Source organism: Amycolatopsis sp. NPDC004079, assembly GCF_040610415.1.
In the GTDB taxonomy this organism is placed as follows: Bacteria; Actinomycetota; Actinomycetes; order Mycobacteriales; family Pseudonocardiaceae; genus Amycolatopsis; species Amycolatopsis halotolerans.
Genome location: NZ_JBEXMH010000009.1, coordinates 112,289 through 220,422, shown reverse-complemented (window position 1 = coordinate 220,422; position 108,134 = coordinate 112,289). Strand labels below are relative to the sequence as shown.

Genomic DNA, 108,134 nt, shown 5'->3' with positions numbered 1-108,134 from the left:
CTGGGGGCGCGGGGGCCTGGCCGCCGTGGGGCCGGGCGCGCTACCCCACCGTCCGTTTCGGGCACCTTGAGGGAATCAGATTCCCTCAAGGAGCCCTTCACGGACGTTGACCAGGAGCGCGAAGCCGTCTGGTCCCGGCCGATGCTTCGCACCGCTCTGGCGGGCATCGCGACAGCGCTCCCGGCGCACACCTCGCTACGGAGAAAACCCCAATGTGGCATTGGGTGCGTGGGATGCACCCAATGTGGCGTTCGGTGCGTTGAGCGCACCCAATGCCACATTGGGGTGCGCAAGACCGAGCAACCCGAACCCGCAGGGCGCCACAGCCTCGTGAGCGTTTACGCCGGTTAGAACCGCGATGAACACTCACGAGCTACGCGTACTCCGGCAGCGCGATCGCCTCCGAGCGAGGCTTCCCGAACCTTCCCGCCACCTTGCCCAGCCGTCGCGCCAGCGGGGTGCTCGCCATCCGCAGCGCGGCGTGGATCGCGGTCCGATGCGCCTGCGCCCGCGGCATCGTCACCTGCGGTGCGCCGGGGAAAAGCCGCTGCGCCTCGGTGACCAACGGCCGCATCCGGCGCTCGTACTCGCCGAACGCGGCGCGTGGGTCTTCGTTCGCCGTGAGTTCTCCGGCCAGGATGTACGCGCCGGTGAGAGCGAGCGTCGTGCCCATGCCGCTGACCGGCGAAGCGCAATAGGCCGCGTCGCCGAGCAGCACGACCCGGCCCTGGTGCCACGTCGGCAGTTTCGCCTGGCCGACGTCCTCCAGGTACAGCGAGCCGTTGTCCATTTCGGCCAGAACGCGCGGCCCCTCCCAGCCGACGTCGGCGTACGTCTTGCGCAGCACGGACACCGTGTCTTCGGGCGTGAGCCGGTCCAGGCCGCGGACGTCGGACAGGAAGAACAGCCCGGCGCGCATCGTGCCGACGTTGTCCGGGCGCAGGAACAACATCCGCCCGCGACCGCAGAACATCGAGCGCCACCAAGCGTTATCGGTGGAAATACGGGGGAGCGCGAGGTGCGCGGTGTAGAGCCCCAGTTCGTGCGGGCGCACGTCCGGCATCAGCATCGCGCGGGTGCGGGAACGCAGGCCTTCGGCAATGACCACGGCGTCGAAGCGCTGGGTTCGGCCGCTTTGGAAATCGACGTCCACGCTGGTGCCGTCGTCGTGCAGGGCCTGGATCTGGTCGCCGAATCGATACGTCGTCTCGCCGGATGACTGCTCGTACAGCAGTCTCGACAGCTGGCCACGCAGGATTTCGATCTCCGCGGTCCCGCCTCCGGAGTCGCCTTCTCCGGCGCGGAACTCGGCGACGACGCGTCCGTTTTCGTCCACGAACTGCGTGCCGACCTCGCCGGTGTGCGCGGCGCGGACGGCTTCTTCCAGCCCCATCTTGCGCAGCACCTGGCGGCCGACGCCCCGGATGTCGACGTTCTGGCCCTCCTCGCGCAGCTGGTCGAACCGTTCGACGACGGTGACGTCCCAGCCGGACTGGGCGAGCCGGGAAGCGAGCGCGGGGCCGGCGATGCTGGCTCCGGAGATGAGAAGACTGCGACGGGTCATGATTCCCCTCCTTGCCGTTGCTCAAGTACCTAGTTAATCTATCTACTAGTTTCTCTACTGACAAGGAGGGTCGCGTGGACGAGAACCAGGCAGCGCTCGAAAACGTGAACGCGACGACCTTCGCGGTGCGGGACGTCATCGAAGCCAGCCGCGACCTGATGGCGCGGATGGCGAAGAGCGTCGGGATGAACGCGAACGACCTCACCGCGATCGCGCTCCTCAACCACTACGGACCGATGGGTCCAGTGGAATTGGGTCGCCGCCTCGGGATCAGCGGCCCGTCGGCGACGACGCTGGTGGACCGGATGGAAGAGGCCGGTTACCTCGCGCGCGTTCGCAGCGACACGGATCGGCGGCGGGTGGCGGTCACGGTCACCGATGCCGCGCGGGAGATCGCGGCGGCGGTGTGGTGGCCGGCGATCGAGAAGCTGGACGCGGTGTCGCGGACGCTCAGCGAGTCGGAAAACGCTGTGGTGCGGGACTTTCTCGCCCGGATTACTGAGGCGATGAACGAGGGGCGGGAGTACTAGGTCGTCCAGGTCCGGGTCTCGCGGTGGCGGCCGCGGAGGTGGAGTTCGCCGTGCAGCCGCCAGTGTTCCCGTTCGCCGCCGAGCGCGGCCTTCACTGTCGTTTCGCTGGCGAGCACCCGCGACGGCACGGCTTTCGCGTGTTCGGTGAGCCGCGCGGCTTCGTTCACCGCGTCGCCGATCACGGTGTACTCCAGGCGGCTCGACGCGCCAAGCTGCCCGGCGAACACCTGCCCGGTCGCGACGCCGATGCCCAGGTCAAGCTCGCCTTCCGACACCACCGCGTCGCGGATCGCGCGGGCCGCGGCGAGCGCCATCGTCGGGCCGTCTGACAGCCGGGTCGGCGCGCCGAAAACGCACAGCGCGGCGTCGCCCTGGAACTTGTTGACCAGCCCGCCGCGAGCGTCCACCGCGGACACCACGCTCGCGAAAAACCGGTTCAGCTTCTCGACCAATTCCTGCGGCGGAGTGCGCGACGCGAGTGCTGTCGAGTCGACGACGTCCACGAACAGCGCGGTGACCTCGCGGACGTCGCCGGAGAGCGAAGCGCCGTATTCGAGCGCGTGCCGGGCGACGTCGGTGCCGACGTGGCGGCCGAAAAGGTCGCGCATCCGGTCCTGTTCGCGCAGACCGGCGGCGAGGTCGTTGACCGACGTCTGAAGCATCCCGATCTCGCTGGAATCGTCCACGTCGACGCGCACGTCCGTGCGTCCGCGCGCGATCCCGTCCAGCGCGATCCGCAGCCGGTGCAGCGGCGCGGCGACGGCGCGGGACAGGAGCGCGGTGCCGATCGCGCCGGTCGTCAGGCCGGTCACGGACAGCACGATCAGGCTCGCCGTCGGGTTGCCGTGGCGGCCGAGATCGGGCGGCGTGGTCACCAGCAGCACGCCGATCAGCGGTACGCCGCTGGCCAGCACCCAGGTGACGACCAGCCGCGTCAGCACGGTGACCGGCAGCGTTCCGCGCGGCGGCAGGACGTCGAGCGCCATCGTCATCACCGGCCGCGCGACCCATTCCGCGGCCAGATAGGTGAGCCCGACCGTGGTCAGCCCGCCGAGACCGATGGTGAGCGCGATGCCCGCCGCGTCGCCGATCGAGCCGAGGACCCCGGCGAGGATGCCGAGCGCGAGCGCGCCGATCAGCCAGAGCGTGCCGCTCACCACGGCCATGTCGAAGGGCAGCCGCAGTGCCCGTTTGGCCTCGTCCGCGGTCGGCGGGCGGCCGATCGTGAACCACACCACGGTGCGGCGTTGCAGGTAGGCGGTCCAGAGCGTGCCGACGACCAGTGCCAGCGCGACCACTCCCGCCGCGGTGACGCCGAGCACCCAGCCGCGGTCGTCGACGTCCTCCGGCAACCCCTGCAGGAGCAGCAGCAACGCGACGACTCCGGCGCCGGCGACACTCGATCCGACGCCGAGCGCGGCGAAGCCCAGACTGGTGCGCAGAACCAGCCGGAACCTCCCCGCGATCATCGTGCGCACCAGCAGATCGTATGGGGTGGCGGGTCCGGGAGCGAAAAAAGCCGTCGCCGTCGCGGTGCGGCGATGGTTAGCGTGGTCGCATGCAACCGCTCGACCCCGCCGAGATCCGCGCCTCGTTCGTCAACTGTTCCCGCGGGGAAGCCAAGTCCGTCACGCTCCCGGCGGACATTCCGTGGGAGAAGCGCGACTTCCTTGGCTGGCGCGACGTGAAGGCGCCCGGCCGGGCGTACCTCGTCGTGTCGCACGGCGACGAGGTGATCGGCCTGTCGCTGCGCGCCGCGCCGCCGCCGAAATCGCGGCTGCGCAGCAACATGTGCGCGTTCTGCTCCACGACGCATCCGCTGGCCGACATCACGCTGTTCACCGCCCGGCTGGCCGGAAAACCCGGTCGCGACGGCAATACGGTGGGCACGTATTTGTGCTCTGACCTGGCGTGCAGCGCGTATCTCCGTGGCGAGCTCCGGCCTGCGGTGCCGCAGCCGAAGGAGACGCTCTCGGAGGAGGAACGCGTCGAGCGGATGAGCGAGAAAGTCGGCCGGTTCGTGGCGCGGGTGCTGGAAACCCGGTAACCGCCGTGCGAGTGCTGGTGACCGGGATGTCCGGAGTGGGCAAAAGCAGCCTGCTCGCCGAACTTTCCCGGCGCGGCTATCGCACCGTCGACACGGATTATGGCGGCTACACCGGCGAAGACGGGCTCTGGCGCGAAGACCGGATCGCCGCGTTGTTGTCGACGCCGGGGCCGCTGTTCGTGTCCGGCACGGTCTCGAACCAAGTGCGGTTCTATCCGCGGTTCACAGATGTCGTGTTGCTCAGCGCGCCGCGCGAGGTGCTGATCGAGCGGTTGACGACGCGAAGCGGCTATCCGTATGGGAAACATCCGGACGAACTGGCCGAGACGTTGGGGTATCTGGACGAGGTGGAGCCATTGCTGCGTTCGTCGGCGACGTTCGAGGTGGTGACGACTGTGTCGGTGGCCGAGGTCGCCGATGCGGTGTTGCGCCAGGTCGGTTAGTTCAGAAATCCCACTCCGCGATGCGGCCCATCTTGCGGATCATCGGGAACAGCGCCGACGCGCGCAACGCCAGTCGGGACGCCGTCGGGATCTTCGCCAGCGCGTCGTCGGTCGCCCAGTCTGTCGCGTCCAAACAGGACACCAGGCGGAGGCCGTAGCGCTCCAGCTCGTGCGGATCGTCGATGCCCCAATGCAAAGTCGCGCCCGCGCGGCGGACCACCGGGTTGATCGCCTGCGCCTTGATGCCGAGCGAGCTGAAGAAATCGACCACGATCCGGCCGGAGCGGAACTTGCCGACGAGCCTGCGGACCAGTTCGGTGCCGGACTCCGCGGTGAGGTACATGGTGAGCCCCTCGGCCACGATCAGCGCCTCGCGGTCGCCGGGAACCTGGTCGAGCCAGCCGAAATCGGTGACTGAGGAGCCGATCATCGTGTACCCCGGCCGTTCCGGGTAAATCCGGCCGCGGACGTCGACGACCTCGGGATAGTCCACGTCGAACCACTCGACCGACGGCGGCGGGTCGAGCCGGTACACGCGAGTGTCCATCCCGCAGCCGAGGTGCACGACGACCGCGTCGGGGTGTTCGGCGAGCCATTTGCCCGCCATCTCGTCGATCGCGCGTGCCCGGATCGCGACGGAGACGGCGGCGTTCTCGTTGACGCCGAGCTTGCGGAAGTCGTAGTCGATCTTCTTGACCGCTTCGTCGGCCGCGGTGTCGCCGAGAATCGGGTCTTTCCGGCGAGCGTCGAGCGCACGGGCGTACAGCGTGCCGAGGTTGGTCGCTTTCTCCTCGGTGAAGTGCACTTTCTCCACGGTCGGCCCCCTTGGTGTCACAGTCTTCATAAACTTGTGAAGACTGTAGCGCTCATTGACGGGCGCGGCATCATCCTTACGCATGGCGAAGCGTCTGCAGATAGCGATCGATTGTGCGGAACCGGAACGGCTGGCGGGCTTCTGGGCTGAGGCGCTGGGGTATGCGGTCGAAACGCCGCCAGCCGGGGCGTCGACCTGGGCCGAGTTCTCGCGCTCGGTCGAGGGCGGCGCGGAGGCGTGGTGCGCGATCGCCGACCCGGCTGGGCTCGGCCCGCGATTGCTGTTTCACCGGGTGCCGGAGCCGAAACGCGGCAAGAACCGGCTGCACCTGGACGTGCGTGGCACCTCGGCGGAGCGGGCCGTGGTCGAGGCCGAGACAGCCAGGTTGGTCGAGCGCGGTGCCGTGCACTTGCGCACGATCGAAGACGAGAGCGGCTGCTTCGCCGTGCTTCAAGATCCGGAAGGCAATGAGTTCTGCGTGTGCTGATTCAGGAAGACGCGTAGTCGTGGGCGTAGGTTTTCGCGTCCAGCAAGTGCTTCAGCGTGATCTCGCGGGCGGCCGCGGCGTCTGAACGGCTGATGGCGTCGAGGATCGCGCGATGCTCGGCCACGGCCTTTCGGATCTGCCCAGGCAGCCGAAGCGCGGCCCGGCGTTCCTCGCCGACCAGGGCGAGCACCGAACGGAGCAGGTCAGCCACGTCGTCGCTGCCCGCGTTGCCGGCGATCACCCGGTGGAACTCGGCGTCGGTCGCGATGACGCGCAACATGTCGCCGTTCGCCGCGGCCTCCTCCATCTCCGCGACGTTGTCCGCGAGCCGCTGCACGACGCGCGGCGTGTGCTGCCGCGCGAGCCGCTCGGCCAGCGTCGGCTCGACTGTCGCGCGCAGGTCGAACAGCTTCTCCACGAGCTGCTCGTGCTCGGAAAACCAGCTGCTCAACGGGCTTTCTTCAGTGCCCTGCTCGCGGACGTAGGTGCCGGACCCCGCGCGGATCTGGACGTAACCGATCGAATCCAGGACGCGCAACGCCTGCCGCAACGACCCGCGGCTGATGCCGAGCTGCTCGCAGAGCGCGCGTTCCGCGGGCAGGCGCGAGCCCGGCGGAAGCTCGCCCGAGTCGATCATCGCGCGCAGATGGTCGACCGTGGCGCTCCAGACCTGGTCGGTTTCGTGTGCCACGCCGCCCATCCTGGCAGGTGGCGCCCCGAGCCGCGCGAAATTGTCGGTGGCGGGTGTCACCATCGTTGAGAGGGTGGGGAGGGATCATGGCCGCGAAGTTCAAAGACCTGGCGCTGGACGCTCTTGATCATCAGGCATTGGCGGACTGGTGGTGTTCGGCGATTGGCTACGTCCGCCGAAGCCCGCCCGGTGAACGCTCGCCGGAGTGGCCGGTCGCGATCGTCGACCCTGCTGGCGAGGGGCCGCTGATCTGGCTGAACCCGGTGCCGGAACGCAAGACGGTGAAGAACCGGATGCACCTGGACGCGTGGGGAGATCCGGCCGAGTTGAGCGCGGCCGGGGCACGGATGGTGGCGGAGCGGGGAGGGGAGCGGGAGTGGCAGGTGATGGCTGATCCGGAGGGGAATGAGTTTTGCGTTTTTGAGCGGTGAGGCTGGGATGGGTGAGCGGGGTGCGAGGAGAGGGTGAGGTGAGTGCGGCAGGCGCGGAGCTAGGAGGCAGATGAGGACTGGCGGCTGAAGCGGCGGCGGAGCGCGGGTTGTTGCCTGGGTTCGTCCTGGGCTGGTGGCGACGTCGGCTGGTGGCCAGGTTGGGCGCGGCTGGTGGCGAGGCGTGCTGGTTGCCGGGCGAAGGACGGGCGACCGGCGACGTCGGTTGGCGGCCAAGCAAAGCATGGGTCTGTGGCCGCGTTGGGCGCGGCCGGTGGTGAGGCGCGCCGGTGGCCGGGCGAAGTGGGGCAACCGGCGGCGCGGGTTCGCGGCCAGGCAAAGCATGGGGCCTGTGGCCAGGTTGGTGGCGAGGTGCGCTGGTTGCCGGGCGAGGGGCGGGCGACCGGCGACGTCGGTTGGCGGACGAGCAAGGCGCGGGCTGATGGCCGCGTTGAGTGCGACCGGTGGCGAGGCGCGCTGGTTGCCGGGCGAAGCGCGGGCAAGCGGCGGCGCGGGTCGCGGCCAAGCGAGGTGCGAGCTTGTGGCGGCGCGGGTTATGGCCGAGGCCTACATGGCTGGCGGCCAAGCAAGGCCCGAGCTCGCGGCCACGCGGACTCCGCACTCGCGGCCGAGCCGGCTCATGCGCGATCCCGCCGTGTGCGCGACCCCGCCGTGCGAGAAGGGCGCAATCAGCGAGCCGAATCGCGCCCCCCGTTCACTCCCCAGCACGCCCCCGGCGGTTCCTTCGAGTGTCTGACCGGACACATCGCGTCGCAGACCACCGAGGCTCCTGCTTAGGGTCAGCGGGTGATCGCTTTATGACCTGGTGGCATGCCGTCGTCATCTTCATTGCCGGGATGTGGGCCGGGACCATCAACACCGTCGTCGGGTCCGGGACGCTGGTGACCTTTCCGGTGCTCGTCGCGCTGGGGTATCCGCCGGTGACCGCGACGACCTCGAACGCGGTCGGGCTCGCGCCGGGCACGGTCAGCGGTGCCTACGGTTACCGGCACGAGCTCGTCGGGTACTGGCCGCAGGTGGTGCGGTTCGCGGTCGCCTCGTTTTTCGGGGCTATCGGCGGCACCATCCTTCTCCTGACGCTGCCCAAGGACGCCTTCGAGAAGATCGTGCCGGTGCTCGTCGGGCTCGCCGTCGTGCTCGTGATCGTTCAGCCGAAGGTCTCGAAGTGGGTGCAGAAGCGCCGCGAGGCCAACGGGCGCGAGCATCACGCTGGGCCGTTGTTGTTCGGGCTGCTCTTCGTCATCGGCATCTACGGCGGCTACTTCACCGCCGCGCAGGGCGTGATGATGATGGCCGTCATGGGCATGCTGCTGTCCGAACCGTTGCAGCGGCTCAACGGCGTCAAGAACGTGCTGTCCGCCGTGGTGAACATCGTCGCGGGCACGATTTACGCGTTCGTCGCCCCGGTGAGCTGGCCGGTGATCGGGCTGCTCGCGCTCGGGTCCACGATCGGCGGGCAGCTCGGGGCCAAGATCGGCCGCAAGCTGCCGCCCACCGTGTTGCGCGGCGTGATCGTCGTGATCGGGCTCGCCGCGGTCGTGCAGCTGATCCTCAAATAGCCTGGAATTCCTTGGCCGCGGCCAGGAACAGGTCGTTCTCCTCCGGCGTCCCGATCGTCACCCGCGCGCCCTCGCCGGGGAACGGGCGCACGATCAGCTTCCGGTCCAGCATGTGCTCCGCGAAAGCCGCGGTGGCATCGCCGAGCGGGAACCACACGAAGTTCGCCTGCGTCGGCGGGATCTCGTAGCCCATCCCCACCAACGAGTCCCGCACGCGGGTGCGCTCGGAGATGATTTCCCGGCACCGGGCGAGCAGTTCGTCCTCCGCGTCGAGCGACGCGATCGCGGCCACCTGCGCGATGCTGTTCACCGAGAACGCCACGTACACCTGCTGCAGCGCCTGCGCGATCGGCTCCGGAGCCACCGCGTACCCGACGCGCAGCCCGGCGAGCCCGTAAGCCTTCGAGAACGTGCGCAGCACCGCCACATTGCTGTGTGTCCGCGTGAATTCGACGCCGTCCGGCACCTCGGGGTCGGTGACGAATTCCTTGTACGCCTCGTCCAGCACCACGAGCACGTGCGGCGGCACGGCCTCGAGGAACCGCGCGATCTCGTCCCGGTGCAGCACGGTGCCGGTCGGGTTGTTGGGGTTGCAGACGAACACGAGCTTGGTGCGGTCGGTGATCCGCGCCAGCATCGCGTCGAGGTCCAGCCCGTGCTCCGGCGTCAGCGGAACCTTCACGCCCGTCGCGAGCGCCACCTGGACCACGATCGGGTAGGCCTCGAACGACCGCCAGCCGAACAGCACCTCGTCGCCGGGGCCGCACAGCGCCTGGATCATCTGCTGGCACAACGAAACCGAGCCACAACCGATCGCGAGCCGCTCGGCGGGAACGTCCAGCCGCCGCGAAAGCCGCTCGCGCAAAGCCTGAGATCCGTTGTCCGGGTACCGGTTCACCCCGGTTACCGCAGCCGTGATCGCCGCCTGGACGCTCGGCAGCGGACCGCCGGGCACCTCATTGCTCGCGAGCTTGATGGCCCCTTCGATCGTCCGGCCAGGGACGTACTTCGGCAACGAATCGAGGTCAGGGCGGGGGGCGAGGGACGGCATCGTCGGAACTCCTCGGTTTTCACGGGACGACGGGGTCACCGTATCTCGCCCCGGCGGATCGGGAAAGGTTCCCAATGTTCACCCAGAGGTGATTGCATGAGGCGATGACGTCGACGACCACCGTGGATCACCAGCGTACCGACGGCAGCACACTGCGCCTCACCTTCGCCGAACCCGACGGCGCGCTCCGCGGCGGCCTGGTGGTCCTGCACGAGGGCAACGGGGTCACCGACGGCGTCCTCCTGCTGGTCAAAAGCCTCGCCGGCGAAGGCTGGCTCACCGTCACGCCGCACATCGAGTCCGGCGAACAGCTCACTCAGCGCGATCTCCTCGACGCCACCGACCGCACGCTCGAATGGCTCACCGATCGCGGCGTCGAAGCCGACCTGCGCGGCGTCGTCGGCTTCGATCTCGGCGGCACGGCGGCGCTGGTAGTCGCCTCGCACCGCAAATTCGGCGCGGCGGTGAGCGTCGGCGGCCAGGCTGTGGCGGAATTGCCGAAGCTGCTGGAAATCGCCGGCCGCGTGACCAGCCCGTGGCTCGGCATGTACGGCGACTCAGGCGACGAAGCGGGCGAGGCTCAGGTGGAGCAGCTGCGCGAGGCCGCGGCGTCGGCGAAAGTCGCGACGAACGTCGTGCGCTATCCGGGCGCGAACCACCGCTTCGACGCCGATCCCAGCGCGGCCGAAGAGGCCTGGCAGCGCACCCTCGACTGGTTCGACGCGCACCTCCGCTGATCTCCGGCAGCACCCTTGACGGGTCGCTGCGTGATCGAATAACGTTCCGATCCGGAACGGAACGTTTTAGCGAGAGGAACTACCCGTGAAAGCGGTGCTCGTCGAACCCCAGCAGCGACTCGTCCTGGCCGAAACACCCGACCCGGCTCCTGGCCCAGGGCAAGCCGTGGTCGAGGTCGAGGCGATCGGCGTGGGCTATGTCGACCTCATGTACCTGCGGGACGGCGCCACTTCGGTGCCCGGCGTCGAGGTCGCCGGGCGGATCACAAACGGCCGGCGAGTGCTGGCGCTGATCCTTTCCGGCGGCTACGCCGAGCAGGTCGTGGCCGATACCGATCAGCTTTACCCCGTGCCTGAGGGCCTCGACCCATTCGACGCGGTCGCATTGGGCGTGAACGCAATGGTCGCGGAACGAGCAGTGCATCGGACCGCTGTGGCCCGAGGCGAACGGGTGCTCGTCCGCGGCGCGAGCGGCGGGATCGGCGTGCTCGCGACCCAGATCGCCCACGCTCGCGGCGCCGAGGTCACCGCGGTGACTTCCTCGGCGGAGTACGGCGAACGGTTGCGGACCCTCGGCGCCGCGAAAATCGTCGACCGGACCCGCGAGCGTCCCGAGGAGACTTACGACGTCATAATCGACACCGTGGCCGGCCCGCAGGTCCGCGAGCACCTGGAACTGTTGCGTCCCAACGGCCGCTATGTCCTTTGTGGAGGGACTGCGGGCATTCCGGAGCCGGAAGCCTTCGCGCCGTTGATGAGCAACTTCCACACGTCGCCGACGCTGTTCGCGTTCAGCCTCACCTCGGTGTCGCCGGAAGAACGCCGGAAGTCGTGGGACCGCGTCCTCGCCCTCGTCGCCGACGGTCAGCTTTCCGCGGTGCGCGACCGAACGTTCCCGCTCGGCGAGGCCGCGGCCGCCCTCCAGTACGTGGAGCACGGGAAATCGTTCGGTAAGGTCGTGCTGCTCAACGAATAGCGGGAGAATCCATGGCGCGCCAACGGGACGAGCGGATCGACCACGCCGTGCTGGTCGCGGTGTGCGAACTGGTCCGGGAATCCGGCTATTCGGCGCTGACCATGGAGGCCATCGCCCAGCGCGCGGGCACCACCAAACCCGCCATCCGCCGCCGGTGGAAAAGCCAGAAGCACGTGGTGGTCGCGGCGCTGGCCGAGGCGCGCACCGGGGTCGCGGAGATCGACACCGGCTGCACCTGCTGCGATCTCGTCGGCCACCTCGACGCCCTCCGGATCGGATTGGCCGACCCGGTTTTCGGCCGGGTCCTCCCGGCGCTGACCGTCGATCTGGCGGACGACCCGGAACTGCGGGAAGACTTCCTGACCACGTTCTGGGCCCCGCGCCGAGAGGCCTGCGTCGTGTCCCTGCGCAAGGCGCGGGAGCGCGGGGACCTGCGGCCCGGTCAGGACGTCGACCTGCTGCTGGACCTGTTCGCCGCCCCCGTCGTGTTCCGCGCGCTGTTCGGGCACCGGGAATTGACGCGCGAGTTCGTCCTCGACGTCGTCCGCGCGCTGCTGGCCGGGGTGGGCGCGGTCGAAAAAGGACTTTGCGAGCATCCCGGGGTTAGCATCGGCGAGTGACCGAGAACGCCGCAGTTCCCGAGGTGCTTTGGCGACCCGACCCCAACCGGGTCGCTGACACGAAGATCGAGGCCTTCCGCCGATGGCTGCGCGAGCAGCGCGGCGTCGACCTGGCCGATTACGACGACCTGTGGCACTACTCGGTCGAGCGAGTTCCGGAGTTCTGGACCGCGGTGGCGGAGTTCTTCGGCGTGCGCTGGCACGAGCGGCCGCGGGAAATCCTGTCCGGCACGATGCCGGACGCGAAATGGTTCGACGGCGGCACGCTCAACTACGCCGAACACTCGCTCAGCCCTGGCGTCGGCGGCGCGACGAAGGCCGACGACGAACTCGCGGTGATCTTCCACCGCGAGGACGGCCTCGCCGAGCAATTCACCTACGGCGACCTCCGCGCGCACGTCGCCGCCGCACGGGCCGCGTTGCGTGCTTTCGGTGTCGGCAAAGGAGATCGCGTCGTCGCGCTCGCGCCGAACTGCCCGCAGACGCTGATCGCTTTCCTCGCCACCGCCAGCCTCGGCGCGATCTGGTCGTCCTGTTCCCCGGACTTCGGGATCCGCGCGATCGCCGACCGGTTCACCCAGATCGAGCCGAAGGTGCTCATCGCGGTGAACGGATACGCCTACAACGGCCGGAAATTCGACATCCGCGACACTGTTCAGCAGCTGCGCGAACAGATTCCGTCGCTGGAAGCCACCGTTTTGGTGAAATACTTAGGAGACGGGACGCTCGACGGTGTCATCGACTGGAACGCGATGCTCGCCGAACACGCGGGCGGCGAACTGGCGTACGAGCCGGTGGAGTTCGCGCATCCGTTGTGGATCCTGTACTCCTCGGGCACGACCGGGCTGCCGAAGGGCATCGTGCAGGGCCACGGCGGCATCGTCGTCGAGCACTTCAAAGCGCTCGGCCTGCAAAGCGGGCTCGAGCCGGGTGACCGGTTCTTCTGGTTCACCACCACCGGCTGGATGATGTGGAACTTCGTCGCCTCCGCGCTTCTCGTCGGAGCGACGATCGTGCTGTACGACGGCAGTCCCGGCCATCCGGACCTGAACGCGTTGTGGCATTTGGCCGAACAGCATCGTGTCACCTACTTCGGCACCTCCGCGCCGTTCATCCAGAGCTGTCTCAAAGCGGGCCTCGCCCCGTCGGAGCGCTACGACCTCAGCGCGCTGCGCGTGGTCGGCTCGACCGGTTCGCCGCTGTCCTCGGAGGGATTCCGCTGGATCGCCGACGCGATCGGCCGGGACGTGCAGATCTGCTCGGTCTCCGGCGGCACCGACCTGTGCGCGGCGATCGTCGCGGCCGCGCCGGACGTGCCGGTGTGGCTCGGCGAACTGTCCTGCCGCGCGCTCGGCGTGGCCGCGGTGGCGTTCAACGACGACGGCGAGCCGGTGGTCGAGCAGGTCGGCGAGCTGGTGATCACCGAGCCGATGCCGTCGATGCCGGTCTCGTTCTGGAACGACCCCGACGGTTCCCGGCTGCGCGAGGCGTACTTCGAGACTTATCCAGGTATCTGGAGGCATGGCGACTGGGTCCGGATCACCCGCCGCGGTTCGGCGGTGGTCTACGGCCGCAGCGATTCGACGCTCAACCGCGGCGGCGTCCGGATGGGCACCGCCGAGTTCTACCGGGTCGCGGAAGGATTCGCCAAGGTCGCCGACTCGCTGGTCATCGACACGTCGGCGGCGGGCAACGACGACGGGCAACTGCTGTGTTTCGTAGTACTCACCGCCGGCGCCACGCTCGAAGAAGTGGAGCCTGACCTGCGGAAAGAGCTTCGCAACGCACTGTCGCCACGACACGTACCCGATCGGTTCATGGTCGTTTCCGAGATTCCCCGTACGTTGAACGGTAAGAAGTGCGAAGTACCAGTGAAGCGGATCCTCTCCGGAGTCGCGCCGGAGAGGGCGGTGAGCAGGGACGCGCTGGCCAACCCGGCCGCGCTGGCCCCCTTTGTGGAGCTCGCCGCGCACTGAACGCGCCAACGGGGGGAAGCATGGCAGGGCCGTGCGTGTTGCACGCGTGGTGACGGGGACACGCGCGCAGCACACTTGGCAGGCGGCCGGCGTCACGTCGGTCGTCGCGATCACATGGATAACCAGGCTCGCTGGCCTGCTGACGGTCGTGTCCACGGTCGTGCCGGTGGGCCGCGACGTGCGCGGGCACGTGGCCAAATGGCTGGAGCTGCCGAGCGAAGCGACCACTGCCGCGGCCGCTGTGGCGCTGGTCACCGGTGTGTTGCTGATCATGCTCGCCGCCGGGCTCCGCCGCCGCAAACGCCGCGCCTGGCAACTGGCGGTCGGCTTCGCGGCGCTGTTGGCGTTGTCACACCTCGGACTTCGGCATGTGTTCGGCGCCGGCGTGGTGTCCATGGTGCTGCTCGCCGGACTTCTCGGCACACGGCGGTACTTCATCGCCCGGCCGGACCCGACCGTCGGCCGCTGGCGCGCTTTGCGGGTGCTCCTGCAACTGGTGCTGGCCGGTTTCGTGCTCAACTTCGCGCTGCTGTCGGTCGCGCCCGCCCGGATGCTCGATCCGTTGAGCTTCGCCGACCGGCTGTCCCAGTCCGCGCTCGCGCTCACCGGCGTCAGCGGGCCCGCGGTGTTCCACGAGATGTGGTTCGAGGATCTGTCCGCGTCGATCGGGCTGGTCTTCAGCATCACCGGCGTGCTGGTGTCGGCGTACTTCCTGCTGCGCTCGGCCGAACCCGCGCCGGAACTGTCCGACGACGAACTGGCGCGGCTGCACGAGTTGCTGAAGCAGCACGGGGAACGGGACTCGCTGGGCTACTTCGCGCTGCGCCGCGACAAGTTCGCGGTCTTCTCCAAGACCGGCAAGGCGGCCGTCACGTTCCGCGTGATCGCCGGGGTCGCGCTGACGTCCGCCGACCCGCTCGGCGACCACGAGGCCTGGCCCGGCGCGATCGAGGAGTACCTGGACATCTGCCAGCGCAACGCCTGGGTGCCCGCCGCGATGGGCGCGTCCGAGCTGGGCGCGACGGTGTGGGCCCGGTTTGGCCTGGAGGTACTGGAAATCGGCGACGAGGCCGTCGTCGACACGAAGACGTTCACGCTCGAAGGCCGCGTGATGCGCGGCGTGCGACAGGCCGCGTCGCGGACGAAGCGGGCTGGTTACAAGGTCTTGGTGCGCCGGGCGGAGGACTTGCGCCCCGGCGAGCTGTCCGAGCTGGTGCACCTGGCCGCGACCTGGCGCGGCACCGAGACCGAACGCGGATTCTCGATGGCGCTGGGCCGCATGGGCGACCCCGGTTCGGTGATCGTCACCGCGGAACAGGGCGGCCGCGTGCGAGGCGTGCTGCAGTTCGTGCCGTGGGGCGAGCGGGGCTTGTCTCTGGACGTGATGCGCCGGGACCGCACCGTCGACAACGGCGTGAACGAGCTGATGATCTCGGAGCTGCTGCTGTACTCCCGCGAGCACGGCATTGACCAGGTGTCACTGAACTTCGCCGCCTTCCGAGCTCTGATGGAACAGGGCCAGCGCATCGGCGCGGGCCCGGTCGCGCGCCTCTCGGCGAAGGTCCTGCACTTCTTCTCGCGCTGGATCCAGATCGAGAGCCTCTACCGGTTCAACGCCAAGTTCCAGCCCCGGTGGGTCCCGCGCTACCTTGTGTACCCGGGCGTCGGGTCCCTGCCGCGCGTCGGCATCGCGACCTTCGAGGCCGAGGGCCTCGGCGGCCGTTCGCCCTGGTTACGGAGGGTGCTGCACCGTTGAGGGGGGTGCCTTCCGGAGGAGGCGGAGGGGTGTGTAACCTATCTGAGCAGTGGTCGTTGGGACCCAGGAGGCTTCGCCTAGTCTGGTCTATGGCGCCGCACTGCTAATGCGGTTGGGGGTAACCCCCCCTCCCGGGTTCAAATCCCGGAGCCTCCGCTGGTGCCTGTTTCGGCAGGTGCTAGGTTAACAACTGAACACGCGCCCGTAGCTCAGCTGGATAGAGCATCTGACTACGGATCAGAAGGTCAGGGGTTCGAATCCCTTCGGGCGCACTGTCTGGTCGAGACAGTAAAGCAAGAAACCCCCTGGTGACAGGGGGTTTCTTGCTGTCCGGGGGTTGCCCCGAATCTTCGGTGTGGTCAGCCGTTTGCCGCTTTATTGCCAGTTTCGCCGAGAGGCAGCGAGCCGAGCGCATTCGCGCCGGCGCACGATTTCTGCCCCCTGCCCATGTAGGCGTCCTGCGTCATCGACGGGTGCGCGTGTCCGAGGATGTCGGCGATCTGGCGAGCGGTGAGACCTGCTTCGTCGAGCAGCGTGGCGACGGTCTTGCGGAGCGTCTTGAACGTGACCCACTCGTACCCGGCGCGCCGGTGGAACGGCAGCCAGTGCCGGTTGGTCAAGTTCTGGAAATTCAGGTACCCGCCGCGGCTGTTGCAGTGGATCGGCCCGGTCGGGTTGACCACCCCGAGACGGGCTTTCCGATCGACCAGCATCGCGACGTACCAGTCGGCGAGCGGGATGCCGCGTTCGGCGTTGTCGGTCTTCCCGTCGTTCTTGATCGTGCCCTTGGATGAGGCCGCCACTGACCTGAAGCTCCTTCGCTTCCTCGTCGAAGTCCGGCCAGTCGGCCCAGCAGTTCGTCCCGCCGTTGGCCGGCGGCAATGAAACCGCGGACAAGGTCGGGTAGATTCGCCGCGACCGCCTCTTCGTCGGCGTCCAGTTTGGACAGGAAGTCGAACAGTTCCGCGGCAGTCAGCGCCCGCGGCCCCTCCGGGGCCGCGGGGCACGGTGCTCGATCCGCGGGCAAGATCGACGGGGTGTGCGGGCTGGTGCCCGGTCCCCGCCTATCGCCCGCGGAAAAACCAGCCCAGCGACCACCCGCCGGAGGGGTCGCGAGAGCCGCGCTGAAAAGAGATGTCCTCGCCGGACGGGCAGGTCTCTGAGATGGTCGATGAGGCGTGAATGTTGCGTCCGTGAGTGACCTGCCGCCATCTCGTCGACCTCCCAGGGGCTATCACGCCATGTCAAGGGGGCAGTACCAGCCTCCGCCCAGCTGATCTTCGAGATGCCCCCTTGACATGGCGTGATCGGGCGACGTCAGGTCGACGAGATGGCGGAGAGGCCACCCACTTGTAGGTAGAAGCGTGATGTTCAGAACTTGACTCGACACGCCGACCCGTTGCTTGCTTCAGGGTGATTCCTGCGAGAAGTTGGTAACGTTACGGCGTGTCAAGTCCAGCAGGACCCGTTCAGCGGCTACCATCCGTCTCCGACTTGTACGGATTTAACGTGACGGATGGTAGCCGCTGAACGGGTCCTGCCCGGCATTTTAGGGTTGTTTCCGCAGGTCAGGGCTATCTTGGTTAAAGATTCCCCTCATTTTGCCTCGGTTGGTTGAGATGTGATCTACGCCATCTGGATGAGTTGCATCTCTGCGTGCTTGAAAGTGATGCACTTAGTGATGCATAGTTGTGTGCATGACGACAACGCGACGGGTGTCCGTGACACTTGACCTGCCTGATCAGCAGGCAGTTGACCTGTTCGCCGATCCGGCACGACCCGAACACGCCACGCTTGAGGCATGGGCAGAAGCTCGTGGCCTTGTGATGCGCGACGACTCAGACTCGGCAGTCGTTCGTACCCTGCTGCGCGCCGGCGCTGAGGCTCTCCGCGAGAAGGCCCTTGAAGAGGGTTACGAGCGATTGGCCGCGTCCAGGGAAGACACCGCCAAAGAGCGGCGGGGGCGCCGTGACCGCGTGCTTGCGAGGAAAGGCGAGTGACCACTCTGCCTGTGCGTGGGCAGATTTACCGAGTCGATATCGGCGAGCATGGTCCTAAGCCCTATGTGGTCGTGAGCAACAATCAGAGGAACAGAAGGCTTGACACTGTGCTGGCAGTGCGAGTGACCACGACAGACAAGTCGAAAATTCCAACCGCCGTTCCTCTCTCGGGGCTGGACCCGCTTGTAGGCTATGCGCTCGCCGACGACATCACCGAGATTTGGAAGGATGAGCTTGAGCAGGGCACGTACCTAGGTGCCCTGTCTCCCAAGACGGTTCTCAAGCTCAATGACGCACTGGCTCAAGCCCTAGGGATCCCGTGATCACGTGCCAGTTAATTGCCAGTAATCAACGACTGTTGAGGCTTAACGATGGCCGCTGAAGGCGCACGAGATGCTGAATTCCGCGCAGGGTACGGCCACTTTTAGCTATCGACCGCAGGCAACGCCAACGATCGACACCAGACCAGAAGGTCAGGGGTTCGAATCCCTTCGGGCGCACTGTCTGGTCGAGACAGTAAACAACGGTCCGGGAGCTTTTGGCTCCCGGACCGTTGTGCATTTACGCCTTCTTCAGCCGATCCAGCACCGCGCGGGTCTGGGATTGCGCGATCGACGACAGATCATCCATCTTCAGCGGGGCCTCGCCGGGGGCGCGGTGGACGGCAACCTGGACCTCCACCGAGACATTGCTGTCCTGCACCCCGACGACGTAACTCGCACCCGGCCCCGGCTCCGTGACCGCACCGGCGCGCCAGTAATTGCGCGTGCCGAGCCCGGCGGTCGTGCCGGCGGTCCAGCCCTTCGACGGGCCGGTGTTCCACTTGTCGTAGGCCGGGGGCTCGCCCGCCGACGTGAACTCGACCTGGACGCCGATTCCGGCCTCGTTGGTGGCGACGCCGTCGGTCGCGGAGGTGCTGGTGTAGCGGAGACTGCACGTCAGGCCGCCGCCGTAGCCGCCGCTTGGCTGGTTTTCCCGGTGGGTCGGCGGGATCGGGGTCGAGGACCATTTCGCCAGCGGTTTCGGGTCCAGGAGGTCGCAGGCGTTGGAGATCGCGCTCATCGAGTACTTGCCCGGCGGCGCGGTGGGCGACGGCGTGGCGGACGGGGCCGGGGTCACCGGGGCCGGTTGGGCTTTAACAGGGGAGGAGCTGCTGCTGAGGGAGAGGCCGATCGCGATTCCGACGCCGAGTATCACGACCAGTCCGATCGCACCGGCTACGATCAATCCCGTTTTGGGGCCGGGTTTCGGCGGCTGCGGGTAGCCGTATCCGGGTTGCTGCATGGAGAACCTAGTTCCCTTTCAGTCCGCTCAACGCCTTGCGGGCCTGTGCTTCGGCGATCGGCTGGACTTCGGTGCGGTGCACCTGGGCGACGTCGCGGCTGCGGCTGAAGTTGAGCCGGACGCGGACCGAGACGTTGCCGTCCAGTACACAAAGGACGTAGCGCGTGTTCGCGACCAGATCGCCGTAGACCTCGGAGTGCCAGAAGCCCTGGCTCCCGATTCCGGTGATCGGGCCGGATGCCTTTCCCTCGCCGGTCTTGGCGGCGTTGCCGCGTTTCCAGTTGTCATAGAAGGACGGCGCGGTTCCGTTGGTGAAGTTGACGTCGAGGATGACCTCGGCGGTGTCCAAGGAGTTGCCGCTGGAGTAGCGCAGCTGGCAGCTCAGACTGCCTGCGTCGAGCTTGCTCGGGCGGAGTTCCTTGTGCTCTGGCGGGCCTGTCGGGGTGGGCGACCACTTCCGCAGCGGAGCGGGATCGACGAGATCGCAGGCATTGCCGACGTGGTCCATCGAGTAACCGGGTGCGGCGGCCGGTTCCGGCGGACGCTCCGAGGACTGTCCGGCGACCACGCCGACGGCGATCCCGATTCCCAGCACGACCACCAGCGCGGCGACCCCGCCGACGATCCAGCCGGTTCGCCGGGGTTTTGCAGGCGGAATTGCAGGGAAGGGATTCGTCGGCGGCTCAGCGCGCCCGTTGTCGGTCATCCCCCACAGCCCTCCGCCCGGCGAGCCGGACGCCCCGATCCTGGCTCCGCCCGACTATATCTTTCCGCTCCCGCCGAGGCGAGACGCTGATCACGCTGGTCCCGGGCCTGATGCAACGATGCTGCGGCGAGCGGGGACATGGGGTTGTGACGACAGTTGCGGAGCAGAGCTGGGGGTGGCGGATGCCGGCCGAGAGACCGGATTCCCTCGGCGGCGACCAGGAGTTGTGGGCGCTCGCCGCGGGCGGGGACGTCGCGGCGTTCGGAGAGTTGTTCGACCGGCACGTCGCCGGGGTGTGGAACTACGCCTACCGGCTGACCGGTTCCTGGGCCACCGCCGAGGACCTGGCCTCGCTGACCTTTCTCACCGCGTGGCGACGCGTCGGCGAGGTGACGCTGGTGAACGACAGTGCTCGGCCGTGGCTGTACACCGTGACCGCGAATCTGGCCCGCCGGGAACAGCGTCGGCTTGGGCGATTCGCGGCTGTGCTGACGCGGCTGCCGCGCAATCCGGTGGTCCGCGACCACGCCGAGGACGTGGCTGGGCAGGTCGACGCGGACCGGCGGTTGAAGGCGGTGCTGGACGCGGTCGCGAAACTGCCGAGAGCGGAACGGCGGGCGGTGGAGCTGTGTCTGCTGGGCGGTTTGTCGAACGGAGAGGCGGCCGCGGTGCTCGGGATCGCCGAACCGAGTGTGCGCGCGCGGATTTCACGGGCGCGCACCCGGTTGCGGGAGCTGCTGAGGGACACCGGCGTACTGGCTGGAGGGGACTTCTGATGGCCGACGAGCTCAACCTGCCGCCCGACCGGCCGATGCCCGATCTCCTGAAGGACGCCATGTGGAACCGGCTCGCTCCGGGGCTGCGTGCCCGGCGGCGCCGGAGGCTGGGGCTGCCGCTGGCGGTCGCCTCGGGCGTCGGCGCGCTGGCCTTGGGCGCGACGCTGGTGTTCTCGCCGGTGTACGACGCCAGTCCGGAATCGACACGGGTTCCGGCTGGTGCCAAGCCGGATGCCGGGGATGCGCAACTGTTCAGGGCCTGCCTCGACAGTGCTCCCTCTTTCGGCGTCGAGTTGCCTGATCGGGGCAGTTGGCGCTCGACGCTGAACGTCGATCAGGACGCGCAGCGGGGTTACCTCGTCATCCGCAACGCCTCGCTCGCGGCGGTCTGCGTTTTCCATCGCAGCCAGGGCCCCGGCCTTGCCGACCGGATCTCAGGCCTGATGATCACCGACGACAGGGACTGGACACACGGACGGGAGGGCTACGCCTACCTCAACGCCACTCGGCCGATCTGCGGTTTCACCAGCGTGACCAACCCCTACCAGCCGAGTGTCGTGTTCGGGGTCGCCACCCCCGACGTGGCCAAGGTGGAGTTGTACGGGCCGGACGACGCGATGACCCCCGCGGTGGTGAAAGACGGCACTTTCGTCGTGAAATTCGTCGAGGGCGGTTCTCCGCGTGACGATTACAGCCGGAAATTCCGAGTGACCATGCGCGACGGAAGCGTCCACGACTTTCCGGGGAGATAGCACCGGACCGATTGTCGCGCGAAGACCGCTACTGGGGGAAACGTAGTAATGGCACTGGGTTTGACGACGCCTCAAACAGGGCGGCAACGGCTGATTCCGGCCGGGAGACGGGTGGATTGGCTGCTGCTCGGAGTGGCGGCCGCGTCAGCGTTGTTCTTTCTTTTGGTGCACAGCCATCTCATCGACGACACCTATATCACCTTGAGCTATGCGCGCAATCTCGCGTTCCACGGGAATTGGGGATTGCTGGCCGACAGCACCTCGAATACGGCGACCTCGCCGTTGAACGTGCTTTCCCTGGCGACGTTGACGTTCGTGCTGCGGGACGCGGTTCTAGCCGCGGGCGTGTTGTACGTGGCCGGTCAGGTGCTGCTGGTGCAGGCGCTGCGGAGGGTGGGCGCGGTCGCCGGATTGCCTCGCTGGTTCCCGGGTCTCGCGATCGTCGCGTTGACGGTGAATCCGCTGCTGGTGTCGTCGATCGGCATGGAGGTCGAACTCGGTGCGGCCGGGCTTTGCTGGCTGCTGGTCTTTTCGGTCGAGCGGCGGCCGTTCGCGTTCGGGTTGGTGGCAGGCGCGCTGACCCTGGTCCGGGTCGATCTGGTGGTCTTCGCGGGGGTGATTTTCCTGATCCGGCGGCGGTTCTGGGTCGACGGCCTGCGCAGTGCGCGAGGCGCGGCGCTGGTCGCGGTGCCCTGGTTCGTGTTCAGCTGGGTCGTACTGGGCGCGGCCGTTCCGGACACTCTCGTCATCAAGACCCTGCAGGGCGCGCGACAGGCCTGGGGGAAGTGGGAATTCGGCAACGGCGTCGGACTGTACTGGCAATACCTGCCAGGGCAGACGGTGCTCGCGTTCTTGTGCGTGGGTTTGGCGGCGTTGGCCGGGTTGCGCTGGCTGGTACTTGCGTTGCGCGGCAACGCGGCCAGTCGCGGGCTGCTCCCGTTCGCGGCGCTCGCGGTGGCCGGAGCGGGGCACAGCCTGGCGTACGTTCAGCTGAAAGTGCCGCCGTACCACTGGTATTACGGCCCCGGCATTGTCGCGGCGACGTTGTTCGTCTGTGCGGTCGTGGCCGGTTCCGCCCACCGGGTCGAGCGGGTGGCGGGGGTGGCCGTCGTCGTGGCGTTGGTCGGTGCCAGTGTGGTCGGCTATGCCGGGGACGGGCTGCCGCGCGACTTCGCCCCGTTCACCTCGAACTACACGACGAGCGCGCAGTACGCCGAGATCGGCCGGGAGGTGGGCAGGCTGGCTGCCGGGAGAACGGTCGCCAGCGCCGACGAGATCGGAGTGCTGGCCTACGCCTGCGACTGCGCGATCATCGACGTCTTCTCCGACCGCGGCCGCATGCCCGAGGCGATCGACGACCTGGAGGCACGGGCCGGACGTCTGTCGCGCGGACTGCTGCGGGTGAACTTCGCGTTCTTCGACTACACCGTGCGGCCGCGCAAACTTGACCTCGCGTTGCGGCGGGTTTGGGGGCCGCCGCCGTCGGATTACCTTGCCCACTGGACGATTTCCGCGCCGCTCTACGGGCGTGCTGAGCTTTACCTGGTCAATGCGCAGTAAGCTCTGGCCATGGCTCCCTTGCGTGGCGAACGGCTCGACGGGGCCGCGGTGGAAGCCGCCGCGGTGCGAGGCGAGGTTTTCGACATCGACTGGCCGGAACCGCACCGGAAATGGATCGCGTCGGTCGAGGACACTTCGGCGGGCGGGGTTTATTGGCTGGGGCACCGGACGGACGCGGGCGACCGGGGAGTGCTCGTCGGGAAGCCGCCGGGCGCTCTCGACGGTCCGTTAGGACAGTTGATGAACATGGTCGAGCCGGTAGGCACGATGCCGGACCGCGGTCGCGTCGGCGCGGCGGTGCGGCAGTACCTCAGCGAGCAAGCCAATCGGACAGCGGACTGGCCGCGAGTGCGGTGGACTGTGCGGGACACCGCGGTTGACGCGGCGGTCCTGCACTTCGCCGGGGCGTGGCTCGCCATGAGCGATCAAGCGCGGATCGTCGCGATCGGGACCGGGTTTTCCCCAGCGGGGCTGCGGTTCAACGGAATCAGCGGCGAAGAGTACGGAGTGGACTTCGCCAAGCCGCTGACGGTCGAGCAGTTGCATCGGTTACCGGCCTGGCAGCTGCCGCAGCCCGAGACCGCGCACGAGGACCTGCGGAAGTTCCTGGGCTAACGCTCAGCTTCGAGGGCTGAGAACGGTAGCAGAGAGTCCGACGCTGTTCGTTTTCCACGAAACAGGCCAGCCGAGGGTTTCGCGCATTAAGATGCCGAGTCGTGAACGAACCGAGCGCGTCCTTTCGCGAGGCGGAGTACGACCGTCTGCTCAACCGCTTGCGAGAGCGCTTGGCGGAGTTGGTTCAGGAGGCGTTGGCCGGAGAGTTCTCGGCGAAACAATTCGCCGAAACCGCCGAGAGCGATCTCGAACGGATCAGCGGCGAAGTCGAACACCGGATGGCCGGGAACGCGGACGAGGCGCTAGGGGCGACCAACCCGCAGATCGAAGAGCTGTGGGCGGCCGAGAAAACCCTTGCCGCGCACGATAATCCGGCGAGCAGGCCGGCTGGAGCGCGCACGGCGCACGCGATGTTCGGTCTGGGGTTGTGGTTCGGCATCGGCTACCCGTTGCTCTGGTGGCAGCTCCAGCAGGCTTTCAGCGGTCTGGCGTGGTTCTTCACAGTGGTGGTCTTGCTGGTCGCCGGGCCGTTCGCGGTGTGGGGGGCGCAACGGCTGACCGAGCGAAGCGGGAAGAAGCTCATCGGCCGGGCTGTCGTCAACGCGGAGATCTGGCCGTTCGTGTCGTTCTTCCCGACCGTCTATCTGTTGTTGCTGTGGCGCTTGCTGTCCTCAAGCCGGGAGGCGATGGGCGGTTTCTGGTCGGGTGCGCTGTGGATCGCCGCGGGGGTGGTCGCCGTGGGTGCGTTCTTGGTGGCACTCTCGGTGGCGACCGTGGTGCTGGAGACGGAGGAGCCGGGGCAACGGTTGCCGTCGACAGTGGTCGTTCGCGGACTGATGGCGGTTGTCCTCGCTCTCGCCGCGGCCTACTTCGTGCTTGTGGCAGCGACGGGCTGGCCGCCTTTCGCTAAGTACGTCGTGGCCGACGCGGTCACCTTGCTGGTCATGATCGGCTTCGCACCGTTGACGCGCAGCTCCTGGCTGATCCCGCCATGGCTGTCTCGTGACGAGAGGCGCAAAAACAGCCCCAGCTGGAAACAGGCGAAGGCGAAGTTGCGGAACGAGGTCACCGTCGCGGAAGAACGCTGGGGAGACGCGGCGCGCACAGAGGTGGAGCAGCGCGTCAAAACGCACCTCACCAACGTCCTCAACCCGGATTTCACCACCACCCTTCCCGCCTACGACCGGCACGCGCTGGGGCAGATGCGCGCGGGCGATCGGGTCAGGACCTCGGTGGCGGCCGCGGACCGGCTGCGCGAGCTGCTGGCCGGGATCGAAGGCGGCGTGATCGGAATGGCCGGGTCGCGCGGGGCGGGCAAGTCGACGCTCCTCGAGGCTTACCGCGCGGGCAAATTCCTGGAGGGCGGCTATCGGCACATCGCGGTGATGGAGAGCGTGCCCGTCCGGTACGAGGCGCGGGAGTTCATGCTGCACCTGTACAGCCAGACGTGCGCCGAGGTGATCAAGTTCTGCCGGCAGCGCGGGCCGGACGAGGACGCCGCGAGCCCTCGCCGCCGGGGGTGGGACCGGCGAAGCTGGCCGGTGCTCGCGGCGGTGCTGGCCTGGCTGCTGGTGGGTGCGGTGGGGACGATCGTCTCGGCGGCGTTCCAGGCTGATCTGCGTGCTCAGCCGACCACCCTGTGGTGGCCGCTGGCCTGCCTGTTCGGCGCGGCCGCCACGCTCAGCCTCGCGGCGAGGAGACGTCCGGCGGCCCGGTTGCGGGAATCATCGCCGCCGCCGGTCGCGAAGGGAGACCTGCGCGCGCTCCGGAAGCGGGCCGAATGGGCTCGCGACGGGATCAGGTTCCAGCAGAAGCACACCTCGGGCTGGTCGGGCAAGACCGGCGTGCCGATGGCCGAGGCGGGGATTTCCGGGTCCCGGGAGGCGACCCGGAATCCGTTGACCTATCCCGAGGTGGTGCACGAGTTCCTGCGGTTCGTCGAGGCGACTATCGAGTGCCTCAGCGCGCTCCCGAAGATCGCGCCGGCACCGGTGGTGATCATCATCGACGAACTGGACAAGATCGCCGATCCGGACCTGGCCCACGAGTTCATCAACGAGATGAAAGCCTTGACGGCTGTGGACGTGTCCGGGCTGTTGTGCCTGATCTCAGTGTCGGAGGACGCACTGGCCGCGTTCGAACTCCGCGGCCTGTCGGTCCGCGACGCCTTCGACAGCGCCTTCGACACCATTGTCCGGTTGGAGTACCTCGCTCTCACGGACGCGCGGGAGGTGCTGTCCAGCCGGGTGGTCGGCCTGCCTGATCCGTTCATCAGCCTGTGCCACTGCCTGGCCGGAGGACTTCCCCGCGAACTGATCCGCGTCGCCCGGCGCATGTTCGCCGGCGGCGCCGAACTCGCGGCCATCGCGCGGCGGCTGGTCGCCGAGGACTTGGCCGCCAAACGTTTCGCGCTGCTGACCGTCGTCGGCAAGGCGGAGTACGACGAAGTCCTGGCCAGCGCCCTCGTCCGGCACCTCGACGCGCAGACGGCGGCTGAGCCCGGCGCACTGATCGCCGCGGTCGCCGCGCCGCCGATCTCGGCGGGAGTTGACGTGGCGCCGGCCTTGCTGCGGCTGCAGACCGAAAGCCTGGGATACCTGTATTACCTCGGGACAGTGCTCGAGGTTTTCGGCCCGGCATTCGCGCCCGGCGATCTGGAACGCGGTCGCGCGGTCGGCGACGGGTCGTTCGACACGCTGGCCTCGGCGCGGCAGCTCTTCCCGGTCAACGCCCGGCTGGCCTGGCTGACGATCAGCGCGTTCCGGCGGAAGTGGGCGCTGCGCGTTGTGGAGCCGCCCAGCGCGTGAACCGTGCCGCGGAATTCCTGGCCGGAGCCGGGACACCTCCCGTTCACCTGCCCTGCTTAAGGTCGGCCCCATGTTGCGGGACGTGCGGGAGTACATCGATCGGCTCGAGATCGACGGGCATTCGGTCGGCGAGGATCACGATGACGATCCCGTGTTGATCGACGCGTTCGGCAAGGCGGTCGACACCTGGCGGGAGAACTATCCGTACGCCGAGCGCATGCCGCGCGAGGAGTACGACGAGACGAAATACCTGCTGCAGGTCGAACTGCTCAAGCTGCAGAACTCGATCAGCGAGACCGGCAGCCGCCACGTCATTCTCTTCGAGGGGCGCGACGCCGCGGGCAAGGGCGGCACCATCAAGCGGTTCATGGAGCACCTCAATCCGCGGCACGCCCGGACGGTCGCGCTCGCCAAGCCCAGCGACCGGGAAGCGCATCAGTGGTATTTCCAGCGCTACGTCCAGCATTTGCCGACCGCGGGCGAGATGGTGTTGTTCGACCGGTCCTGGTACAACCGGGCCGGGGTCGAGCAGGTGATGGAGTTTTGCTCGCCGGATCAGTACGAGCAGTTCATGCATCAGGTGCCGCTGTTCGAGGAAATGCTGGTGGAGAGCGGGATCACGGTCACGAAGTTCTGGTTTTCCGTGACGCAGGCCGAACAGCGCACGCGGTTCATCATCCGGCAGGTCGATCCGGTGCGGCAGTGGAAGCTCTCCCCGATGGACCTGCAGTCGCTCGACAAGTGGGACGACTACACCGCGGCCAAGGAAGCGATGTTCGTCCGCACGGACAACGATCTCGCGCCGTGGATCACGATCAAGAGCAACGACAAGAAACGCGCGCGGATCAACGCGATGCGCTATTTCCTGTCGCGCTTCGAGTATGAGGGCAAGGACGCGAAGGTAGTCGGGGAACCGGATCCGCTGATCGTGAAGCGCGGGCGGGACGCGGTCGGCGACTGAACCCGGTCAGTCCAGCACGTCCGGTTCCTGTTCGACGATCAGGTCCTCCAGCAAGCGGAAGTTGTTGCGCGCCATGTTCGCGCTGCCGAACTGGCGGGCGGCGAGGCTGGCTTCCTCGGCGGTCATGACGCGAGGCGTACCCGCGGCTTCGGCGAGAAGTTGCATCTGGCAGGCGCGTTCCATCGTGATGAACCACCACGCCGCCTCGCCGACGCTGCGTCCGACGGTCAGCAATCCGTGGTGGCGAAGGATCGCGGCGCGTTTCGACCCGAGCCGCGCGGCGATGCGCACGCCTTCGTCGCGCTCCAGGACCAGACCTTTGTACTCGTCGAAAAGCACGTGGTTTTCGTAGAAGGCACAGGATTCCTGGACAATCGGGTCCAGCAAACGATTCAACGCCGACCAGGCGCGGCCGTGAATCGTGTGTGCGTGCGCGACGGCGACGACGTCCTCGCGTGCCTCGTGGATGGTCGAGTGGATCGCGAACGCGGCCTTGTTCGTGCGCCGCGTTCCTTCGACCACTTTTCCGTTCTCGTCAAGGAGAAGCAGGTCGCTGACTTTGATCCGGGAGAAGTGCACCGCGTACGGGTTGACCCAAAACCGGTTCGGGAACTCGGGGTCGCGCGCGGTGAGGTGCCCGGCGATGCCCTCGTCGAACCTGTACCGGGCGAACAGACGGAAGGCGACGGCGAGCTGGCGTTTGCGCTGCGCTCGTTCGGCGGCGACGGAATCCAGCTGCTCGGGCAGGGTGTCGAGGTCGAGTTCGGCTACCGGGGCGTCGGTCATCAGCATCTCCCACTGTTGCCTGTCTGGCAATCAGGGTGCCTCTGAGACACAATGAGTGTCAAGCGATGACGACGAGCACTTCCGCGTCGGGCGCGCCGCGCAGGGTGTGTTCGGTGGTGCCGGGGAACTGGGCCGAGTCACCAGCCGTGAGCAGGTGGGTTTCGCCGGAGAGGGTCAGTTCGAGCTGGCCGCTGACCACATGCAGCCACTCTTCGCCGCGGTGCTGAGTGGGGCGCGGCGGGACGGATTTGTCGCGCAGGGTCACCAGTGTCGCCTCAACGCCAGACGACGGCGGGGACAGGTGGGTCATGGAGGCGCCGCTGGTGCCGTACGTGATGGCGTCCGCGCGCCGGACGATCGGCGACCGGCGTTCCTCGGAAGCAGCGAGATCGGCGACGCTGACGTCCAGCACCCGCGCGAGCACCACGAGCGTGCCGAGGCTGGGCACGCGCTGCCCGCTCTCGACACGCGACAGGTAGCCAGGGGTGATGTCCGCGGCGGCGGCGACCTTCTCCAGCGTGAGCCCGCGTTCCAGGCGAAGCTCACGCAAACGTCGCGTGATCCGCTGCTCGGCTTCTTCCGCCTCCTGGCCCATCCCCACACTGTAGGCGGCTCAGCCGGCGAGGAACTCCAGCCGGTTGCCGACCGGGTCGAAGGTGTGGAACCGTCGCCTGCCGGGGATTTCCGCCGGATCGGCCCAGGTCACGGACCGTCCGGAGGCTTCGATCGCGGCGGAGACGGTGTCCACGTCGACGACGAAAGCCGGGTGCGCCTTGAGCGCCGGACGAAAATCCGCCTCGACACCGACGTGCAGTTCGCCGTCCGGGCCGCCGACGCCCGGAACCCGGAACCAGCAACCGCCCCGTGCGGCCAGCAGCGGCGGTTTCGGCAGTTCCGGCCAGCCGAGCACACCGGTGTAGAACGCGCGCTCGTCGTCCTCCGCGCCCGCTGGGCAGGCGACCTGCACGTGATGGATCATGCCTCGAAACTACGCCAGCTCAGCGGGTTTCGGTTCCGGGAAAGCGTAGAACCGCACGGCCAGGTCACGCGCTTCGTCGGTCGGGCCGGGCTTGCGGGCGGCGTAGCGGTGCACCAGTTCCAGGTACTCCGCCTCGAACTCCTTCAAGTCCTTGTAGCTCAGGCGCATCCCGGCGCGGCTTCCGGCGGTCCAGTCGTCGAAGGTGTCGCGGTGCTCGACCGCCCAGGCCATCAAGCGCACTTCGTGGTCGTACTTCGCGTCCAGGTAGGCGGCCAGCCTCGGCCGGTCCTCCTCGGGGTAGTCCTCCAGCTTCGCCTCGTTCGTGCTTTGCGGCACGGGGTGCCAGCGGCCGTCGCGGGTGCGCCGCGTGTACCCGGCGTGGGTCAGGGTGAGCAGCGCGGCCGGGACGTCGATCGAGGGGAGTTGCGCGCGCAGTTCGGCCGAAGTGGCGGGCAGGAGCCGAAGCACCCGCTGGTAGTTCGGGTTCGTGCGCACCGTGATGTCGTTCATGGTCAGCGGCCGCGGTCTCGCGTTGCCGGCGAGCAGAGCACGCGCACGCAGCATCAGGAACACCGCGATCGGCACTTCCGCGAGCAGCGCGGTGCCGAGGCTGGCCCACTGGTCGGAGCCGCCCCAGTCGAGGACGACGTCGAACCAGGCGTCGCAGCACAGCAGCGCGGCGGTCGCGGCCAGCATCGGCACGGCGGCGCGGCTTCGGCGCATCCCGAGCAGCACGGACGCGGCGAAACACAGCAGCAGGACGATGTCGAAGCCGACCCAGGCGACTCGCCACTGACTCGTGTCGAAGTGCTCGGGCAGGGTCAGTCCGAGGTAGACGGTCCACGGCACCAGGAACACCGCTATACCGGCGAGGATGGCGAGAAGCACGCGTCTGAACACCCGATCGACGCTAGCCGCGCACGTGCTGGGGGACATCCGGGAAGATCCCGGAGATCGACCCCGGGAAAACTGTGTCTACTGTGGACGGTCGGCGGCGAGCGCCTGCCAGTGGTCGGCCTCGGCGGTCGCGCCGCGGGCGCGCAGCATCCGGGTGAGGCTCAGCATTCCCTGCACGTCGCCGGTCTCCGCGGCGACCCGGAAGCAGCGTTCGGCCTGTGCCAGGTCGCTGCGGGATTCGGCGAGATGTCCCAGGTTGGTGAGCGCGGGGATACTGCCGTGCTCGGCGGCCTTGCGGTACCAGGCCGCGGCCTCGCCGTCGTCGCGGCGGTTGCGGGCGAGGACGCCGAGGTTGGTCATCGCCGCCGCGTCGCCCGCCTCGGCGGCTTCGAGGTACCAGTCCTCTGCCTCTTCGAGGTCGCCCCGGCGATGCAGCAGCAGCCCCAGCCGCACCTTCGCCTCGATGTGGCCGCCTTTCGCACCGCGACGGAACCACCGTTCGGCGTCGCCTTCCCGGTTGGCCCGTTCCGCTTCCCGGCCCAGCAGGCAGGTCGCGGAGAGTTCGCCCGCGTCCGCCGCGGCCCGCCACCAGCGCGCCATCTCGTCGGGCGCGCCGAGTTCTCGCAGGACCAAGCCGAGGTCCAGCATCGCCGTCGAGTCGCCGTCTTCCGCGGCGTTGCGGCACCAGCCCTCGGCATCGGAGTACCGGCCGTCTTCGACGAGCAGATGGCCGAGCAGCCCGGCCGCTTCCGTCGCACCGGCTTGGAAGGCGGCGGCATACCAGTGCTCGGCGTCGTTGAGGTGACCTTGGTTTTCGCAGGTCCGCGCGCAGCCGAGCATCCCGTGCGGCTCACCGGCCTGGGCGGCTTCGTGGTACCAGCGGGCGGCCTCGTCCTCGGCGCCGCGTTCGGCCAGCAGATGCGCCAGCGCGGTCATGGCGATGCGGTCGCCGCCCGCGGCGGCTCGGCGGTACCACTCCTCAGCCTCCGCTGAATCGCCGCGTTCGCGCAGGTCAGCGGCCACGCGCGTCATCGCGACGACGTTGCCGCCCTCCGCCGCCTTCCGGCGCAGGTAGTCATCGACGCGTGTGTTCCACTTCCGCAGCCGCCCGGGCATCTCGGACCCGCTCCTTTCCGGCCCCCTGCCAAGACAGTCGTTTCGCCCGTCGCGGACGTGACACCTTCGGGAGCGTTATCCACCCCCGCTGATCAGGTCTTTTTCGTTGGCGGCCAACAACTGGTCCGACGTGGTCCTTGCCACGCCTCGGGCACTGCCGAGAGTGTCTGCGCGATTACCGGCCCGGCGACAGGCATACTCCGGCTCCCCGAACTCCCCGCCCGAGAGGACCCCGCGCACCATGGCCCGGCCGTTCCCCACCAAGCGCACCGTGCTGCTCGCGGTCGTGCTGCTCATCGCTGTCGTCGGGTTTTGGTACGGCCAGCGCGAAGTCGGCGACACCAAGTCCGAGGCCGCACCGGCGTCCGCGGCGGACGCGACGAAGCAGCTGTCCGAGCTGAAAATCGGCGCCCGCGGCAATATGACCGGCTATTCGCGGGACAAGTTCAAGCACTGGGACAGCCAGGGCGACAGCTGCGACACGCGCGAGGTCGTCCTCAAGCGCGCGGGCAAGGACGTCAAGGCGGGCAGCGACTGCAAGCCGACGGCGGGCACCTGGGTCAGCGTGTACGACGGCCAGACCTGGACCAAGGCGACTCAGCTCGACATCGACCACATGGTCCCGCTCGGCCAGGCCTGGGTGAGCGGTGCGCGCGACTGGACGCAGGAGAAGCGCGAGCAGTTCGCGAACGACCTCACGCGGCCGCAGCTGTTCGCGGTGACGGCGAGCGTGAACCGGCAGAAGAGCGACAAGGCTCCGGACGAGTGGAAGCCGCCGCTGGTGTCGTTCTGGTGCACCTACGCGACCGACTGGGTCACCGTGAAGCACTTCTACGGGCTGACGATCACGGACATGGAGAAGAACGCGCTGCAGGACATGCTCAAGCGCTGCCCTGCGTGACAAGCTGGGCGACATGGCGACTTTCGCACTGATCCACGGGGGCGGCGGCAGCGGCTGGGACTGGCACCTGGTCGCCGAGCGGCTCAAGGCGTCCGGGCACGAAGTCGTGGCCCCGGATCTGCCGATCGAGAACCCGCAGGCCACGCTCACCGACTTCGCCGACACCGTGGTGGCGGCGATCGGCGATGCGCGGGACGTCGTCGTGGTCGGTCATTCCTATGGCGGGTTCACCGCGCCGCTCGTGGCGGAACGGGTCGGCGCGCGGCTTCTCGTGTTCGTCGCCGGGATGGTGCCCGCGCCGGGCGAGGCTCCCGGCGAGTGGTGGGGAAACGTCGGCTTCGAGTCGGCCGAGGGGCTGAGCGTCACGGAGCAGTTCATGGCGGACCTCCCGGCCGACCTGGCGGCGGAGAACGAGCGCCGCGGCCGGGATCAGAACAGCGCCGAGTACAGCGCGGCGTGGCCGGGCGAGCGCTTGCCGGACGTGCCGACAAAAGTGCTGCTCTTCCGTGACGACCGGTTCTTCTCCGCCGACCTGCTGCGCCGCGTCGCGCGCGAGCGGCTGGGGATCGACGCGGACGAGATGGCCGGTTCGCATCTCGCGCTGCTGAGCCGTCCGGACGAACTGGCTGACCGCCTAATGGCCTATTACGCGACAGTGGCTGGCTAACCAGGCGTTGTCCCAGTTGCGACATGTCACAACCGCGACACCGAGAGGTAGTGACGTGAACCCCGGCTCGCCCCGAATCTTGTGCGATGACGTGGAGATCACGAGCCATCACTCTCGGCTGCACGGGCGCACTGGTCGCGACACTCGGCCAGGCAGTGCCCGCGGCGGCCGAGCCTGCGAGCGGTTCACCGGCATCCGGTCCCGGTGAGCGGCACACGGTCACCTTGCTCACCGGTGACGTCGTGCAAGTCGAAAGCGTCCAAGGCGGACGGCAGATCGCGACCGTCCGGCCGGGCAAGGGGCGGGAGAACATCCGCTTCACGCAGTCCGAAGTGGACGGCAAACTGCAGGTCATCCCGGCCGACGCGGTGTCGCTCGTGGCGGACAAACGCCTCGACAAAGCGCTGTTCAACGTCACCGACCTGATCGCGCAGGGCTACGCCGACGAGTCGAGCCCGACAGTGCCGATGATCGCGCACTACGCCAAGGGCGTCTCGATCGCGGCCGCGCCGGCGTTCGCCGCCACCGCGCAGGGCGCCGAACTGCCCAGTGTGAACGGCCGCGCGCTGCGGGAAGACAAGAAGCGCGCCGGCGAGTTCTGGCAGTCCTTCACCGGTCCGCGCGCGGCTTCCGGTGCGGTGGAACGGATTACCCTGGATCGCAAGGTGCACGCGTCGCTCGACCGCAGTGTCCCGCAGATCGGGGCGCCGGAGGCGTGGGCGGCCGGGTTCGACGGATCCGGCGTCGCGGTGGCCGTGCTCGACACCGGCTACGACCCCAATCACCCGGACCTCGCGGGCAAGGTCGCGAAGTCGGAAAACTTCTCGACCAGCCCGGACGTCATCGACCGGTTCGGCCACGGCACGCACGTCGCGGCGACCATCGCGGGCAGCGGCGCGGCCGCGGGCGGCACGCGCAAGGGCGCGGCTCCGGGCGCGAAGCTGTACGTCGGCAAGGTGCTCGGCGACGACGGCACGGCCTCGTCTTCCGAAGTCCTGCAAGGGATGGAGTGGGCCGCGAACTCCGGCGCCAAGGTGATCAACATGAGCCTCGGCGGCGACGCGACCGACGGCACGGACGATCTCAGCGTCGGCCTCAACGAACTTACTGCTCGCACCGGTGCGCTGTTCGTGGTCGCCGCGGGCAACGACGGCCAGAACGGCGCGTCGACCATCGGCGCGCCGGGCACCGCGGATTCCGCGCTGACCGTCGGTGCGGTGGACCGCAAGGACGAACTGGCCCCGTTCTCCAGCATGGGACCGCGGCAGGGCGACCAGGCCGTGAAGCCGGACATCACTGCGCCCGGCGTGGGAATCGTCGCGGCGCGCGCGGCTGGCACCTCGCTCGGTGAAGTGGTGGACCAGTACTACACCGCGGCGTCCGGCACGTCGATGGCGACGCCGCATGTTGCCGGTGCGGCGGCGATTCTGGCGCAGCGGTATCCACAATGGACCGCGCAGCAGCTCAAGGATGGTTTGGCCAGTACGTCGAAACCGTCTGCGGGGCTTAACGCCTTCCAGCAGGGTGGCGGCCGAGTGGACGTCGCTGCCGCGGCCGTGCGTCCCGGCGTCTTCGCGACCGGCACGCTGAACCTCGGCCCGGTCACCAGCGGCAGTGGTCCGGTGCGCAAGGAAATCACTTACACCAACACGACTTCCGCTCCGGTCACCATCACCCCGAAGCTCGACCTGCGCCGTGGCGACGGTGCCACGCCGGGTGCCGCGGTGAAGCTCGAAAAGTCCACTGTGGACGTACCGGGCAACGGGACCGCGACGGTCGCGATCACCGTCGACTCGGCCGCGCTGGTGCCGGGCAACTACACCGGCAGCGTTCTCGTCGGCGCGGTGCACACGACGGTCGGCCTGGTGAAGGAACCGCCGAAGCACAAGGTGAGCGTCACCGGCATCGGCCGCGACGGCAAGGCGTATCCGATGGATCTCCAGATCTTCGGCGACGACATGCGCTACGACATCGTGCGGGACGTCGTCAGCGATCACCCGTTCGTCACCGAACTGCCGGAGGGCACCTACTACGCCCGCGCGATGTTCCACACCGGACGGGCTCCGGACGAGGAACTCGCGATCGTGCTCAAACCCGAGTTCTCCCTGACCGGGGACCTGAACCTGGTGATGGACGCGCGGAGCGCGGTCCCGGTGGAGATCAAGACGCCGCGGCCGTCGACGCTGGAAAACATCATCAGCAGCTACGCGCACCGCGAATTCGGCTCGCGCAAGATCTCGAACTACGTCATGGAATTCCCCGGCGTCCGGCACATCTACGTGACGCCGACGGACAAGGTGAAGAACGGGACGTTCGAATTCGGCACCCGGTGGCAGCTCACCGCGCCGATGCTGACCGCGACCACGTTGCCGTGGCTGGGAATCAAGACCGAACTGTTCTACTACGCGTCGTCCCCGGCGATTTCCGGGTTCAAGTGGCTGGGCGTCGTCCCGGTCGCTGCCGACAAACCGGAACAATACGCCAAGGCGCGCGGGAAAATCGCGTTGGTGACCCCCGCGAAGGACGGCACCAACCCGGATACCGCCGCAAAACAGGCCGCTGCCGCTGGCGCCGCGATGGTGATGGTCGTCAGCCTGCCCGACGAGCACACGTACGGGCATTGGCAGCCGCGCGGCAATCGCCTGCCGATTCCCGCCGTGCTGATCACGAACGACCAAGGCATGAAGCTGGCTGACCACGCCCAATACGGTTTCACCAGCATGTTCCTGCAGGGCACGCCGGTGAGCCCGTACCTGTACGACATCATGCAGGTGACGCACGACCAGATTCCGCGGAAGATCGTCTATCAGGTCAGCGACCGCAACAGCGCGACGGTCACCGCGAATTACCGGGCGACCGGCAAGGACGAGTGGCTTTCCGAACAGCGTTTCGGTTGGCGGCCTTGGGAAAAGACCGCGATCAACCAGTACCAGCGGTACGCGCACACCGGAACGGCCCGCGAGGAAATCGTTTCGACCGACGAGACGATCTGGCAGCACCGGGTGAACAACAAGCTCAGCTGGGACACTTTCCAGCCGCTCGCGGTCGGCATGCTCGAACAGCCGCACACGTTCAAGGCCGGGCAGCGGGCGACGGAAAACTGGTACGCGCCAGTGGTCCGCCCGGCGATCCCGCGCGGCGCGGGACTGGAAACGTCGCGCACCGGCGACACGTTCGCCTTCCGCATCCCGGAGTTCGCCGACCCGGAAACGTCGCATTACGCGTTTTCCGAATCGGGTATCGGCGATGACGAACCGGACCAGGTGAGCGCGAAGCTTTACCAGGACGGAAATCTCGTCAAGGAAGGCCCGGCGGCGTGGGGCAAGTTCCCGGCCTCGGCGGACCCGGCGAAGTACCGGCTCGACCTGTCGCTGACCAAGTCCACTCCGGACTGGGCGTACGGCACGCACACCGAAACGTCGTGGACCTTCGGGTCGAAGCGGCCCGCCGAAGGCAAAACGGACCTGCTTCCGTTGCTGCAGGTGGATTACGGCGTGCAGACCGACCTGACGCAGAAGGCGCGCGCCGGACGTTCGCTTCCGGTCGAGTTCACCGTCCGCAACCAGGACGGCATGGCAGCGCCGAAGAATCCGGGGCTGACCGTCGAAGTGTCCTATGACGACGGTCGCACGTGGACGAACGTCAAGCGGGTGGACGGCATCGGCGACGGCCGTTTCCGCGCCGTGGTCGACCATCCGCGGCTGGACCGGACCAACGGCTTCGTCTCCCTGCGCGTGCACGGGTCCGACGCCGACGGGAACGCGGTGCAGCAGACAGTGATCCGGGCTTACGGGCTCTCCTGAGAAAGAGGCAGCCGGATAACCCTCGCGGTTATCCGGCTGCCGCAGGCTCGTCGAGCCAGCCCTGCCTGCTGACCTCCCACGCCAGCTGCATCCGGGTCTGCACGTTCATCCGGGTCATCAGGTCGTGGATCCGGCGCTGCACGGTCCGCTGGCTCACCGCGAGCCGGGTCGCGATCGCCTTGTCGGTGACCCCCGCGACCAGCAGCGACAACAGATGCAGCTCGTCCCGATCCGGTCCGGAGCCGCCGGGTGTTCGTTCGGCGTCCTGCGGAGTCCCGTCCGCGCGCAGCGGCCACGCGCGTTCCCAATAGCTCTCGAACAACGCGATCAGCGCGGCCAGCAGGCTGCTGTCGCGGATCAGCGCGGCGGTCGGTTCGCCGGAGCCGTCGAGGTTCTGCACCAGCGGGCACAACGCGATGGTGCCGTCGGCGATCGCCAGCCGCACCGGCACCACGGTCGACGACCGCGCCTCCTCGCCGTGCCGGATCCCGTGCGCGACGTTCTCGATCATGCCGGGCTCTTCCAGCATCGCCCGCTCGTAGACGACCCGGTACCGCACGCCGCGGGCGAGCGCGTCGTACTCGTCGGCGTTCTCGCCGGACGCCATCGCGATGTGCCCGGCCCGGCAGAACCACAGCAGTTCGTGCCGGGCGCCGACCTGGATGTTCGTCAGCTGCTGCCGGATCGCCGCGCTGCCGGTGATCACCTCGACCAGCTGCGTCGCGTCCCGCCGCCGCGCGCCCCCGCGGTACTCCTCGGCCATCCGGCTCACCGCGGTGCGCGCCCACTCCAGCGATTCCTGCCCGCGCATCAGCAACGGCCCGAAGGCGACGTCCGGCGGCGACGGCGCGTACTTCGGCTCGTCCCCGGCGACCAGGCTGACCAGTCCCTTGGCGTGCAGCGAACGCAGGATCGCCGACACCTGCGCCGGGCTGAGCCCGAGTTGCTCGGCCACCTGACGCGGTCCGGCGTCGAACATCCCGACGAGGAGCCGGTAGACCCGCTCCTCGTCCCCAGTCACCCCGATTGCGTCCAGCATCCGGCGAGCGTAAGGCACCGGCAACGGGAGCGAACGAGACAAAACCGGACAGCGCCGCCCTGCTGGCGTGCGAATGCTTGATGTTCGTGAGGGGAACCCTGAGGGAATCAGAGTCCCTCAGGGTTCCCCTCACGGACTTTCGCGGCGCGGGGCGAGCCGGGGACCAGTCCCGGCGGACCGGACTACAACCGGGCTGGCAACTCCCGATCAGGAGGCTCGACGATGACCGACGATCCCCGCCCCACGCCGTCCCCCGGCCCGGCTCACCAGGCATTCCCCGGGGAACCGCGGACGGCCCTCGCCCGGCGTCCGGCGCGGTGGATCGGACTCGCGAGCGCGGCGGCCTTCGTCGCCGGGATCGTGTTCTTCCTGCTGCCGGTGACTGCCCTTTATTACCTCGACGGCAACGGAAACCCCACCGACGTCCGGACGATCTACGGAACGCGCAGCGACCAGATGCTGGGACTGCCGGCGAATATGTTCGGCCAAGGCGATCCGCCGACCGACACCACGAGCGTCCGGATCGGCTGCGGCACGGCGCTCAGCGCTCCGGAGGGCTGGCTGATCGCCGAAGCGCACGGCGAGGACGGCTGCGCGGTGGCCGAACGGCCGCGGATGATCGCGGGCTGGCTCGGCGTCGGACTGGGCGCACTCGGCGCGGCCGGGCTCGCGGTGGGCGGGCGTCGTCAGCCGATGCCGAACGCCGCCCACACGCACTTCCCGCCTTCGGCCGGGTCGTAGCCCCAGCGCCGGGACAGCGCGCGCACCAGCTGCAGTCCCCGGCTGCGCGCCGCGGATGGGGCGGCCGGTTCTTTCAGCTGCGGAATGGCGGCGGAAGTGTCGAAGACCCGCACCATCAGTTCGCCGTGCTCGAGCCGGAGCTCCAGCCGGTCCGGCCGGTCGCCGTGCTCGAAGGCGTTGGTGACGAGCTCGGAGGTCGCCAGCAGCACGTCGTCGCACACCTGGGCGGGAACGTCGAGCTGGGCGAGCGCGGCGCGAACCTGGGCTCGCGCGATGGCGGGCGCGGTGACGTCGTCCGGGAGCTCCAGGCGCACGGTAGCGGCGGCCGCCCCGGTGCTCCTGGTGGGCATCCTCGACGTCGTCATGGCTTTCGCACCTCCCGACCGCTGTGCTCGCATGTGGTGTTTACCCAACTCGGCCGAAGGCGAATCAGGTGCCCTCGGTGATGTCAGTCTCGGCCAGTCCGGTACGCAGCTTTTTCAGCGTCGCCGCCAGCAATCGGGACACCTGCATCTGGGAAACCCCGACGCGGCGCGCGATGTCCGACTGGCTCATCCCGGACCCGAATCGCAACGCCACGATCTTGCGCTCGCGCTCCGGAAGACTGTCCAGCATCGGCCGCAGCGCCTCGCGCAGTTCGGCCTGGCCGAGGTTCGCGTCCGGCGCGCCGAAACGCGTGTGCGCGGAGTTCTCCAGCAGGTTGTCCAGCGAGGCCCCGTAACGCCCCTGTCCGGCTCGCAGGCCCTCGTAGACGTCCTCGATCGGCACGCCGAGATGGCGTGCGATCTCACTGGGCTTCGGCGCGCGGGACAGCCGCACGGTCAGCTCCTCGCGCGCGGCCGAGATCGTCGCGTTGAGTTCCTTGAGCCGTCTCGGCACCCGGACCGACCAGCTGTTGTCGCGGAAGTGGTGGCGCAGTTCGCCGGAGATCGTCGGCACCGCGAAGGCCAGGAAATCGGTGCCCTGCTCGGGGTCGTAGCGGTCCACCGCGTGGATGAGGCCGACGGTCGCGATCTGCACGAGGTCGTCCATCGCCTCGTCGCGGTTGCGGAATTTCCGGGCGAGGTTGCGCGCCAGTTCGAGGTGCTCGCGCACCAGCCGGTCCCGGATCTCCTCGCGGCGGGGCGAACGGTCGGGCAGCTGCGTCAGCTCGTGGAACAGTGCTGCCACGTCGGTGGACTTGTCGCCGCCGGCGGGGGTCGTCACGAGCTGGCCGCCTCACTCTCCCGGACCAGTTGCACCCGGGAGAGGTACCGGCCGTTGGCCGGGGTCACGGTGCGCCGCGCGGAGGTCGCGAGCGCGGTCAGCAGCTGCCAGGACAGACCCGTCTCGTCGCCGTGGTCGGCGCGGTCGGAGACCACCGACACAGTGACCTCGATCCGGCCTTCCAGCCAGGAGAACACGCAGGTCAGCTTGCCGTCGGCGGCCGAGGGCAGCAGCATCGAACAGGCCTCGTCCACAGCCATCCGCAGGTCCTCGACCGCGTCCAGGTCGAAGTCCTGCCGCATGGCGATGTCGGCGACGATGGTGCGCAGAGTGGGCACCACGTGCGGGATAGCCGCCGTCCGCACCTCGATGAGCTGTGCGTCCTCGCGCTCGAGCGGGGCGTTCTCCTCCACGTGCTGTCCTCTCTCCGGCGTGCCACGCCAGTCTTTCGTGCCCGATCTGCCACATGCCCGGGGGGTGAGCAAACCAAACCCGGGTTTGACCGCCGCGACCGGCGGGCATGTAGCCGTCGAGTGCATCCCGGGAAAGGTGGGGACGACATGGCTGACGTGAGCCGACTGCCGAACGTGGTGGCCGAGGAGTGGGAGTGGCAGCTTCAAGGCTCGTGCCGAGGCGCGGACAGCAGCCTGTTCTTCCATACCGACAATGAGCGCGGCTCCGCGCGCGAGCGCCGCGAGTCCCGCGCGAAGGCGATCTGCCACACCTGCCCGGTGCTGGCGCAGTGCCGCAAGCACGCGATGACCGTCGAAGAGCCGTACGGAATCTGGGGCGGGCTCGGCGAGATCGAGCGCCGCGAGCTGTTCATGCGCGAACGGCGAGCGAAGCGCAAGACGGTGTCCGCCTGAGCGCTCCGACCCCACGACCCGCGCGCCCACCTGCGGTGCGCGGGGTGTTGTGCGTCCGCCGGTCGCCCGCGCGCCAAGGTGTAGCCATGTGCCGACGCGGACTCAGTCACCCACTGGGTTAGGGTTGAGTCTCCAGATGCTTGGGACCGTGACACGGTTGCCGCTTGAGTACTACAGGCGCGTACCGGCGCAGGAGCAGCGCCTGACGAGGAGAAACTGCATGCCCGCAGCCGACCAGAACGCCACTCCGCCCGGATTCGGCATCACGCTGGACACCGCGGCCGCCGAGCCGAGGGTGGTGGTCACGGGTGAACTCGATCTGCTCACCAGCCCGCAGCTGCAGGAAGCTCTTGCCGGGTTGATCGCGGACAAGAATTCCCGTCGCGTGGTTGCCGACCTCACCGGGGTGACCTTCTTCGACTCTTCGGCGCTGAACGTCGTCCTGCACGCCCAGCGGCAGGCCGGGGAACAGCACGTCGAACTCGAGGTCGTGCCGAGCCCGGCGGTCAGCCGGGTGATCGAGCTCACCGGCGTGGCCGAACACCTGAGCGTGTCGGAGGAACCTCCGGCCTGATCTCCCGATACGGTCGCGCGGATTGAAAGTGGTCCGCGACCTGGGGGATAACCATCATGATGGGGCGCACGCACGCCCTGACCGGCTGGTGCGCGGGGCTCGCCCTGGCACCCGCGGTCGGCGTCGGCACGGTGCACCAGGCGGTGGTCTTCGCGGCCACCACGGCCGGGTTCGCGCTGCTGCCGGACCTTGACCATCCCAGCGCCAGCGCGACCCGCCTCTTCGGCTGGCTGACCGGCGCGCTGTCCTGGCTGCTGCGCCGAGTGTCTGCAGCTGTATACGCCCTGACCAAGGGCCCGCGAGACGAAAAGGTGACCGGCACGCACCGGCACCTCTCGCACACCCTGCTGTTCGCTGTCGCCCTCGGCGCGGCCACCTCCGCTGGCTGTTCGGCCGGCGGAGCTTGGGCCGTGCTGGGCGTGCTGTTGTTCGGACTCCTGCTCGCCGTCGCCGCTCTCGGCGACTGGCTGCTGCTGCCCTACGGCGGCGCGGTGGCCTGGTGGTACTTCACCGCGCCAGACGACCGGGTGGCCCAGCTGGCGGACATCTCCGGCTGGCTCGGGGCAGCCGTCGCGGCGGGCTGTTTCGTCCATTGCCTCGGCGATTCGCTGACCGAGTCGGGCTGCCCGTTCCTGTTCCCGCTGCCGATCGCGGGGGAGACCTGGTACGAACTCCGCCCGCCGAAGCCGCTCCGGCTGCACACCGGGAAGAAGGTGGAGACGCGGCTGGTGTTCCCGGTGTTCGCGCTGGTGGGGGTGCTGCTGGTGCCGGGGGTGTGGGATTGGACGGTGGCTACGGTGGAGCATTTGTTCACCCCAGGGGCTTCCCAGACCGCGACTCAGTGAGGCTCACGGGACTGCCCGCCGATACCGCTCCCCAAGAACCCGCAGCGCTTCAACGAGTTCGGGCGGTTCCGTCGCCGTGAAGTCGACCCCGAGCAGACCGAGGTGAACGGCAAGGAGCTCGACGTTGTCCGAGCCCGTCTCCAGCAGACAGCTGTTGTCGCCGATCGGAGTGATCGTGCCGATCGCGGGATTGATCCGCTCGGCCAGCTTTTCGGCCGACGTCCGCACCACGACCCGGGCCCGGTAACGCCACGTCGCTGAGGACACGCCCCGGCGTACTTGGTCGACTGCCTCTTCGGGGAGGTCTCGGGGCGTGAACCGGGGGCCGCCCGGGGTGCGCAGGCTGATCCGGTCCACCCGGAAGGTCCGCCAGTCGGCCCGCTCGATGTCGAACGCGACGAGGTACCACCGTCGTCCCCAGTTGACCAATTGGTACGGCTCCACGTCGCGCTGGCTCGCGGAGCCGTCGTGGGACTGGTAGTCGAAGCGCACGCGGTCGTGGTCGCGGCAGGCGGAGGTGAGGGTGCTGAGGACGTCCGCGTCCACCCGGGGGCCGAGGTCGTCCCAGGGCACCGCGACGGCGTAGCGCTGGATGGCTTCGACGCGCCGCCGGAGCCGGGCGGGCAGGACCTTCTCCAGTTTGGCCAGCGCGCGCAGCGAAGTCTCCTCGACTCCGGTGATCGTGCCTCCGGCAGCGGTGCGCAGCCCGATCGCCACCGCGACCGCTTCCTCGTCGTCGAGCAGCAACGGCGGGAGCGCGGCCCCGGCTCCGAGCCGGTAGCCGCCGACCGAGCCGCGGCTGCCGTGCACCGGATAGCCGAGGGTGCGCAGGCGTTCCACGTCGTTGCGGATGGTGCGGGCGCTGACCGCCAGCCGTTCGGCCAGTTCGGCTCCGGTCCAGTCGCGGGGCGTCTGGAGCAGCGAGAGCAAGCGCAGCAGCCGCGCCGAGGTTTCCAGCATTTTTTCAGTATCCCGCGCGAATAGGAACGTAGCTTGCCTAAACGGCTCCTACGGTGGGTCAAGTCAGAAACGAACCGCACGGAGGAACAACTCATGTATCTCGTCATCGGAGCCACGGCCCACTTCGGACGTCAGGCAGTGGAGGAGCTGGTCGCCGCGGGTGCGCCGGTGCGGGCGCTGACCCGGGCGCCGGAGCGGGCCGGGCTCCCGGACGGCGTCGACGTCGTCCGCGGAGATCTGACCAAGCCCGAGACGCTGCCGCCGGCGCTGGCCGGTGTCGAGGCCGCTTTCCTGGTCCTCCAGTACGGGATGGACGTCGCTCCGCTGCTCGCGGCCGCGGTCCAGGCCGGGGTGCGGCGGCTGGTGCTGCTGTCCTCGGGAGCGGTGGTTCCCGGCACCGACCAGCAGCCCGACGTGATCGCCCAGTACCACCGCGACGTGGAGCGGGCCGTCGAGGAGACCGGCATCGAGTGGACGTTCCTGCGGTTGCTGTTCCCCGCCATCAACTCGCTGACGTTCGCGATGCAGCTTCAGGGCGGAGACGTCATCCGCGCGCCCTACGCGGAAGCGGCGTTCAGCGCGGTGCACGAGCGAGACGTCGCGGAGGTCGCCGCACGGATCCTGACCGGCGGCGGGCACGCCGGGCAGGCCTACGACCTGACCGGCCCGGAGTCGCTGACCCAGGCGGACCAGGTCCGGGTTCTCGGCGAGACACTGGGCCGCCCGCTCACTCTCGAAGACCTCGACCCGGAGCCCGTCCGCGAACAGATGAGCCAGTTCATGGACCCCGAATTCCTGACGGCCCTGTTCGACCTCATGGCGCAGACGGTCGGCAAACCCGCACCGGTCAACGACCTCGTCGAGCGGATCACCGGGCACCCGGCCCGCGGCTACGCCCAGTGGACCGCGGATCACCGAGCCGACTTCAGCAGCTGATCGACCGGAAGGACCGCACCGTGACACTCGGGCGCCGAGCGCTGGGCCGAGCCCTGCTGGCCCGCCAGTGGCTGCTGGAACGAGCCGACGCGACCGTCGAGGAGGCGGTCGCGCGGCTGGTCGGCCTGCAGGCGCAGGCACCGTATGCGCCCTACTTCGGGCTCTGGAGCCGGGTTCGGGCGTTCGGCACCGCCGACTTGGCGGACGCGCTGACCGAACGCCGCCTGGTGCGGGTCGCCCTGATGCGCAGCACCGTGCACCTGGTCACCGTGGCGGACTATCGCGCCTTGCGTCCGTGGTCGCAAGACGCGCTCGACCGCGAACTCGACACCGCGTTCAAGGCGCCGCTGGCCGGACTGGACCGTGCGGCCGTGGCGGAGTCGGGCCGGGCGCTGCTCCGCGCCCGGCCGCTCACCCCCAAGGAACTTCGGGCGGCGTTGCACGAGCAGTGGCCTGACCGCGACCCCCACGCGCTCGCCACCGTCGTGCGCAACCGCGTGCCGCTGGTGCAGGTGCCGCCGCGGGCCGTCTGGGGCGTCGGAGGCACCACCCGGTACGCGGCGGCGGCCGACTGGACCGGAACCGAACCGGCCTCCGCCGCTGACGCCGAGCAGATCGTGCTGCGCTACCTCGCCGCCTTCGGGCCGGCCTCGGCCGCCGACGTGCAGACCTGGGCAGGCCGAACCCGGCTGCGTCCGGTCCTGGACAGCTTGCGGCCGAGGCTGGCGGTTTTCCGGGACGAACGCGGGACGGAACTGTTCGACCTGCCGGACGCGCCCCGCCCCGCCGCCGACGCTCCCGCACCGGCCCGCTTCCTGCCCGAGTACGACAACCTGCTCGCCTCGCACGCCGACCGCACCCGGGTGATCTCCGCCGAAGACCGCAAACGCGTCATGACCGGCAACGGGATGCGGCCCGCTTTCCTGGTGGACGGTCAGGTCGCCGGCGCCTGGAAACTCCGGCAGGACAAGACGTCGGCGACGCTGGAGATCGAGCCGTTCCGGAAGCTGACCGCCGCCGAACGCGCGGAGATCGAGGCCGAGGGTGCACTTCTGCTGGAGTTCGCGGCTCCGGGCGCGGACCACGACATCCGCGGGACTACTCCTCGAACCTAGGCGCGCCCGAGTAGTCCCGGGAGTGCACGATCCGCCCGTCGCGCACCGTCAGCACCATCGCGTAGGTCGACACGTACGGCTTGCCCTCGAACTCCCCGTGCAGGTCGTACTCCGCCACCAGCACCTCTGGATCGCCGGTCTCGTGCACGACCACCCGGTCCGACTTGGTGATCCGGCGGCGCTGTCCTGCCTCGTGAAAGCGTTTGCGCAACTCCTCCCGGTCGCGCGTCACCTTCGGCACGCCGGCCGGTGCGAACGGGATTTCGATCACGACGTCCTCGGAGTACAGGTCGGCGAGGTCGTCCCAGCGGTTGCCGACGGCCGCGTCGAGGAAGCGCTGGAACACGTCCTTCGTTCCGTGCAGCGTGCTCGACGCGCCGTGGTTCGGGTAGTCGCGGTACCGGGTGATCTCGCCGTCCCGCACGGTCAGCAGCCCGGCGGACGACGGGATCCGATAGTGGTGGCCGCTGTGCGGATTGCGGCCCTCGGCGACGAGTTCGACGGCGAACCCGTCCGCGGTTTCGGTAGTGGTGACCTCGACTTTCTCCAGGCCGATCCGGGCCGCGACGGCGCTGCCGGCGCCGAGCGTGGCCAGCACGGCGTCCCGGCCGGCCGAGCGGTGGCCGGTGAACGGGACTTCGTAGACGGCGTCCTCGGCGAGGACGTCAGCGAACGGCGCGGCGTCGAAGGCGGTCAGCGCGTTCGCGACGATCTCGGCCACTTCGGACACGGTGCGGGGCATCAGAAACCTCATTCGGGAAGACAGGCGGATAATCGGAACGGGGCACCCGCTTTTGACGATACGGAGTTCGAACTCCGGTTGTCAACGGCGGCCTGGAGATCTGGGACACGGTCAGAAGCGGCGGCGATCGTTCCGGGGAAGAATCGGACGACCGCACCACTTTGAGAGCAGAGGAGACAGCCGGTGGAGAAGCCTGCGCTCCGCGCGGACGCGCGGAGGAACCGCGCCCGGGTGCTGGCTGCCGCCGAAGCGGCCTTCGCCGTCGACGGCCTCTCGGTGCCGCTCGACGACATCGCGCGGCTGGCCGGCGTCGGTGCGGGCACCGTCTATCGGCACTTTCCCAGCAAGGAAGCGCTGTTCCAGGCCGTCGTGGTGGAGCGGCTGGAGCAGTACGGCGTCGAGGCGCAGGAGTTGATCGACTCCGACGTGCCGGGCGAAGCGTTCTACGACTACTTCACACGCGTCATCGAACAGGCGTCGCGTAACCGTGCGATCTGTGAAGCGCTCGGTGAGACAAGCGGGTCCGCGTACAAGGCCGAAGCGGCGGAGCGGTTTCGCGTGAACCTCACCGCGCTGCTGGAGCGCGCGCAAGCCGTAGGCGCTGTACGCGCCGACATCGACGGCGAAGACCTGCGCGCGCTCATCGTCGGCGCGCTTGCGGTGGAGCGGTTTACGCCGGACAGTCGGCATCTCGTGCGCGTACTGCTCGACGGGCTGCGCAAGGTCTAGTCGCGGCGTCCGACGCGTAGGTGGATGCGTTCGCCGGATTTGCTGAAGAGGCTGAGGATTTCGACGTCGCCCTTGCCTGCGGCACCGAACCAGTGCGGAATGTGGCAGTCGAACTCGGCCGCTTCGCCGTGTCCCATGATGAAGTCGTGATCGCTCAGGCGTACGCGTAGACGCCCGCGAAGCACGTAGAGCCATTCGTGCCCGTCGTGGCTACGCGGATGGGGCTCTTCGTCGCGTGCCGGGATGATCTGTTTGTAGGCGCGGAGTTCTCCCTGGTGCCGGGACAGCGGGATCAGCACACGCCCGTCCCGCTTGGCGGCTTGCTGGGGCACGCGCGGGTCGACTATCCGGGGCGCGGCGACGATCTCGTCGAACGGGACGCCCAGCGCGGCGGTGATCGGCAACAGCAGTTCGAGACTCGGCTTGCGCTGGCCGGATTCCAGCCGGGAAAGCGTGCTGGTCGAGATGCCGGTGGACCGCGACAGCTCGGCGAGGCTGACGCCCCGGTCGTCCCGGGCACGCCGCAGCCGGGGCGCGATCTGCTCGAGCACGCCGTCGACGGCGGGATGGTCGCTCATGCGGCGCAGTCAACCAATGCATCCCGGAAACGGCAACGTTTCTTGCCGCTTCCGGTCGAGCCTTCCGATGCTGGTCGTGGAGGTGGCTTTAATGACCAACAAGACTGTCGAAACACCCCGGCGCTCCGCACGGCTGCCCGTCGGCGTGTACCTGCTCGCCTTCAGCCTGTTCGCGATGGGCAGTGCCGAGTTTCTTCTTGCGGGCGTGCTCCCCGCAGTGGCCGACGATCTCCAGGTTTCGCTGTCCTCCGCCGGATTTCTCATCACCGCGTTCGCGCTCGGTGTCGTCCTCGGCGGGCCGCCGTTCGCCGTGCTCAGCTTGCGCTGGCCCCGGCGCACCGCGCTGCTGGCCACGCAAGGAGTGTTCGCGGTCAGCGTCGCCGCCGGGCTGCTGGGCGACTACCAGGTCTTGCTGGTGAGCCGGGTGGTTTCGGGCGTCGCCTACGCCGGTTTCTTCGCCGTCGCTTCCGTGACCGCGATCAGCCTGGTCACCCCGGACCGCAACGCCCGCGCCTCGGGGGTCGTGGTCAGCGGCCTGAGCGTGGCCATGGTCGCCGGCGGACCGGCGGGCGCCTTGCTCAGCCACTTCACCCAGTGGCGCGGCGGATTCTGGGCCGTGGTCGCGCTGACACTCGCCGGAATCGTCGCCTGCTCGCTCGGCATCCCCGCGGCGAACCGATCGGCGGCGCGACCAAGCGTGGCGCGAGAGCTGGCTACGATTCGCGAACCGCGGCTCTGGGGCATTTTCGGGATCACGATCCTGACCACGGCGGCGTACATGATCACGTTCAACTACCTCTCGGCCATGCTCGCCGAGATCACCGGCGTCCCCGCGGTATGGATCCCGGCGATCCTCGCGCTCTTCGGAATCGGCGCCTTCGCAGGTCTGTCCATCGGCGGCCGCGTCTCCGACCAGCGACCGCACACCGCGCTCCTCGCCGGAGCTGCCGCGATCGTGGCGCTTTCGGTCGGCATGGTCTTCGCGATCGACCGCGCGTGGGCGGTGATCCCCACGGTGTTCCTTCTCGGGATCGCGGCTTTCGTGGTGAATCCCGCGATCTACGGCCGCGTCTTCGCCATCGCCGCCGACGCCCCCACGCTCGCCGGGGCGACCACGGTGTCGGCTTTTCAGCTGGGAATCAGTGCCACTCCCGTCCTGGCAGCGGCCGCGCTCACCCAATCCCTCACCTGGGTGAGCTTCATCGGAGCCGTCCTCGCCGCGCTTGCGGTTCCCCTAATCGTTCTTGACCGTACCCTCAGCGAGCGGCAGGTCGCGCATCTTGCGAAGCGGCGAAGCGATCAGAATCGCTGACGCCGCAAGGATTCCGATGCCGGACACGTACAGCGTGACCCGGGTTGTGGTGAGTTCGGCGATGAAGCCGCCGAGGAGGCTGCCGAGCGGGGCGATGCCGAAAATGACCGTCTGCGACACCGACGAGACCCGGCCGAGCAGTTCGTGCGGGGTGATCGCCTGCCGGAAACTCGTCTCGAAAACACCGAGCACGATGATCCCGAAACTCGACGCGATCCCGCCGGTGATGTACCACGCGACACCCCACCCTGGCGTCGCGAAAGCGTTGGGCAGGAACGAAACGCTGTACACGGCACCGCCGATGTACAGCGCCCGCGCCGCGCCGAAGCGGGCACCGAGCCGTTGAGCGACCAGGCTGGCCAGCAGTGCTCCGGTCAGCGAGACCGTGCTGACCAATCCGATCATGAACGGTTCGAGGTGCAGGTCGCGGACCGAGAACACCACCGAGACCGCCATGAACATCGACTGGAACAGGCTCGAAACGGCGCTGTGGATGGTGATCGCCCGCAGGATCGGGTGGCGCAGCACCGTCCGCAGTCCCTCGCCGATCTCGCGGCGGAGGTTCCGCTCGGCGGGCTCCGGCCGCACGTCCGGCGTGCGGATGCGGCGCAGCCACGCGGCGGACCACAGGTAGGTCAACGCGTCGAGCGCCATCGCGCCCGCGCCCCCGACGAACTGCACGATCATCCCGCCGAGGCCAGGACCGGCGATCGCGGCGACGGACAGGTTCGTCTGCAGCCGGGCGTTCGCGTCGGGCAGTTCGCCGCGTTCGACGAGGTTCGGCAGGTAGGTCTGGTGCGCGACGTTGAAGAAGACGGTGAACACGCCGGCCAGCAGCACGACGACGTACAGATGGCCCAGCGTCAGCGATCCGAACAGCGCGGCGAGCGGCACCGAGCCGATGAGCACCGCGCGGCCGAGATCGGCGGTGATCAGCACCGGCCGGCTGCGCATCCGGTCGCACCACGCGCCCACTTGCAGCCCGAGCACCAGGTACGGGAGCGTGCTGAGCGTCCGCAGCAGCGACACCTCGGCCACCGACGCGGCGAGCGTCGTGGTCGCCAGCAGCGGGATCACCAGGAAGTCGATGCGGTTGCCGACCTGACTGAGGCCGTCGGCGAGCCAGAGCCGCCGGAAGTCCGGCGAGCGAAGAATCCCCCTCATAAGGTTAGTGTTATATAAGTTGAGTCGGTATATATCAAGTTGCACACTGCGTAACGGCGCCTATGATCAACGCGACGAAACCCTCGTAGCCGAGTGACCGTGCGGCGAGGAGGTGCCGGATGTCGGACACCGCTCCCACCTGGGGTTATGTCGTCGTGACCGGTCTCGCCGGGCTCGCTGGCGGCCTGCTCGTCGCCGCGCTGCTGGTCGCCGGTCGCACTCCGCGTCCGGCCGGAGAGTCGTCGCCGCCCACCCCGCCGCCCGTGCAGCAGGTGACGGTCACGGTGACCGGCCTCCCGCTGCCGCCGGTCACCGTGACCCATCGCCCGCCCGCGCCCCCGGCCCCGCCGCCGCGAACCACCACGGCCACGGTGTCGGTCACCCCGACGGCCACCAGCCCGTCGGCACCCCCGCCGACCACGCTGGCCCCGACCACCGGGTTCTTCCGCGACGAACGCTGAGGTCAGCCGACGTCGCGCCGACGCCAGCCGTCCAGGCCCACCGCGAGCACGACCGCCGAGACCGCCAGCAGCAGCACGAGCGGCAGCGCGGTGAACACCTCGCCGGGCACCTTCGGCGGATGCTGGAACGGAGAGACGTCCAGCAGCACCTGCGGCGCGTTGACGACCGGCCCGAACATGCTGATCAGCAACGCCAGCGCCGCCACGCCCCAGGCGGCGGTCGCCAGCTTCGGCAGCAGCCCGAAGATCAGCGCGGCCACCGCGACGATCACCCACGCCGCGGGCACCTGCACCGCGACGGCCGCGACCATGTGCCCGACCGAGCCCCCGACGTCGCCGCTGCGCAGCCCGTTCGACAGCCCGAGCAGCACGCCCCCGACGAGCACGAGCAACGCGCTGCCGAGGAACGCGAACACGAGGTGGCTCGCGGCCCAGCGCAGCCGTCCGACCCGGGTGGCCAGCAGCGGTTCGAGCCGGATCGCCGTTTCCTCGGTGCGCATCCGCAGCGTCGCCTGCACGCCGTAGAGCGAGGCGAGCATCGCGAACAGGCTCACCATCGTCGCGAGGAAAGCGTCGACGAGCCCGTGCGATCCGCCGAGCCGTTCGAAGATCTGCCTGCTCTGCTCGGTGCCGCCGACCAGACCGGAAATGCCCTGCGCGATCGTCCCGAACAGCGCGCCGCCGACCGCGAGCCCGACCAGCCAGCCGAGCAACGGACCCCGCTGCAGCCGCCAGGCCAGCGAGAACGGCGATCGCAGCGACGGCGCGGCTTCGCTGGGGCCGAGCCGCGGCGGAAGCAGGCCGACGCCGACGTCCCGGCGCGGCAGCAGCACGTAGGCCACGACGAACAGCACGAGCGTGGTCGCGACGGGCAAAATCAGTACCCACCAACGTTCTTCGGCGAACGGCCGGATCTGCTGCGCCCAGCCGAGCGGCGAAATCCACGACAGCCAGTGCGCGTCGGTGGTCGAATCTCCCGCACCACGCAACAGAAACGCGACGCCGAGCACCGCCGTGCCGATGCCGTTCGCGGTGCGCGAGTATTCGCCGAGCTGCACGGCCACCGCGGCGACGCCGGTGAAGACCAGACCAGCGAGCGCAGTGCTCGCGCCGAGCGCAACGGAACCCGCTGCGGGAACCTTCGACGCCAGCGTGATCGCTTGCAGCACACCGATCAGCACGCTCGCCCCGCCGGTCACCGCGAGCGCGGCGGTGAGCGGCGCGTATCGACCGACCACAGTGGACGCCAGCAGTTCGGCGCGGCCGGTGTCCTCCTCCGCGCGGGTGTGCCGGGTGAGCGTGAAGATCGCCATCAGACCGGTCAGCAGAGCCAGGAATCCGCCCATCCGCCAGGCGATGAACCCGCCCGCCGTGCCGAGGTTGAACGCCGGGCCGTAAAGCAGCGCGAACGACGGGTTCGCGGCGGCCGACGCGACGAGCCCGGCCCGGCTCGCGGCGGTCGGATAGAACTGGTCGTAGCTGCTGATCGTGGCCACCGGGATGAGGCTGAGCAGGACGATCCAGATCGGCAGGATGATCCGGTCGCGGCGAAGGGCCAGCCGGATCAGCGGTCCGGTGCCGTTGAGCGCGCCGGTCATTTCCCTGCCTCGAGTTCGTCCGCGTAGTGGCGCAGGAAGAGTTCCTCGAGCGTCGGCGGCCTGCTTTCCAGGCTGCGCACGCCGATCTGGGTCAGCTGGCGCAGCGCGTCCTCGATCGAGCGGGTCTCCACGTCGAAGCGGACGCGGTTGCCCTCGACCTTGAGGTCGTGCACGTCGGAGAGCTTGGCGAGGCCGTTCGGCGGTCCGCACAGCTCCGCGGAGATCGAGGTACGGGTGAGGTGGCGCAGTTCGGCGAGCGTTCCGGTCTCGACCGTGCGGCCGCCCCGGATGATGCTTACCTTGTCGCACAAGGCTTCCACCTCGGCGAGGATGTGACTGGACAGCAGCACGGTGCGGCCCTGCGCGCGTTCCTCCTGGATGACTTCCTGGAAGGTGGCCTCCATCAACGGGTCGAGGCCCGAGGTCGGCTCGTCGAGCAGCAGAAGGTCCACAGTGGACGCGAGCGCGGCGACGATGGCGACTTTCTGCCGGTTGCCCTTCGAGTACGTGCGGCCCTTCTTGCGCGGGTCGAGGTCGAAGCGCTCGACGAGTTCCTCGCGGCGCTTCTGGTCGAGACCGCCGCGCAGCCTGCCGAGGAGGTCGATGACCTCGCCGCCGGACAGGTTGGGCCAGAGGTTGACGTCGCCGGGCACGTAGGCGAGCCGGTGGTGCAGGCTCGCGGCGTCGCGCCACGGGTCGCCGCCGAGCAGCCGGATCTCGCCGGCGTCGGCGCGCAGCAATCCGAGCAGCACCCGGATCGTGGTGGACTTCCCGGCGCCGTTCGGACCGAGGAATCCGTGGACTTCCCCCGCGGGAACCTGAAGATCAAGGCCGTCGAGGGCCTTCACCCGGCCGAATGCTTTGTGCAAGCCGGAGATCGCAATGGCGTTTCCCATGGTTCGGAAGCTACACTCTTTTCACGAAGTTGTGAAGTTAAGAAAACGTCTGGACCGAGTGATCTTCTGGACGTCGCTGGGAGAGGATGGACGGATGACGACGCCTGAGACGAAGAGAGACGAGGACGCCGTCCGCCGATACGTCGAAAGCCTGGGCCTGGTGATGTCCCAGATCGGCATGCAGCGCATGTCGGCGCGGGTTTTCGCGGCGCTGATGACGACCGACTCGGGGCAGCTGACGGCCGCCGAGCTCGCGGAGCAGCTGTCGGTGAGCCCGGCCGCGATCTCCGGCGCGGTGCGGTATCTGGACCAGATCGGTCTCGTGACGAAGGTCCGCGAACCCGGCGAGCGCCGCGACCACTACCGGCTCTACGACGACCTCTGGTACGCGACCTTCCTCAAGCGCGACCGCTTCCTGATCATGTGGCGCGACGCGGCCACCGAAGGCATCGACGCGCTCGGCGAGGACACTCCCGCCGGGAAGCGGCTGGCCGAGATGCGGGACTTCCTGGCGTTCATGCTGGTCGAGGTCAACAACCTGTACGACCGCTGGCACGAGCTGCGGAAAAACCGCGACTAGCCGAGCTTTTCGAGGGTCGCGGCGAGCCGGTGCGCGAGGTCCGGGCGCGGCTCTCGTTCCTCGAAGGACGCCAGGAACGCTTCCTGGAAACACGCGCCGAGCAGCAGCCGGGCTGCCGCTTCGGTGTCGAGATCGCTGCGCAGCCTGCCCAGCTTGACCTCGGCGTCGAGGTAATCGGCGACGTGCTGGATCGGCAGGTCGGGGCCGTTTTCGAGGGTGTCCCGGTGGGTGCGGAGCAGATCACGCGAGGAGAAGATCGAGATGGAGATCGGGAAGCTCGCGCAGTAGAAGGCCAGCGCCGTGGTGGTCAGCTCGGCGAGATTGTCGCCGAGCGCTGCCTTCCCGGGGTTTTCGGTGAGCCTCGCCGCGGTGGCGACGAGATCGGGCAGCTCCTCTCTCAGCACTGCCAGGAAGAGCGCGGTCTTGTCGCGGAAATGCTTGTACAGCAAGGCTTCCGAGTAGCCTGCGGCCTGCGCGATCGCCTTGGTCGTGGCATGTGCGTATCCGCGCTCCCGCATGACCGTCGCTGCTGCGGCGACGAGGTCTTCGCGGCTTCCCATGCGTGCTCCCTGAGGGTCTTCTCAGCGTGGTGAGTGTTCACTCACCCTAGTCGGTAAGTGTTTACTCACCCCCTCTGGAGGCCTCTCATGAAGATCACCGTCCTAGGCGCGAGCGGCCGGATCGGCGGCCTGGCGGTGCGGGAAGCACTGGCGCGCGGATGGCACGTAACCGCCGTGGTCCGCGACCCTGCGCGATTGACCGTCCCCGCGCATCCCCGATTGGACGTCGCGGTTCACACGCTGACTGATCCTCGCCTGGCCGATGCGGTGACCGGTCGTGACGCTGTTGTCCTGGCCCTTGGCCCCGCGGATCTCAAGCCGACGACGGTCAACTCCGACGGCACTCGCTCCGTGGTGTCCGCGCTGCGTGGTTCCCAGACGCGGTTTGTGGTGGTGAGTGCGTCCGGTCTGCAGGCTGAGGGGGACGCCCTGTTCTCGCGGCTGCTGCTGAAGCCGTTGCTGGGTGCGGTGCTGCGCAACGGGTATGCCGATCTGCGGCGGATGGAGGCGACCCTGCACGAGGCTCCGGAGGTGCGGTGGACGATCGTGCGCCCGACGAGGCTGACGGACAAACCGGCGCGGGCACGGGTGCGCAGCCAGGTGGGGCGGGATGTGCGGAGGAGGTTCCAGATCCCGCGGGCGAACGTGGCGCGGTTCTTGCTGGACGCGGTCGAGGACGATTCTCTGGTGGGGAAGACGGTGTCGATCGCTCAGTGAAGAGGCTGTCTGCGATTGCCGACACCTGCGACTGGAGTGTCCGAGGCCCCTGCCGCTCGTGGCTGATGGTTCTGTCTGCAGTTGCAGACACGCTGCTCCCGGCCGCTTTCCCCAAACTATCCCCAGGGTTGTCCACAACTCACATCCCCTGTGGACAACTCCCTCCGCGGGCCCGGATCTGTCGTAGGTCCTCGTTACTGTCGGAGGCATGGCAGTTCTACGGCTGTTCCTCCTCTTCCTGATGGCACCCGTGCTGGTCGCGCAAGCGGTCCGGGTGCGTCGGGCGACTCCGCGGCTCCCCGGTGCCGATGGGCCGATCGAGGGCGCTCTCGGTTCCGGGCGACCGCTGCGGCTCGCCGTCATCGGCGAATCGACGGTGGACGGCGTCGGCGCGCTCACCCACGCCGACGCGCTCACCGGGCAGCTCGCGGTGGGGCTGGCCCGCGCGTACCCAGACCGGGAGGTGCGGTGGCACGCCCTGGGCATCACCGGCGCGTCGGCGCGGGTGGTTCTCGACGAGCTGGTTCCGCGCGTCCGGGTGGCCGACGTGGTGGTCGTCGTCCTCGGCGTGAACGACACCCTGGAACTGCACTCGGCCGCCCGGTACCGGCGGGATCTGCTGGCGATCGTCGTCGAAGTGCGGCGGAGGGTCGGCGATGTCCCGGTCGTCCTCGCGGGCGTGCCGCCGCTCGCGAGTTTCCCGTCCTTGCCCAGGCCGCTGCGGGACGTGCTCGGCGCGCGGTCCGTCGCGCTCGACCGGGCGGCACGCGAGCTGACCCGGCTTCCCGGGGTCACGCACATCCCATTGGCGCCCGGATTGCTCCGTCCGGGGATGTTCGCCGCTGACCGTTTCCATCCCGGCCCGGACGGTTACCGCGCTTGGGCCGCCGCGCTCTCGGAGGGATTACCGATCGTCACTGACGGTTGGCATCCGGGGGAGGTGACGCGGCCGTCCTGACCGGCAGGTTCACAAAAATCCCAAAAACTTTGGCGCTCCGTGTATCTAGGCGCACCCTGGATGCGTCCTATAGGGCGAACCAAGGAAAAGGGAGGGCCACATGCCTGCGGATCAGAAGGACGAGCGGCAGCCGGGAACCACCATTCCGCCCGTCAAGACGAGCCCCGCGCCTGGGGCGAACCGGGGAGTGCAGCCGGACGGCAACCACGAGCCGCTCGACGACACCGGTACTGCCAAATAGCGAGACGGGCGGCGCCCGGGAGCCGAGGGGGCTGCCGGACGTCGTCAGCCGGAGGGAGTTCGGGGAGGAATTCCCTTCCGGCGGGGCCCGACAGGGGAGCGGGCCCTCATGGGGGCGGGGAGTACCGGTCGGCGCGCGCGAGCAGCCCGCGCTGGCCGGTGCGCACCCGCACGACCGCACGCTCCGCGTGCACGAGCGCTGAACCGGCGACCTGATCGGCACAAGGGGGCGATCAGGCCGACGGCCGGTGCGCAGTGAGAGATGGACGTGACAAGGACTGGCCACCGCGCCGGTCCGGTCTCCGCTCGGCCCGGGTCTGGGGGACCCGGCCCGGCCGCGGACGGGTTTCGGAGGGGACCCGCCCAGCCGCTGAGCAGACCGGAGCGGCGGGAGAGGCCAGACCTCAGCGGACCGGCCCGCGAGCTGGCGCGGCTGGACGGATCTCGGGGAGGGGTCTGTTCGGTAGGCGGGTTTCGCGGGCGGGTTCAGGCGGACTGGCGTGCGAGCGGGCCTGGCTTGGCGGATCCGGGGAGGGATCCGTTCGGCTGGCTGGTTTGTGCGCCGGTTCAGCGGGATTGGCGGGCTGGCGCGGTTGGACGGATCCGGGGAGGGATCTGTTCGGCTGGAGGGCTTCGCGGGCCGGTTCGGCAGGACTGGCGGATCGGCTTACGGGCTGTCCGGCTGCGGATCTCGGGGAGGGATCCGCCGGTCGGCGGGCTCGCGGGCTGGTCCGGCGGTTGGCTTGCGGCCTGGTCTGGCCGGGCGGGTTCGGGGAGGAATCCGCCTGGCCAGACCAGGCCTGCGAGCTGACCGGACTGGCTCGGCCGGGTGGATCCGGGGGAGGGATCGATCCGGCTGACGAGCTGGGACGGCGGGACTGGTGAATCGGCTGGCAGCTTCCGGGCCGGTGCGGACGGGCGGATCCAGGGGAGGGATCCACCCGGCCGAGCCGGGTCGGCGGGGCCGCGATGGGTCGTTGGGGGACTCATCGGGTCCGACGGAGCTGTCGGGACACGGCCGTGCCGGAGGGGGAGCCCGGCCGGTCGTGTCCCGGCACCCCGCCGGTCCCGACGGAAGCCAGCCGGACTGCCAGGCCCGGGAGAACCCGCCGGGCCTGCGCGAACACCGCCGGGCGAACGGCACGAAAACCGCCGCAAGACCCGCACGACCACCGCATCAGAGCAGCATCGAAACCGCAGCAAGACCCGCACGACCACCGCACCAGCGCAGCATCGAAACCGCAGCACCATCCGCACCACAGCAGCACCGAAACCGCACCAAAGCCGCCCCAAACCGGCTCCAAGAAAAACTCACCCGAAAAAAAGTCAGAGATTGATGTATCCCAGAGCCAGTTGTTCGCTCCTCAACCAAGAGCCCACCCACGGGGCACGCACTGTGCCCCTGTACACCATCCGCATCACCGAACCCACCGAAAGAGCGCGCACAATTCACGATCGATCCGGCACGCGACCGGAGAGGCGACCCGCGACGGGCCCGGCCGTGCCGACACGACCGGTGGCTAGCTCGCCTGGGTCGGCCCACCTCCGGAGTGAGGCAGCTACGGTGACCGACGTGCACACCACCGAGGTAGACCCGCCCTGGGAAGGCCTGACCGGCGCAGACCTGCACGCCGCTTGCATGAAAGCGGCGCAGGGCGGCGATCGGCGCGCCATGGCGAAACTTGTCGACGAGCTGACGCCGCTCGTGTGGCACGTCGCGCGCGCCAACGGGCTCGACCGGCAGCTGGCCGAGGACGTGGTCCAGACCGTGTGGCTCGCTCTGTTCAGCCAGCTCGCGAAGCTGCGCGACCCCCGCGCGCTCGCCGCCTGGCTGATCACCACGACTCGCCGCGAGGCGACCCGTCCCTACGGCAGGCGCGCCCAGCCCGTGCCGCTGTCCGACGAGGTCGCCGCGACGCTGGAAAGCGATCATCCCGCGCCTGAGGAGGAAGCCGTCCGCGCCGACCGGGACCGCCGGGTCTGGCGCGCCTTCCTCCGCCTGCCCGCACGCTGCCAGGAGCTGCTGCGGCTGACCGTCCTCGCCGGCCGCGCCGAATACCGCGCGGTCGCCGAGGCTATGCAGATGCCGCGCGGCAGCGTGGGGCCCACCAGGGGCCGCTGCCTCGACTCGATGCGCGATCTGCTCGCAGGAGAAGGGGGTGCCCGGTGAGCGACAACATCGGCAGGCCGGGACACGGCCAAGCGATTCCGGACGACGAGGCCATTCTGGCTGATATCGGCCGGTTTCTCGACGAAATAGACCCGCCGCCGGACGACCTGGTGCAGCGGGTCCAGTTCGCGCTCGAGCTCGAGAACCTCGACGTCGAGGTCGCGCGCTGGGAGCGGCTCGACGAACTGGCGGGCGTGCGCAGCACGGCGACCGGCACGATCACCTTCACCGTCAGCGACCTGACGGTGATGATCAACCTGACCAAAATCGGGAAGACGCACCGGATCGACGGCTGGCTCGCGCCCGCGGGCGAGTACGACGTGGAGGTACGGGTCGCCGATCACGGCACGTTCGCGACGGCCACCGACGAGGGCGGACGGTTCGTGCTCGAACGCGTCCCCTGCGGAACCACGCAGATCCTCGTGCACCTCGGCGCCGGCGCGCACCGCCGCACCGTCGTCACGCCGACCGTCGTTCTCTGAGAAACCCGGACGGGCGTTATGGAGAGTGGCGGAGGTGTGCTCCCATAGAGTCCGTGTCCGCGCCCGTCCATGATCGAACGATCGCGGCGGCGTCCGATCTGTACGCGCGCGGCCGGGCCGCCGCGTCCGACCAGCGGCCCGGCATCGCGGTGCGATTGTTCCGCAGCGCGCTCACGCGGCTGGCGCGCGTCGCCGAACCGCTGCCTGAGCACCGGGAACTGCAGGTGCGGGTGCTGGTGAGCCTCGGCGCGGCCGAGGCCGAGGTCGCCTCCACCGACGCCGGTCTCGCGCACCTGGAGACCGCGCGGCATCTTCGCGACCAGCTTCCGGAAAACAAGGCCGTTCGCGAACTGGGGTTGCTGGTCACCGGCCAACGCGCGGTGGTGCTGATGCGCGGCGGCCGGTTCAGCGAATCGCTTTCGGTGTACGACGCCGTCATGCCCGGGATCGAAGCCGAGTTCGACGACTCCCGCCGGACGCTGGTGATCATGCTCCTGAACCGGGCCCTCGTGCACATGGCGCTGAACCAGCCGAACGCCGCGCAAGCCGACCTCGAGCGCGCGCTCGGCTTCGCGCGCGAAAACGGGCACACCCGGCTCGAAGGCAAGATCCGGCAGAACCTCGGCGACCACGCGCAGCTCATCGGCGACGTCCCGCAGGCGCTGTCCAGCTACGAACAAGCCGCGCGGATCCTCGTCACCGAATCGCCCGGTTCGATCCCGTTGATCCGGCTCGACCAGGCCCGCGCGCTGCTCACCGCGGGCCTCGCTGACGAGGCGGGCAAGCACCTCGACGAAGCGCTGCCGGAGTTGCGCGCCAACGGATCCGGTCAGCACATCGCGGAAGCCGAGGTCGCCCGGGCCGCGGCCGCGTTGCTGGAGGGCGATTTCGCGTTGGCGCGAAAGTCCGCCTCGGACGCGCGCCGCCGATTTCTCCGTCGCGGCAATCGGACATGGGCCGAGATCGCCGGTCTCGCACGGTTTCGCGCGGAAGCACAGCAGGTGCTGTCGGACCGCCATGGCCGGTCTACCTCGCGGTTGCCCGCCGAACTCGTCTCCATCGCCGAACGGCTGGCCGCGCTCGGGCTGCGTGACGAGGCGGCGGTCGCGCGGCTCTTCGCGGTGCGATTGCTGATCCGCCGCAAGGAAATCGCCGAAGCCTCGCTCGTTCTCACGCACGTTCCCGCCCCGCGCGTGACGTCGCCGGTCGACCACCGGATGCTGTTCCGGTTGTGCCGGGCGGAATTGGCCGTCGCCGAGGATCGGCCGCGCGCCGCGCTCGCGCAGGCCCGCGCCGGACTGCGCGAACTCGGCACGATCCGCGACCGGATGGGCGGGCTCGACCTGTTGTGCGGCACGGCCGTGCACGGCGAGGAATTGGGCAGGCTGGCGATGCGGCTCGTGCTGCGGCGCGCGCGGCGGAACGCGGCGGGCGCGCGGCGGATGTTCGCGTGGCTGGAACGCACCCGGGCGCAGGTTTACCGGTACGAACCGCTGCCGGTGATCGAGGATCCGGTGCTGGCCAAGCACATCAACGAGATGCGGCACGTCCAGCGCACCATTCAGCGCGCCCGGCTGGAGGGCGAGCCGGTGAAGGCGCTGGAGCAGCGGTACACCCAGCTGCAGCGCGAGGCGAGCAGGCTCGGCTGGTACACGAGCCAGTGGGGCCGCCCGCGTCCGGTCGCGACGCCGGACGAGGTCGTCGCCGCGCTCGGCGACCGCGTGCTGGTGAGTTTGGTGCCGTACAACAATCAGCTGTACTCGCTGGTCGTCGACCGCGGGACGTTCCGGCTGCTCAAACTGGGGCCGCTGGACGACATCGTGGAGACCGCGACCCAGCTGCACGCCGACCTCGACGCGCTCGCGCCGGACCATCTGTCGCCGATCATGGCGGAGACGGTGTCCGCGTCCGCGCGCCGGCGGGCGGAGAAGCTCGACGCGCTGATTTCCGCGTCGCTGGTCAAGACTCTCGACGATCGCGAGCTGGTGATCGTCCCGATCGGGCAGCTGTACGCGATGCCGTGGGGTGCGTTGCCGTCGCTGCGCGGGCATCCGGTCTCGATCGCGCCGTCGGCGACCGCGTGGATCACCGCGAAACGTCCCGCCGAGGACGGTCCGGTGCTGCTCGCGGGCGGTCCCGGGGTGCCGGGCGCGGTGGGCGAGGTGAGCAAGCTGCGCTCGGTGTACCCGGACGCGCAGCTGGTCGAGGGCGACGACGCGACGAGCGCCACGGTCCTGACCGCGCTGGACGGCACCCGCTTGGCCCACCTGGTCGCGCACGGCGCGCACGAGCCGGCGAACGCGCTGTTCTCCCGCGTGGAGCTGGTCGACGGCCCGCTGTTCGCGCACGAGACGACCCGGCTCGCGAACCCGCCGGAGCGGGTGGTGCTGGCCGCGTGCGAGCTGGCGATGAGCCACATCCGGCCGGGCGAGGAAGCGCTGGGCTTCGCCGGGACGCTGCTGGCGAGCGGTTCGCGGACGGTCATCGGCGCGGTGGCCCGAGTCGGCGACCGGGCGGCGGCGGACACGATGGCGGACCTGCACCGGCGGCTGGCGGAGGGGACTTCCCCCGCGCTGGCTCTGGCCGAGGCGGTGGCGGTGGACCCGATGCGGCGGCCGTTCGTGTGCCTCGGGGCTGGCTGAGCGCCTGAAGACGGCGTGCTGCGAGGCGCGCGAGGATAACCGCGCGGCTGACGGGCGAGGAGCGCCTTCGCGAAGGCTGACCGCCACGGTGAGGCGAGAGGAAGCGGCGCGGTGGCGAGTTCGTGGTGGGGGCTCGTGAGTGGCTATCCCCGGTTAGAACCGTGATTGCCGCGCACGAGGGTCGGCGAAGGAAGCGGCGCGGCGCGTGGCGGGCTTCGTGAGTGGCGATGGCAGTGGGAACCGCCGCGTAGGAGGGTTGCCACGCACGAGACCCGCGGTCGGTGCTCAGCCCAGGAAGTCGGCCAGCGGGACCGGTGTCAGGCCGTCCTTCTTGGCCTGGGCGATGAACGCTTCGTAGTCTTCCTTGAACGTCTTGCGGAAGTGCATCAGGACGATGTCGCCCGGGCGGAGTTTGTCGCCGGACTGGAACTGGACGACGCCGTCGTTGACCGAGGCGGTCCACAGCACCGAAGCGCGCATCCCGCACTCCGCGGCCGCCTTCAGCGTGTTCTGGTCGTAGTTGCCGAACGGCGGGCGGAACAGGCTCGGGCGCACGCCGAGGGACTTCTGGAAGTCGTCGGCGTCGTCGCAGATTTCCTTTTTCTGGAAGTCCAGCGGTTTGCCCTTGAGGTTCGGGTGGTTGACCGTGTGGTCGCCGAGCACCGCGCCGGTCGAGTCCAGGATGGCCTTGAAATACGCCTCGTGGCCCTTCACGTACCGATTGTTGAGGAACAGCACCGGATGCCCGCCGGACTGCTGGATCAGGCCCTGCGCGGACGGGTCCTTCACCGCGCCGTCGTCCATGGTGATGAAGACGTACGGCTTGTCGGTCTGGATGCGGCGGACCACGCCGACCTTGCCGTCCTGGATCGCCGGGGCCTTCTGCTGCACGGTGCCGAACGGGTACGGCCCGGGCGGCGGACCCGGCTTCGCGGCCCCCGGAGCGGGGTTCGCCTGTTCCGGCGATTGACTCGAATCAGGGCTGGAGCACGCCGACAATGCGAGCAAACCGGCCAATGCCGCCGCCAGCCACCGCTTCGCCATGCTGCTTCCTTTCCCTCGGGGTCACCCGAGGGGATGACGTCTGTACTCCAGTCTGAGTTGATCGTTGTGGTGCAACGCACCCCCGTCAGGCAGCACGATTGCCCGCTTTGGCCAACTGCGTGGCCAAAAATCCGATCACGCTGCGCAACGTTGCGAGGGCGACGGGCCCCGTTCCGGGGATGCGTTCGGCGAACGACCCCGACCACCTGAGGTCCGTGCCGCCGTCGGCGTTCGGCGTGAACGCCACCTCCGCACGATAGTCGTGGACCGGGCTGAAACCGTCGAATGTGTAGACGTGGCGTCGATCCGGTACGTATTCGAGAGTCCGTTCGCGGACTTGAACCGGCCACAACCCGACTTCCCGGACAGCGCCGACGCGGCCGTCGTCGCCGAGCGCCGACCACCGGGACTGCCACACGAGCGGACGCGCCCACGTCGACCACAGCGTCCCGTCGCTTTCCAGCCGGAACAGCACCGGCGGCGGCGCGCTGCTCACCTTGTTCACCTCGAACGAGTACCTGCGACCCGGCATGAAAGCTCCTCGAACACGTTGTTGGCAGTGCGACAAATCAATCCCGGACGGCCCCGGTAGGTCAAGATGGTGCGGTGAGCCGCTCCGACTTCGCCGCGCCGCACTGGCTGACGCAGCTTCTGCGTTCCAAACCTGTTCCCATTCCGTGGAACATGGTCGCTCGCGCAGTGGTCGCGTTGGCTACTCCGCTGGCGGTCGCGTACGCGGCGGGCGACATCGCGGTGGGCGCGCTGATCTCCACCGGAGCGCTGCCGACCGTGCTGTCCGAGGCGTCCGGGGCCTATCGCTACCGTGCGCGCCGGCTGGGCGGGGCGACGTTCGCGGCCGGGGTCGGGTACCTCATCGGGCTGCTCACCGGCGGGATGCCCGCCTGGTCGATCCCGGCGGTCGTGGTGGTGGCGGCGGTTTCCGCGCTCATCAGCGCGGCGGGCAGCAACGCTTCGGTGGCCGGGCTGCAGATGTTCGTCTTCTGCGTGCTCGGCACCGCGCAGCACGCGACCGGCGTACGCACCGAAGCGCTCTTCGGCTTCTTCTGCGCGGGCGCTGGCTGGGGGCTGTTGGTCGCGCTCGGCACCTGGACGCTCCGCGCGACGAGCCCGGAACGCACAGCCGTCGCGCAGGTCTACATCGAGCTCGCGGCGATGCTCTCGGCGGAGGACGAACCGACTTCGCGGGTCGCGCGCCACCAGTTGACCACCGCGATGAGCACGGCATACGACCGATTGCTGGTCGCGCGTTCCTGGCTGTCCGGTCGAGACGCGGCGTATCGGCGGTTGCTGAACCGGCTGTCCGCGACGACGCCCGCGGTCGAGGCGTCGGTCGCGATGGTCAACGCCGGACAGCGCGCGCCAGACGAGGTGATCGACTACCTGACGTGTGTGGCGGCCTCGGTGCTGGCGAGCCAGCCGCTTCCGCCCGCGCCCGAGCTGGCGGACGAGAACGCCGACGCGGTGGTCAGTGCGCTCTACGCCGGGCTGGCGCGGATCGGGAAGCTCGACGACCGCAAGCGCCGCAAGAAGGTCTCGCTGCTGCGCCGGGTGCGCGAGTGGGCGAGCGGGCTTTCCGGACCGCTGACCTGGCTGGCGACGCTGCGGCTCACGGTGTGCGTCGCGGTGGCCGAAGTGGTGGCGCTGATGGTGCCGTTCGAGCGGTCGTACTGGATCACGCTCACCGTCGGCGTGGTGCTGAAACCGGACTTCGGCTCGGTGTTCGGCCGCGCGGTGCTGCGCGGGATGGGCACGGTCGCGGGCGTCGGGATCGGTGCGGTGGTGCTCGCCTTCGGCGCGCGCGGCTGGGTGCTGGTGGCGCTGATCGCGGTGTTCGCCGGCGGGGCCGCGGTCGGGAAGGTGCGCAATTACGGGATGCTCGGCACGTTCGTGACGCCGCTGATCATCCTGCAGATGGACCTCGCCAACACCGGCAGCTGGACGGTCGTGCTGGCGCGGCTGGTCGACACCGTGATCGGCTGTGTGATCGTGCTCGTCGTCGGCTATCTGCTGTGGCCGGGTTCGCGGCGGCCGACCGTCGGCGGGCGGCTGGCGGACAGTTTCGACACGGTCGCCAAGTACGTCCGCACCGCGATGGTGCTGAATTCGACCGGTGAATCGCGGCTCGCTCGGTCGCGGGCCCGGCGCGCGGCGTACCGCGCGCTCGCGGACCTGCGGACGGCGTTTCAGCAGGTGATCGTGGAGCCGTCGCCGGCGGGACGGCAGGCGGTGGCGTGGTGGCCGGTGATCGCTGGCCTGGAGCGCGTGACCGACGCGGTGACCGAGGTCGGCGTGACGATCGGGGAGGGCGCGCCCGCTCCGTCGCCCGCGGACATCGAGCTGCTCACGGATGCGTTGGCGGAGCTGGCTTCCGCGGTCCGCGAGCAGCGGGACCCGGATTCGATGCCGATGCCGGACAACCCCCGGCTCGCCGGAGTGGTGGACCAGCTCGGCTCGACGTTCGACGCGGTGCGCGGGCCGGACCTGGTGGAACGGTCGCCGCTGCGGCTGGTGCGCCGGTTCCTGCCGTATCACCGGCGCACCTGAGCCTGGCCGAAGCGCCCCAATGTGGCATTGGGTGCGTGGGATGCACCGAATGCCGCGTTGGGTGCGTGGGATGCACCGAATGTGGCGTTGGGGCGCAACGGATGCACCGAATGCCACATTGGGTGCGTGGGATGCGCCCAATGCCACATTGGGGTGCGAACGGGCCCAACCTGGAGGCGGAGGGTTACTGCTGTCCGCCGGGCTGGCCGCCCTCGGGCTGGCCGCCCTCGGGCTTCGGGCCGTCTTCCGGCTTCTCGCCGCCTTCGGGCTTCTCGCCGCCTTCTTCGTTCTTGCCGGTGACCTTGCCGAGCAGGTCCTTCGCCTTGTCCACGCCGCCGTCGATCTGCGAGTCGTGGCCGCTGACCTTGGACTTCGCGAATTCAGCCGCCTTCTCGAGACCCTGCTCGAGCTTGCCGCTGTTCTCGCGCAGCGCCTCGGTCGCCTTGTTCTTGAGCTCGTCGAAGTTGATGCCCATCGAATGCCTCCCCGGGGTTGGGATTGAGAGGATTCAATCGTCACACACCAGGCGTTCCAGGCAAGTCAAGACACTTCGCCGAGTGCGACCGCTCCGTCCAGTCCGGTGATCCGGCCGCCGCGTTCGCCGAGTGCCACGAGTCCTTCGCGGGCGTCGGCGGCGGTGAGGTCGATGCGGACGCCGGACAGCGCCGCGTCGCGCGCCGCTTCCAACGCCAAAGCGCCTTCGTGACCTGCGTTGATGGTCGCGGCGAGGCCGCCGGTGGACGCGAGCGAACCGCGGGCGGCGCCGAGGCGGCCGAGTGCGTCGTCGACGATCGGGAGCAGGGCGTCGCGGTTGCCTTCGGTCATGGCGCGCACCAGGTCCGGCGATGATCCGGCGACGCGGGTGCCGTCGCGGAACGAGCCGGCGGCCAGCGTCATCGCGAGCGGGCCGCCTTGCGCGCCGACCGAGGCGAGGATCGCGGCGAACAGGTGCGGCAGGTGCGAGATCCGGGCGACTGTCTCGTCGTGCGAATCGGCGGGCAGCGGGATGGCGTGCGCGCCGACGTCCAGCACGAGCCGGGTGACCTCGGCCCACGCCGTGAGGTCGGTTTCCTCTTCGACGCCGACGACCCAGGCCGCGTCGCGGAAGAGCATGGTGTCGCCCGCGAGCCAGCCGGAGCGCGACGTGCCCGCCATCGGGTGTCCGCCGACGTAGCGCGTGTACGGCGCGCGGCGGCGGACTGCGTCGAGCATCGGGCCCTTCACGCTGACCACGTCGGTGAGGATGCAGTGCGACGCGTGTTGCGCGACCTGCCGCAGCAGGTTCTCCACGGCGGGCAGCGGCACCGCGATGACCACGATCGCGTCCGCTGCCGCGGCTCGCTGCAGGGCGGCTTCGGCGTCGGTGGTGACGTCGTAGCCGCCGCGGCTCGCCGCGTCAGCGTCCACTTCGGACACTGTGGTTCCCCATACGGTCCTGCCGCTCGCCGCGGCGGCTCGCAGCAGGGAACCGCCGATGAGCCCGAGCCCGATTACGCATACGTCTCGCACGGGGCCATCCTGCCAGTGCGCGCAAGCGGCTACAGGACGGCGGCCAGCCGGGTGCCCTGGTCGATGGCCCGTTTGGCGTCGAGTTCGCGTGCCTCGTCGGCCCCGCCGACGAGATGCACCGGCACGTCGCCGAGCGCGCCGGCGAGCTCCCGCACGGATTCCTGGCCTGCGCAGACCACCACGGTGTCGACCTCCAGCAGCCGCGGTTTCCCGTCGACCGTGACGTGCAGACCGGCGTCGTCGATCCGGTCGTAGGAAACGCCGCTGATCTTTTCAACGCCCTTGGCGCGCAAGGCCGCGCGGTGCACCCAGCCGGACGTCTTGCCGAGGCCCGCTCCGATCGGCGACTTCTTGCGCTGCAGCAGGTAGACCTGCCGCGGCGACGGTTCCGGCTTCGGCTTCGCGAGTCCGCCGGGCGCGAGCGCGGGGTCGGTGACGCCCCATTCGGCCATCCAGGCGTCGCGATCCAACGCGGGCGACGAGCTGTGCGTGAGGAATTCGCTGACGTCCACGCCGATGCCGCCCGCGCCGATCACCGCGACCCGTTCGCCGACCGGTTTGCCGTGCCGCACGACGTCCACGTACGACAGCACCTTCGGATGGTCGATCCCGGGCAGCGAAGGGACCCGCGGCGTGACGCCGGTGGCGAGCACGATCTCGTCGAAGCCGGTCAGGTCCGCGGCGGTCACCCGGGTGCCGAGGTGCACCTTCACGCCGGTGACCTCCAGCCGGCGCGTGTAGTACCGGATGGTCTCGGCGAACTCCTCCTTGCCCGGAATCCGCCGCGCGATCCCGAACTGGCCGCCGATTTCGTCGTCAGCCTCGAAGAGCTCGACGTTGTGGCCGCGTTCGCCGAGCGCAGTCGCGGTGGCTAGCCCGGCGGGTCCGGCTCCGACGACCGCGACCCGTTTGACCCGTCGGGTCGGCAGCAGGTTCAGGGTCGTTTCGTGCCCGGCTCGCGGATTCACCATGCAGGACATCGGTTTCCGGCTGAACGCGTGGTCGAGGCAGGCCTGGTTGCAGGCGATGCAGGTGTTGATCTCGTCCGCGCGGCCGGTCTCGGCCTTGCGGATCCAGTCCGGGTCGGCGAGCAGCGGCCGGGCCATCGAGACCAGGTCCGCGTCGCCGTCGGTGAGCGCTTGTTCCGCGACGTGCGGCAGGTTGATCCGGTTGGAGGTCACCACCGGCACCGAAACGTGCGGCTTCAGCTTGCCGGTGACCCAGGTGAACGCGCCGCGCGGCACCGACGTGACGATCGTCGGCACGCGGGCCTCGTGCCAGCCGATGCCGGTGTTGATGATCGTGGCCCCGGCGGCCTCGACGTCGCGGGCCAGCGCGACGACGTCGTCCCAGCTCTGTCCGCCTTCGACGAGGTCGAGCATGGACAGCCGGTAGATGATGATGAAGTCCGGCCCGACTTTTTCCCTGGTACGGCGGACGATCTCGACCGCGAACCGGCGGCGCTTCTCCGCGGTGCCGCCCCACGCGTCGGTGCGCCGGTTGGTGCGTTCGGCGAGGAACTGGTTGATCAGGTAGCCCTCGGAACCCATGATCTCGACGCCGTCGTACCCGGCGTCGCGGGCCAGCGCGGCGCAATCGGCGAACGCGCGGATGGTGCGGTGCACGCCGTACGCGGTGAGCGCGCGCGGGCGGAACGGGTTGATCGGCGCTTTGCGGCTCGACGCGGAAACGCTCAGCGGGTGGTAGGCGTAGCGGCCGGCGTGCAAGATCTGCAGCGCGATTTTGCCGCCCTCAGCGTGCACCGCGCTGGTGAGCAACTGGTGCTGTTTCGCCTCGGCGGGCGTGGACAGCTTCGAAGCCAACGGCAACAGCCAGCCGGTGCGGTTCGGCGCGAACCCGCCGGTGACGATCAGGCCGACGCCGCCGCGCGCGCGTTCGGCGTAGTACTCGGCCAGCTGCGGGAAGCGGGACGCGCGATCCTCCAGACCGGTGTGCATCGAGCCCATCAGGACGCGGTTGCGCAGCGTCGTGAAGCCGAGATCGAGCGGGGACAGCAGGTTCGGGTACTCGGTCATCAGTGAGATTCCTTTTCGTCGGCCTGCAACGCGGTCAGGATTTCCTCCAGCCACTCGACCTGGCCTTCTTCGACGCGGATTCCGCCGCGCAGCACGAGGTATTGGTGCAGCGGACGGCCGCGGAGCCGGTCGGGGGCGGGAAAGTCGCGCTTCTCGATCTGCCGGTACAGCTCGAGCCGCTCGGCGTGCGCGTCGCGGTGCCGGGTGATCTCGGCGGCGACCGCTTCGGCGTCGCCGAACGACGCCCCGCGCAGCTTCACCGCCAGCTCCTGAGGCCCGGCTGACGGCGACGGTTCGGCGAGCCAGCGGCGCAGTTCGACGCGGCCCGGCTCGCTGACGGTGTAGACCTTCTTGTCCGGCCGACCGTCTTGCGCCACCACGTCGACCGCGACCTGGCCGGCCTCCTCCATCCGCTTCAGCACGCGGTAAATCTGCTGGTGGGAGGCGCTCCAGAACAGCCCGATGGACTTCTCGAACCGGCGCGCCAGCTCGTAGCCCGAGCCGGAGCGCTCCGACAGCGAGACGAGGATCGCGTGCTCCAGTGCCATGCCGGACAGTGTCATATGCAACTAGGTGCAGTGCAACTGAGTGCAAGCCAGGTCACCCGGAGAGGGGGCAAAACGGGTCGATCGCGGCGGCGAAGAGCAGCAAGATGGAGGGGTGAATCCGGTTCTGGAACTGCTCGCCGAGCGCATCGCCGAGGGCAGCGTGCCGGGGCGGCGGACGGACGGCCGCAGGCTCGCGCTCGCGGTGGAGGGCGGCAGCAGCCGCGGCACGTATTCGAGCGGAATGGCGCTCGCGCTCGACGAACTCGGGGCGGCGTCGGCGTTCGACGACGTCTACGGCGCTTCCGCCGGGTCGCTCAACGCCGCCTGGCTGTTGTGCGGGCGCTCGCGGACCGGCGTGCGGACCTGGTGGAACCCGGTGGTGATGCGGCGGATCATCAACCCGCTGCACGCACTGCGCGGCCGGGCGGTGGTCGATCTCGAGTACCTCGTGCACCAGGTGTATTCGGTGCTCGAACCGATGGATTTCCCGGCGATCCTGGCGAATCCGGTCGGCTTCCACCCGCTCGCCACCGACGCCGAAACCGGCGAGTCGACCGATCTGCATCCGTTCATCGAGGACGTGGCCGGGATCAAAACGGCGCTCGCGGCGTCGTCGTGCATGCCGGTGCTGGCCGGTCCGCCGATCGCGATGGGCGGGCGGCGGTTCGTGGACGCGGGGATCGCCGAGCCGCTGCCGTTCCGCACCGCGCTGGCGCAGGGCGCGACGGACGTGCTGGTGCTGCGGACCCGGCGCGAGGACGAGCTTCCGATGCGGCCGCCGCGCGTGCAGGACGTGGTGGTGCCGCGGTTTCTGCGTCGCCACGCGCCGGGCACCGTCGACGCTTGGCGCACGCAGTACGACCGGGATCTGGAGGACGAACGCCAGCTGCGGGAAGATCCGCGGCTGGCGAGTGTCCGGCCTCCGGCCGGTGCGCCGGATGTTGCTGTGCTGGAGCGGGATCCGGCGGTGCTGCGGCGTGCGGTGGAGCTGGGGCGGGAGGCGGTTTACGCGGCGTTGGACGTCTTGCGCAAGGCGTCGTGAGCGCGGCTGCGGACGGTGAGTCGTTGGGTGACGAGGGAAACCGCGAGGTAGAGCAGGATTGACGCGCCGCCGAGGCCTTTCGCTTCGTTGGCCGCGTCGATGGCGAAGTCAAGTCCTAAGTGGACGCCGAAAGAAACAAGCCACAGCACGGCGGTTCGCCAATTGCCTTGCCGCCACAGAGTTCCGTCGGCGCGCCAGATCCGCATGGTGTACCCGCGGGCCACGCCGAAGCCGCCGGCGACGACGAAACTGCCGATGAGCAACAGGATCGCCGCGGTCGTCGGCGCGGTCTTCGCGATCGCGACGCCGAGCGAGGCGACGCCGAGCGCGCTGATGACGAGCAGCACCACCGGCGGGCGGTCGGCGCGGCGGACTTGGAGTTGTCGCCACATCAGCCAGGTCAGGACGACCAGGCCGATCAGGATGTTGTCGAAGGTGTTCGGCACAGCGCCGACTGTGCCCGGACCGGCCCGTCCCGCGCCTCCACCCGGGGGTGGAGGCCGGGTGGGAAAACCCCGGTCAGGCCTGCGGTTTGCGGGCCACGCCGCCGATCACGCGCGACTCCGACGGCACCTTCGCGAACACCGTGTCGCCGTCCGGATGCCACGCCGGCGCGTACACCAGTCCCGGTTCGAGCAGCGGCCAGCCGCCGAAGAACCGTTCGAACTCCGCCTTCGTGCGCAGGATGCCCGGGTTGGTGGTCGACTCGTAGTACTTGATGATGTCGACCAGCGCCTGGCGTTCGTTGTCGTCCACCGGATTTTCGTTGGTCATCTGGGAAAGGACGAGCAACGAGCCCGGCGCGAGCTGCTTGCGGTAGAACTCGAGGATGCCGTCCGGGTCCTGGTCGTCCTTGATGAAGTGCAGCACCGCGTTGACGATCAGCGCCACCGGCTTCCGGATGTCGATCACGTGCGAATCGGCGACCCGGTCCCACAATTCGGCCGGCTGCAGGAGGTCGGCGGCCATCGCCTGGTGCCGGTCCTCGTCCGCGGTGTCGGCGAGCAGCACCTGCGAATGCGCGAGCGCCACCGGCTCGTTGTCCAGGTACAGCACGGAAGTGTCGTGTTCCGGGCGCTCGTCGTCGGCCACCTCGTGCACGTTGCCCGCGGTGGGAAGGCCGGAGCCGATGTCGACGAACTGCCGGATGCCCTCGCGCACGCTCTGGCGCACCGCGCGGCCGAGGAACTGCCTGCTGGTGCGGCAGTACTCGCCCATCAGCGGCAGCCGTTCGCGCACCTTCTCGGCGAAGACGCGGTCGATCGCGTAGTTGGTGGTGCCGCCGATGAAGTAGTCGTAGACGCGGGCCGCCGACGGCCGGTCCAGACTGGCTTCCACCGCGCGCAGTGCTTCGTCCTGTGTGTTCATCGCCGTCCTCACGCTCGCCCTGGCGCTCATGCTAACCATGGCGCCGCGTTCAGCTCGGCCGGTAGGACTCCCGGTAGGCGTTGACCGAAGCCGTCAGCTGATCCATCGCGGCGCGCATCCGGCCGAGTTCGGTGTTGTTCAAGTTCATCGCCGCTCCGACGTGCGGCGGGATCCGTTCGGCCTTGGCGCGCAACGCGGTTCCCTCTTCGGTGAGCCGGATGCGGACCGAGCGCTCGTCGTCGGATTGGCGTTCGCGCTTGATCAGCCCGGCCTTCTCCAGCCGCTTCAGCAGCGGCGACAGCGTGCCGGAGTCGAGGTTCAGGGCGGAGCCGAGTTCCTTGACCTGCTGCTCGTCCTGCTGCCACAGCGCGAGCATCACCAGGTACTGCGGATAGGTCAGGTCGAGCGGTTCGAGCAGTGCGCGGTAGAGCGAGGTGACTGCCCGGGAGGCCGAGTACAGGCCGAAGCACAGCTGGTCGTCAAGCAGCAGGGAACCGGTTTCTCCGGTGTCTGGGCTGGTCATCGGTGGCCTCCCTCGGTTTTCGTCGTCCAGCTCTCCATCTTCTCTCGGCTGGCCGGGAAGGGCAACTCAAGTGCTCTATATCTCATTGAGTGTAATCTAGTTGTGCACAACTAAGTTGTGGAGTTATGTTCTGTGCAGTCCGCACGACGCAGCTATCGGAGGAAGTCATGACCGCGAACCCGCAGAACCTCGCCCTGGAGCCGGCCGCCCTGGCGTTCGCCGAGGCCACCGACCAGCCGCCGTACCTCTTCCAGCTCCCGCCCGCCGAGGGCCGCAAGGCGGTCGACGGCGTGCAAGACGGCGACGTCGCACTGGCGCCCGCCGACATCGAGACGCTGACCGTCCCGGGTGGACCGAACGGGGACGTCGAGGTCCGGATCGTCAAGCCGCAGGGCGTCACCGGACCGTTGCCGGTGCTCGTCTACATCCACGGCGCCGGCTGGGTCTTCGGCGATTTCCACACCCACGAGCGGCTGGTCCGCGAACTCGCCGCCGGAACCGGCGCGGCCGTTGTTTTTCCGGAATACAGCCGTTCGCCGGAGGTTCGTTACCCCGTCGCGATCGAAGAGAACTACGCCGCCGTGAAGTGGGTTGTCCAGAACGGCGCGGAGAAGGGGCTCGACACCACGCGAATCGCGATCGCGGGCGACTCCGTCGGCGGAAACATGACCGCGGCGCTGACGCTCATGGCGAAGGAGCGCGGTGACGTGAAGTTCCTTCAGCAGGTGCTGTTCTACCCGGTCACCGACGCTGCCTTCGACACCGAGTCGTACACCAAGTTCGCCGACGGCTACTTCCTCAGCCGCGAAGGCATGAAGTGGTTCTGGGACCAGTACACGACCGATGAGGCGCAGCGCGCCGAGATCACCGCTTCGCCGCTTCGCGCCACTGTGGAGCAGCTTGCCGGACTGCCGCCGGCTCTCGTGATCACCGGCGAGGCCGACGTTCTTCGCGACGAGGGCGAGGCGTACGCCGCGAAGCTGCGCACGGCGGGCGTGCCGGTGACGGCGGTGCGGTACCAGGGCGTGATCCACGACTTCGTGATGGTGAACGCGCTTCGTGAAACGCACGCGGCGGAAGCGGCGATCACACAGGCGATCACTGTGCTGCGTGGCGCATTCGGCAACTAATCAGGGACTAACGGGCAATCCTGAGGTTCTGCTGAGTTTGACGGGGCCATTCTGGGCGTGATCGACATCACTTGATCACAACGAGAATGGCCTCTCAAACGTATCTAGAGCAGCGGGTCCCGCCTTCCGGGCGCGCGATCGGTCCTGGAGGTTCCCGTGCACCTGAGCGCAATCAGGTTGGATTCGCCCGTCATGCTCGCGGTGATCGGCGTGCTCGCGCTTCTCGCGGTCATCTCGGTACCGTGGTTTTGGGACAAATGGCGCAAGCGCAAGCAAATCGGCCGCAGTGCCACGGTTCTCGTCGCGCTGTGTCTCGTAATCGTCACGCTTGGCTTGACCGGCAATATGATCGGCGGATTCTTCCCGACGCTCGGCTCGCTGCTCGGAACCGGCGCGTTCGCCGCCGAGGGCATTGACGTCGAGGGCGGCGACAACGGCGTCGACCTCGGTCGCGCGCGCGACCTCGGGGTGGCGCACGCTCGGGTCGGCAAGGGCACCATCGCGCACGTGACGGTGACCGGGCGGCGCACCGGACTCACCCGCGACGTGACGGTTTACCTTCCGCCGCAATACTTCCAGCATCCGTACAAGTCGATGCGGTTCCCGGCGATCACCTGGATCCCGAACTACCCGTCCGGCCCGGAGGTCACCACCGCCCCGATCGGGTACCACTTGCCCGAGCAGCTTGACGCGGCGATCTCGAAGCATCTGCTGCCGCCGGTGATCGTGCTGATCCCGGACCCGACCGGAACGCCGAAAATCGGCCACGACACCGAATGCGTCGACGAGGTCAACGGAAGTCCCAATGACACCTATCTGTCCGCGGACGTCCGGGAATGGGCGATCCAGCGCCTCGGCGTCAATCCGGACCGGCGGGCGTGGACGATCGCGGGCTGGTCGTCCGGCGGCTATTGCGCGCTGAATCTCGTGACGCGGCATCCGCAGTGGTACGCGCAGGCGGCGAGCGTGAGCGGCTACGAGAAGGCCCAAGTGGACGGTGAGACCGAGAATCTTTTCCGCGGCCGCAAGGACATCGAGGACGCGAACAACGTCAAGATCAACGTCCGGCTGCACCCGGCCCCGCTGGAACTCCTCGCGATCTCCGGCGAGAAGGAGCAGAACGAAAGCCGCGCGGTCGACCAGATGCGCGCGGCCGCGCAGGCTCCGGTGCAGTTCACGTCGTGGCGGATTCCGGACGCGGGACACAACATGAACACCTTCAAAGCGCAGCTGCCGGACGTCCTGACGTGGATCGGGCAGCGGATTCCCGGACCGTCGGCGCCGGGGCCGCGGGCCGACGTGACCGGCGGCGTGAAGCCGTGGCCGCTGCCGAGCACGGGCGCGCGGGGCGGGCTGACCGCGGTCGAGCAGTGACGCTCAGCGGATCCCGGGAAGGTGCTTGACCACTTCGGTGACCTGGGCTTCGGCGGTTTCGTAGCCGACCGAGCGGGGATTCTCGGTGAGGACCGTGACGAGGTACCGGTCGTCCTTGACGAGGCCTGAGGTGTGCAGGATGCGCCCGGGATTGCAGCAGGACCAACCTTGTTTGACGGCCCAGGAAGCGTCGCCGAGTGCGTCCGGGATGCCGAAGTACTGACGGAATCCGTCGGCGCCGTTCTCGGTCGCGCCGCGGAGCGCCCGGAGAATCGTCTCGCGCTGCTGGGCCGGCGCGCGATCCATCAGGTAGCGGTAGACGCGCGTGATGTCGGCGGCAGTGATTTCCGTGTCGCCCCAGCGTCCCGGGTCCTCAGGCGGGGTGGTTTCGGCGAGGCCCATCTCGCTCACCGCTTCCCGGACAATGTGCGTCTCGCCGCCCGCGACCCAGAGCTTGCTGGCGAGGTCGTCGTCGCTGCGGGACAGCATTTCCCGCACGGTGGCCGGACTGGTGCCGCGGTCGAGCGCGTCGAAGGCGATCATGAGCTTCACGAGGGACGCGGACGTGTAGTGCCGATGCGCGTCGAGGGAAACCGGGGTCGTGCCGTTGCGGCGGTCGTAGACGACCACGCTGACGTGCCCTTGGGGGACGAGCGCGGGGAGTTCGGTCTTGAGATCGGTGCCCTGCTGCGGCGCGGCGCTGCCGGTGCTCGCTTTCGGGACGGGACTGGAGTCGGGCGTGCTGGAGTCGGGCGTGCTGGAGTCGGTTGTCGCGGAGATGACGCCGGACCCGTCCACCGGCGCGGCGGCGGTGACCACCTGCCGGTACGGCTGGGCCTCGGTGACCAGAAACGCGATGACCGCGCCGAGAAGCAAGCCGGCCAAGAGGAACGTGTTCGCCCTGCGCATGCCCCGACTTCCCCGATCACCTGATCAGGGTTCGCCGAATGGGGCCGGTTTGTGGGATGGGTCTCGGTACCGGCCAGTACGCGTGACGGTCGGGCGGGCTGCGGGCAAGCAGTGGTGGTTCAGACCACGACGAGCCGTTCCACGAGCAGGTCGACCCGCTGCTCGGCGAACTCCCTCGGCAGCCGTCCCGCGCGGGTCAGGGTCGCGATTCCGTGCAGGGACGCCCAGAACAGCTCGGTGAACAGGCCCGGGTCGACACCTTCGCCGGCGACTTCGCCGAGCGTTTCCATCAGCGCGGCGAACGCGTCCTTCAGCGGTTCCGGGGTGTCGTCCTGCGCGAACGCGAGGCCGCCGTCGAGCTGGAAGATGGCGTCGTAGACCGCCGGGTGCTGCTCGGCGAAGTCGAGGTACGCGCGGGAGAGGGCCGTGACCCGGGCGCGCGGGTCGTCTTCGGCGCTGGCTGCGGACCGCGCCGCCGCGGCCAGTTCGGCGGCCCCGTCGAGCGCGACCGCGCCGATGATCTCGCGCTTGCCGCGGAAATGGCTGTAGAGGACGGGCTGGCTGTACTCGATGCGCTCGGCGAGCCTGCGGGTGGTGACGGCGTCCCAGCCCTGCTGCTCGGCGAGCTCCCGGGCGGTCGCCACGATGAGGCGCTCGCGCTCCGCCTGTTCGCGCTGCTTGCGTTCGTGTACCGACATAAGAGGAGTCTAGCACTGCTAGACAATCGAGCGGCAGTAGTACTAGCATCGCCTCATCGGCTAGCACTGCTAGATTTCAGGAAGGTCATCATGCTCAGCGCACTCGAGGTCTGCACCGTCGTGGTCGTCGGCGTGATGGTGGGGGTGGAGTTCTGCGTCGCCTTCGTCATCAACCCGATCCTCAACGGGCTCCCGGACGACAGCAATCAGCTAGGCCGCGCCCACGGGGGCCGGATGCTCGGCGCGATCATGCCGTTCTGGTACATCGGGTCGCTTGTCCTGAGTGCGATCTGGGCGGTCTTTGCTTGGGATCGCCCTGGCACCGGGCTCGTCGTGATCGGGGCCGGGCTGCTGATCGTGAGCGTGGTGATGTCGATTCTGCTGCTCGTCCCGATCAACAACCAGGGCAAGACGTGGACCCCGGAGAACCGGCCCGCGGACTGGAAAGAGCAGATGAACCGCTGGGACCGCTACCACTACGCGCGGGTCGCGGTGATCATCGGTGCGTTTGCTGTGCTGGTCGCCGCGCTGGTCTGAGCGCGGCGGCGGTTCGGCCGGTCGCTGGGTTGGCCGGGGTGCGGCGGTGGTTCTGCTCGTCGCTGGGTTGGTGCGAGTGCGGCAGGCGTTCTGTCGGTCTGGGTGGGGCGCGGGTCTTGCCGATCGCTGGGCTCGTTTGGGTGCGTGGTGGTTCTGCCAGTCGCCGCGTTGGTGTGGGTGGGGCGTGGGTTCGCTGGGCTGGTCTGAGTGCCGCGCGGGTCCTGCCGATCGCTGGGCTCGTCTGGGTGCGTGGGGTTCTGCCGGTGGCTGGGCTGGGGTGCGTGCGGCCGGGCTCTGCCGGTCGACGCGTCGGTGTGGGTTCGCCGCGCTGGTCTGAGTGCCGCGCGAGCCCTGCCGATCGCCGGGCTGGTCCGAGCCGCGCGGTTCTGCCGCGCTCCCGTTTCCGGGGCCGGAAGAGTCGCCGCGCCAATTCTTCGGCTCTCCGCCGCCGGGGCCGCGAGCCGGTCCGGCTGGTGCCTCGCTCGGGCCTCCGGTCGGCTCAGCAGCCCCATTGGCCCCGGCAGCCCAGTTCGTGCCGCCGATCTTGCCCGGTGGGCGCGTCGGGGTGGCGGGATTCGGGTTTCGGGCCGGGCGGGGCGGGGGATCCCTTCAGGGTTGACCCACCGTCACCTTCGGTATGGGAAGGACTGGAGTCATGGTTCGTGCGCATCGAGCCCGCGTCCGGGTGGAAGGGGTGCAGCCCGCCCAGGTGCTGGCCATTCTGCTCGGGGTCCTGTTTCTCGCCTACGGCATCATCGGGCTCGTGAAGTCCGGGTTCGGGGATTTCACCGGACACGGTGTCACTCTGTGGCGGTTTTCCGCCAACCCGCTGAACAACGTCGTCCACGTGGCGACCGGCGTGATCGGCCTGCTGCTGGCACTGGGCTCCGGCCGCGCCCGGACGTTCGGCTGGCTGCTCTTCCTCGGCTACGGCGCGCTGTTCGTCTGGGGCCTGATGCTCGCCGGGACGATCACGGTCAACCCGGTGTCCGGCCTCGGCAACCCGCTCAACCTCGCCGACGCTGACAACTGGCTGCACCTCGGCATCGCGGTTCTCGGTCTGCTGACCGCGGTTCTCCCGGCGCGCCACGGGGTTCTGCTTCCCGAGGACGAGGAACCCGCCGAAGTCGACCCGGCCGCCCAGCCGCGCCGACCCGAGGCAGGCGGGCACGGCTTGGCCCACTAGCTCGTCCACAGTGGAATAACCGCGCAGCGGGATCGCCTGCCGGAGCGCCATTTCCTCCGGCAGCGGTCCCGTTCGTGCTTACTCGCCGAAATCTTCCAACGCCCGGTCCACCATTCGTCCCGCCGCACCGATATACCGTGCCGGGTCTCCGAGATCGGCCAGCGTCGCCGCGTCAATGGCGGCGGTAATCTCCGGCGTGTCCGCCAGGATCTCTGCCAGTGGACGGTTTTCCTCGATCGCCCGCCGGGAGGCGGCACCCAGCAAGTCCTTCGCGCGCGCCTTGCCCACGATCGGTGCCAGTGCTGCCGACAGTCGTTCCGAGACGATCAATCCGTTGGTCAGCTCGAGATTATCCTGCATTCGGTTCGCGTGAATGTCCAAGCCCTGCAACAGATCCGCAGCCGTATACGTCGCACCGCCGGTGAGGCGCAGGCATTCGCGCAGCAACTGCCACTCGGCCTGCCAGACACCAGCCGAGCGTTCGTCCTCCGCCAGCCCGGACTGGGTGACTCCAGCGGCCAGCACCGGCACCTGCAGTGCGGCCGACCGGACCAACGCCGACTGCACCGGGTTTTGCTTGTGCGGCATCGCCGAAGACCCGCCGCCGGTCGCCTCGGTCACTTCGCCGATTTCGGTACGGGCCAGCACCTGAACGTCGACAGCGATCTTGCCCAACGCTGTCGTCACGCCAGCCAACGCGGAAACCAGTTCGGCCACCGGGGTGCGATCCGCGTGCCACGGCAGAATCGGTGCGGTCAAGCCGGTTTCCTCCGCGAAGGCAGCGACGAGCCGTTCCGCGTAGTCGTCGGTGCCGTCGCCGTACTGGACGTACGCCGCCAACGTTCCGGCCGCGCCGCCAAGCGACACCGGCAGCCGCAGCTCAGCGATCCGGCGCGCGGACTCCTGGACGCCCTGCCGCCAGATCGCTGCCTTCAGACCGAACGTCGTCGGGACGGCGTGCGCGGTGAGGGTGCGTCCGGGCATGACGGTGTCGCGGTGGGCGCGCGCCAACGTGGCGAGGGCGTCCGCGATCGCCGTGAGGTCCGCGCTGATCAGCCGCAGAGCGTCGCGCGCGACGAGCATCATCGCCGTGTCGACGATGTCCTGGCTGGTGGAGCCGCGGTGCACGTAGTCGGCGACGTCCGGGACCTTGGCGGACAGCGTGCGCACCAGGCTGACCACCGGGTTCCCGGTCGCGCGCGCGTCGCGGGCCAGTTGGACGACGTCGAGTTCGCCCTCGCCCAACAGCCTCGCGGCAGCACTGATCCGCTCGGCTGCCTCGGACGGCACCGTGCCAAGCCGCGCCTGCGCCCGCGCGAGTGCGGCCTCCGCTTCCAGCAGGGCGGCTGCGAACGCCCGGTCACCAGTCACCGCTTCGGCCGGGGTTCCGGCGCGCACCGGTGAGAGCAGGCCGGAGTCAGGATCGGCGGTCATGCCGTCCAGCATCGCACGCCGGGTGGCCTGGGGCGGGAAGGTCGCTGACCACTCAAAGCGTGAGCGGCGTCGACCTCACCGGGCACGCGCTTGGCTGACCAGCGGCGCAGACGCTGTCGTTGGCCGCTGCTGCGCGGAAACTTGCCGGAAGGGCGTTCAGGCGAAGCGGCGCGAGCCGTGGTTACGCGCGAGCCGTGGTGGCGGTTGCCGATCGCGGGAGGGCTAACCGTGGCGACGGTTGCCGATCGTCGGAGAGCTAACCGTGACGCCGGTTGCCGATCATCTGAGCGCAAACCCTGGTGCCTCACCTCCAAACAGGACTCGAACAACAACCACCTCACCGGCCAGTAGCTCCGTCCGCCACCTCCCTCAGCAGGTCCGCGTGCCCGTTGTGGCGGGCGTACTCCGCGGTCATCGACATCAGCATCCATCGCAGCGAGAACGGCTCGCCCGTCGTCTTCCCGACTCCCCGCGCGTCCAAAGAAGGCGTCGCCGCCACGATCTCCCGGCTCCGGTCGCACTCCGCGCGCCACAACGCCAGTGCCTCGCCGAAATCACCGTCCAGGCGGTCGAAGTCCTGGTCCGGCTCGTCGTCCGAGTAGTGCAGCAGCGGGAGGTCCTCGCCCGCGAACTGGATGCGGAACCACCATCGTTCGACGCCGGCCAGGTGCCGGACCAGGCCGTGCAGCGACATTGTGGACGGTGGCACCGCGCGGGCGGACACGGCTTCCTGGCTCAGCCCGGAGCACTTCAGCTCGAGGGTTTCGCGGTGCCACTCCAGGTAAGCGAGCAGGGTCTCGCGTTCGTCGGCGACGCGGGGGATCGGCGGGCGGTCGCTCTCGGCGACCTTGGCCAGATGCTTCGGGGTCGGTGTCATGAGACGAGCGTCTCACCCGCCACCGACAATTTTCGCCGAAGAGCCGCCGAGCCGGGTGCACGGGACACCGGCCGCGCGCAGCAGTGGGCTAGACCACATGGCGGGCCCGGGTAGCTGCAGAATCCGGTTCTGTCGATGCGGAATTCAGGTGAATTCCGGTGTTGATCAGCACACTCAGACACGGTTTTCGTACGGTGTTGTCGCTCCGTCAGAGGTATCGTGATCGGCATTCCGGGGATTAATCTTCTCGGCGGCCCGCGAACGCCCGCTCCGCCGAACAGCGGATGCTTCGCGGGGCCGAACGCACGAATGAAACGGTGAATACAGCGCCATGGTCGGAGCGAGTGTGCCGATGGTCGAGTTGTCGATGTACAGCCACGCCGGTGGTCAACTCGACCGGCTGTGCCAGGCAGTGGGATTCGATCCCGAAGAACGCCGTCACCTGGATCTTCTCCGGTTGTTGCTCGGCGAGTCCGGTGAATTGACTGTCGACGCTCCGACGCAGTTCCCGTGCAATGTGGCGGACGACACCACGCCCGTTGAATTCTCGGTCGCATTCGACGCTAATGGCGAATGTGTGGTAAGGGTTCTCGGCGAGACCGTCGGGGCTCCGGACCCGCGCGAGTTCCTCGCCCGGGTGGCCGGCGAGTACGGCCTGGTCACCGACCGGCTCGACGCGGTGGCCGACCTCTTCCTCCCGCACGACGAGCGCCGCGGGCCGTTCACGCTGTGGTACTCGCTGATCTTCCGCAACGGCTCCGCGCCGAAGATCAAGGTCTACCTGAACCCCCAGATCAGCGGTCCGACCATGGCGGATTCCCTGGTCAGCGAGGGGTTTCGGCGGCTGAATCTCGGCGAGGCGTTCGACCCGGTCGTGGAGCACGCGCTGCGCCGCGGCGAGAGCGACAACTTCACCTTCTTCGCGCTCGACCTCGACGACGACCCGCTGTCGCGGGTCAAGGTGTACGTCTCGCACGACGCCGCCGAGGCCGAGGACGCGGTGCGCGCGGCGGAGCTGGTGCCCGGCGCGGACCCGATGCTGATCCGGGAATTCCTCGCCGTGCTCGGTGGCGGAAAAGGTCCTTTCGAAGGTCGTCCGCTGGTTTCCAGTTATTCCTTTGTCGAAGGTATGGGTGGTACTCCCGGAAACTACAGTCTTTACCTTCCTATTCGCAGCTACGTGCCGGACGACGAGATCGCTCGCGCCCGGGTGCACGCCATTCTCGCGCAGTACGACTTCGACCCGACACAACTGGACAAAGCGCTGGCAGCGGTTTCGGAACGGCCGCTGCGCGACGGCGTCGGACTGATCGCGCACGTGTCGTTGCGAATGGGCGAGTTCGGTTCCGGAATCACGGTCTACCTGTCCTCCGAGGCCTATGCCGTAGCACCGCCGAGAAAACGTCCGGTGCTCGGCCGGATGACCTGACGCGGCAGTTTTCGGCTGTCACCCACAACTGGAGGAAATACCCTGATGCGGACCTTCCCGCCATACCGCGCCCAAGTAGTCGCCGAAATCCCGGTCACCACCCGCGCCGAACGGGAACAGGCGCTCGCCGCGGCGGGCTACAACGCCTTCAACCTGCCCGCGAACAAGGTCAGCATCGACCTGCTCACCGACTCCGGTACCGGTGCGGTCTCGACCGCGCAGGAGGCCGCCGCGGCCGCCGCGGACCGTTCGTACGCCGGATCGGATTCGTTCTACCGCTTCCGCGAAGCACTGAGCGACCTCACCGGATACCCGCACCTCCTGCCGGTGCACCAGGGCCGTGCGGCCGAGCGCGTCCTGTTCTCCAGCGTGCTGGAGAGCGGCCGGATCTCGGTCAGCAACACGCACTTCGACACCACCCGCGCGAACGTCGAACTGCTCGGCGCCGAGGCGATCGACCTGCCCTGCGCGGAGTTCGGCGATCTCGACAGCCTCGAACCGTTCAAGGGCAACATCGACCTCGAGGCACTCGAACGCCTGCTCAGCGGCCCGGACGGCAACCGCGTCGGCCAGGTTCTGTTGACCATCACCAACAACGGCGGCGGCGGACAACCGGTCTCGATGGCCAACCTGGCCGCGGCGGCGAAGCTCGCGCGGGCGCACGGCGTGCCGGTTTTCCTTGACGCCGCACGGTTCGCGGAGAACGCGTGGCTGGTCATCCAGCGCGAGGCGGGCTACGCGGACAAGACGCCGAGCGAGGTCGCGCGAGAGGCGTTCAGCCTGGTCGACGGCTGTGTCGCGAGCCTGAAGAAGGACGGCATCTCGCCGATGGGCGCGTTCATCGGCCTGACCGACCCGGAACTGGCGCAGCGCTGCGAAACCAACCTCATCGCCACCGAGGGCTTCCGCACCTACGGCGGGCTCGCGGCGCACGACTTGGACCGCGTCGCCAAGGGCCTGCTGGAAGTCGTCGACCCGCACTATCTCGCCGCGCGGGCGGGCGAGGCGGCCCGGCTCGCGAGGCAGGCCAACGAGGTTGGCGTGGACATCGTGCAGCCGCCGGGCATCCACGCGCTCTACCTCAACGCCGGCCGTCTGCTGCCGCATCTGTCCGCGTCCCGGTTCCCGGGCCACTCGCTGGCGTGCGAGCTGTACCTGGCGGGCGGAATCCGTTGTGTGGAACTGGGTTCGCTCTACCTCGGCACGCTCGACGAGCAGAACGAGTTGATCGCCCCGGCCCCGTTCGAGCTGGTCCGAATGGCGCTGCCGCGGCGCGTGTACACCCAGGGCCACTACGACTATGTGGCCGAGATCCTCGGCGACATCGCGAAGAACCCGGAGCAAGTGCCGGGGTATCGGATCGTGGAAGCGCCGAAGATCCTGCGGCACTTCAATCTCCGGATGGCCCCCGTCCACTGAGCGTCCACTAAGGACACTGGGACCAGGGCGACACGAAGCGAACGAGGGGGCTCCCCGCGCCGGGAACCCCCTCGCTGGTCTGAAAGCCCGGCTCAGGCGGGCTGCGGAACCACCGTCATCGCGTGCTTCACCAGCCGGATCAGCGCGATCTTGCTCGAATCCCGTTGCCGCGCGTCGCACATCACGATCGGCACGCCGTCGGGCACCACGAGCGCCTCGCGGATCTCGTCGGGGGTGTAGCGCGGCGCGTTGTCGAAGCAGTTCACCGCCACGACGAACGGGATCTTCCGCCGCTCGAAGAAATCGACCGCGGCGAAGCTGGTCTCCAGCCGGCGCGTGTCGACCAGCACGACGGTGCCGATCGCGCCGCGCGCCAGGTCGTCCCACATGAACCAGAACCGTTCCTGGCCCGGGGTGCCGAACAGGTAGAGCACGTGCCGCGGCGAGATGGTGATCCGGCCGAAGTCGAGCGCGACCGTGGTGGTCTTCTTCTGCTCCACGCCGGACAGGTCGTCGACGCCGGTGCTCGCCTCGGTCAGCACCTCTTCGGTGGACAGCGGCGGGATTTCGCTGACCGAGGCGACCATGGTGGTCTTCCCGGCGCCGAAGCCGCCGGCGACGATGATCTTGACCGGGGTCGGTACCGACGCCGCGGCGTCTTCAGAGCTTGATGAGGCCATCGAGAACCGCCTGGAGAGTTTCATGGTCCGGCGCCTGGGCCGGCTGACGGGACGGGGCGCGGGTGATGACGAGGCCGCGGTCGATCAGGTCCCCGCACAGCACGCGCACGACGCCGAGCGGCAGCTTCACGTACACCGCGATCTCGGCCACCGACAAGGGTCTGCGGCACAGCTGCGTGATCGCCAGGTGCTCCGGGCCGAGCCCGACCGGGTCCGATCCCTGCTGCAGGGTCATCACCTGGGTGGAGAGGTCGAGCTGGTGTTCGGACGGGGTCCGTCCGCTGGTGATCGTGTACGGCCGGACCAGCGGCCCGGCGGCCTCGTCGTACCAGCCGTCGTCGCTCATGTCGCCTCCCGCAACAGGTTCGCGGCCTCGCGCGGTGCCGAGGCCAGGTAGTCGCCGACGCGCTTGACCAGCCGGTTCATCTCGTAGGCGATCATTTCGACATCGATGTCCGCGCCGGCGAGCACGGCGAGGCACGCGCCCTGCCCGGCGGCCGAGACGAAGAGGTACCCGCGTTCCATCTCGATCATGTTCTGCAGCACCGGACCGCGGTGGAACTGCCTGCTCACCCCTTTGGCGAGGCTCTGCAGGCTCGACGCGATGGCGGAGAGCTGGTCCGAGTCGTCCTTGCTCATCCCGGACGACTTGCCGAGCAGCAGGCCGTCGGCGGACAGCACGATGGCGTTCTGCGCGCCGACGACGCGGTTGACGACGTCGTCGAGCAGCCAATTGAGATCAGGGGTGGAGTTCCCGTACTCGTTCATGCGGACAGACCCTGACTTTCGGTGTCGTGAGGTGTTCGGTCGTTATGAGTCATTTTGCCCGCCTCGCGCCCGGCGGGTGCCCTTGTGGAACGCCATCAGCGTCCGCGCGGTGGTCTCGCCGGCATTGGTGACGTCCGCTTCGGCCGCGGCGTCCGGGTCGTCGTGCAGCTGGGCGACGAGGTTCTGCTGCGGCTGCCTGCGCGGGAGCCGGGGCCGGTCGTCGCCCCGCAGCCCGCTGAGGTCCGGCTCGGCGGACGCGCGCGGCGCGGCCGGGACGTCCGGGATCTGGCCCGCGGACGGGGGATACGGCTCCGGCGAAGGCCGCGGAGCAGGCGTGGGCAGCGGGCGAGCCGGGTACGGGCGCGGCGACGGCGACGGCTGCGGCGTCTCCGGGGTCGGCCGGTGCGCGCTTTCCAGTGCTGGCGCGCCGACCTGGGCGAGCGCCGGGGTCTCGTCGGCGGGTTCGGGCGCGTTCGCGTCGGCCAGGTGGTTCGACGGGATCAGCACGGTCGCCCGGGTGCCGCCGTAGCGCGACGGGTCGAAGGTGACCGTGATGCCGAGCCGGGAAGCCAGCCGCGCGACCACGAACAGGCCGAGGCTGGAGTCCGCGCGCAGGGCCATCGCGTCGAATTCGGGCGCGTCGGCCATCATCGCGTTGGCCCACTCGCGCACGCCTTCCTTCATGCCCAGCCCCTGGTCGGACACGTCGACCACGACGCCGCGCGCGACCATCCGGCTGGTCACCTCGACCTGCGAACCGGGCGGGGAGAACGACGTCGCGTTGTCGACCAGTTCGGCGACGAGGTGAATGGTGTCCGCGACCGCGGTGCCGACGATCGCGACGTCGGGCACCTGCTCGACCTGCACCCGCGAGTACTGCTCGGTTTCCGAGACGGCCGCGCGCAGCACCTCCATCAGCGAAACCGGTTTGCGCCAGCGCCGTCCTGGCTGCTTGCCGCCGAGGATGATCAGGTTCTCGGTGGTCCGCCGGGCGCGCGCGGCGAGGTGGTCGAGCTGGAACAGCGACGCCAGCTGGGTCGAGTTCTCTTCGCGGCTTTCCATTTCGTCCAAGATCTGCAGCTGCCGGTGCACCAGGACCTGGTTGCGGTGCGCGATGCCGAGGAACACGTTGTGCACACCGCTGCGCGCCTTCGCCTCGCTCGCCGCCGCGTTGACCGCGGTGAGCTGCGCGGTGTTGAACGCTTCGGCCACCTGGCCGATCTCGTCCCGGCCGTGGTCCAGCTTCGGCAGCTCCGCCTCGATGTCCACCGGGTCGCCGCTCTTGAGCCTGCCGACGATGTTCGGCAGCCGGTTGCGCGCGAGGTCGAGCGAGTCGTTGCGCAGCCGCTCCAGGCGCGTCATCAGGGTGCGGTCGACGAGCGAACGCGACACCCGCACCGCGACGATGATCGCGGCCAGCGAGGCGAGCAGGGCCACGATGCTGCCGATGATGGCGTTGCGCAGCTGTGCGTTTCCGGAGTCGATCGCGGCGGCGGAGACCTGGTCCGCCTGCTCGATGGTGAGCTGGTTCAGACCTTGCGCGACCTGCGCGGTCAGCGCGTGCCAATCGCCCGCCGAGACCGGCACGGTGTTCTGGTCGCTGCTGTTCCACGGGCCGTGCTTGATCAGCGAGTCCTCGGCCGCGTTGAGCCGTTTCCACGCGTCGCTTGTGGACAGCTGCCGGTAATGCTGGCGCACCGCCGGTTCGAGGAACGGCGAGATCTGCGCCAGCTGCGTGCGGTAGTAGCCGACCAGCTGGGAGAACTGGACGAAGTCGTCCGGCGCGAAGTTGCTGCCGGAGAACGCCGCCGACACCAGCGACGTCTCGCGCGACATCAGGTCGCCCGCCCGGAAGAGCGAGGTCGCCGAGATCGCGCCCTGCACCGCGGTCGCGTCGGGGACGATGCGCGCCTGCGTGTCGAACAGCGTCGCCGCGGAGTCGAGGACGCCGTTGTAGTAGGCGTTGACCTGAGAGCGGTTGATGCTGCGGAAGGTGACCTGCGAGCGCAGCACCGGCAGCTGGTCGAGCTGCGCCTTCAGCGCGGTGACCTTGCTGGCGATCTCGTCCGGCGCGCTGGAAATGGTGGCGGCGAACGCTTCCTGCAGGCCCTTCAGCTTGCCGTCGCTGTCCTGCTCCTGTTGCTGCAGCTGCTGCGGGCCGGAGCTGGGGCTGTCGAGGTACTGCAGGGCGAACTGACGTTCTTGCTGCAGCGACGACAGCGCCGTCAGCGCGGGGATCGAAACGTCACGCACCGAGCCCGCTACGAGTCGTACGTACAAGCCGTTGATGAAGAAGGCCGTCGCCAGCACCGCCCACAGCACGAGCAGGGTGATGCTCGGGATCAGGACCGTCCGGGTCAGCCTCTTCCGGATCGACTTGTCGTACGCCTTGCCGGGATCGTCCTTGTTCTCCACGATGATTCACGAACTCCTGGGTCACCCTCGGCGAGAGTGCGGACACGGCCGGGGAAGCGGACACGCCAGTGGGTGCGAGTGGTCCTCGTCACGGAAATCTCGGATATACCCTTCGTAGGCCCACCGAACGGAACAGCCCCGGTTTCTATCACGAACGGGGGCCTCGTGGTTCCGCTGAACGAGCAGCCGAACGCCGTCTTGACGGCGGTTACCGACGGTAGTGCCAAGTTCCCCCGGCGTTTTTCGAGGCCCTGGCCCCGGCTGCGGATTTCGGACCAACGGGCTGGGCTGAATGAGTGATTCAAAAAGTGTCCGGACACTCAGTCAGGGTTCCGCGTGGTGGAACTGCCGACTAAGCGACTTGTCGACAGCCAATGTCCACTGTGGACTAATGCGCGATCCGCGGGGTCGGCCCGAGGAACGGGAGCAGTTCGGTGCCGTCCTGAAGCGCGGAGAGGGTGCGCAGGACTCCGGCGCCGCCGGTGGCGACGTCGGCGGACAATCGTAGCAGGCGAGTGCCCGGGAAGGCAAGACCGCCGCGGAACGGGACCGCGTACCACGAAAGCCGCGTCAGGTGCCGGTCGATCGCGTCCTGGGTGCGCCGGTCCGGGGTGCTGCTGAACGCCAGCCCGGCGGCGAGCCCGCAGCGGCCGTTCAGCAGGCCGGGATGGAGCGCGAATTCCCCGCGGCACGCGACGCGCAGCGCGGGCAGGCTGCGCGCGGCCTTCGCGTCGAGGCGGTACCGCGCCAGCTGTTCGGTGACGATCAGGATGCCGGCGCTGCCGATTCCCGCGCCGCGTCGCGAACCTCGGTTGCCGTCGCGGACCGGCAGCGAGCCGTCGAGCGCGGGGACACATTCCTCCAGATCGCGTTCGAGCGCCTGGTCGGCGAACGACAGCCAAGCGGGTTCGCCGGTGCGCTCGTAGAGCCGCAGGAACAGCAGCGCCGGGCCGGACCAGCCGTACAAGAGACCGGCTTGCGCCGTCGCGCCCGGAGGTTCCGCGGTGTCGAGTGCCTCGGCCAGCCGGATGCCGATGTTCAGCGCCTGCCTGCCGAATTCGTTGTCCCCGCGGGTCGCGGCGAAGTGCAGCCGGGTCAGGCCGATGCCGGCCAGCCCGCTCGCGAGGTCGTGGCCGACGGTCTGGTCCACCAGCGCGCGCGAGGCGGCGAGCAGATGGACGGCGGCCTTCCGGTAACCGAATTCTTCGAGCACGTAAGCGATTCCGTGGCTGCCGTCGTAGAAACCCGCGCGGCTGGGCTGTTCTCCCTCGACCGCGTCGAGGAGCCACTGCTCGTGTTCGGGGAAGCGGCCGACGCCCGCGACGTGCAGCGAGTGCAGGACGCCCGCCGCGCCGGTGCCGAAGGTCGCGCCGCCGACGCGGAACTGCTCGATGTCGCCGGGGAACAGGCGATCCAGCCGGTTCGGGGTCGAGCACGCGAGCAGTGCTTCGGAGATCTGCTTGCGCACCAAGGTCCAATCTGGACGCGGCTCGTCGAGTTCGGTGTGCGCGGGCTCGGAGTGCGGCGCGATGCTGTCGGCGTATCCGGCGGGCAGCGAGAACCGGCGTTCGGTGAGCTCAGCGGCCCAGCGGAGGCGTTCGGGCACCAGGTGATAGAGCGGGGCCAGCGGCAGGAAAAGGCGCAGCCGCAGGGGTGTTTCGTCGCGGTCGAAGCCGGTCAGCGACACCGTGCCGGTGCTGTCGACCAGGATGTTGTGCGGGTTTTCGAGTACGACGCCGCGCTCGGCGGCTTCGCCGACGATGCGGTCGACTTGCGCCAGCACGGACAGCGCCTGTTTGCGGTAGGCGGCCAGGTCGCTTTCCGGGCAGTCGCGGCGGGTGAGCGGGTAATGCCGGGTGAGCCAGGCGTCCAGCGCCACGCCGGGCCGGTACTCCCGCACCAGGTAGTGGCGCTGCCCGGCGAGGTACGCGTGGGTTTTCGGGATGCCGGGGATTCCGGCGAGCCGCTCGAAGAGGTCGTGCTTGCGCTCCAGCCGGGCGACCGCGTCGACGCCGTTGCCGTCCAAGCCCGTGTAGGGCCAGGCTTCCTCGACGAGCACCTGCTCGCTGCCGCGTTCGGCCAGGTAGACGGCGGTTCCGTGGGCCTGGCGGAGTACTTCGACGACGGGGTGCGGCGGCTCCGGAGCTTCGGTGTACTCCGCGACGCAGTCGGGAATCCGGACCCAGCCGGGCACGGCGAAGTCCGAGCCCTGGTGCTCCGGTTCGAGCGCGCTGCTCGGCCTGCGCAGGGCGGGCACGCGGGCACCGCCGTACTCGGTCCACAGTTCGGTGAATCCGCCGTAATGCACGTGAATCGGGCATTCTCCGCAACGGAGCGCGCCGTCGATATCCGGTCCCGGCTCGCCGGTGAGGAGTTCGGAAAGATCGTCGAGGATCCGGTCCAGCGCGTTATTGTCCGGCGGATAAATAGTCGCGATCGCGCCGGTTCCGCCGGTCGTCGGATATTCGGCATTCTGATCGAGGAAAATCGACCGGGAACGCAGGTGCCGGTGGTGCAGCCCGCGGGTCCGGCAGTACTCGCGGACGCGGTCCAGTACTCGCTCGGCGTTGCCGGGAGCGGCGGAAATCTCCACGGCCCAGCCCTGTTCGGGCAATGCGGCTCCGGGCGGGCGGAGGTAGCGCCAATGCCCGCTTTCCTCTATTGTCCACAATGGACTCGGCGGGACGGCGGCCAGGTCGTCGGCGGACATTTCCCGTCGGCGGTCGAAGAACCACGGATCGGCGAGGCAGAATGCCTCGTGCCGGACGTTCATAAAGTCGACCTTTCCGCGTGTGCGCTTCTCCGGTGCTCCGGCGACGGAAACTATTCCCGCACAGCTTCGCCGCCGCGCCAATCCGCCAATTCAGCGTTCGGCGGACCCGAGCGGGGCGCGGATAAAACCGGCACCGGCGAACCGAGCGTGATTCCCCGTCGCCCGGTCGAGCGGGATTTCCGTGGCATTCGGGAATTGACGGAATGCCAGGAACCCGTTCCGGTGAACGTGGCCCCGGCCACGCCGTCGGCCCCTCGCCCGTCCGGGGCGGTCAGCAGGGCGGGTACGTTGAGCCCGGCGGGCAAAAGGAGGAACGGGTGATCGTCGGGTTCGCGATAGCGGTCGCTGGATGCGCGGCGCTCGTCGCGCTGTGGAGTTTCGTCCAGGCGGCGCGCAAGAAGCTGCCGGACACCCCGCTGCTCGTCGCGCTCGGCGTGATCGAGGTGCTGCTGGTCGCCCAGCTCGTGATCGGGATCGTGCTGCTGGTCGGCGGCCACCGTCCGGGCAGTCTCGCGACCTACCTCGCCTACCTGATCGGCTGCCTCGTCGTGCTGCCGGTCGGCGCGGCGTGGGCGCTCGCCGAGCAGAGCCGGTCGAGCACGGTCGTGCTCGGCATCGCCTGCCTGGCCATTCCGGTGATGGTGCTGCGACTGAACGAGGTGTGGAGTGGAGCAAGCGCGTAAGACGGCCACCGGTCCCGGCCGGATCCTGGTCGCGGTGTACGCCATCTTCGCGCTCGCCGCGACGTCGCGGGCGGGCGTCCAGATCGGCACGAAATTCCACGAGGCGCCGCTGGCGTACGTGCTGTCGGCCTTCGCCGCGCTGGTCTACATCCTGGCCACGATCGCGCTCGCCCGCGGCGGCCGGACGTGGTGGCGGATCGCGCTGGCCGCGTGCACGGTCGAGCTGCTGGGCGTGCTGACCGTCGGGACCCTGAGCATTTTCGACCGGCAGGCGTTCCCGGACGCCACGGTGTGGTCGGTGTACGGGCAGGGGTATCTGTTCATCCCGCTGGTGCTTCCGGTGATCGGGCTGTACTGGCTGCGCCGGACGCGGGTCTGAGGAACAGTACGCGGAACTGTCCGTAGCGGCGGTGGCGGCAGAAGAACAGGTGGTCCCCGGCTACTTTCGCCGGTTCTGGTTCCTGGGCGCGGCGGAAGATGATCGAGGTTCCCGTCCCCACCGGAACCCGCGGCGACGAAGCCGCAGAAACGAGAGACCATGCGTTTGCGCACCTGTTTCCTCGTGCTCGCTACCGCGCTTGGCCTAGCCGGATTCGCCGGTCAGGCCGGCGCCGCTGTCGCTTCCCCGAGTCCTGGCCCGGCGATCATCGGCGGCGGCTACGCGTCCAACGCCCCGTGGGCGGCGCGGCTGTTCGTGAACGGGCAGCAGAACTGCACGGCCACGATCATCGCCCCGCAGTACATCCTCACCGCGAAGCACTGCGTCGCCTCCAGCGGGACGTACACCTTCCGCATCGGCAGCCTCGACCAGAGCAGCGGCGGCACGACGGCCACCGGCGCCGCGATCACGCGCTACCCCGGTGCCGCCGACCTGGCCATCGTGCGGCTGTCGAGCTCGGTGAACGCGACGTACTCACCGCTCGGCACGTCGACCGACGTCCGCGCCGGGCAGACCGTGCAGGTGTACGGCTGGGGCGCGACGAGCCGATGCGGTTCGGAGATCAACTGCCAGTCGCGGTACCTGAAGGTGGCCAACGTGCGGGTGACGACGCCTTCGTGCAGTGACTACGAAGGCGGCGTCGCGGTGTGCGCGACGTACGGCGACGGCATCACCGCCGGCGGCGACTCGGGCGGCCCGATGTTCGCGTCCGGACGGCAGGTCGGCGTCGCGTCGACCAGCGACCGGCAGAGCAGCACCGCGTACACCAACATCACGCGGTACCGCAGCTGGATCTCGCAGGTCGCCGGGGTCTGACCTCGCCGACGTCTGATTTTGTCGGTGGTCCGGCCTAGTGTTGGGAGTGCGCACCGCTTCCGTTGCGCGGAGGAGGAGAACGATGCCCGACAAGCTGATCCCGGGGCCGGACCACCCGATCACCGTTGAGCCCAACCCCGCGCGGGTGGTGGTCAAGGCAGGCGAGAAGACCATCGCCGACACCACCCGCGCGCAGGTGCTGCGGGAGGCCAGCTACCCGCCGGTGCAGTACATCCCGCTGGAGGATGTCGACTTGGCGATGCTGTCGCCCACCGCACACAAGACGCACTGCCCGTACAAGGGCGACGCTTCGTACTACAGCCTGGCCGCGGTGCCGGACGGCGAGAACGCGGTGTGGGTTTACGAGGCCCCGTATGACGCGGTGGCCGCGATCAAGGGACACGTCGCGTTCTATCCGGACCGGGTGGAGATCGAGGAGGTCGGCTGAGGGGTTCTTCGGTTGGCCCGGTGGCTGATCGTGGCGCGGGGCTGGCCCCGGCTCGATCGGCTGATCGTGGAGGGGTTGGCCCCGGCTCGGCGGTGCGGCCGATGCGGTGCTGGTCCCGGTTCGCCGCTGAGCCAGGTTCGGGGGTCGATCCCGGTTTGGCGCCGATCCTTGGCTGTTCGCTGGGCCAGGTGGGTCGCTGGGCCTGGTTCGGTGCTGCTCCCGGTGCGTTGTTGAGCCAAGCTCGGCGTTGGTCCTGGTTTGGCGCCGATTCCCGGCGAGTTGGTCGTCCCGGCTGGTCGCTGGTCCCGGTTCGGCGCCGAGGCCGCTTTCGTTCTGCCTGGTTCGGCGCCGGTCTCGGCTGGCTGCTGATCCTGGCTCGAATGCCGGGTCAGCGGTCGACTTCGAGCCAGGAGGCTTCGCCCGCCTGTTGCAGCGCGTTCCACAGCAGGTTGAGCGGATGGCTGTCCGGGTACGAGGAGCGTTCGCCGCGCCGGGCGAACACGCCGACGAGCAGTTCGAGTTTCGGCTCGATGTCGTCGACGAGGCTGATTGTGCGCAATCCGGAGGCGGCGTGCAGGCGGTTTTCGCCCGCGGCTTCGCCGAGTCCTTGGGTGACGAGCATGCAGCCGCGGATGAGACCCGAACGGAGCAGTTCGAATCCGTATTGCGCGGAGTCGATCTCGGCTACGATGTCGAGCCGGTTGCGGTAGTCGGAGCCGAACCAGCCGCGCATAAAGTCGTTGATCACGCCGCCGCTGGGCACGACGAGCGGGAGCGTCGGCAATTCGCTGGTGCGCACGGACTCGCCGGGCTTCGGAGTGTCCATATTGGACAGGATGCCGAGGCCGCTGCGCCGCCATTCGAGCACGTCGACGGAGTCGAGCGCGTTGGTCGTGACGACGCTGCCGCACACCAGGTCCACGTCCTTGGCCAGCAGGCGGTCGATCAGGTCTTTGGTGCGCACGTGCACCACGTTCAGTTCGATGTCGCGGGCGCGGAACTGCTCGGCCACGAGATCGCCGGCGTGGGCCAGGCTGCCGAGGGTGTAGCGAGTCGCGCCGACGGTGAGCGTTCCGCCGAGTTCGCGGCGGCATTCGTGAATGGTGTCCAGCCATTCGGTAAGAGTGCGGCGAGCCTGGTGGGCGACGGCGCGCCCGGTGTCGGTAAAAAGAACGTCACGGCCGCGCCCTTGGCGGTGCAACAATGGTTCTCCGCACAATTCGGAGAAATTGCGGTTGAGAGTGTCGAGTTGTTTTTGCACACTGGACTGGTCGCGGCCGAGCGTGCGGGCGGCGGCGAGGGCGGTTCCGGTTTCCGCGACCGTGATCAGCGTGCGCAACTGGTCGAACGTCGTGTCGAGCAGGGCGGGTGACGAGCGCAGGAGCCTGCTGAGGACGTTGAACGACGGCGACCGGAACGGGCTGGGTGCGGACATCGGGCAGGACTCGCCTTCTCATTCTCATCGCGGACGCCGGAGAGCCTAACCCGGCCTTCCTGATCTCGCGGCCAGTTCAAAAAATCTGCAGATTTTATCGGCGAACCAGTGGACGGCGCAAGCAGTCGGCGGGAAACTCCGTGACGCTTGATTCGATTGCTGATCCAAGGAGTTCGACAGAAGTGAGTTCGTACAGTTCCACCGGCGCGCGACGTTCTCGCACCCTGACCATCGGCGGGGGGCTGGGATTGGTCGGCGCGCTCAGCGGGCTGCTGTGGGGTGCGATGGTGCTGGTGCAAGGCGAGGGGTTGATCCGCCCCGCCGTGCAGGAATACCTGCAGACCGAAGGCCGAGAACTGGCCTCGAGCGGCCTGCTGACGGCCGACGACCTGACCGGGATCGCCATGTCGTCGTTCAACGGCCGCGCGGCGATCTGGCTGGTCATCGGCCTGGTAACCCTGGTGTCGGCCGTGCTGGTCCTCGCCGCGCACAACTGGGCGCGAGTGGTGCTGACGGTGTTCGCGGTCTTCGGCATCGGCCTTGGCCTGCGCGACCTGATCGACCTGAACCCGGCGCTCCTGAACGCTTTCGACGCGGTCGCCGTACTGAGCCTGCTGGCAGTGCTCGTGGTGCAGTGGCTGCCCGGGGCCAACCGAGCGGTGCGGGCGCGGAAGAACGCGGTGATCGCGCGGAAGGCCGCGGCGTTCGCGGTCTGAGGTCTTTGCGGGACGCGGTTTTCGCGGGCGGCACGTTCTGAGGGGTCGTGCCGCTCGATGAAGCCGAACTGCCCGGGGCGGTGCTGGAGGGGCAACTGTGTTGGGGCAGGGCTCGAGGGCGGCGGCGGTTTCATGGGGAGCGTTCGTGGGGAGCGTGCGCTTTGAGGGGAGCGTGCTGTCTGTGCGGACGGTGCCGGAGGGGCGACTGTCTTGGGTGACAGTGCCTGAGGGCGGTAACCGCTTCGCCGGAAGCGTTGCGCGGAGCGATCGCGGGGAGGCGAATGCTTCGCGGGGAGCGTGTCCTGAGGGGGCAGCCAGCTGAGAGGGGCAGTGCCGGAGGGTGGTCGTGAGGGGCGGCGTTCGAGGCGCATCCGTTTGAGGGGACGGATGTCTGAGAGGGACAGCGCTGCTGAAGGGACGACCACTTGAGGGAAGCGGTGCTTTGAGGGGAGCTCCGTTCGAGGGGGAGTTCCGCCTCGCCGTCTGATGGGCGGCGGGGCGGGACCGGGTCTGCTTCTCTTGCGGGACAGTCGTTATCGCGTTCCGGCGATCGTCGTGAGTTGGTCCGGCGGCGATGTTGTTCCTTGCCTTCAAAGCCACCTACACCACGGGTGCGGAATTGGCACCGCTCTAGGACAGTGCGCGTTTCCACACTTCGGCGGCGCAGCGGCACAGTTCGGCGGGCTCCACCGCGGCCGGATCGAGCAGGCACTGCAGTGCGATGCCGCGGAGCTGTCCGACGATGGCCACGGCGAGTTGCTCCGGGTTCGCATCGGCGCGGATGGTGCCCTCGGCGATGCCTGCGGAGATCTCGTGGCGCAGGTCGTCGCGGAAGGCCTGGTCGCGTTCGCGGAAGATCGGGGCCAGTTCCGGCGCGGTCATCGATTCCGCCCACAGCACCAGGAAAGCGCGGCTCAGCACGTCCGGTTCGCTGAGTTGGGCGAGGTAGCCGTCGATCAGCCGCAGCAGCCGGTCCAGGCCGGGCGGCAGTGAGTCCAGGCCGGGGACGAAGCCGGTCTGCGTGGTGCGGGCGAGTTGTTCCAGCAACGCCTGCTTGCCGCCGAAGTGGTGCGTGACCAGGCCGCGGCTGTACCCGGCGCGTTCGCCGACCCGGGCCAAGGTCACGGCGCGCACGCCTTCCTCGACGACCAGCTCGGCGGCGGCTTCGAGCAAAGCTGCCGACGCCTGGTCGCGGCGTTCCTGTTGAGTGCGGCGCGTGGTCACGGGAAGAAACTCTACAACATACTTGCCAGCTGACAAGCAAGTATGCGTAGAGTGGGAGCGACGAGAGGGAGGAAGTCCGATGACCGCAGTTTTCGTCCACGGCAACCCGGAAACCGCCGCGGTGTGGGAGCGCCTGCTCGCCGAGCTGGGCGACCGGCCGGTCGTGTGCCTGTCCCCGCCCGGATTCGGCGCGCCGTGGCCAGAAGGATTCGGCGCGACGGCCGTCGAATACCGCGACTGGCTGATCGCTGAGCTGGAGAAATTCCCCGAACCGGTCGACCTCGTCGGCCACGACTGGGGCGGCGCGCACGTGCTCAACGCCGTCATGGCTCGCCCGGAGCTGGTGCGCAGCTGGGCCAGCGACACGGCGGGCGCGTTCGACCCGGATTACGTCTGGCACGACCTCGCGCAGGGGTGGCAGAAACCGGGCGTCGGCGAGGAAGCTGTCGCGGCGATGTTCGGCGCGCCGGTGGACAAGCGGGCAGAACGCCTGGTCGGCGGCGGAATGCACGAGTCGGTGGCCGCCAAGGTCGCCGAGGGGATGAACGACGACATGGCCCGCGCGGTGCTCCCGCTCTACCGGTCCGCGGCGCAGCCGGCGATCGCGGAGTTCGGCCGGAATCTCGAACGCGCGGCGGAGCGGCCGGGGCTCGTCGTGCTGGCGACCGAGGACCACTTCGTCGGGACGGACGAGCAGCGCCGCCGCGCGGCTGAGCGGGCCGGGGCGAAGGTCGCGGTGCTGGAGGGCCTCGGGCACTGGTGGATGACGCAGGATCCGGTCCAGGGCGCGCGAATTCTCACGGAGTTCTGGGAAGCGTCCGAATAGGACGGTTCAGGCGCGCGCGACGAGATGGAACACGCGGCTCATCCGCCGGTACGGATCTCGTCGCGCCGCCTCCAGCTCCACCTCCGCGATCTCGGCGATCCGGCTCTCCTCGGGGTCCAGGTTCATCCAGTCGGCGAACAGCCAAACTCCGTACCAGGCAAGCGGTTCAGCTCCCTGCCCAACAAGGAGCTGGGACAGTCCCGCCACGGTGTCGGCGCGTGTGTCCACGCCGAGGACGCCCCGCTCGCCGCGTGCGTCGAATGCCGTCAGCGCGTCGCTCCACCGTCCTTCCAAGGCTGGGAGGACGGCCAGGGTCTCGGCGTTGAGCGCCATCGCCGAGACGATCCCGCCCGGTGCCGCGCAGGCGCACAGCGCGTCGATCATCGGCACGGGATCGTCCACGTACATCAGCACGCCGTGGCACAGCACCGCGTCGAACTTCTGGCCGCCGACCGCCCCGACGGCGTCCTCGCCGCGGCTGCGCACCAGCCGGACGCGCTCGCGAACCTCGGCTGGTTCCGAAGCGAGCCGCTCCCGCGCCTTCGCCAGCATCGCGTCGGACGAATCCAGCAGGACGACGTCGTAACCCAGGCGCGCCAACGGGAACGACTGATGCCCGGCCCCGCCGCCGACGTCGAGCACCGTGGCCGGCGGCGGAGGCAGGTGCGCCAAGAGCTGCTGATGCAGGACGTACGTGCGAACTCGGCCCTTGACGGTCGCGTACGCGCCTTCCACGAACGGACTCGCCAGCGCGGCCCAGGCGTCGGTCTCCATGCTGTTCATACTGCGCCCGAACCATAAGTGACGCGCGTCACATAAAGTGCATGTCCAGAACCCGCCCGCGCCTCCGACCACTCCCCGTAAGACCCCGAAACCACGAGGAGCAAGACGATGAAGTTCCTGATCAGCCTGCACATCAACCAGTCCGTTCTCGACGCGCTCACCGAGGAGGAGAAGGAAGCCCTCGGCAACGGCGTCACCGCGTTCATGGAGTCGACGAAGAAGTCCGGCGAGCTGATCGCCGCACAGGCGCTCGCCGATCCGTCGCAGGCCGCGGTGGTGTCGGTCCGGAACGGGCAGCCGGTGGTGACCGACGGGCCGTTTCTCGAGTCCAAGGAGTTCCTCGGCGGCTACTACATGATCGACGTCGAGAGCAAGGAACGCGCGATCGAGCTGGCCGCGCAGGTGCCGGACGCCGCGATCGAGGGCCTGGGGGTCGAGGTGCGCCAGGTGATGTTCTCGGAAGGACAGTTGGAAGCGTGAATCCTCCCGCCGTCGAGGACCTGCTGCGCGAACTCGTGCCGCAGGTGCTCGGCGTGTTGGTGCGCCGGTACGGCCAGTTCGAGGGGTGCGAGGACGCGGTGCAGGAGGCTGTCCTCGCCGCTTCGCAGCAATGGCCGGTCGAAGGCGTGCCGAACAATCCGCGCGGCTGGCTGTCGACGGTCGCGTCCCGGCGCTATGTCGACCAGTTGCGCAGCGACCAGGCGCGCCGCGAGCGGGAGCTGGCGAACGCCGTCGAGGCCGCGCCCGAGGTGCCGGACACCGACGACACGCTGCTCCTGCTGTTCCTGTGCTGCCATCCGACACTGACCCCGGCGTCGCAGACCGCGTTGACCCTGCGCGCGGTCGGCGGGCTGACCACGGCCGAGATCGCCCGCGCGTTTTTGGTCCCGGAGGGCACGATGGCTGCCCGGATCAGCCGTGCCAAGCAGCGGATCAAGGCGGCGGGCAGTTCGTTCCCGGGCACGGAAAGCCCGGAGCGGCTGAATGTGGTGCTGCAGGTGCTGTACCTGATTTTCAACGAGGGCTACACCGCGTCGTCCGGCAGCGATCTGCACCGCGCCGACCTGGCGTACGAGGCGATTCGCCTGGCCAGGATGGTGCACGCGCGGCTGCCGGACGACAGCGAAGTGACCGGTCTGCTCGCGTTGATGCTGCTGACCCATGCTCGCCGCACGGCCCGCACGACGCCGTCCGGAGACCTGGTCCCGCTGGCCGATCAGGACCGCTCGACGTGGGATCGCGCCATACTCGACGAGGGCACTGAGCTGGCGAAAGCGTCACTGGCCGGTTCGGAGCTCGGCCCGTATCAGCTGCAGGCGGCCATCGCCGCGACGCACGCCGACGCGGAGACGGCGGAGGAGACCAACTGGCGGCAGGTGCACGCGCTTTACCTGATCCTGGAACGGATCGCGCCCAACCCGGTCGTCACGTTGAACCGCGCGATCGCGCTCGCCGAAACCGAGGGGCCGCTTGCCGGGCTCGCCCTATTGTCCACATTGGATGGTGAGGAACGGGTGGCGCGGCATCACCGATTGCTGTCGGTGCGGGCGCATTTGCTGGAAAAAGCCGGGGATTTGCCTGGCGCGTACGAGAACTACCGGCTGGCGGCCAAGGCGACGGCGAGTATCGCGGAGAAGCGCTATCTGGATTCTCGGGCCGCCCAGGTGCGCGAGTGAATTCTCCGCGACCGGCCTCGCGGGCCGGTCCCGAGTTCGAGTAGGTTGCGCTGCGTGTCCCGGACGTTTGCGAGCGTGCCTGACGAGGTCATGCGCGTCTCGATCGTGGACCGGCTGTTCGCCCGCGAGGACGACGAACGGCCGCTGTTCACCCACCAAGAGCACACTCGCGGCGTCGAGCACACGCTGACGTGGGCGGAGTTCGCCGCGAAAGTCCGGATCGTGGCCGGGGAATTGCGCCGGGTCGCGGAACCGGGCGAGCGCGTCGCGATCCTCGCCGGGCAGGAACTCGCTTATCCGCTGGCGTTTTTCGGCGCTCTCGCCGCCGGGATGGTCGCCGTTCCGCTGATGCTGCCCGGCAACCGCGCGCAGGCGGACCGGCTCGCCGGCGTCCTCGCCGACTCCGGCGCGCGAGTGTGGGCGACGTCGTCGGCCGTCGCGGCGAAGGTGCGCGAGTTCAGCGATCCCGGCGACCTCGTGGTGGTGGACGAGCTGTCCGGACCTGGCGCCGACCCGGTCCGTGTGGACCCGGAAAGCCCCGCCTACCTGCAGTACACGTCGGGGTCGACGCGCGAGCCGGCGGGCGCGGTGATCCCGCACCGGGCGATCGTCGCGGCGTGCTGGCAGGCCAGCCAGGCCTACGCCTCGGACGAGCAGACGACCTGCGCCGGCTGGATCCCGTTCTTCCACGACATGGGCCTGATCCAGCTGCTTTGCCTGCCCGTTTACGTCGGCGGCCGGTCGGTGTTCATGTCCCCGGCGGAGTTCGTGCACCGGCCGCAACGGTGGCTGCGCCAGCTCTCGGATTACCCGGCCGTCTTCACCGCGGCTCCGAATTTCGCCTACGACCTGGCGGCTGACGTCGGCGCGGAGGACGACCTCGATCTTTCGGACGTCCGGGTCGCGCTCAACGGCGCCGAGCCCGTCCGGCCGCGCACGGTCGAGCGGTTCCACGAGGTCTTCGGCCCGCGCGGGTTCCGTCCCGAAGCGCACCGTCCGTCGTACGGGCTGGCCGAGGCCACGGTGTACGTCGCGAGCGCGGGAGACGAAGGGCCGCGCGGCGCGGTGCTCGACCGGGAAGCCCTGGCCCAGGGCCGGGCCGTCGAAACGCCGGACGGCCAGCCGGTCATGTCGGTGGGACGGCCGGTGGGGCAGCTCGTCCGGATCGTCCACGACGGACACGAGCAGCCCGAGGACGAGGTCGGCGAGATCTGGGTGCACGGCCCGAACGTCGCGTCCGGCTACTGGGGCCGCGGCGACGCGGAGGCGTTCAGCGGCGTCCTCGACGGGCTCGACGGCTGGCTGCGCACCGGCGACCTGGGCGTCGTCCACCGAGGCGACCTTTACGTCACGGGCAGGCTCAAGGACCTGATCGTCGTCGACGGCCGCAACTTCCACCCGCAGGACCTCGAGGCGGCGGCGGGCGAGGCGCATCCGGCGATCCGCCGCGACCGGGTCGCCGCGTTCGGCGTCGCGGACGAACAGGGCGAGGGCGCGATGGTGGTCGCGGAATGGGCTCGCGGCGCGGAAGCCGAGGTCAAAGACGTGACCCGGGCGGTGCTGCGAGCGGTCTCGAGAGAGCACGATCTCACTCTCCGTGCGGTACACCTGGTCCCTTCTGGCGGACTTCCGCGCACTTCCAGCGGGAAGGTCGCCCGGTCCGCCGCCAAAGCGCGTTACGGTGGCGTGCGTGGGTGATCACTGCGCCGAGGTCACGAAGGTCGTCAGCGACACCTTCCGGCTCGACCCGGCCCTCGTCGTGCCCGACGCTCCGCTGGAGGAGCTCGGCATCGACTCGAAGGGCCGGATCCGGCTTCTCGCGGCGCTGGAGATCTACTACGACGTATCGATCGATCTGGACGAGCTCGATCGGTTCACCGACGTGGAATCCGTGGCGGAAGTGCTCGCGGAGGCCCTGACAGCTTGCCGAGCTGAGGAGAAGCACTGAAATGAGCGGTGGGGGCGGGTACACCGCGACAACCCAAGCGTTGTCGAAGGCGTCGACGAAGATCGGCGACCTGGCGGAGAAGCTGCTTGACGACAATCCGGACCTCGAACACTCCGAGCTGACCAAGGAGAAGTTCGGCCGGGTGCACCAGGCGCACGCCGACAAGTACCTCGAGGGAACCAAACAGCTGTGGGGCGCGCTCTCCGGCTACAGCAAGGCGCTCGAATCGTTCGGCACGAACATCAAGACCGCCGGGTCCGCCTACGGCAAGAACGAGGACGACCAGGTCGGCAACATCACCAAGACCGGCAACGGCGTCGACGGGATCCTCTGATGGCGGACGAAAACAAGCCGAAGACGTGGCCGGATGTCAAGAAGCTGCTCGACAACTCGGCGGTGCCGCCGGAGCTGAAGGACGGCCTGCTCCGGGCGTGGGTGCACGAGCACCCGAATCCCCAAGGCGATGAGGGCCAGGACGTCGCGAAGTACATCAAGTCGTACGGCCGGACGTTCATCCCCATCCCGAAGAATCCGTTCGCGGCGCCGGGCGGCGCTCCGCCGCTCGAGCAGGTCTACGAAGAGGCCCGGCAGAAGGGCCAGCAGAACAGCTACAACCAGGACGAGAAGAAAAAAGCGGTCGACCAGGGCAAGGACGACCTCGGCAAGAAGAAGCCGCCTGCCCCCGGCGAGGGCAAGGACGCCGCGGCGACCGGCACGAAGACGTCCGATGAACTCTTCGACCCCGCGGCGGCCGCGTTGCGGGTGTTCGAGACCTTCGGCGGGCTGCTCGAGAAGATCCCCGACGACTGCAAGGGGAACACGCGCAAGCTCGACCTCGACAAGGACATCCGCGGTCCGTTCGACGAACAGCGCGGGATCAGCTTCGAGGGTTTCGTCAACGACGCCATGCACTTCAAGCACGGCTCGGAAACCGTGAAGTCGACGCTGACCGAAACCGGCACCGAACTGGGCACCCTGTTCGGGACCTGGACCGGAGCCGGAGCCGACGCGGCGTCGGACAAGTACAACGAGAGCATCCAGAAGAAGGCCGCGAAGCTCGGCGACGAACTCAACCACGCCAGCGAAGCGACGCTGGCCACCACGAAGACGCTGTTCGACCTGTGCAAGGGGAAGGCCGACCAGGTCATCGCGCTGTACCGCGACCAGGTCGGCAAGGCCGACTACACGATGGCGCAGAAGGTCGTCGCGGTCGCCAACGGCGAGCACGGCAGCGTCAACGACCTGGCCCAGATCGCCGGCTGGATGGACTACAACTTCAACACCAACCTGGTCAACACCCTCAACGACCAGGGCTGCTGCGACGACGACGAGATCCAGAGCCACGGCAAGGACCTCGCCAAGCAGTGGATCATGAACCAGTTCAACCCCGACATGTGGGACAACGTCTACAAGGGCTTCGAGAAGGCCTGCAAGGACGCCAAGGACCTCGTCGACAAGGCCTACGACACTCTCGACAAAGAGATGGGCAAGATCAAGAACAAGTTCGAGGGCGCCAAGGACGGCGGCGCCGGCGGCTCGGGCGGTTCTGGCGGTCCCGGTGGCGGGGGTCCTGGCGGTGGCGGTCAGGGGCCTGGCGGCAACGGCAACGGTTCCGGCGGCGGTAACGGGAACGGCAACGGCGGTGGCCAGGGCAACGGGCACGGCGGCGGTACCGGTGGGGGAACCGGTGGCGGCTACGGCGGCGGGTCCGGCGGCGGGTCCGGTTCGGACACGCCGCAGGGTGACCACCCCGGTGGCACTGGCGGCGGCCCCGGGGGCATCGGCGGCGGTCCGGGAGGCGGCACCGGCGGCGGGTCCGGCTCGGGCGGCGGGTCCGGCAGCGGCTCCGGCGGGGGCGGCGGGAAGGTTCCCGACCTCGACGTTCCGTCCGATTCGCCTGGCGGCGGTCCGCTCGGCGGAGGTTCGGGTGGCGGTCCCGGCGGCGGGACCGGCGGGGGCGGTCCGGCGGACGGCCCGCCGATCAAGACCGATCCCGGCGGCGGCTCCAGCGGTGGGTCCGGCCCCGGCGGTTCGGGTCCGGGCGGTTCCGGTTCGAGTGGCGGACAGGACCACACCCAGTCCGACGAAGAGGCCAAGCAGCGGGCCGAACAAGAGGCCAAGCAGAAGGCCCAGGCCGAGGCCAAGCAAAAGGCCGAGGCCGCGATGGACGCGCTGAAGAAGGACTCGCAGGGCAGCCACGGCGGCGGTCCGCTCGGCGGGCCCGGCGGCGGCGAACCCGGTTCGACCGGCGGCGACGGCAAGGGTCCCGACGGCAAGGGGCCGGACGACAAGGGCCCTGGCGACGACAAGAGCCCCGGTGACAAGGCTCCCGGCGACAAGGGCGGTGGCGGCGGTTCCCCCGGCGGCGGTCCGGTCGACGGCCCGCCGATCAAGACCGACCCCGCCGACGGCGGCCCCGGCGGCGAAGACGGCAAGCCCGGCGACGGGAAGCCCGGCGAGGACAAGGACCACGACGGCAAACCGGACGACGACGGCAAGGGTCACGACGGCAAGCCGGGCGAGGACAAGGACCACGACGGCAAGCCCGACGACGACGGCAAGGGTCACGACGGCAAGCCCGGCGAGGACAAAGACCACGACGGCAAACCGGACGACGACGGCCGGGATGTCCTGAAGGTCAAGCAAGGCGACAAGACCTTCGAGATGTCCGAGCCGGACCACGACGGCAAGATGGACATCAAGATCGGCGAGGGTTCCGGTCCCGCCAAGGACTTCAAGATCGACTGGTCCGACGACAAGTCCGCACACGACGGCGGGGACGGCCAGCAGCACGGCGACGACGTCCACCACCCCGGCGCGGACGGCAAGATCCACCTCCGCGACGGCGACACGAAGATCACCGCCGAGCGGCCGGACGGGCCGAACGGGCCCACCGTCGTCACGGTCGACGACGGCAAGGGCAACCCGACGACCTACACGCTCGGCGAGGAGGACGACAAGAGGCAGGGCGTGCACGAGGTCGACCACGGCCCGCAAATGCCCGACGGCACCACCGGACGGCACCACGCGGGCGACGTTCCTGGCCAGCCTCGCGACGACGCGCCCGGCCACCACGGCGGCGACCACAAGGGACCCGACGGCAACGGGCACGGCGGCGCCTCGCCCAGCAGCAGCCACCCGGTGCATCCGTTGCAGGGCGGTCCGGGGCCGGAGATGTCGCACACCGGGGACCCGTTCGGCGGGCACCCGGCAGGCGACCCGACGCATCCGGCGGGCGGCGGCCCCGGTCCGGGGACCTCGGGTTCGGACGCCCCGGGACACCCCGTGGGCGGTCCGGCCCAGCCGCTGCACCACGGCGTCCCGAGCGGGGCGCCGGGCCACCCGATCGAAGGCGGCCCCGGTCCGGAGATCTCGCACACCGGCGGTCCGGGCGTGCCCGCCGGCGCGCCGAGCGCTCCGCTGCACGGCGGGCCCATGGTCGGGGTCGACAGCACACCGGTCGTCGGCACCCAAACCGGCGGCGGGTTCTCGCAGCCGGCGGGCGACCACCCCGGCGGCGCGGGCCAGCCCGGCGGCAGCGGGATGCCCGGCATGGGCGGAATGGGCGGCGGACACGGCGGCGGTGGTGGCGGCGGCGAGACCGAGCGGCGCGCGGCGTACCGGGTGGAGGGCGCGGTCTTCGACAACCTCGTCGAACCGGCCAGCCGGATCACTGGTTCACTCGACGATGACGACGACGCGCCGATCATCCGGACCAGGTAGGAGGACGCATGAGCGAAACCGCCGCGATGCAGGCAGAACTGGACGCGCTGGTCCGCGAGCAGGCTGACCGCCGGGCGCTGCGCGAGCAGAAGGCCGAGGAGGTCAAGGCGCAGTCCCAGGAGTACATGACGAAGCAGGCGCAGGCGGCCGAACGGTACGTCCAGCACCGGCGGGAGATGGGGAAGCGCAAGACCAAGTCCGGGTGGAGCACGGACCGGCCGAGCACCGAGCCGCCCTCGGCGTTCGATTCGGACGAGTTCGGCAACGAGCCCGGTTCGGCGTCCCCGTTCGCGGTGACTCCGAACCAGCCCGCCCCGCGAAGCGAGGCTCCGCGTCGCCCGGCGCGTCGCCCGCGTCCGGTGGAAGACGACGAGGACGACGACGCCTTCCTCAACAACCGTTGGCGCGATTGAGGTTCTGACCCGGGAGGGGCTTCGCGGCCCCTCCCGGCGGTCAGGCCCGCACCAGCATCTTCCCGACGTTCTCCCCGCGCAGCATCCCGATGAACGCGTCCACGATGCTGGAAAACCCTTCTGACACAGTCTCATTCACGAGCACCTGCCCGCTGCGGACGTGCGGGATCAGGAATTCCTCGAACTCCTCGCGCGCGTCGAGGTGATTTCGCACCAGAAACCCTTCGATGCGAAGGCTTTTCCCGACGACGTCGAACAAATTGTGCGGCGCACTCGGCGGCGTGCGCAGGCTGTTGTACTGCGCGACTGAACCGCACCAGGCCACCCGGCCGCGTTCGCGCAGGACATCGATCGCGGCGGCCAGGTGATCGCCGCCGACGTTGTCGAAGTACACGTCGATCCCGTCCGGAGCCGCTTTCGCGAGCAGGTCGGTGACTGGGCCGTCGTGATAGTTGAAGGCGGCGTCGAAACCGAGGTCGCGAGTCAGCCGCTCGACCTTCGCCGCGGATCCGGCGCTGCCGACGATCCGGCCCGCGCCGAGCAGCCGGGCGATCTGCCCGGCCGCGCTCCCCACCGCACCGGCTGCCGCCGAGATGAACACGTCGTCGCCCGGGCGCACTGGGGCGATCCGCGTGAGGCCGACGTACGCGGTGAGCCCGGTCCCGCCGAGAACACCGAGGTAGGCGCTCAGCGGAACGCCGTCCGCCGGGGTGATCGTGCGGACGTCGGCGGTGGTGACGACGGCGTGGGTCGCCCAGCCGTGCCGGTGGAACACCGTCGTGCCGACCGGCAGCGTCGGCTCCTTCGACTCGACGACCTCGCCGATCGTGCGCCCCTCCAGACCCGCGCCGAGCTCCCAGCCGCCCCATTCCATGAACTCGCGCATGTACGGATCGACGGACAGGTACCGGTTCTCCACCAGCACCTGGCCGTCCGCGAGCTTCGGCAGCGGCTGGGTGACGAACTCGAAGTCGGCGGCACTGGGCGCACCCTCGGGACGGCGGACCTGGCGAACGGCGGTCAGGGACACGGTATCTCCTTAATGAATGGCTCTGACCAGCAATTTAGGCGTGGTGAAGCCGTACGGGCAGACCTCCGGATCGATGGACCGCGCCAATCCATGAATCTCGCTCATGGTCGCGGCTAGGCTGGTCACATGGATGCTGTCGACCTCACGCCGGGCGAGCTGCGCCTGCTGCTCGCGGTGGAGCGCACCGGCAGCTTCACCGCCGCGGCCGCCGAACTGAGTCTCACCCAGTCCGCGGTCTCGCACGCCGTCCGGACCTGCGAACGCAAGGTCGGCGCCATCCTCTTCGACCGCGGCCGGACCGGCGCCCGCCCGACCGCCGCCGGGTCCCGCGCCCTCGTGCACGCCCGGCTGATCCTGCGCCAACTCGACGTTCTCCGCGCCGAAGCCCGGGGCGCGGCCGCCGGAACCCTCACCGGCCCGCTGCGCATCGCCGCTTTCCGCAGCGCGGCCGCGCATCTCCTGCCCGCGGCGCTGGAACGCTTGACTGCCAAGCATTCCGGCCTGAACCCGCAAGTCCTGATCGTCCCCGAACTGGGCCGCGGCACCGCGGGCGAGGTCGCCGACGGACGCGCGGACGTCGCCATCGCCACCCTCGGCGAGGACGAAACCCCGCCTGTTGGGCTGGTCGCCGGAGAATTGTTCCGGGAGCCGTATTTCCTGGTGAACCCCGCCGTCCAGCCCGATCCGCGCGGTCTGCCGCTGCTCGACTGGCCGGAAAACTGTTCCTCCTACACCCGGTCCTGGTGGGCCCGGCAGGATTGGCTGCCTTCGGCGAAAATGGAGGTCGCCGACGACGGGGTGGTGCTTTCCATGGTGGCGCAAGGGATTGGCATGGCGGTCCTGCCGAAGCTGACCCTCGCCGCCATCCCGCAGGGAGTCGCGGTCACCCCGATCACCGACCCGCCCACCCGGCGGATCGGGTACGTCGCGACTTACCTGGGCGCGCAGTCCCTCGCAGTACGCGAATTGGTACGCGAATTGCGGGCGGTCGCCGAGGTGCACGCAGTCAAGGAAAGCGTGCACTAGACCCGGGCTGATCCCTGACAAAGACCATCGTCCCCGGGAATTTGACAGTTCCCGCGCGCCCGAACGGAGGTTGTGCCTCCCCGCGCGGCGGTCAGACTGGAGGCACGCGGGACTCGTGCCCGCGGCAATGGCCCGTAGCTGGTCATTGGTCGAGCCCATGCCGGTAAACCGCCTGTTCGGTGCGTGGTTGCTGCTCGTCGTTCGTTCGGCCTCCCCGGCCAGGCGGGAGCGAAGGAGGACGGATGAGATTCGACGGAAAGGCATCCGCTGCGGTATTGGCGGCCGTCGTGGGGGTGGTGATGTCGTTGGCCGGGTCCGCGGCGCTGGCCACCAAGGCGGGTGCGCCGGCGTGTTCGCCGGGCACCACGGTGGCGACCGACGACGGCCCGGTGTGCGGGGTCTCGAGCGCGGAGATCAAGTCGTGGCAAGGGATTCGCTACGGCGCGCCGCCGGTCGGCGAGCTGCGCTGGGCAGCGCCGCAGCGGCCCGCGCACTGGACCGAGCCGTTCGCCGCGACCGAGGAGGGCAGCGAGTGCCCGCAGCCGCCCGGGACCGGTCCGGGGTCGGCTAACGAGGATTGCCTCAACCTGACCGTTCGCGTGCCGGCCAATGCGGGTCCCGGTCCGCTTCCGGTGATGGTGCAGATCCACGGCGGCGGATTCCTGCTGTGGAAGCCGACGGACGCGAGCCGTCTCGTGACGGCGGGGCACGTCATCAGCGTGGAGTTCAATTACCGGCTCGGGATTTTCGGCTTCCTGGCGCATGAATCGTTCGGTGCGCACGCGGGAAACTACGGCCTCCAAGACCAGCAAGCAGCGCTCCGTTGGGTGCAACGCAACATCGCGAAGTTCGGCGGAGACCCGCACAACGTCACCATCTACGGCGACTCCGCGGGCGGCTCGAGCGTCTGCGCGCACACCGCTTCGCCGACGTCGGCGGGGCTGTTCAAACGCGGGATCAGCCAAAGCGGCGAGTACAACTCTCTGCTCGGCGTCGACATCATCTGGCAAACGCAGGACTGCAAAGCAAACCTGCCCACTGAGAAACAAGCGCAGCAAAAGGGCGAACGGTTCGCCAAAGCGCTGGGTTGTTCCACCGCCGCCTGTCTGCGTGCGCTGCCCGCGGCGGCGGTCCTCAAACAGGCAGGCCAAGGGAGAAATCCAGACAACGGAACGGTGGCGCCGATCGTCGACGGCAAGACGCTGCCGATGTCGCCCGCCGAGGCTTTCGCTACCGGGCACGTCAATCACGTAAGCCTGATGCACGGCGTCGACCGCGACGAAACCCAGCTGCCGTTCGCCGAGACCGCGGCCGATTACGACAAATTCATGAAGCAACAGTACGGAAAGCACGCCGACGAGGTCCGTAAGACCTATCCGCTGAAGCGTTACCCCACGCCGGCCCCGTTCCTCGCCTACCGGACCGCCGTCGCCGACTCCAACTCGGTCTGCCCCGCACTGATCAACGACGAACGACTGTCGCGGCACATTCCGGTCTTCGCCTACCAGGTCGACGACACCGATATCCCGCCCCAGTTCTTCGTCGATCCCGCCAAGCCGAACGGCGCCTATCACGTCGCCGAATGGCTGCTGATGTTCCCGAACGGCGTTCAGCTCACGCCCAATCAGCAGGCGCTCGCCGATCAGCTTTTGACGCAGTGGTCCGGGTTCGCGCGCACCGGAAATCCCACTGTGGACGGGACTCCGCAATGGGATCCGTACACAAAGGACAATCCGGTGGTACTAGCGCTCAACGCCGCCGGGGACAGTCAGCTCACCACGGAAATCCCGCGCCAGCACCACTGCGCGGAACTCTGGGACCCGTTGACCCCCTTCAAGCACTGACCAGCCTTGCACGATCGGGCGCTTTACCCGGTCTCCAGTGGCAGCGCCAGCCGTCGCGGACAACCCTGAGTCGCGTTACCGGACGACACTTCGAAAAAGGAGCAGTTTCGTGAAGCGTGCACTCGGGGGCCTCGGGCTGGGGCTGGCACTGGTCTTCCTGTCCACCGCGACGGCCCAAGCCGCACCAGTGGACAGCCCGAGCGCCAACAGCGGCCTCGGCGGTGTCGGAGACCTAGTGGGCGGCTTGGCCGGTGGTGCGGGCACGCTCGGCTTCCTGCTGCCCTCGCCGAACGGTTCCGGCGCCAATTTCGTCGCCGGCCTGATGAACAACCCGGCGGGTGCGATCACCGGAACCCCGGACAGCATCCTGCCGTACGGCCTCCTCGACGGCGGCAAGCCGCAGCCGCTGCCCTCGAAGT

The 108,134-nt window shown here is 69.0% G+C and carries 108 protein-coding genes and 2 tRNA genes (1 of these 110 cut by a window edge); 64 read left to right on the top strand and 46 right to left on the bottom strand.

Annotated elements, in window-relative coordinates:
- Positions 1-373: 373 nt before the first annotated feature.
- Entirely contained in the window at positions 374-1,564 is a 1,191-nt protein-coding gene (locus ABZX37_RS13195) for an FAD-dependent monooxygenase (RefSeq protein WP_354739040.1), read from the bottom strand.
- 74 nt (positions 1,565-1,638) lie between these two features.
- On the opposite strand from ABZX37_RS13195, the gene ABZX37_RS13190 reads away from it, so the two are divergent.
- Positions 1,639-2,094 (top strand): MarR family transcriptional regulator, encoded by a 456-nt coding sequence (locus ABZX37_RS13190; RefSeq protein ID WP_354739038.1) that lies wholly within the window; start codon positions 1,639-1,641, stop codon positions 2,092-2,094.
- Here the strand turns inward: ABZX37_RS13190 and ABZX37_RS13185 are convergent.
- A complete protein-coding gene (locus tag ABZX37_RS13185; protein ID WP_354739060.1) occupies positions 2,091-3,563 on the bottom strand; it encodes an adenylate/guanylate cyclase domain-containing protein in 1,473 nt (490 codons plus the stop codon). The genes ABZX37_RS13190 and ABZX37_RS13185 overlap by 4 nt on opposite strands.
- 89 nt (positions 3,564-3,652) lie before the next feature.
- Between ABZX37_RS13185 and ABZX37_RS13180 the strand changes: the two genes are divergently transcribed.
- Positions 3,653-4,141, top strand: a complete 489-nt coding sequence (locus ABZX37_RS13180) for an FBP domain-containing protein (RefSeq protein WP_354739036.1) — start codon at positions 3,653-3,655, stop codon at positions 4,139-4,141.
- A gap of 5 nt (positions 4,142-4,146) precedes the next feature.
- Positions 4,147-4,584 (top strand): AAA family ATPase, encoded by a 438-nt coding sequence (locus ABZX37_RS13175; protein ID WP_354739034.1) that lies wholly within the window; start codon positions 4,147-4,149, stop codon positions 4,582-4,584.
- A gap of 1 nt (position 4,585) precedes the next feature.
- Here the strand turns inward: ABZX37_RS13175 and ABZX37_RS13170 are convergent, their stop codons facing one another.
- Entirely contained in the window at positions 4,586-5,398 is an 813-nt protein-coding gene (locus ABZX37_RS13170) for a class I SAM-dependent methyltransferase (RefSeq protein WP_354739033.1), read from the bottom strand.
- Between the two features lie 82 nt (positions 5,399-5,480).
- On the opposite strand from ABZX37_RS13170, the gene ABZX37_RS13165 reads away from it, so the two are divergent.
- Entirely contained in the window at positions 5,481-5,885 is a 405-nt protein-coding gene (locus ABZX37_RS13165; RefSeq protein WP_354739031.1) for a VOC family protein, read from the top strand.
- 1 nt (position 5,886) lies between these two features.
- Here ABZX37_RS13165 and ABZX37_RS13160 read toward each other — a convergent pair whose 3' ends face one another.
- Positions 5,887-6,585 (bottom strand): FadR/GntR family transcriptional regulator, encoded by a 699-nt coding sequence (locus ABZX37_RS13160; RefSeq protein ID WP_354739058.1) that lies wholly within the window; start codon positions 6,583-6,585, stop codon positions 5,887-5,889.
- Between the two features lie 77 nt (positions 6,586-6,662).
- Here ABZX37_RS13160 and ABZX37_RS13155 point away from each other — a divergent pair, with 77 nt between their 5' ends.
- On the top strand, positions 6,663-7,007 hold the full coding sequence (locus ABZX37_RS13155; protein ID WP_354739029.1) for a VOC family protein: 345 nt from the start codon (positions 6,663-6,665) through the stop codon (positions 7,005-7,007).
- 815 nt (positions 7,008-7,822) lie between these two features.
- A complete protein-coding gene (locus tag ABZX37_RS13150) occupies positions 7,823-8,584 on the top strand; it encodes a sulfite exporter TauE/SafE family protein (protein ID WP_354739027.1) in 762 nt (253 codons plus the stop codon).
- On the opposite strand, the gene hisC is transcribed toward ABZX37_RS13150, so the two are convergent.
- Positions 8,577-9,635 (bottom strand): histidinol-phosphate transaminase, encoded by a 1,059-nt coding sequence (hisC, locus tag ABZX37_RS13145; RefSeq protein WP_354739025.1) that lies wholly within the window; start codon positions 9,633-9,635, stop codon positions 8,577-8,579. The genes ABZX37_RS13150 and hisC overlap by 8 nt on opposite strands.
- A 104-nt stretch (positions 9,636-9,739) precedes the next feature.
- Here hisC and ABZX37_RS13140 point away from each other — a divergent pair, with 104 nt between their 5' ends.
- The 7 genes from ABZX37_RS13140 (at position 9,740) to ABZX37_RS13110 (ending at position 15,972) form a co-directional block, all read left to right on the top strand.
- On the top strand, positions 9,740-10,372 hold the full coding sequence (locus tag ABZX37_RS13140) for a dienelactone hydrolase family protein (protein ID WP_354739023.1): 633 nt from the start codon (positions 9,740-9,742) through the stop codon (positions 10,370-10,372).
- 85 nt (positions 10,373-10,457) lie between these two features.
- Complete coding sequence (locus ABZX37_RS13135; protein WP_354739021.1) at positions 10,458-11,348, top strand: zinc-binding dehydrogenase; 891 nt, start codon at positions 10,458-10,460, stop codon at positions 11,346-11,348.
- A gap of 11 nt (positions 11,349-11,359) precedes the next feature.
- Entirely contained in the window at positions 11,360-11,968 is a 609-nt protein-coding gene (locus tag ABZX37_RS13130) for a TetR/AcrR family transcriptional regulator (RefSeq protein WP_354739020.1), read from the top strand.
- Complete coding sequence (locus ABZX37_RS13125; protein ID WP_354739018.1) at positions 11,965-13,944, top strand: acetoacetate--CoA ligase; 1,980 nt, start codon at positions 11,965-11,967, stop codon at positions 13,942-13,944. Before ABZX37_RS13130 ends, ABZX37_RS13125 begins: the two co-directional genes overlap by 4 nt.
- A 46-nt stretch (positions 13,945-13,990) precedes the next feature.
- A complete protein-coding gene (locus ABZX37_RS13120) occupies positions 13,991-15,700 on the top strand; it encodes a phosphatidylglycerol lysyltransferase domain-containing protein (protein WP_354739056.1) in 1,710 nt (569 codons plus the stop codon).
- 66 nt (positions 15,701-15,766) lie between these two features.
- Positions 15,767-15,856 (top strand) — tRNA-Ser (locus ABZX37_RS13115).
- 42 nt (positions 15,857-15,898) lie between these two features.
- Positions 15,899-15,972, top strand: a tRNA-Arg gene (locus ABZX37_RS13110).
- Positions 15,973-16,059: 87 nt separating this feature from the next.
- Here ABZX37_RS13110 and ABZX37_RS13105 read toward each other — a convergent pair.
- A complete protein-coding gene (locus tag ABZX37_RS13105; RefSeq protein ID WP_354739016.1) occupies positions 16,060-16,503 on the bottom strand; it encodes a tyrosine-type recombinase/integrase in 444 nt (147 codons plus the stop codon).
- An 894-nt stretch (positions 16,504-17,397) separates the two neighbouring features.
- On the opposite strand from ABZX37_RS13105, the gene ABZX37_RS13100 reads away from it, so the two are divergent.
- Both ABZX37_RS13100 and ABZX37_RS13095 read left to right on the top strand, forming a co-directional pair.
- Positions 17,398-17,700: a hypothetical protein gene (locus ABZX37_RS13100; protein ID WP_354739014.1), complete on the top strand. Its 303-nt coding sequence runs from the start codon at positions 17,398-17,400 to the stop codon at positions 17,698-17,700.
- The gene (locus ABZX37_RS13095) at positions 17,697-18,023 is read left to right on the top strand and encodes a type II toxin-antitoxin system PemK/MazF family toxin (protein WP_354739012.1); all 327 of its coding nucleotides are present in this window, start codon (positions 17,697-17,699) and stop codon (positions 18,021-18,023) included. Before ABZX37_RS13100 ends, ABZX37_RS13095 begins: the two co-directional genes overlap by 4 nt.
- Positions 18,024-18,261: 238 nt before the next feature.
- Here the strand turns inward: ABZX37_RS13095 and ABZX37_RS13090 are convergent, their stop codons facing one another.
- Complete coding sequence (locus tag ABZX37_RS13090; RefSeq protein WP_354739010.1) at positions 18,262-18,984, bottom strand: hypothetical protein; 723 nt, start codon at positions 18,982-18,984, stop codon at positions 18,262-18,264.
- Between the two features lie 7 nt (positions 18,985-18,991).
- Entirely contained in the window at positions 18,992-19,690 is a 699-nt protein-coding gene (locus ABZX37_RS13085) for a hypothetical protein (protein WP_354739008.1), read from the bottom strand.
- A 182-nt stretch (positions 19,691-19,872) separates the two neighbouring features.
- On the opposite strand from ABZX37_RS13085, the gene ABZX37_RS13080 reads away from it, so the two are divergent.
- The 6 genes from ABZX37_RS13080 (at position 19,873) to ppk2 (ending at position 27,161) form a co-directional block, all read left to right on the top strand.
- A complete protein-coding gene (locus tag ABZX37_RS13080; RefSeq protein WP_354739006.1) occupies positions 19,873-20,466 on the top strand; it encodes an RNA polymerase sigma factor in 594 nt (197 codons plus the stop codon).
- Positions 20,466-21,218, top strand: a complete 753-nt coding sequence (locus tag ABZX37_RS13075) for a hypothetical protein (RefSeq protein WP_354739004.1) — start codon at positions 20,466-20,468, stop codon at positions 21,216-21,218. Before ABZX37_RS13080 ends, ABZX37_RS13075 begins: the two co-directional genes overlap by 1 nt.
- A gap of 111 nt (positions 21,219-21,329) precedes the next feature.
- Complete coding sequence (locus ABZX37_RS13070; protein WP_354739002.1) at positions 21,330-22,778, top strand: hypothetical protein; 1,449 nt, start codon at positions 21,330-21,332, stop codon at positions 22,776-22,778.
- A 9-nt stretch (positions 22,779-22,787) separates the two neighbouring features.
- Positions 22,788-23,393 carry a hypothetical protein gene (locus tag ABZX37_RS13065; protein WP_354739000.1) on the top strand — a complete coding sequence of 202 codons (606 nt, stop codon included), beginning with the start codon at positions 22,788-22,790 and terminating at the stop codon, positions 23,391-23,393.
- A 101-nt stretch (positions 23,394-23,494) separates the two neighbouring features.
- Complete coding sequence (locus tag ABZX37_RS13060; RefSeq protein WP_354738998.1) at positions 23,495-26,200, top strand: transcriptional regulator; 2,706 nt, start codon at positions 23,495-23,497, stop codon at positions 26,198-26,200.
- Between the two features lie 70 nt (positions 26,201-26,270).
- Entirely contained in the window at positions 26,271-27,161 is an 891-nt protein-coding gene (gene ppk2, locus ABZX37_RS13055) for a polyphosphate kinase 2 (RefSeq protein WP_354738996.1), read from the top strand.
- 6 nt (positions 27,162-27,167) lie between these two features.
- Here ppk2 and ABZX37_RS13050 read toward each other — a convergent pair whose 3' ends face one another.
- From ABZX37_RS13050 to ABZX37_RS13030, 5 genes are all read right to left on the bottom strand, one after another.
- A complete protein-coding gene (locus tag ABZX37_RS13050) occupies positions 27,168-27,947 on the bottom strand; it encodes a class II aldolase/adducin family protein (RefSeq protein ID WP_354738994.1) in 780 nt (259 codons plus the stop codon).
- 58 nt (positions 27,948-28,005) lie between these two features.
- Positions 28,006-28,542 carry an XRE family transcriptional regulator gene (locus ABZX37_RS13045; protein ID WP_354738992.1) on the bottom strand — a complete coding sequence of 179 codons (537 nt, stop codon included), beginning with the start codon at positions 28,540-28,542 and terminating at the stop codon, positions 28,006-28,008.
- 18 nt (positions 28,543-28,560) lie between these two features.
- On the bottom strand, positions 28,561-28,926 hold the full coding sequence (locus ABZX37_RS13040) for a glyoxalase (RefSeq protein ID WP_354738990.1): 366 nt from the start codon (positions 28,924-28,926) through the stop codon (positions 28,561-28,563).
- A 9-nt stretch (positions 28,927-28,935) separates the two neighbouring features.
- A complete protein-coding gene (locus tag ABZX37_RS13035; RefSeq protein WP_354738988.1) occupies positions 28,936-29,826 on the bottom strand; it encodes a hypothetical protein in 891 nt (296 codons plus the stop codon).
- 75 nt (positions 29,827-29,901) lie between these two features.
- On the bottom strand, positions 29,902-30,939 hold the full coding sequence (locus ABZX37_RS13030) for a tetratricopeptide repeat protein (protein ID WP_354738986.1): 1,038 nt from the start codon (positions 30,937-30,939) through the stop codon (positions 29,902-29,904).
- 241 nt (positions 30,940-31,180) lie between these two features.
- Here ABZX37_RS13030 and ABZX37_RS13025 point away from each other — a divergent pair, with 241 nt between their 5' ends.
- The 3 genes from ABZX37_RS13025 to ABZX37_RS13015 all read left to right on the top strand — a co-directional run bounded on the left by ABZX37_RS13025 (position 31,181) and on the right by ABZX37_RS13015 (position 36,310).
- Entirely contained in the window at positions 31,181-31,840 is a 660-nt protein-coding gene (locus ABZX37_RS13025) for an HNH endonuclease family protein (RefSeq protein WP_344287735.1), read from the top strand.
- A gap of 13 nt (positions 31,841-31,853) precedes the next feature.
- Positions 31,854-32,507 (top strand): alpha/beta hydrolase, encoded by a 654-nt coding sequence (locus tag ABZX37_RS13020; RefSeq protein WP_354738984.1) that lies wholly within the window; start codon positions 31,854-31,856, stop codon positions 32,505-32,507.
- 86 nt (positions 32,508-32,593) lie between these two features.
- Positions 32,594-36,310: a S8 family serine peptidase gene (locus ABZX37_RS13015; RefSeq protein ID WP_354738982.1), complete on the top strand. Its 3,717-nt coding sequence runs from the start codon at positions 32,594-32,596 to the stop codon at positions 36,308-36,310.
- Positions 36,311-36,338: 28 nt separating this feature from the next.
- Here the strand turns inward: ABZX37_RS13015 and ABZX37_RS13010 are convergent, their stop codons facing one another.
- Entirely contained in the window at positions 36,339-37,349 is a 1,011-nt protein-coding gene (locus ABZX37_RS13010; protein ID WP_354738980.1) for a LuxR C-terminal-related transcriptional regulator, read from the bottom strand.
- A gap of 222 nt (positions 37,350-37,571) precedes the next feature.
- Here ABZX37_RS13010 and ABZX37_RS13005 point away from each other — a divergent pair, with 222 nt between their 5' ends.
- The gene (locus ABZX37_RS13005; protein ID WP_354738978.1) at positions 37,572-38,090 is read left to right on the top strand and encodes a hypothetical protein; all 519 of its coding nucleotides are present in this window, start codon (positions 37,572-37,574) and stop codon (positions 38,088-38,090) included.
- Here the strand turns inward: ABZX37_RS13005 and ABZX37_RS13000 are convergent.
- The 3 genes from ABZX37_RS13000 to ABZX37_RS12990 all read right to left on the bottom strand — a co-directional run bounded on the left by ABZX37_RS13000 (position 38,036) and on the right by ABZX37_RS12990 (position 39,709).
- A complete protein-coding gene (locus ABZX37_RS13000) occupies positions 38,036-38,455 on the bottom strand; it encodes an ATP-binding protein (protein WP_354738976.1) in 420 nt (139 codons plus the stop codon). The genes ABZX37_RS13005 and ABZX37_RS13000 overlap by 55 nt on opposite strands.
- 64 nt (positions 38,456-38,519) lie before the next feature.
- Positions 38,520-39,296, bottom strand: a complete 777-nt coding sequence (locus ABZX37_RS12995; protein WP_354738974.1) for a SigB/SigF/SigG family RNA polymerase sigma factor — start codon at positions 39,294-39,296, stop codon at positions 38,520-38,522.
- Positions 39,293-39,709 carry an anti-sigma factor gene (locus tag ABZX37_RS12990; protein WP_182893754.1) on the bottom strand — a complete coding sequence of 139 codons (417 nt, stop codon included), beginning with the start codon at positions 39,707-39,709 and terminating at the stop codon, positions 39,293-39,295. The genes ABZX37_RS12995 and ABZX37_RS12990 overlap by 4 nt, the downstream gene beginning before the upstream one ends.
- A 147-nt stretch (positions 39,710-39,856) precedes the next feature.
- On the opposite strand from ABZX37_RS12990, the gene ABZX37_RS12985 reads away from it, so the two are divergent.
- The 3 genes from ABZX37_RS12985 (at position 39,857) to ABZX37_RS12975 (ending at position 41,581) form a co-directional block, all read left to right on the top strand.
- Positions 39,857-40,162: a WhiB family transcriptional regulator gene (locus ABZX37_RS12985; protein WP_009086013.1), complete on the top strand. Its 306-nt coding sequence runs from the start codon at positions 39,857-39,859 to the stop codon at positions 40,160-40,162.
- Positions 40,163-40,382: 220 nt separating this feature from the next.
- Positions 40,383-40,736 (top strand): STAS domain-containing protein, encoded by a 354-nt coding sequence (locus ABZX37_RS12980; RefSeq protein ID WP_354738972.1) that lies wholly within the window; start codon positions 40,383-40,385, stop codon positions 40,734-40,736.
- 59 nt (positions 40,737-40,795) lie between these two features.
- Positions 40,796-41,581 carry a metal-dependent hydrolase gene (locus tag ABZX37_RS12975; RefSeq protein WP_354739054.1) on the top strand — a complete coding sequence of 262 codons (786 nt, stop codon included), beginning with the start codon at positions 40,796-40,798 and terminating at the stop codon, positions 41,579-41,581.
- Positions 41,582-41,584: 3 nt separating this feature from the next.
- Here ABZX37_RS12975 and ABZX37_RS12970 read toward each other — a convergent pair whose 3' ends face one another.
- Positions 41,585-42,541, bottom strand: a complete 957-nt coding sequence (locus ABZX37_RS12970; protein WP_354738970.1) for a YafY family protein — start codon at positions 42,539-42,541, stop codon at positions 41,585-41,587.
- Positions 42,542-42,634: 93 nt separating this feature from the next.
- On the opposite strand from ABZX37_RS12970, the gene ABZX37_RS12965 reads away from it, so the two are divergent.
- Entirely contained in the window at positions 42,635-43,477 is an 843-nt protein-coding gene (locus tag ABZX37_RS12965; RefSeq protein WP_354738968.1) for an NAD(P)H-binding protein, read from the top strand.
- Positions 43,478-43,497: 20 nt separating this feature from the next.
- Positions 43,498-44,592, top strand: a complete 1,095-nt coding sequence (locus tag ABZX37_RS12960) for a winged helix DNA-binding domain-containing protein (protein WP_354738966.1) — start codon at positions 43,498-43,500, stop codon at positions 44,590-44,592.
- Here the strand turns inward: ABZX37_RS12960 and ABZX37_RS12955 are convergent.
- Positions 44,576-45,334 carry a nuclear transport factor 2 family protein gene (locus ABZX37_RS12955; protein ID WP_354738964.1) on the bottom strand — a complete coding sequence of 253 codons (759 nt, stop codon included), beginning with the start codon at positions 45,332-45,334 and terminating at the stop codon, positions 44,576-44,578. The genes ABZX37_RS12960 and ABZX37_RS12955 overlap by 17 nt on opposite strands.
- A 183-nt stretch (positions 45,335-45,517) precedes the next feature.
- Here ABZX37_RS12955 and ABZX37_RS12950 point away from each other — a divergent pair, with 183 nt between their 5' ends.
- The gene (locus ABZX37_RS12950; RefSeq protein ID WP_344287762.1) at positions 45,518-46,063 is read left to right on the top strand and encodes a TetR/AcrR family transcriptional regulator; all 546 of its coding nucleotides are present in this window, start codon (positions 45,518-45,520) and stop codon (positions 46,061-46,063) included.
- Here ABZX37_RS12950 and ABZX37_RS12945 read toward each other — a convergent pair.
- Positions 46,060-46,641 (bottom strand): XRE family transcriptional regulator, encoded by a 582-nt coding sequence (locus ABZX37_RS12945; RefSeq protein WP_354738961.1) that lies wholly within the window; start codon positions 46,639-46,641, stop codon positions 46,060-46,062. The genes ABZX37_RS12950 and ABZX37_RS12945 overlap by 4 nt on opposite strands.
- A 91-nt stretch (positions 46,642-46,732) precedes the next feature.
- Between ABZX37_RS12945 and ABZX37_RS12940 the strand changes: the two genes are divergently transcribed.
- The gene (locus tag ABZX37_RS12940; protein WP_354739052.1) at positions 46,733-47,953 is read left to right on the top strand and encodes an MFS transporter; all 1,221 of its coding nucleotides are present in this window, start codon (positions 46,733-46,735) and stop codon (positions 47,951-47,953) included.
- Here ABZX37_RS12940 and ABZX37_RS12935 read toward each other — a convergent pair.
- Positions 47,876-49,117, bottom strand: a complete 1,242-nt coding sequence (locus tag ABZX37_RS12935; RefSeq protein ID WP_354738959.1) for an MFS transporter — start codon at positions 49,115-49,117, stop codon at positions 47,876-47,878. The genes ABZX37_RS12940 and ABZX37_RS12935 overlap by 78 nt on opposite strands.
- A gap of 119 nt (positions 49,118-49,236) precedes the next feature.
- Between ABZX37_RS12935 and ABZX37_RS12930 the strand changes: the two genes are divergently transcribed.
- Positions 49,237-49,578 carry a hypothetical protein gene (locus ABZX37_RS12930; protein WP_354738957.1) on the top strand — a complete coding sequence of 114 codons (342 nt, stop codon included), beginning with the start codon at positions 49,237-49,239 and terminating at the stop codon, positions 49,576-49,578.
- Positions 49,579-49,580: 2 nt separating this feature from the next.
- On the opposite strand, the gene ABZX37_RS12925 is transcribed toward ABZX37_RS12930, so the two are convergent.
- On the bottom strand, positions 49,581-51,176 hold the full coding sequence (locus ABZX37_RS12925) for an ABC transporter permease (protein WP_354738955.1): 1,596 nt from the start codon (positions 51,174-51,176) through the stop codon (positions 49,581-49,583).
- Positions 51,173-52,072: an ABC transporter ATP-binding protein gene (locus tag ABZX37_RS12920; RefSeq protein WP_354738953.1), complete on the bottom strand. Its 900-nt coding sequence runs from the start codon at positions 52,070-52,072 to the stop codon at positions 51,173-51,175. Before ABZX37_RS12920 ends, ABZX37_RS12925 begins: the two co-directional genes overlap by 4 nt.
- A 94-nt stretch (positions 52,073-52,166) precedes the next feature.
- Here ABZX37_RS12920 and ABZX37_RS12915 point away from each other — a divergent pair, with 94 nt between their 5' ends.
- Complete coding sequence (locus ABZX37_RS12915; RefSeq protein WP_354738951.1) at positions 52,167-52,652, top strand: MarR family transcriptional regulator; 486 nt, start codon at positions 52,167-52,169, stop codon at positions 52,650-52,652.
- Here the strand turns inward: ABZX37_RS12915 and ABZX37_RS12910 are convergent.
- Complete coding sequence (locus tag ABZX37_RS12910; protein ID WP_354738949.1) at positions 52,649-53,212, bottom strand: TetR/AcrR family transcriptional regulator; 564 nt, start codon at positions 53,210-53,212, stop codon at positions 52,649-52,651. The genes ABZX37_RS12915 and ABZX37_RS12910 overlap by 4 nt on opposite strands.
- Positions 53,213-53,299: 87 nt before the next feature.
- Here ABZX37_RS12910 and ABZX37_RS12905 point away from each other — a divergent pair, with 87 nt between their 5' ends.
- The 6 genes from ABZX37_RS12905 to ABZX37_RS12880 all read left to right on the top strand — a co-directional run bounded on the left by ABZX37_RS12905 (position 53,300) and on the right by ABZX37_RS12880 (position 60,421).
- Positions 53,300-53,929, top strand: coding sequence for an NAD(P)H-binding protein (locus ABZX37_RS12905; RefSeq protein ID WP_354738947.1), 630 nt, complete (start codon positions 53,300-53,302; stop codon positions 53,927-53,929).
- Positions 53,930-54,137: 208 nt separating this feature from the next.
- A complete protein-coding gene (locus ABZX37_RS12900; RefSeq protein ID WP_354738945.1) occupies positions 54,138-54,887 on the top strand; it encodes an SGNH/GDSL hydrolase family protein in 750 nt (249 codons plus the stop codon).
- 100 nt (positions 54,888-54,987) lie between these two features.
- Complete coding sequence (locus tag ABZX37_RS12895; protein WP_354738943.1) at positions 54,988-55,128, top strand: hypothetical protein; 141 nt, start codon at positions 54,988-54,990, stop codon at positions 55,126-55,128.
- Between the two features lie 1,563 nt (positions 55,129-56,691).
- Positions 56,692-57,297, top strand: a complete 606-nt coding sequence (locus ABZX37_RS12890; RefSeq protein WP_354738941.1) for a sigma-70 family RNA polymerase sigma factor — start codon at positions 56,692-56,694, stop codon at positions 57,295-57,297.
- Positions 57,294-57,779: a carboxypeptidase regulatory-like domain-containing protein gene (locus ABZX37_RS12885; protein ID WP_354738939.1), complete on the top strand. Its 486-nt coding sequence runs from the start codon at positions 57,294-57,296 to the stop codon at positions 57,777-57,779. Before ABZX37_RS12890 ends, ABZX37_RS12885 begins: the two co-directional genes overlap by 4 nt.
- A gap of 53 nt (positions 57,780-57,832) precedes the next feature.
- Complete coding sequence (locus ABZX37_RS12880) at positions 57,833-60,421, top strand: CHAT domain-containing protein (RefSeq protein ID WP_354738937.1); 2,589 nt, start codon at positions 57,833-57,835, stop codon at positions 60,419-60,421.
- A gap of 285 nt (positions 60,422-60,706) precedes the next feature.
- On the opposite strand, the gene ABZX37_RS12875 is transcribed toward ABZX37_RS12880, so the two are convergent.
- The gene (locus ABZX37_RS12875; protein ID WP_354738935.1) at positions 60,707-61,465 is read right to left on the bottom strand and encodes a polysaccharide deacetylase family protein; all 759 of its coding nucleotides are present in this window, start codon (positions 61,463-61,465) and stop codon (positions 60,707-60,709) included.
- Between the two features lie 85 nt (positions 61,466-61,550).
- The gene (locus tag ABZX37_RS12870) at positions 61,551-61,997 is read right to left on the bottom strand and encodes an SRPBCC family protein (protein WP_354738933.1); all 447 of its coding nucleotides are present in this window, start codon (positions 61,995-61,997) and stop codon (positions 61,551-61,553) included.
- A 74-nt stretch (positions 61,998-62,071) separates the two neighbouring features.
- Here ABZX37_RS12870 and ABZX37_RS12865 point away from each other — a divergent pair, with 74 nt between their 5' ends.
- A complete protein-coding gene (locus ABZX37_RS12865; RefSeq protein WP_354738931.1) occupies positions 62,072-64,030 on the top strand; it encodes an FUSC family protein in 1,959 nt (652 codons plus the stop codon).
- 184 nt (positions 64,031-64,214) lie between these two features.
- Here the strand turns inward: ABZX37_RS12865 and ABZX37_RS12860 are convergent, their stop codons facing one another.
- The 4 genes from ABZX37_RS12860 to ABZX37_RS12845 form a co-directional block, all read right to left on the bottom strand.
- Complete coding sequence (locus ABZX37_RS12860) at positions 64,215-64,505, bottom strand: antitoxin (protein WP_354738929.1); 291 nt, start codon at positions 64,503-64,505, stop codon at positions 64,215-64,217.
- Between the two features lie 65 nt (positions 64,506-64,570).
- Positions 64,571-65,539, bottom strand: coding sequence for a prephenate dehydrogenase (locus ABZX37_RS12855; RefSeq protein ID WP_354738927.1), 969 nt, complete (start codon positions 65,537-65,539; stop codon positions 64,571-64,573).
- 29 nt (positions 65,540-65,568) lie between these two features.
- Entirely contained in the window at positions 65,569-67,575 is a 2,007-nt protein-coding gene (locus ABZX37_RS12850) for an NADPH-dependent 2,4-dienoyl-CoA reductase (RefSeq protein ID WP_354738925.1), read from the bottom strand.
- Positions 67,575-68,123: a PadR family transcriptional regulator gene (locus tag ABZX37_RS12845; RefSeq protein ID WP_354738923.1), complete on the bottom strand. Its 549-nt coding sequence runs from the start codon at positions 68,121-68,123 to the stop codon at positions 67,575-67,577. Before ABZX37_RS12845 ends, ABZX37_RS12850 begins: the two co-directional genes overlap by 1 nt.
- Before the next feature lie 112 nt (positions 68,124-68,235).
- On the opposite strand from ABZX37_RS12845, the gene ABZX37_RS12840 reads away from it, so the two are divergent.
- Positions 68,236-69,165, top strand: coding sequence for a patatin family protein (locus tag ABZX37_RS12840; RefSeq protein WP_354738921.1), 930 nt, complete (start codon positions 68,236-68,238; stop codon positions 69,163-69,165).
- Here ABZX37_RS12840 and ABZX37_RS12835 read toward each other — a convergent pair.
- From ABZX37_RS12835 to ABZX37_RS12825, 3 genes are all read right to left on the bottom strand, one after another.
- Positions 69,129-69,611 (bottom strand): hypothetical protein, encoded by a 483-nt coding sequence (locus ABZX37_RS12835; protein ID WP_354738919.1) that lies wholly within the window; start codon positions 69,609-69,611, stop codon positions 69,129-69,131. The genes ABZX37_RS12840 and ABZX37_RS12835 overlap by 37 nt on opposite strands.
- A 73-nt stretch (positions 69,612-69,684) precedes the next feature.
- Positions 69,685-70,533, bottom strand: a complete 849-nt coding sequence (locus tag ABZX37_RS12830; RefSeq protein WP_354738917.1) for an SAM-dependent methyltransferase — start codon at positions 70,531-70,533, stop codon at positions 69,685-69,687.
- Between the two features lie 49 nt (positions 70,534-70,582).
- Positions 70,583-71,056, bottom strand: a complete 474-nt coding sequence (locus tag ABZX37_RS12825; RefSeq protein ID WP_354738915.1) for a MarR family transcriptional regulator — start codon at positions 71,054-71,056, stop codon at positions 70,583-70,585.
- A gap of 167 nt (positions 71,057-71,223) precedes the next feature.
- Here ABZX37_RS12825 and ABZX37_RS12820 point away from each other — a divergent pair, with 167 nt between their 5' ends.
- Together ABZX37_RS12820 and ABZX37_RS12815 are read left to right on the top strand one after the other, a co-directional pair.
- On the top strand, positions 71,224-72,186 hold the full coding sequence (locus tag ABZX37_RS12820; RefSeq protein WP_354738913.1) for an alpha/beta hydrolase: 963 nt from the start codon (positions 71,224-71,226) through the stop codon (positions 72,184-72,186).
- Positions 72,187-72,342: 156 nt separating this feature from the next.
- Entirely contained in the window at positions 72,343-73,560 is a 1,218-nt protein-coding gene (locus tag ABZX37_RS12815) for an alpha/beta hydrolase-fold protein (protein WP_354738911.1), read from the top strand.
- 3 nt (positions 73,561-73,563) lie between these two features.
- Here ABZX37_RS12815 and ABZX37_RS12810 read toward each other — a convergent pair whose 3' ends face one another.
- Complete coding sequence (locus tag ABZX37_RS12810) at positions 73,564-74,469, bottom strand: hypothetical protein (RefSeq protein WP_354738909.1); 906 nt, start codon at positions 74,467-74,469, stop codon at positions 73,564-73,566.
- Positions 74,470-74,588: 119 nt separating this feature from the next.
- On the bottom strand, positions 74,589-75,167 hold the full coding sequence (locus ABZX37_RS12805) for a TetR/AcrR family transcriptional regulator (RefSeq protein ID WP_354738907.1): 579 nt from the start codon (positions 75,165-75,167) through the stop codon (positions 74,589-74,591).
- A 90-nt stretch (positions 75,168-75,257) separates the two neighbouring features.
- Here ABZX37_RS12805 and ABZX37_RS12800 point away from each other — a divergent pair, with 90 nt between their 5' ends.
- Together ABZX37_RS12800 and ABZX37_RS12795 are read left to right on the top strand one after the other, a co-directional pair.
- Positions 75,258-75,704 (top strand): DUF1772 domain-containing protein, encoded by a 447-nt coding sequence (locus ABZX37_RS12800; protein ID WP_354738905.1) that lies wholly within the window; start codon positions 75,258-75,260, stop codon positions 75,702-75,704.
- A 655-nt stretch (positions 75,705-76,359) separates the two neighbouring features.
- Positions 76,360-76,890, top strand: a complete 531-nt coding sequence (locus tag ABZX37_RS12795; RefSeq protein ID WP_354738903.1) for a DUF4383 domain-containing protein — start codon at positions 76,360-76,362, stop codon at positions 76,888-76,890.
- Between the two features lie 78 nt (positions 76,891-76,968).
- On the opposite strand, the gene pcaB is transcribed toward ABZX37_RS12795, so the two are convergent.
- A complete protein-coding gene (gene pcaB, locus ABZX37_RS12790; RefSeq protein WP_354738901.1) occupies positions 76,969-78,324 on the bottom strand; it encodes a 3-carboxy-cis,cis-muconate cycloisomerase in 1,356 nt (451 codons plus the stop codon).
- 337 nt (positions 78,325-78,661) lie between these two features.
- The gene (locus tag ABZX37_RS12785) at positions 78,662-79,201 is read right to left on the bottom strand and encodes a DinB family protein (RefSeq protein ID WP_354738900.1); all 540 of its coding nucleotides are present in this window, start codon (positions 79,199-79,201) and stop codon (positions 78,662-78,664) included.
- 331 nt (positions 79,202-79,532) lie between these two features.
- On the opposite strand from ABZX37_RS12785, the gene ABZX37_RS12780 reads away from it, so the two are divergent.
- Together ABZX37_RS12780 and ABZX37_RS12775 are read left to right on the top strand one after the other, a co-directional pair.
- Positions 79,533-80,630 carry a tryptophan dimethylallyltransferase family protein gene (locus ABZX37_RS12780; RefSeq protein WP_354738898.1) on the top strand — a complete coding sequence of 366 codons (1,098 nt, stop codon included), beginning with the start codon at positions 79,533-79,535 and terminating at the stop codon, positions 80,628-80,630.
- 45 nt (positions 80,631-80,675) lie between these two features.
- A complete protein-coding gene (locus ABZX37_RS12775; RefSeq protein WP_354738897.1) occupies positions 80,676-82,049 on the top strand; it encodes a tryptophanase in 1,374 nt (457 codons plus the stop codon).
- A gap of 92 nt (positions 82,050-82,141) precedes the next feature.
- Here the strand turns inward: ABZX37_RS12775 and ABZX37_RS12770 are convergent, their stop codons facing one another.
- From ABZX37_RS12770 to ABZX37_RS12750, 5 genes are all read right to left on the bottom strand, one after another.
- On the bottom strand, positions 82,142-82,729 hold the full coding sequence (locus ABZX37_RS12770; protein ID WP_067583957.1) for an ATP/GTP-binding protein: 588 nt from the start codon (positions 82,727-82,729) through the stop codon (positions 82,142-82,144).
- Complete coding sequence (locus tag ABZX37_RS12765) at positions 82,710-83,075, bottom strand: DUF742 domain-containing protein (protein ID WP_009071595.1); 366 nt, start codon at positions 83,073-83,075, stop codon at positions 82,710-82,712. The genes ABZX37_RS12770 and ABZX37_RS12765 overlap by 20 nt, the downstream gene beginning before the upstream one ends.
- On the bottom strand, positions 83,072-83,497 hold the full coding sequence (locus tag ABZX37_RS12760; RefSeq protein WP_116199532.1) for a roadblock/LC7 domain-containing protein: 426 nt from the start codon (positions 83,495-83,497) through the stop codon (positions 83,072-83,074). Before ABZX37_RS12760 ends, ABZX37_RS12765 begins: the two co-directional genes overlap by 4 nt.
- Positions 83,498-83,539: 42 nt before the next feature.
- Positions 83,540-85,912, bottom strand: coding sequence for a nitrate- and nitrite sensing domain-containing protein (locus ABZX37_RS12755; RefSeq protein WP_354738895.1), 2,373 nt, complete (start codon positions 85,910-85,912; stop codon positions 83,540-83,542).
- Between the two features lie 388 nt (positions 85,913-86,300).
- Positions 86,301-88,685, bottom strand: coding sequence for a serine/threonine protein kinase (locus ABZX37_RS12750; RefSeq protein WP_354738893.1), 2,385 nt, complete (start codon positions 88,683-88,685; stop codon positions 86,301-86,303).
- A 317-nt stretch (positions 88,686-89,002) separates the two neighbouring features.
- Here ABZX37_RS12750 and ABZX37_RS12745 point away from each other — a divergent pair, with 317 nt between their 5' ends.
- The 4 genes from ABZX37_RS12745 to ABZX37_RS12730 all read left to right on the top strand — a co-directional run bounded on the left by ABZX37_RS12745 (position 89,003) and on the right by ABZX37_RS12730 (position 91,071).
- A complete protein-coding gene (locus tag ABZX37_RS12745; protein WP_354738891.1) occupies positions 89,003-89,368 on the top strand; it encodes a hypothetical protein in 366 nt (121 codons plus the stop codon).
- Positions 89,369-89,390: 22 nt separating this feature from the next.
- Entirely contained in the window at positions 89,391-89,747 is a 357-nt protein-coding gene (locus ABZX37_RS12740) for a hypothetical protein (protein WP_354739050.1), read from the top strand.
- Between the two features lie 159 nt (positions 89,748-89,906).
- Positions 89,907-90,623, top strand: coding sequence for a trypsin-like serine protease (locus ABZX37_RS12735; protein WP_354738889.1), 717 nt, complete (start codon positions 89,907-89,909; stop codon positions 90,621-90,623).
- Between the two features lie 82 nt (positions 90,624-90,705).
- Positions 90,706-91,071, top strand: coding sequence for a DUF427 domain-containing protein (locus ABZX37_RS12730; RefSeq protein WP_354738887.1), 366 nt, complete (start codon positions 90,706-90,708; stop codon positions 91,069-91,071).
- A 388-nt stretch (positions 91,072-91,459) separates the two neighbouring features.
- On the opposite strand, the gene ABZX37_RS12725 is transcribed toward ABZX37_RS12730, so the two are convergent.
- Positions 91,460-92,506 (bottom strand): LysR family transcriptional regulator, encoded by a 1,047-nt coding sequence (locus ABZX37_RS12725; RefSeq protein WP_354738885.1) that lies wholly within the window; start codon positions 92,504-92,506, stop codon positions 91,460-91,462.
- Between the two features lie 182 nt (positions 92,507-92,688).
- Between ABZX37_RS12725 and ABZX37_RS12720 the strand changes: the two genes are divergently transcribed.
- Complete coding sequence (locus tag ABZX37_RS12720) at positions 92,689-93,222, top strand: hypothetical protein (protein WP_354738883.1); 534 nt, start codon at positions 92,689-92,691, stop codon at positions 93,220-93,222.
- A gap of 630 nt (positions 93,223-93,852) precedes the next feature.
- Here the strand turns inward: ABZX37_RS12720 and ABZX37_RS12715 are convergent.
- Positions 93,853-94,446 carry a TetR/AcrR family transcriptional regulator gene (locus ABZX37_RS12715; protein ID WP_354738881.1) on the bottom strand — a complete coding sequence of 198 codons (594 nt, stop codon included), beginning with the start codon at positions 94,444-94,446 and terminating at the stop codon, positions 93,853-93,855.
- 79 nt (positions 94,447-94,525) lie between these two features.
- On the opposite strand from ABZX37_RS12715, the gene ABZX37_RS12710 reads away from it, so the two are divergent.
- On the top strand, positions 94,526-95,272 hold the full coding sequence (locus tag ABZX37_RS12710) for an alpha/beta hydrolase (RefSeq protein WP_354738879.1): 747 nt from the start codon (positions 94,526-94,528) through the stop codon (positions 95,270-95,272).
- Between the two features lie 6 nt (positions 95,273-95,278).
- Here the strand turns inward: ABZX37_RS12710 and ABZX37_RS12705 are convergent, their stop codons facing one another.
- Positions 95,279-96,046: a methyltransferase gene (locus ABZX37_RS12705; RefSeq protein WP_354738878.1), complete on the bottom strand. Its 768-nt coding sequence runs from the start codon at positions 96,044-96,046 to the stop codon at positions 95,279-95,281.
- Between the two features lie 117 nt (positions 96,047-96,163).
- On the opposite strand from ABZX37_RS12705, the gene ABZX37_RS12700 reads away from it, so the two are divergent.
- The 7 genes from ABZX37_RS12700 (at position 96,164) to ABZX37_RS12670 (ending at position 103,815) form a co-directional block, all read left to right on the top strand.
- Positions 96,164-96,535, top strand: coding sequence for a YciI family protein (locus ABZX37_RS12700; protein ID WP_354738876.1), 372 nt, complete (start codon positions 96,164-96,166; stop codon positions 96,533-96,535).
- Positions 96,532-97,731 carry a DUF6596 domain-containing protein gene (locus ABZX37_RS12695; protein WP_354738874.1) on the top strand — a complete coding sequence of 400 codons (1,200 nt, stop codon included), beginning with the start codon at positions 96,532-96,534 and terminating at the stop codon, positions 97,729-97,731. Before ABZX37_RS12700 ends, ABZX37_RS12695 begins: the two co-directional genes overlap by 4 nt.
- A gap of 90 nt (positions 97,732-97,821) precedes the next feature.
- Positions 97,822-99,429, top strand: coding sequence for a fatty acyl-AMP ligase (locus ABZX37_RS12690; protein WP_354739048.1), 1,608 nt, complete (start codon positions 97,822-97,824; stop codon positions 99,427-99,429).
- Positions 99,422-99,679, top strand: coding sequence for an acyl carrier protein (locus ABZX37_RS12685; protein ID WP_067584101.1), 258 nt, complete (start codon positions 99,422-99,424; stop codon positions 99,677-99,679). Before ABZX37_RS12690 ends, ABZX37_RS12685 begins: the two co-directional genes overlap by 8 nt.
- A gap of 1 nt (position 99,680) precedes the next feature.
- Positions 99,681-100,013 (top strand): hypothetical protein, encoded by a 333-nt coding sequence (locus tag ABZX37_RS12680; protein WP_354738872.1) that lies wholly within the window; start codon positions 99,681-99,683, stop codon positions 100,011-100,013.
- Entirely contained in the window at positions 100,013-103,402 is a 3,390-nt protein-coding gene (locus tag ABZX37_RS12675) for a hypothetical protein (protein ID WP_354738870.1), read from the top strand. The genes ABZX37_RS12680 and ABZX37_RS12675 overlap by 1 nt, the downstream gene beginning before the upstream one ends.
- An 8-nt stretch (positions 103,403-103,410) precedes the next feature.
- Positions 103,411-103,815 (top strand): hypothetical protein, encoded by a 405-nt coding sequence (locus ABZX37_RS12670; protein WP_354738868.1) that lies wholly within the window; start codon positions 103,411-103,413, stop codon positions 103,813-103,815.
- Positions 103,816-103,855: 40 nt separating this feature from the next.
- Here ABZX37_RS12670 and ABZX37_RS12665 read toward each other — a convergent pair whose 3' ends face one another.
- Entirely contained in the window at positions 103,856-104,845 is a 990-nt protein-coding gene (locus ABZX37_RS12665; protein ID WP_354738866.1) for an NADP-dependent oxidoreductase, read from the bottom strand.
- Positions 104,846-104,971: 126 nt separating this feature from the next.
- On the opposite strand from ABZX37_RS12665, the gene ABZX37_RS12660 reads away from it, so the two are divergent.
- The 3 genes from ABZX37_RS12660 to ABZX37_RS12650 all read left to right on the top strand — a co-directional run.
- Positions 104,972-105,871: a LysR family transcriptional regulator gene (locus ABZX37_RS12660; protein ID WP_354738864.1), complete on the top strand. Its 900-nt coding sequence runs from the start codon at positions 104,972-104,974 to the stop codon at positions 105,869-105,871.
- Between the two features lie 242 nt (positions 105,872-106,113).
- Positions 106,114-107,715 carry a carboxylesterase family protein gene (locus ABZX37_RS12655; protein ID WP_354738862.1) on the top strand — a complete coding sequence of 534 codons (1,602 nt, stop codon included), beginning with the start codon at positions 106,114-106,116 and terminating at the stop codon, positions 107,713-107,715.
- A 109-nt stretch (positions 107,716-107,824) separates the two neighbouring features.
- Positions 107,825-108,134, top strand: the 5' portion of a protein-coding gene (locus ABZX37_RS12650) for a hypothetical protein (protein WP_354738861.1). It continues 2 nt past the right edge of the window; the window shows 310 of its 312 coding nt (coding positions 1-310); the start codon lies at positions 107,825-107,827; its stop codon straddles the right edge of the window (only 1 of its three bases is visible, at position 108,134).

Bases quoted from the DNA above. Each gene is read 5' to 3' on its own strand.
- ABZX37_RS12725 (WP_354738885.1), bottom strand. From the start codon at position 92,506: ATGTCCGCACCCAGCCCGTTCCGGTCGCCGTCGTTCAACGTCCTCAGC.
- pcaB (WP_354738901.1), bottom strand. From the start codon at position 78,324: ATGACCGCCGATCCTGACTCCGGCCTGCTCTCACCGGTGCGCGCCGGA.
- ABZX37_RS12750 (WP_354738893.1), bottom strand. From the start codon at position 88,685: ATGAACGTCCGGCACGAGGCATTCTGCCTCGCCGATCCGTGGTTCTTC.
- ABZX37_RS12955 (WP_354738964.1), bottom strand. From the start codon at position 45,334: ATGCCCCGCACCGTGTCCGAAGTGGCCGAGATCGTCGCGAACGCGCTG.
- ABZX37_RS13040 (WP_354738990.1), bottom strand. From the start codon at position 28,926: ATGATCCATCACGTGCAGGTCGCCTGCCCAGCGGGCGCGGAGGACGAC.
- ABZX37_RS12830 (WP_354738917.1), bottom strand. From the start codon at position 70,533: ATGAACACACAGGACGAAGCACTGCGCGCGGTGGAAGCCAGTCTGGAC.
- ABZX37_RS13015 (WP_354738982.1), top strand. From the start codon at position 32,594: ATGACGTGGAGATCACGAGCCATCACTCTCGGCTGCACGGGCGCACTG.
- ABZX37_RS13130 (WP_354739020.1), top strand. From the start codon at position 11,360: ATGGCGCGCCAACGGGACGAGCGGATCGACCACGCCGTGCTGGTCGCG.
- ABZX37_RS12760 (WP_116199532.1), bottom strand. From the start codon at position 83,497: ATGAACGAGTACGGGAACTCCACCCCTGATCTCAATTGGCTGCTCGAC.
- ABZX37_RS12940 (WP_354739052.1), top strand. From the start codon at position 46,733: ATGACCAACAAGACTGTCGAAACACCCCGGCGCTCCGCACGGCTGCCC.
- ABZX37_RS13050 (WP_354738994.1), bottom strand. From the start codon at position 27,947: ATGACCGACGCCCCGGTAGCCGAACTCGACCTCGACACCCTGCCCGAG.
- ABZX37_RS12660 (WP_354738864.1), top strand. From the start codon at position 104,972: ATGGATGCTGTCGACCTCACGCCGGGCGAGCTGCGCCTGCTGCTCGCG.
- ABZX37_RS12670 (WP_354738868.1), top strand. From the start codon at position 103,411: ATGAGCGAAACCGCCGCGATGCAGGCAGAACTGGACGCGCTGGTCCGC.
- ABZX37_RS12965 (WP_354738968.1), top strand. From the start codon at position 42,635: ATGTATCTCGTCATCGGAGCCACGGCCCACTTCGGACGTCAGGCAGTG.
- ABZX37_RS13045 (WP_354738992.1), bottom strand. From the start codon at position 28,542: ATGGGCCAGGAGGCGGAAGAAGCCGAGCAGCGGATCACGCGACGTTTG.
- ABZX37_RS13030 (WP_354738986.1), bottom strand. From the start codon at position 30,939: ATGCCCGGGCGGCTGCGGAAGTGGAACACACGCGTCGATGACTACCTG.
- ABZX37_RS12905 (WP_354738947.1), top strand. From the start codon at position 53,300: ATGAAGATCACCGTCCTAGGCGCGAGCGGCCGGATCGGCGGCCTGGCG.
- ABZX37_RS12980 (WP_354738972.1), top strand. From the start codon at position 40,383: ATGCCCGCAGCCGACCAGAACGCCACTCCGCCCGGATTCGGCATCACG.
- ABZX37_RS12875 (WP_354738935.1), bottom strand. From the start codon at position 61,465: ATGGCGAAGCGGTGGCTGGCGGCGGCATTGGCCGGTTTGCTCGCATTG.
- ABZX37_RS12820 (WP_354738913.1), top strand. From the start codon at position 71,224: ATGACCGCGAACCCGCAGAACCTCGCCCTGGAGCCGGCCGCCCTGGCG.
- ABZX37_RS12860 (WP_354738929.1), bottom strand. From the start codon at position 64,505: ATGGGCATCAACTTCGACGAGCTCAAGAACAAGGCGACCGAGGCGCTG.
- ABZX37_RS12700 (WP_354738876.1), top strand. From the start codon at position 96,164: ATGAAGTTCCTGATCAGCCTGCACATCAACCAGTCCGTTCTCGACGCG.
- ABZX37_RS12985 (WP_009086013.1), top strand. From the start codon at position 39,857: ATGGCTGACGTGAGCCGACTGCCGAACGTGGTGGCCGAGGAGTGGGAG.
- ABZX37_RS12775 (WP_354738897.1), top strand. From the start codon at position 80,676: ATGCGGACCTTCCCGCCATACCGCGCCCAAGTAGTCGCCGAAATCCCG.
- ABZX37_RS13075 (WP_354739004.1), top strand. From the start codon at position 20,466: ATGGCCGACGAGCTCAACCTGCCGCCCGACCGGCCGATGCCCGATCTC.
- ABZX37_RS12785 (WP_354738900.1), bottom strand. From the start codon at position 79,201: ATGACACCGACCCCGAAGCATCTGGCCAAGGTCGCCGAGAGCGACCGC.
- ABZX37_RS12800 (WP_354738905.1), top strand. From the start codon at position 75,258: ATGCTCAGCGCACTCGAGGTCTGCACCGTCGTGGTCGTCGGCGTGATG.
- ABZX37_RS13185 (WP_354739060.1), bottom strand. From the start codon at position 3,563: ATGATCGCGGGGAGGTTCCGGCTGGTTCTGCGCACCAGTCTGGGCTTC.
- ABZX37_RS13150 (WP_354739027.1), top strand. From the start codon at position 7,823: ATGACCTGGTGGCATGCCGTCGTCATCTTCATTGCCGGGATGTGGGCC.
- ABZX37_RS12765 (WP_009071595.1), bottom strand. From the start codon at position 83,075: ATGAGCGACGACGGCTGGTACGACGAGGCCGCCGGGCCGCTGGTCCGG.
- ABZX37_RS13140 (WP_354739023.1), top strand. From the start codon at position 9,740: ATGACGTCGACGACCACCGTGGATCACCAGCGTACCGACGGCAGCACA.
- ABZX37_RS12735 (WP_354738889.1), top strand. From the start codon at position 89,907: ATGCGTTTGCGCACCTGTTTCCTCGTGCTCGCTACCGCGCTTGGCCTA.
- ABZX37_RS12805 (WP_354738907.1), bottom strand. From the start codon at position 75,167: ATGTCGGTACACGAACGCAAGCAGCGCGAACAGGCGGAGCGCGAGCGC.
- ABZX37_RS12925 (WP_354738955.1), bottom strand. From the start codon at position 51,176: ATGACCGGCGCGCTCAACGGCACCGGACCGCTGATCCGGCTGGCCCTT.
- ABZX37_RS12680 (WP_354738872.1), top strand. From the start codon at position 99,681: ATGAGCGGTGGGGGCGGGTACACCGCGACAACCCAAGCGTTGTCGAAG.
- ABZX37_RS13080 (WP_354739006.1), top strand. From the start codon at position 19,873: ATGCCGGCCGAGAGACCGGATTCCCTCGGCGGCGACCAGGAGTTGTGG.
- ABZX37_RS13010 (WP_354738980.1), bottom strand. From the start codon at position 37,349: ATGCTGGACGCAATCGGGGTGACTGGGGACGAGGAGCGGGTCTACCGG.
- ABZX37_RS12930 (WP_354738957.1), top strand. From the start codon at position 49,237: ATGTCGGACACCGCTCCCACCTGGGGTTATGTCGTCGTGACCGGTCTC.
- hisC (WP_354739025.1), bottom strand. From the start codon at position 9,635: ATGCCGTCCCTCGCCCCCCGCCCTGACCTCGATTCGTTGCCGAAGTAC.
- ABZX37_RS12915 (WP_354738951.1), top strand. From the start codon at position 52,167: ATGACGACGCCTGAGACGAAGAGAGACGAGGACGCCGTCCGCCGATAC.
- ABZX37_RS12705 (WP_354738878.1), bottom strand. From the start codon at position 96,046: ATGGAGACCGACGCCTGGGCCGCGCTGGCGAGTCCGTTCGTGGAAGGC.
- ABZX37_RS13100 (WP_354739014.1), top strand. From the start codon at position 17,398: ATGACGACAACGCGACGGGTGTCCGTGACACTTGACCTGCCTGATCAG.
- ABZX37_RS12810 (WP_354738909.1), bottom strand. From the start codon at position 74,469: ATGCGCAGGGCGAACACGTTCCTCTTGGCCGGCTTGCTTCTCGGCGCG.
- ABZX37_RS13165 (WP_354739031.1), top strand. From the start codon at position 5,481: ATGGCGAAGCGTCTGCAGATAGCGATCGATTGTGCGGAACCGGAACGG.
- ABZX37_RS12690 (WP_354739048.1), top strand. From the start codon at position 97,822: ATGCGCGTCTCGATCGTGGACCGGCTGTTCGCCCGCGAGGACGACGAA.
- ABZX37_RS12935 (WP_354738959.1), bottom strand. From the start codon at position 49,117: ATGAGGGGGATTCTTCGCTCGCCGGACTTCCGGCGGCTCTGGCTCGCC.
- ABZX37_RS12900 (WP_354738945.1), top strand. From the start codon at position 54,138: ATGGCAGTTCTACGGCTGTTCCTCCTCTTCCTGATGGCACCCGTGCTG.
- ABZX37_RS12710 (WP_354738879.1), top strand. From the start codon at position 94,526: ATGACCGCAGTTTTCGTCCACGGCAACCCGGAAACCGCCGCGGTGTGG.
- ABZX37_RS12825 (WP_354738915.1), bottom strand. From the start codon at position 71,056: ATGACCAGCCCAGACACCGGAGAAACCGGTTCCCTGCTGCTTGACGAC.
- ABZX37_RS12895 (WP_354738943.1), top strand. From the start codon at position 54,988: ATGCCTGCGGATCAGAAGGACGAGCGGCAGCCGGGAACCACCATTCCG.
- ABZX37_RS12845 (WP_354738923.1), bottom strand. From the start codon at position 68,123: ATGGCACTGGAGCACGCGATCCTCGTCTCGCTGTCGGAGCGCTCCGGC.
- ABZX37_RS13090 (WP_354739010.1), bottom strand. From the start codon at position 18,984: ATGCAGCAACCCGGATACGGCTACCCGCAGCCGCCGAAACCCGGCCCC.
- ABZX37_RS12975 (WP_354739054.1), top strand. From the start codon at position 40,796: ATGGGGCGCACGCACGCCCTGACCGGCTGGTGCGCGGGGCTCGCCCTG.
- ABZX37_RS12945 (WP_354738961.1), bottom strand. From the start codon at position 46,641: ATGAGCGACCATCCCGCCGTCGACGGCGTGCTCGAGCAGATCGCGCCC.
- ABZX37_RS12770 (WP_067583957.1), bottom strand. From the start codon at position 82,729: ATGGCCTCATCAAGCTCTGAAGACGCCGCGGCGTCGGTACCGACCCCG.
- ABZX37_RS12970 (WP_354738970.1), bottom strand. From the start codon at position 42,541: ATGCTGGAAACCTCGGCGCGGCTGCTGCGCTTGCTCTCGCTGCTCCAG.
- ABZX37_RS12730 (WP_354738887.1), top strand. From the start codon at position 90,706: ATGCCCGACAAGCTGATCCCGGGGCCGGACCACCCGATCACCGTTGAG.
- ABZX37_RS12780 (WP_354738898.1), top strand. From the start codon at position 79,533: ATGGTCGGAGCGAGTGTGCCGATGGTCGAGTTGTCGATGTACAGCCAC.
- ABZX37_RS13025 (WP_344287735.1), top strand. From the start codon at position 31,181: ATGGCCCGGCCGTTCCCCACCAAGCGCACCGTGCTGCTCGCGGTCGTG.
- ABZX37_RS12675 (WP_354738870.1), top strand. From the start codon at position 100,013: ATGGCGGACGAAAACAAGCCGAAGACGTGGCCGGATGTCAAGAAGCTG.
- ABZX37_RS12920 (WP_354738953.1), bottom strand. From the start codon at position 52,072: ATGGGAAACGCCATTGCGATCTCCGGCTTGCACAAAGCATTCGGCCGG.
- ABZX37_RS12850 (WP_354738925.1), bottom strand. From the start codon at position 67,575: ATGACCGAGTACCCGAACCTGCTGTCCCCGCTCGATCTCGGCTTCACG.
- ABZX37_RS13005 (WP_354738978.1), top strand. From the start codon at position 37,572: ATGACCGACGATCCCCGCCCCACGCCGTCCCCCGGCCCGGCTCACCAG.
- ABZX37_RS12795 (WP_354738903.1), top strand. From the start codon at position 76,360: ATGGTTCGTGCGCATCGAGCCCGCGTCCGGGTGGAAGGGGTGCAGCCC.
- ABZX37_RS13180 (WP_354739036.1), top strand. From the start codon at position 3,653: ATGCAACCGCTCGACCCCGCCGAGATCCGCGCCTCGTTCGTCAACTGT.
- ABZX37_RS12910 (WP_354738949.1), bottom strand. From the start codon at position 53,212: ATGGGAAGCCGCGAAGACCTCGTCGCCGCAGCAGCGACGGTCATGCGG.
- ABZX37_RS13195 (WP_354739040.1), bottom strand. From the start codon at position 1,564: ATGACCCGTCGCAGTCTTCTCATCTCCGGAGCCAGCATCGCCGGCCCC.
- ABZX37_RS13000 (WP_354738976.1), bottom strand. From the start codon at position 38,455: ATGACGACGTCGAGGATGCCCACCAGGAGCACCGGGGCGGCCGCCGCT.
- ppk2 (WP_354738996.1), top strand. From the start codon at position 26,271: ATGTTGCGGGACGTGCGGGAGTACATCGATCGGCTCGAGATCGACGGG.
- ABZX37_RS12655 (WP_354738862.1), top strand. From the start codon at position 106,114: ATGAGATTCGACGGAAAGGCATCCGCTGCGGTATTGGCGGCCGTCGTG.
- ABZX37_RS13020 (WP_354738984.1), top strand. From the start codon at position 31,854: ATGGCGACTTTCGCACTGATCCACGGGGGCGGCGGCAGCGGCTGGGAC.
- ABZX37_RS13085 (WP_354739008.1), bottom strand. From the start codon at position 19,690: ATGACCGACAACGGGCGCGCTGAGCCGCCGACGAATCCCTTCCCTGCA.
- ABZX37_RS12870 (WP_354738933.1), bottom strand. From the start codon at position 61,997: ATGCCGGGTCGCAGGTACTCGTTCGAGGTGAACAAGGTGAGCAGCGCG.
- ABZX37_RS13065 (WP_354739000.1), top strand. From the start codon at position 22,788: ATGGCTCCCTTGCGTGGCGAACGGCTCGACGGGGCCGCGGTGGAAGCC.
- ABZX37_RS13160 (WP_354739058.1), bottom strand. From the start codon at position 6,585: ATGGGCGGCGTGGCACACGAAACCGACCAGGTCTGGAGCGCCACGGTC.
- ABZX37_RS13155 (WP_354739029.1), top strand. From the start codon at position 6,663: ATGGCCGCGAAGTTCAAAGACCTGGCGCTGGACGCTCTTGATCATCAG.